We start from the raw sequence: 115,343 nt of genomic DNA on the forward strand, positions 1-115,343 counted from the left end.
ACCACCGGCCCAGGGCGCTGGATTTGTGCATCACCCGGAATACACGGAGCCCCATGCGCCCACGCTGCCCGGCGCAGAAACGGCCGCTGCGGAAGCCGAAGCCGAAGCCGCTGATACGCAACCCGAAGTGGCCGCCGCCGATTCAGCCCCGCACGCGGCAAGCGCCGCTCCCGTGCAAGCTGCAGTAGCCACAGACACCGCAGTATCACCAGAGGCTGCTGAAGCCCGGACCATGGAGCCGGCAGCCGTGGCGGACTACGAAGCTGCACCGGAACCGACCGGGCATCTGGCCGCGGACCAGCCCTACGGCGCAGGTTCCGCGTCGCCCGGCCCGGATGGAAGCGGTCCGGCGGATTTCGAGGTCAAGGCCGACGCCGGAACAATGGTCTATTACGAGGAGGGGCATCCGGACTATGAGCAGACGAAAGCCGACGTCTGGTTTGAGTCGGCGGCCCATGCGGAAGCTGCCGGCTTCCGCGCCCCCCGGCGGACGCGTATCTGACCGGACGCAGGCGCACTTTCGGGCCTTCGCGGCGGCCAAGCCCACTGCGGGCGCCTTCGCAGTGTGCCTGGCCGTGCTGCTGTCGGGCTGCACGGGGGACGCCAACGATGCCCCCACCGGCAATATCACAGGAACCGGGACCGGGGCCGGCCCGGGTAACGCCACGCCACCGGAGGTTGTGGCACGGCTCGATCTCCAGCTCGACATTCCCTGGGCCGCGGTATTCCTGCCGAACGGAACCGCCGTCGTCTCCGAGCGTGACTCTGCGCTGCTGAAAGCTGTCCGTGATGGCAGGGCGACCACCATCGGCCAGGTCCCCGGCGTGGCTCCTGGCGGTGAGGGAGGCTTGCTGGGACTAGCCCTCTCCCCCGGCTTTCCGTCCGACAACTACCTTTACCTGTACTTCACCTCGGCACAGGACAACCGCATCGCCCGGCTGAAGCTGACGGAACAGCCTGACGGATCCCTGGACCTTGGCGACCCCGAGGTGGTCTTTTCCGGAATCCCCAAGGCATCAACCCACAATGGCGGCCGGATCCGCTTCGGCCCGGACGGGTTCCTGTACGTGGGCACAGGCGACTCCCAGCGCCGCGAACAGCCACAGGACCGCAACGCTCTGGGCGGGAAGATCCTGCGGCTGACTCCAGAGGGTGACCCCGCACCTGGCAACCCTTTCGGCAATGCCGTGTACAGCTTGGGCCACCGAAACGTCCAGGGACTTGCGTGGGACAGCGCCGGCCGGCTCTGGTCCAGCGAGTTCGGCCCGGACGTCAACGACGAGCTCAACCTCATCGAGCCGGGAGCCAACTACGGATGGCCCGCAGTGACCGGGGCACCGCACCGCGAGGGCTACCGGGACGCAAAGGTGGTGTGGCCTTCGACGGCGGACTCCTCACCCAGCGGCCTGGAAATTGTCGGGTCGACGGCCTACCTGGGCGCCCTGCGGGGGCAACGCCTCTGGACGGTGTCCCTGTCCGGCGAGGAGGCAAGCGCTCCTGTGGCCTATTTCACACGCGAATACGGCAGGATCCGGGACGTCATCCGGACTCCCGACGGCGGCTTCTGGCTGCTCACCAACAACAAAAACCCTGATTTTGTGCTGGTTCTGGCCCCTCCCGGCTGAACCTAGGGAGCATTGGGGCCTCGATTTCACATGGGTCGGAAGTTCGTGTAGAGTTTCATGTCGTTGCGGAGATCAACCGGGAAAGAAAAAGCCCGGAAGGTCACCACATAGGAGATGCACCTCTAGCTCAATTGGCAGAGCAATTGACTCTTAATCAATGGGTTCCGGGTTCAAGTCCCGGGGGGTGCACCAAAGAAACCCCGTCTTCACTGGCCACAAGCCGTGAAGACGGGGTTTCCTTTTTGCCCCTCGATCGCTGTGGGGTATTTGCGGGCTATTTATTCCCTGCTGCTCCGGGGAAAGAGCTGGGACACGCCGACATCACAGCCGACTGCCGCGAGACTCCGAATCCAACCACCTTTGGCTACCTCAGGCGGTGTCCTGCCGGCCCCGACCACACTTACAAGGCGAAGGCCGAGGCAGTGTTCAAATCCTCGAGAAGCGCCTGCCCTTCTGTGCTGGACGAGAGAGCTTTCAGTCACTAACCGCTTGGACGTGCTTTATCCGGAGATCGCCGCCGAATGGGACGCCGACCTCAACGCGGAGGTCCTCACGGGCAAACTCAGCGCGAACGCCTTCTATCCAAAGCACACCAGCATCGAGTTCGTCGATTTCCTGGGCCGGGACGCCGACGCCCACCCCGGGTTGAACTGCATGTTATCTGCGACAGCTATCACCCCGACCAGCTGTTCCCGGCTGAACATGGTGGAGATCTTCTTCGGGATCATCACCCGCCAGTGCCTCAAACGCGGGGCATTCAGCTCCGTGACAGAGCTGGGAGAATCTATGGAACGCTAGGGTGCGGAATGTGGCGGTACGTCCCTCATGCTCACCGTGATTGCCCAGCACGACAACCTGCCTGTGTCCGCCACCGGGCATGGTGACGGTATCAAATGTTAGTGCCCGAACCGGCGGTGATCGGAACCGAGGAATTAGCCAGGGCTTCGGGACCCGCTGTCAGTCTGCATTCCGCCAGAAACGGGACGGAATTCCCACGTATAAGAGCCGTCAGCCTTGAGGCTCATCCGTAGGTGACCCCATGTGTCGCTAAACTTCCGCTGCACATAAGAGGGGTTGCTGGTGAACGCCCGGAGACCGATTCCACCAGTGGACACCTGAAATTGTTGCATCCCGTCCGCAACGCACTGGTCCTCGTTGTTAATCGGGCAGGTCCGCTCATAATTGTGCTGTGAGCCGGACAGCAACACACGAACGCGGTTCGCCCAGAACACGTCAATCCACGGCTTCGCCTTAGAGAAGCGGGTATGGCTTGACGTGTTGCTGGTGAAATACGGATCATGGTAGACAACCGCCAGATGCTTTCCAGCAGCCTTCGCCGCTTTCAGGTTGGCATCCATCTCCGAGGTCATCGCCTGCGCACGCTTAGCGTTATAACGCCATGTGGCCGTAGGCGCTACAAGAATGTGCCAGTTGCCCTTGTCGAACGAATACCATTCAAGAGCGTCTTGGAACCGTACAACATCGGAGCTAGTCGCGCTCTTCACCGTGGACACGCACTGCCCATCCATGTACCGGTCAACGTCGTCATTCTCGCCGGATTCAACATCATGATTCGGGCCAGCGGTCCAGTACGTCTTTGCCTTAGCCGGACCCCACAACTGGTTGTAAGCCTCGAGCGCGGTACAGGTGCCCTTGTCATACTGGAAATCGCCCAGCGCAAGGAAGTTATCCAGCGAACCGTCGTTGAGACCGGCGATGATACTAGCCGCGTTCTTACCACTGTGCGACGTGGCCGACGTGTTACCCGCAGGGTTTATATCCCCGGTGGCGGCGAACTCAAACGACTCATCGGATGGCGGCGGCAGGACAGCGGGAGTTGGATCGCCAGCCGCATAGACGCGAACCCAATCCACTCGCATCTCGCCAGCGCCTTTAGCAGTGCTGTCTGGGAACCAGTCCAGTTGTAGCGTCTGGTGCATCGAACCGGGAGGCTGGTGCGCGGAGTTGTTGTCCTCAAACCACTTCACCCCATCGACGTAGCCGACGATCCCATTCGGAGACCAGTCAACCGCGTAGTTGTGGAACTGACTAACGTCCAGAGCCTTGGCCGCCGACGTCAACAAGTTCGAACATCCATCGTGGTGGAGGAAGAACTTGATGACGTTCCAGTCACCCATCGTCTCCGCGTAGTTAACTTCGCCGTCACACGGCCAATTCCCACTATCCGGCCACAGGAGCGACACCATGTGGTACTCATTGTCACCCGAACCCGCCGCGCGGACCTCCCACCGGCCGTACTTCTGGCGCCCAAACTTCGCGCTCATTCCAGCGGTGGTGCCGTCCGGTGTTCCAGTCATGACCATTTTGGAACCGTCTACCGTGACCTGCTGGGGACTCCGAATGCCATTCCCGTCGTGCCCGGCACTGTTGTACACGGACCACTTCGCGGCGTCCGGTGCGCCCGTATAGTTGAACTCGTCGCCAGCCGTCGGCGTGCCCCAGTTCAGATCTGTCGCAGCCGAGCCTGTCGTTGGCGTAGTAGGCGTCGGCGTGGCTGATGCTGATGTGGCGGCCGGCGCCGCCGTCGTTACTGCCGGTTGAGCTGAAGGGGCCGAGCAGCCAGCCAGGAAGATTGCCGCCACCCCAAGGGCGACCAAGTGTTTACCCATACGTCAGATGATAAGGGCATCGCGTGGCGAGACCAACGGCCAGATGCCGCTGGCGATGTTGAAGCAGCCCTGAAGCCTAGATGCGTCTTGAGAGGACAGGGACACTCCTATATCCAATGACGAGGATATATCCAGGCTTCCGGCGAACCACCATGACGTTTCAGCGCCCTGAACCGCTGCAAAACCACACGGCCATGACGCCCACTTCTTGACGTTTCAGGGTACAAACCAAAAAAGGCACCACCACTGCGGAATTTTGCAGTAACGGTGCCAGTCAGATTTACCGGATTCCCGGGTTTGCTAGCTGAGCGGGGCACCGTCCACCAGGGCGCTGGTTGACGGCGAGGCGAACTGGCTGGCCAGCTCCCTGACCACAGCCTGGAGCTCCTGCCGCAGGGCGTCAGGGTCAATAGTTGCCGCGGCAAGCACTGAGCGTTCCATCTCAACGGCTGCGGCTGCGGCTTCCCGTCCGCTGTCCGTGAGGGACACTACCTGGCTGCGGCGGTCCGAGGTGCTGCGGACGCGGGCAATGTGGCCGTGGGACTCCAACCGGCTCAGGGTTTTACCCATGGTCTGGGCCTGAACGCGCACATATTGGGCAAGTTGGGCCTGTGTCATCGGCCCCTGCGCTGAGAGGACTTCGATAGCGATCACGCCGGCGTGCGTCAGTCCGATGGCGCTTAGCTTTTCGTTCCAGGAGTGTTCTACGAGGCGTGCCGCAGTGGACAATAGGCGCCCAGTGGGCCAGCGATCCATGTCAGGCATACCAGCAAGTATAGCTAAGGCTGGTTAGCACCGGTCCTGGATGCTTACTAAACTGGTGTGTTCCGCCTGCAACGAGGAGATTAACAGTGGCTGACAGACTCTTGACCGGCGACGTAGCGCCCGGCTTCACCCTGAAGGATTCGTCGGGTAAAGACGTCAACCTGGCTTCCGGCCACAGCGGCAGCACCATCCTGTATTTCTACCCAGCCGCCGCCACCCCCGGCTGCACGAAACAGGCCTGCGATTTCCGCGACAGCCTGGCATCCTTCACGTCGGCCGGTTATCGGGTCCTGGGCGTCTCCCCCGATTCGGTGGACAAACTTGCTGCCTTTGCCGCCAACGAGGACCTTAGCTTTCCGTTGCTTTCGGACGAGGACCATGCCGTGGCCGAAGCCTATGGTGCCTGGGGCGAAAAGAAGAATTACGGACGGACCTATGAGGGACTGATCCGCAGCACCGTGGTCATCGATCCCGATGGAAAAGTGGCGCTTGCCCAGTACAACGTCCGGGCCACCGGCCACGTCGCAAAACTCCGGCGCGACCTCAAAGTGGACGCGTAACGCATTACGCGTGCCGAGGCACAGGGGCAGGAACCGGCTGACCGGAACCCCGCCGGCCCGAGGCTACAATGGAAGCTGGCACCGCCGTCGTACGTTTTTATCCGTAGGCCATCTGGCCAAGGTTGAGACAACGGCGGCAACTGCCAAGCGCGAGTGGTGAAATTGGCAGACACGCAGGATTTAGGTTCCTGTGCCTTCGGGCGTGGGGGTTCAAGTCCCCCCTTGCGCACACTTACACAGAGATCCCGGGCCCACAGGCCCCGGGATCTCTGTCATTTAACTGTCCCAGCCACGGCATTCTCCCCCGGTTTGGCGCGCAATTAAAAACTCTTGGCGATCCACCCATCCGCTTCCGTGCTCCGGCCGAATACCCATTGAGACACCAGCCAAGGGCAGGTGCCCAACAGTCGGAAAAGGCCACGCGGCAGGCACAACGTCTGCCGCAGGCAAGAAATCGGCACAAACAAGGAGAACCGAAATGCAGTCATTCAAGCGCACATCCTTCACCGTCGCAGGCGTTGCAGCTGCAGCCCTGCTGAGCCTTACCGCCTGCGGTGGAACAGCAACCACAACCCCGAGCTCCTCCGCTCCGGCCGCCGCACCGTCAGCAACGAAGATGGCCCCGTCACCGTCCGCCAGTGCTGCTGCCATGGATCCGGCCGCAAACCTCGTTGGCGCAGGCTGCGCCGGCTACGCAGAGAAGGTCCCCACCGGGGCAGGCTCGGTTGCCGGGATGGCCCTTGACCCGGTAGCGGTCGCGGCATCCAACAACCCCATCCTGACCACCCTCACGGCAGCTGTCTCCGGCAAGCTGAACCCGAAGGTTGACCTGGTTGACACCCTTAACGGCGGCGAATTCACGGTCTTCGCTCCGGTGGATGACGCCTTCGCCAAGATCGATGCCGCCACCATCGAAACGCTCAAGACGGACGACGCCCTGCTGAGCAAGATCCTGACCTACCACGTGGTCCCCGGCCAGATCACCCCTGACAAGATCGCCGGCACACACGCCACGGTCCAGGGCGGATCGGTCACCGTGACCGGCAGCAAGGATGCCCTCATGGTTGATGGCGCCAGCGTGATCTGCGGCGGCGTCCAGACCAAGAACGCCACCGTTTACCTGATCGACTCCGTGCTGATGCCCAAGTAGTCCGGCTTTCAAGCCCAGAGGCCTGTTCCGCAACCGGAACAGGCCTCTGGCGTGTGTCCAGGGAGCACCGGGGTGTGTCAACTAGACTGTGTCCTTGGCCCGCAGTCCGCGGCGCCGGCCGGAAGCAGCCAGAGGTGATAGACGAGTGCCCAGCAGTACTTCGCGGCGAACGGTCATCAAGACCGGCGCCGTTTTTATGGCGTTAGGCCTGACCTCCTGTACCGGCAACCCACCGCCTTCGCCCTCGGCAACGTCTCCTTCGACGGCGCCCGCCGGCGCTGAACCCACCGAAACGTTCACGTTCGGCACGGCGTCCCAGCCCCTCGGCCTGGACCCCGCGCTCTCGAACGATGTGGAAAGCTACCGGATCACCCGGCAGATCCTCGAAGGCCTGGTGGGTGTGGACCAGACCACGGGCAAGCCCACGCCGCTGCTGGCAACGGAATGGTCCGAAGAAAACGAAGGCCGCTCGTACACGTTCAAACTCCGCAGCGGCGTCTCGTTCCAGGACGGCATGCCCTTCAACGCCGACGCCGTGTGTGCCAACTTCAACCGCTGGTTCGCCTTCTCGGCGGAACTGCGGCGGCAAGCGCCGGGAAGCTCGTTCAAGAGCGTGTTCAAGGCACATTCCGAGGACGCTGCGCTCTCCATTTTCAAGAGCTGCACGGCCCTTTCCGCTGACACTATCCGGATCGACCTGACCCAGCGCTTCACTGCGTTCCTCCAGGCGCTCACCCTGCCGGCGTTCGCCATCGCATCCCCGGCCGCCCTGACGGCGGGCACGGCGGATGTCCTGGATCAGACCCGTGGCGGAAACCCGGTCTCCCGGTTCGCCACCAACCCCGTCGGCACAGGACCGTTCAGCCTGGCCGCCTGGGACGAGGCGAGAGTCCGGCTCATCAGCCACAAAAACTACTGGGGTGACCGCGGGCAGATCTCCACCATTAATTTCGTCACGTACGACCACCCCCAGACGCGGCTTCAGGCCCTCCTGGACGGCAAGATCGACGGCTACGACGCCGTCACGGTGGGCAACTTCGATCAGCTGGTCAAGCGGGGCATGCAGATCGTCCAGCGTGATCCCTTCTCGGTGATGTACCTGGGCATCAACCAGGAAATTCCGGTCCTGCAGAACGAAAAAGTGCGGCAGGCCATTGAGCTGGCCATCGATAAGGAAACCCTGATCCGCAAGTTCTTCATCGACAACACCGCCAAGGCCTCACAATTCGTTCCTCCGAAGATCAGCGGTTTCAATAATGACGCTCCCGCACTGGGCCACGATCCTGTCAAGGCCAAGGCCTATCTGACCGAGGCCGGCTACACCGGGGAAGAGCTCAGGTTCTACTATCCGCTTAACGCCACCCGCCCGTATCTGCCCACGCCGGAGAAAATCTACGCCGAAATCAGCAGGCAACTGACCGCCGTCGGGTTCAACATTAAGCCTGTCCCGGTGGACTGGTCCGAAGGCTATCTCCAGAAAGTGCAGTCACCCGGGGACCACGGGCTCCACCTGCTCGGCTGGAATGGCGCGTATGCCGATGCCGATAACTTTGTGGGCCCGCTGTTCGGCGAAAAGAACGGCGAATTCGGCTACCAGGACCCGCAGGTCTTTTCCAAGATCAACCGCGCCCGCGGCCTCCCTGCCGGCAAGGAACGCGACGAGCAGTACCACACCATCAACGCCCAGATCGCGGCCACCGTGCCGGCAGTTCCCATCGCCTTCCCCATCTCGGCGCTCGCACTCTCGGACCGCGTCAGCAGCTACCCGGCGTCCCCGGTACTGAGTGAAGTTTTCACAAAGGTACAGCTAAAGCCTTGACGGCCCGGCCCAATTTCAGTATGCGGGCCGCCCGGGGATATTCTTTGACAGCCAGAGCCGCTGCTATCGGAGACTGATTGTGACCTTCATATCCAAGACCCAACATGCCGACGTCGTACTGATTGGCGGCGGCATCATGAGCGCCACGCTCGGGGCATTCATCAAGCAGCTTGAACCGAACTGGACCATCTCCCTGTTCGAACGCCTGGATCAGCCCGGGCTGGAAAGCTCCGACCCCTGGAACAACGCCGGAACGGGCCATGCCGCCCTGTGCGAGCTCAACTACTCCCCCGCAGCCAAAGACGGCTCGGTGAACCCGGCCAAGGCCCTGCTCATCAACGAACAGTTCCAGCTGTCCCGCCAGTTCTGGTCCCATCTTGTGGAAGAATCCCTGATCGGCTCGCCGAAGGGCTTCATCAACACCGTCCCGCACATGAGCTTTGTCATCGGCGAGGACAACACCAAATTCCTCAAGACCCGCTACGAAGCGCTCAAGCCCCACACGCTGTTCCGCAGCATGGAGTACTCCGAGGACCAGGCCCAGATCGCCAAATGGGCGCCGCTGATCGTCAAGGGCCGCGACGCGAAGCAGCGTATCGCCGCCACCCGGGCAACCGAGGGGACCGACGTCGACTTCGGGGCACTGACCCGTGAGCTCACCACCTACCTCGGGAACAACGGCGTCGAAATCAATTACGGCCATGACGTCAGCGGCATCTCCAAGGCGTCCGACGGCGGCTGGGACCTTTCGATCAAGCACCCGGCTTCCGGGGAACACGGCAAGATCCACGCCAAGTTTGTGTTTGTGGGCGCCGGCGGCGGCGCACTGCACCTCCTCCAGGCCTCCGGCATCCCGGAGAGCAAGGGCTTTGGCGGATTCCCCGTGTCCGGCCAGTTCTTCCGCTGCACCGACGAGAAACTTGCCGCCCAGCACAGCGCCAAGGTATATGGCCAAGCTTCGGTGGGCGCGCCGCCCATGTCGGTCCCGCACCTTGACACCCGGTACGTCGACGGGAAGCGTTCCCTCCTGTTCGGCCCCTATGCCGGCTTCTCCACCAATTTCCTGAAGAACGGCTCGTACCTTGACCTGCCGTTGTCCATCCGGCCCAGCAACATCATCCCGATGCTTGCAGTCGCCAAGGACAACATGGACCTCACCGCGTACCTCGTCAAGGAAGTTGCCAAGCGCCACGGGGACAAGGTGGAAGCGCTGCGCGAGTACTACCCCGAAGCCAAGGACGGCGACTGGGAGCTGATCACCGCCGGCCAGCGTGTGCAGATCATCAAAAAAGACCCGAAGCGCGGCGGCGTGCTGCAGTTCGGCACGGAAGTCATCGCCGGCCGTGACGGCACCATCGGTGCGCTGCTGGGCGCCTCGCCCGGCGCGTCCACAGCGGTGCCCATCATGATTGAACTGCTGCAGAAGTCCTTCCCGAAGAACTTCAAGGGCTGGCAGGGCAAGCTCAAGGACATGATGCCGGGCTACGGCGTGAAGCTGGATGAGAATCCGGAACTTGCTGCCGAACTCGAAACGGCAACGGCCAAGGCACTGCAGCTGGAGAGCGTTTCCGCCAACCACTGACGTCCGGCCGCCCGCCGGGCGTCAGGCCGGGCTGGACGGTCCGGTCCGCAGGCCCGGCGGGACGGTCCGGGTCCGCAGGTGTCCGTCAACCCCACAGGAGAGACCCGCGATGTTCCGGCTGGCACAACTTTCATTGGCAAACCGGGCGCTGATCGCGCTGATCACCGTCTTCGCGACGGTGTTCGGCGTGATCACCATGTCATCGCTGAAACAGGAACTCATCCCCTCCATTGAGTTCCCGCAGATCACCGTCCTCTCCGCCATGCCCGGCGCCTCGCCCGAAGTGGTGGACAAGCAGGTCAGCGCACCGCTCGAAACCGCCCTGAACGGCGTCGAAGGCCTGGAGTCCACCTCCTCGACGTCACGCAACGGCGTCTCGCAGATCTCCATGGTGTTCACCTACGGGACAAACCTCGACCGCGCCCGGAACCAGATCGACCGCGCCATCTCCAACGCCAAACGCTCCCTGCCGGAGGACGTGCAGCCGCAGGCCATCGCGGGCAGCATCAGCGACTTCCCCATCGTGTTCCTGGCAGTGTCCTCGGACAAGCCCCTCAGCGAACTCAACGCCGACCTGGCACGCCTCTCCGTTCCCCGGCTCCAGAAGATCGACGGCGTCCGGGGAGCCGACGTGACCGGCGGCGCCACCCAGCACATCGAGATCCTCCCCCGGCCCGAGGCGATGGCCGCCAAGGGCACCACGATCGAGTCCATCCGGAACGCCCTCTCCAACAACGGCGCGCTGATCCCGGCCGGGACCATCCAGGAGCAGGGCAAGACGCTATCCCTCCAGATCGGCAGCCCGGTGGATTCCCTGGACGCCATCAAGGCGCTACCCGTGGGCGGAGCCAAGGATGCCGCGACCATCGGCACGGTAGCCGACGTTAGCCTGCAGGATGACGAACGGACCTCCATCACTCGGACCAACGGCCAGGAAACACTGGCCGTCTCCGTGACCAAGAAGCCCGAGGGCGACACCGTGGGAATCTCCCACGCCGTGAACGACTCGTTGGCGGCCCTGGAGGCCGAGCTGGGGTCCAACGCAAAGTTCACGGCGGTGTTCGACCAGGCCCCGTTCATCGAGAAGTCCATCAAGGACCTCACCACCGAGGGCCTGCTCGGGCTGGGCTTCGCCGTCGCCGTTATCCTTGTCTTCCTGATGTCAGCCCGCTCCACCCTTGTTACCGCGGTCTCCATTCCGCTGTCGCTGCTGATCACGTTCATTGGCCTGTCCGCGACGGGCTATTCACTGAACATCCTGACCCTGGGCGCGCTGACCATTGCGATCGGCCGGGTGGTGGACGACTCGATTGTGGTGATCGAAAATATCAAACGCCACCTCAGCTACGGGGAGGAGAAAGTCCCCGCGATCCTCACCGCAATCCGGGAGGTGGCCGGCGCAATCACTGCCTCCACCTTGACCACCGTGGCGGTCTTCCTGCCCATTGCCTTCGTGGGCGAGCTCGCCGGCGAACTCTTCCGGCCGTTCGCCCTGACAGTCACCATGGCGCTGCTGGCATCCCTGCTGGTATCGCTGACCATCGTTCCGGTCCTGGCCTACTGGTTCCTCAAGAGCCCCGCCGGTTCTCCCGCCGCTGGTTCGCCCGCTGCCCGCGAAGCTGCCGCCCGGGCTACTGCCGCCGCCCGTGCCCAGGCCCAGGAAGCCGAACAGAAAAGCCGGCTGCAGCGTGCCTACCTGCCCGTCCTCAGCAAGACCCAGAAGCACCCGGTGCTGACCCTCGTCGCCGCCGTGCTGGTACTCGGCGCCACGGCCGCCATGACGCCGCTGCTGTCCACCAACCTCCTCGGCGATTCCGGCCAGAACAGCCTGACTGTCCGCCAACTGATGCCAGCGGGCACAAGCCTGGCCGACACCAGCGCAGCCGCCATCAAGGTCGAGGACGTCCTCCGCGGCATCGAGGGTGTCAGGAATGTCCAGCTCACCTCCGGAAACGCGCAGGCAGGTTTTGCCGCCCTGACGTCCTCCGGCGCCGCCAACTCCACGTTCACGGTGGTGACGGATGAAAAGGCCAATCAGGCGAAGCTCCAGGAAACCGTCCGGACCGAAGTGGGCAAGGTGGCCGGTTCCGGGAAGATTACCGTCGGCACGCAGCAGGGTGGCTTCGGGACATCCTCCACGGTGGACATCACCATCAAGGCGGCAACGTCCGAGGACCTCCGCACAGCCAGCGAGGCCATGGTGGAAGCAATGACCGGCGTGCCGGCGACCAGCGAGGTGGCAACCAACCTCGCGGCCAGCCAGCCGGTGGTCCAGGTCAAGGTTGACCGGGCCAAGACCGCCGCGGCCGGGCTGAACGAGGAACAGGTGGCCGGCGTCCTGGCTGCTACCATCAGCCCCATCCCCGCCGGCACGGTCCGGATCGATACCAACGACTTTCCGGTCCAGATCGGCAAGGGCACCCGGTTCACCAGCATCGACGCGGTGCGCAACATCGCACTCCCTGCATCCGGCGCCCCCGTCACCCTGGGCAGCATCGCGTCCGTGGAACAGGTGGACGTGCCGGTCTCCATTACCGCCAGCAACGGCCAGCGGACCGCCAAAGTGTCAGTCACGCCGTCGGGCTCCAACCTCGGTGCGGTGAACGCGGAGGTGCAGAAGCGCCTCACGGAGGTCAGCCTCCCCGCAGGGGTCACCGCCGAACTCGGCGGCGCCACCACCCAGCAGGCCGAGTCCTTCCAGCAGCTGGGCCTGGCGCTCCTCGCCGCGATCGCGATTGTCTACGTCATTATGGTGGCCACCTTCAAATCGCTGATCCAGCCCCTGATCCTTCTGGTATCCGTTCCCTTTGCCGCCACCGGCGCCGTGGCCCTGCTGCTGGCCACGGGCGTTCCGCTGGGCCTGCCGTCGCTGATCGGCATGCTGATGCTTGTGGGCATCGTGGTTACCAACGCCATTGTGCTCATCGACCTCATCAACCAGTACAGGCAGCCACGGGACGGCCGCGGCGGGATGAGCGTGGCGGACGCAATCACCCATGGCGCCAGGCAGCGGCTCCGCCCCATCCTGATGACCGCGCTGGCCACCGTTTTCGCCCTGACACCCATGGCGCTTGGCCTGACCGGGGGCGGCGGCTTCATTTCCCAGCCGCTGGCCGTGGTGGTGATCGGCGGCCTGGTTTCTTCCACGGCGCTGACCCTGGTGCTGGTTCCCGTGCTGTACCGGCTCGTGGAGGGACGGCGGGAGACAAAAGCACTGCTCCGTGCCATGCAGCAGCGCCCGGAATTTGCGGCAGCCGACGACGTCGATGCCGAGTTCCGCGACTGGACCACCGGCATGGTGCCCCGCGTCAGTGGCCGCCGTGCCGCTCCGGGCGACCCCCTGTAACACCTGGAATATTCTCGCCGGCGAGGCGTTATATCCGTCGATACATGCAAACGCATGAAAATCTGGTATAGTAGAAGCAAGCTCAGAGAAGCCCAGGAAACGGAAGGCACACCATGCAGATAGGCGTATTCAGCGTCAGTGACATCACCACTGACCCCACCACCGGCCGGACCCCCACGGAGAACGAACGCATCAAGGCGGCCGTGGCGATCGCCAAAAAAGTCGAGGAAATCGGCATGGATGTCTTCGCCCTCGGCGAGCACCACAACCGCCCGTTCTTCTCGTCCTCGCCCACCACCACGCTCGCGTACATCGCAGCGCAGACCGAGCGGATCACCCTCTCCACTGCCACCACGCTGATCACCACCAACGATCCGGTCAAGATCGCCGAAGACTTCGCCATGCTGCAGCACCTGGCTGACGGCCGCGTAGATCTGGTCCTGGGCCGCGGCAACACCGCTCCGGTATACCCGTGGTTCGGCAAGAACATCCAGGACGGCGTGGAACTGGCCATCGAGAACTACAGCCTGCTGCGCCGGCTGTGGGACGAGGACACGGTGAACTGGTCCGGCAAGTTCCGCACGCCGCTGCAGAACTTCACCTCCACCCCGCGACCGCTCGACGGCGTGGCCCCCTTTGTGTGGCACGGCTCCATCCGCACGCCGCAGATCGCCGAAGTGGCCGCCTACTACGGCGACGGCTTCTTCGCGAACAACATCTTCTGGCCCAAGGAGCACTACCAGCAGCTGATCAGCCTCTACCGTGAGCGCTACGAGCACTACGGTCACGGCAATGCGGACCAAGCCATCGTGGGCCTCGGCGGCCAGTTCTTTATGCGGAAGAACTCCCAGGACGCCGTGAAGGAATTCCGGCCCTACTTCGACAATGCGCCCGTCTACGGCCACGGCCCTTCGCTGGAGGACTTCACCTCCCAGACACCGCTCACCGTGGGCAGCCCGCAGGAAGTCATCGAAAAGACCCTGACGTTCCGCGAGTACTTCGGCGACTACCAGCGCCAGCTGTTCCTGATCGACCACGCAGGCCTGCCCCTGAAGACAGTGCTGGAGCAGCTTGACCTGTTCGGCGAGGAAGTCCTCCCGGTCCTCCGCAAGGAATACGCTGCCCTCAAGCCCGCCCACGTGCCGGATCCGCCCACGCATGCCGGCCGCGTTGCCGCCCTGATGGCTGCACCGGCGCCTGAGACTGCCCCTTCGGAGGCCTGATGGCTGCCGACGGAAACGAATCACCCATCCGCTTGGCGGCGGAAACCTGGGAATCCCTGTTCCGGGCGCAGGTTGCCGTCATGCGCAGGCTGCAGGCCGGAGCTGCCTTCCGAAAGGTGGCCATCAACGAGTACGACGTCCTGTTCACGCTGTCCCGGTGTCCGTCCGGCTGGCTCCGGCTCAATGAACTCAATGACCATGTCCTGCTGAGCCAGTCGAGCCTCAGCAGGCTGGTTGAGAGGCTGGAGAAGCGCGGGCTCGTGGTCCGGATGGCTGCCCCCGACGACGGCCGCGGCGTGCTGCTGAAGCTCACCGAGGAAGGGGCCGCCCTCCAGAAGGAGATCGGCCGGGAGCACGTGCGGGACATCTCCAGCCTGGTGGGGCCGGCCCTGACGGCTGCCGAGCAGAGGGAACTCCAGCGACTGACCGAGAAACTCCGGCATTCCGTGGGAGCGCGGCCGGCAAAGTAACTGCCTGGGAAATATCTGGCCGGGAAGTAACTGCCCGCCAGTAACCGGGCCGTGCGGGAATCTCAGCCCAGCATGACCAGCTTGGCCGGATCTTCCGGAGGCAGCTGGCCGTTGACCACAGCGCTGACGCGCAGCTCGTTCAGCGTGAGGCGCCCGCCCACTGTGGACAGGAATGCGGTGTCCGAGGAGTCCCGGCCGGCGGTGATTCGCAGCATCGACTCCCGCGGGGCCAGCCCCGTGGGGTCGATGACGTGCCAGGCGCCATTGACATGTGCCTCGGCTACCGCGTGGAAATCCATGGGGCTCAGCCCCGGCGCGTACACGGCGGTGAGCCGGGCCGGGACGTCCTTGGAACGCAGCAGGGCGATGGCCAGGTGCGCGAAGTCCCGGCACACTCCCCTGCGGTGCAGGAGGGTTTCCACGGCGCCGTCAGTTCCCCTGGAGGACCCGCTGATGTACCGCAATTCCCCGAAGACCCAGCTCCGCACGGCCTGGAGCAGTTCGGCGCCGTGCAAGCCGCCGAATTCGGCATATGCCGTGGGCAGGAGCCGGTCCGACTCCGCGTAGCGGCTTGGCCGCACGTAGCGGATGAGCTCAGCCAGGGTGGCTTCTTCGGGAACGGCCTGCCCGGCCACCGTCGCTGAGTACTCAACGGTGACCTCGGCCGGTTCAGTCAGCTCCATGTAGTGCAGGCGGCCGCCATGATGGTCCGTGAGTTCCTGCAACGGAACCGGCTGACCGTCGGCCGTGACAGTCAGGGATTCATCAAACGAGGTATAGCCGGGATTCCTGGCTACGGCGATGGCCAGGGCTGCCTTCGTGTCGGCGATGGTCCTGAAAACCATACGTGCTGAAACGGTGCGTTCCATGTATCTCCGGGGTGTGAGGTAGTGGCAGAACTTTCCGCGCTGGCCCGGGGTTGAGGGGCAAGGGGCAGGACTAGTTTTTGATCTCCAGAGACATTAGCATCCGTTGGACGTTCGCGAATTCCGAGTTCTCGTCCACGTACTTTTCGGCCTGGCCCAGGGTGTCAAACGCCTTCGCGGGGGCCACCTTCTCATCCGGGGCGAAGGCCTTCAGGACTCCGAGGTCACCGAACGAGTAGTCCCCCTTTCCGGCCGGGCCACGGACCACATTCCGCAGTTCGCAGGCCTGGCCGTCAGCCCCGCCCACAATGTTGGTGATGCCGTAGGAACCGAAGTAGCGGTAGCCCTGGATGACGCGGAACACCACGTGCGGGGCGATGGTGCCTTCCCCCGTCAGGCTGGGAAGCTCCACCGGCACGCTGCTGATCACAACGTACGGTTTCCGGGCAGTCTCGGGGCACTCGGACGACGACGACGGCAGTCCTGTCCGCAGTGTGGCCACCACCGTGCCGTCCGGCTTTTTCACCTCGATCTTCAGGGCACCCGGCAATGTCCCGTCCTCGGGCGTGACGGACTGGGCGATCCATTCCTCCGGCAGGTCGAAGCTGACGGTCTTCGCCGGATCGGTAAAGGTCTTCCAGGCAGCAGCTGTTGCGGCCGGGCCGGGTGCTCCGGACGTCGACGCACCTGCTGTGGCAACAGGACCCGACGACGGGGAACCGGTAGCGCCGGCGGTTGAGGTCGTACTGGCGCCTGGGCTGGCCGATGTCTCCGGCTGCGCCGTCCATGCCGAATCGCTGTTACCAGGCGCGCTGCAGCCGGCCGCCAGTCCACCGGCCATCAGCAGCGCTACCGTCCGCACTCCCCACATTGCCGCCTTGTGTGTCATGCAGCCAGCCTATCGGCGGGCGACGGTGGACAAGGGCCGGAGCCTCGTGTCGCCGTCGGACATTCCCCGCGCGCAAGGGACTAGGCTGGTGCCTATGGCGGATGAGCAGTACGGCGCGGACCTTGAGAGCCTGGCGGACATCTCCGCCATCGACATTGCGGACTGGCGGCTGCGGACATTTGCCCTGTACGACACGGTACGGAAGGTTGCCGCTGAAGATCCGGCGGAGGCCCATTCCCTTTGGCGGCATGAACGCGACCGGATGTTCGCAACGCATCCGGCCTCGGCCCTCAGCGCTAGGGAAAAATCGCAGTTCTCCGGCCTGAAGACGGCCGATTACGATCCCATCTACCGCTTCTATGTGCCGCTGACCCTTGAGGGAGCCGGCCGGGAAATGACCGTGGAAACCGCCACTGACGGCGTGGTCCGGTTTGTCCGGCTGGGCACGTTCGATCTTCCCGAGCTGGGCCAGCTCGGCGTGTGGAAGTTGCACGGCTACGGCGGCGGAATCTTCGTTCCGTTCCGGGACGCCACGGCCGGCCAGCCCGGTGGAAGCTACGGCGCCGGCCGGTACCTCCTGGACACCATCAAGGGCGCGTTCCACGGGGTCCATGGCTCGGGGGCGGGCGCGGAGTTTGTCCTGGACTTCAACTTTGCCTACAACCCGTCCTGCGCGTACAACGAGGCTTGGGCCTGCCCGCTACCCGGCCCGTCCAACCGCCTGGCTGTGGAGATCCCGGTGGGCGAGCTGTACTGAGCCTGCCGCAGCCGGCCACCGGCCAGCCGGAGGACGTAGGATGTCATCATGACTGCCAGCGCTCCCCGCCGCCTTGCCCGTGTCCGCCCCCTGTCCCCGGCTGTTGCCGACGAGCACTTCTTCGTGGCCAATGACGCCCCAGACTTCGGCTCCGACGCCGGCAGGTCCTGGACAGTCGTTGATTCCCCCTTCGAGGCGTCCCGCGCGAACGCCAACCACCCGGCCCGGCCCGGCTGGGAAGCCGGGACTGCAGTAGACCAGGACTCGTTCACCTTCCTGGCGCCATCCGTCCCCGCCAACGTCTTCGGCATGGCGCACAACACCGGCCAGGCCGGCCGGGACCTCCCCCCGCAGGCCTTCCACAAGGCGGCATCGAGCGTGATCGGCCCGGGCGAGGCCATCGAGCTGAGCTCCACGGTGGGTTACGTTGACCCGGAAGCCGAACTGACCGTCGTCGTCGGCCGTTCTGTCCGCGGCCTTACGCTGGAGACGGCCCGCAGCGCCATCCTGGGCTTCACCATCGGCAACGATGTCTCGGCCCGCGATCTGCAGAAGTCGGACGAGCTGTGGATCAGCGCCAAGAGCCAGGACACCTTCACTCCCGTGGGCCCATGGATTGTGACGGACCTCGACGACTCGGACCTGTCCATCAGCATCGTCCACAACGGCACCGAACTGAAGGCCGCCAGCAGCACCGATCTCGGCTGGAAGGTGGACGAAATCCTCGTCTACCTCAGCTCCTTTATGACCCTGCACGCCGGCGATCTGGTCCTGACGGGCTTCCCGGCAGAGTGTGCCCGCATCCACCCCGAAGACACAGTGGTGTGCCGCGTGGAGGGCATTGGCGAGCTCAGCAACCCGGTCAAGGCGGCGTCCTGGGAGGAACCACCGGCCTGATATGTCAGGCTTGACCCATGGAGACCCCTGCTGCGCCCGCCGCCCAGCTGACGCAGCAGCCCACGCGCGGTGCGCCAGCCACCAAGCATTACCGCGGAATCTTCAGGTTTCCGCTGGTGCGGCAGCTCCTCCGCTTCACGGGCGTCGGCATTATCTGCACCGCCACCTCCCTGGCGCTCTATGCGTTGCTGCGCCCCTGGCTGGGACCGCAACTGGCCAACGCGGCCGCCCTGGTGCTGACGTCTTTGATGAACACGGCACTGAACCGCAGGCTGACGTTCAAGATCTCCGGGCAGCGCCGGATGGCCCGCGACCACCTCAACGGCGTGATCGTCATCGTCGTGGCGCTGGTCATCACCGGCGGCAGCCTGGGCGTGCTGCACTGGCTGCACCCGGACGCCACCGTGTCCGATGAGCTGTGGACCACCACCCTGTCGGGCTTCGTGGCCACCGCCGTGCGGTTCACGATGCTGCGGCACTGGATCTTCCGCCGCGCCCGCCACATCTGAACCGCTCCCCTACGCTCTCCCAAGTAGGTAGCGCTATCTGTCGTTTTGAGCCTCCAAAACGACAGATAGCGCTACATAGTTGGGCAGGTTGGGGGTCGCTAGCTGCGGCCGAGGGTCCGGACACTCCCGACGGCGGTGCCCACGGCTGCCGCCGCTTGCTCCAGTTCCTCGGATGTCACCGTTGAGGTGAAGCTGAACCGCACAGCTGTCTGCGCGACCTCGGCGTCATAGCCCAGCGCGGTCAGCACCGGCGACGGCGCGTCCGAGCCGGCGGCGCACGCCGAACCGCTCGAGCACACCACGCCCTGCCGCTCCAGCTCCAAGAGCACGGATTCGCCGCTGGTGCCGGGGAAGCAGAACGACGCTACTGACGGCAGCCGTTCCGTCCGGTGCCCGGTGAGCAGGGCTCCCGGGACTGTGTCCAGGATGGTGGCGATGAAGTGTTCGCGGAGGCCTGCCACTCGGGCGGCCAGTTCCGGCCGTTCGGCGTGGGCGAGCGTCAGGGCGGTGGCCAGCGCCACTGCTCCTGCCACGTTTTCGGTCCCCGACCGCCGGCCGCGTTCCTGCCCGCCGCCGTGCACCAGGGGCTCGACGCGGGTCCGGCCGCGGAGGTACAGCACGCCGCAGCCCTTGGGTGCGCCGAGCTTGTGGCCGGAAATGCTCAGGGCATCCACGCCCAGCGCCTTGACATCCAGGGGCAGCCAGCCGGCGGCCTGGACGGCGTCGGTATGGAACGGGATGCCCATCGCGGTGGCCACTGCAGCCAGTTCCGCAACCGGCTGGATGGTGCCTACTTCGTTGTTCGCGTACATAATGCTGACGACGGCGGTCTCCGCCCGGAGCACGGCGGCGAGCGCCGCGGGCGCCACCCGGCCGGCGCTGTCCACGGGAACCACATCAACGGCGAAGCCGTGGAACCGCTCCAGGTACCGGGCGGACTCTTCCACGGCGGGATGTTCGACGGCGCTGATCACCACGCGGTTCACCGACGGATCCGCAGCCTGCCGGGCCAGGGCGATGCCCTTCACGGCCAGGTTGTCCGCCTCCGTACCGCCCGAGGTGAAGGTGACCTCACCCGGCCGGCAGCCGAGCACCTTGGCCACGGCGGCGCGGGCGCCTGCGAGCGCCGACGCAGCGGCCTCGCCCAGGGTGTGGTGGCTGGAGGGGTTGCCGAACTCGCCGCTTAGGTAGGGCCACATGGCCTCGAGGACTTCGCGGCGGACGGGCGTGGTGGCGGCGGCGTCGAGGAAGATCATGGCCGAATCAGCCGGCCCTCAGTTCGACGTCAAGGCCCAGGTCCAGGGCAGCCACGCTGTGGGTGAGGCCACCGATGGAGATGACGTCCACGCCCGCGGCCGCGATGTCCGCCACGGTGGACAGGTTGACGTTGCCACTGGCTTCCACGATGGCGCGCCCTGCCACCTGCTTGACGCCTGCACGGAGCTCCTCGAGGGTGAAGTTGTCCAGCATGATGGTGTCCACGCCGGCGGCGAGGACAGGCTCGATCTGCTCGGCGCTGTCCACTTCCACCTCGAAGTGCGTGGTGTGCCCCAGCTGGGCCTTGGCCGCGACAAGCAGGGCGGTGAGCTTGGCGGGGTCCCCGCCGGTCATGACGGCCAGGTGGTTGTCCTTGGCCAGCACGGCGTCGGAGAGGCTGTAGCGGTGGTTGGCTCCCCCGCCGCAGCGCACCGCGTAGCGCTCCAGCACCCGCAGGCCGGGGGTGGTCTTGCGGGTATCGGTGATGCGCGCTTTGGTACCTTCGACAAGCTCTACGAATTCCGCGGTCTTGGTGGCGATGGCGCTCATGCGCTGGACCAGGTTCAGCGCGACCCGTTCGGCGAGCAGCACGGAGCGGGCGCTGCCCCTCACCCGCGCGAGATGGGTGCCGGCGTCGAACGCTTCACCGTCTGCAAGCAGTAACTTCACGTCAGTCTCCGGATCAATGTGCTTCATGGCGTCGCGGAACACCGTTCCACCGCTGAAGATGCCGGGCACGCGGGCGTTGAGCACTGCCGTGGCGCGGGCGTCAGCCGGGATCAGCAGCTGGGAGGTGATGTCGCCGCTGGGCGCGTCCTCGGCAAAGGCCCGCTCCAGGATGTCCCGGACGGGTGCTGCGGGGAGGGTCAGGCTAGTCATGGACGAGGCTCGCTTTCCGGCTCATGGTGTAACGCTTATCAAAATGTTCGACGGCGGCCACGCTGTCGCTGCGGTAATGCGCCCCCAAGGATTCCCGCCGCTCCCGCGCGGCATGCACCAACAGCTGCGCAGCCAACAAAAGATTGGCATCCTCATGCTCCCGAGGATCGAGGGAATCAGGCACGTTGACCGGATTGTCAGCAGAGGCCCACGCCCCAAGCAAGCCAGAAGCCTCCCGCAACAACCCGCCACTACGCAAAACCCCAGCGTCGGCAGTCATCAACCGCCGAAGAGCCACCCGGGAAAACGGCTCGGGCTCCGCAAACGACGTCTCGACAGGCCCAGGCGACGGAACGGTCTCAAACTCCCAGGCTGGCACCTTGAGGGCCGGCTCGTCAGTAGCCGCACCCAACGGGAGCGCCGAATCGTCGTCCGAGGGTGCTCCGGAAGCGTGCGTCAAGGGGAGGCCGCCAGCGGCCGAGGGCCCACGCGATCCGGGTTCCCTGGCCGAGCTTGCGAGGTTAGGGAGATCGTGGGGAGCACGCGGAGGAGCAGCGTCGGGCGACACCCAACCCGCGCCGTCGCTCAAGAATGCGGAGACTGCCCGCCGCCCAAAGACAAGTCCTTCAAGGAGAGAGTTGCTGGCAAGCCGATTAGCCCCTTGAACGCCGGTGCAAGCAACCTCACCGGCGGCAAGCAACCCAGGCACCGAGGTCCGCCCGTAGAGGTCGGTAAGGACCCCACCCATCCAGTAGTGCGCGGCTGGGGCCACGGGGACGAGTTCGCGGGTCCAGTCGACGCCGGCTTCGCGGGTGCGTTGGGTGATGGTGGGGAACCGCTTGGCCAGGTAGCCCTCGCCCCTCCGGGCTTCGACCACCATGGCGTCAAGGAAAACGTGCCCGTTTGGATCCCCAAGGGTCGCGAGGTGCAGGGCGATGCTGCGGGCGACGACGTCGCGCGGGGCGAGCTCCGCGTCGACGTGATAGGCGGGCATAAAACGTTCGCCGTTAGCGTCCAGCAGGATGGCGCCTTCGCCGCGGACGGCTTCGGAAATCAGGAGCGGTTCGGTGCCGTTGCCGGCTGCCTCAAGGGCATCGGCTGGCAGCACCATGCAGGTGGGGTGGAACTGGAAGAACTCCAGGTCCGCCACGGCGGCTCCGGCCCGCCAGGCGAGCGCCAGCCCGTCGGCAGTTGCCACGGCAGGGTTGGTGGTCTGGGCGAACAGCTGGCCCGCTCCCCCGGTGGCCAGGAGCACGGCATCGCCGTGGACGCCGAGTTCCCGCCCGTCGTGGAGGAAATTCACACCCGCCACGCGGCCATCGCTCTGCGACAAGGACGTGACCTGGGCGTGCCCGATGACCTGGATCCGGCCAGCGGCCTGAGCATCCAGGACGGTCCTGATAAGTGCTCTGGCCACGCCGGCACCGGTGGCATCGCCGCCGGCGTGCAGGATCCGCGGCGCGGAATGGGCGGCTTCGAGCCCGAGCGAGGGGTCGCCGTCGTCGTCCATGTCGAAACGCACGCCGAAGCGTTCCAAGCCGGCGATATCCAGGCGGGCCTCCGTGCAGAGCACGCGGACAGCCTCCTCGTCGCAGTGCCCGGCCCCGGCCTTCAGAGTGTCTGCGAGGTGCGCGGCCACAGTGTCCCCGGGCGCGGGTTCGTCGAGGACGGCGGAGATGCCGCCTTGGGCGTAGTACGTATTGCTGTCCGCGAGCGCGCCCTTGGTCAGCAGCACCACTTCGGCGCCGGCATCGGCGGCCAGCAACGCGGAGTAGAGTCCCGCAATGCCGCTCCCGACGACGATCAGCCGCCGGGGTGCCGGACCACCGGCTGGGCTCTCTGCGCTCATGTGGGGCTCGTTTCGGTTTCCGGGGTTACAGGAGGTGGACTAGAGCGGACACGCTACACAGGACGCGAGGCGAGCATACGCTCAAGCGCGGTCTTGGCGTTGTCCTGGACGGAGTCGTCCACGCTGATGCGGTTGACGATGCGGCCTTCGACGAACTCCTCCAGGACCCAGGCGAGGTAGCCGGGGTGGATGCGGTACATCGTGGAGCAGGGGCAGATCACCGGGTCCAGGCAGAAGATGGTGTGCTGCGGGTATTCTGCGGCAAGCCGGTTCACCATGTTGACCTCCGTGCCGATCGCGAAAGTGGTCGGTTCGGTGGCCGCTGCAATGGCCTTCTTGATGAAATCGGTGGAGCCGGCTGAATCGGCGGCGTCCACCACCTCCATGGGGCACTCGGGGTGCACAATCACGTTGACGCCGGGGAACTCGGAGCGGGCCTTTTCGATCTGACCGACGTTGAAGCGCTTGTGGACCGAGCAGAAGCCGTGCCAGAGGATCACGCGGGAATCGAGCAGGGCCTGTTCGTCGTTGCCGCCCAGTTCCTTGCGCGGGTTCCACATGGGCATCTGTTCCAGCGGCACACCCATGGCTTTGGCGGTGTTGCGGCCCAGGTGCTGGTCAGGGAAGAAGAGGACCCGCTGGCCGCGTTCGAAGGCCCATTCCAGGACCACTTTGGCGTTGGAGGAGGTGCAGACGATGCCGCCGTTCCGGCCGCAGAAAGCCTTCAGGGCGGCGGAGGAATTCATGTAGGTGACTGGAATGACCGGAACCCGCCCCTCGGCGTCGGCCTCGGTACCGAGAATCTCTTCGAGCTGTTCCCAGCACTCCTCCACGGAGTCGGTGTCCGCCATGTCCGCCATGGAGCAGCCGGCAGCGAGGTTGGGCAGGATGACGGCCTGTTCCGGGGTGGAGAGGATGTCCGCGGTCTCGGCCATGAAGTGCACGCCGCAGAAGATGATGGCCTCAGCGTCGGGCCGGGTGAGGGCGGCGTTGGCCAGCTGGAAGGAGTCGCCCACAAAGTCGGCGTACTGGATGACTTCGTCGCGCTGGTAGAAGTGGCCCAGGATCACTGCCCGGTCCCCGATCTTTTTCTTGGCCACGCGGATACGCACATCGAGCTCGGCATCGCTGGCGAGCTTGTATTCCTCCGGAAGCTGGCCCTGGCGCGGCGTGGCGGCCGGGGCAACGTCCGCGCTGGAGGCGCCGGGTCCGTAGGCAGGGGCACCCGCGAGGGCTTCGGCAAGGTCGTATTCCCACGGGCCCTTGGCGAGCGCCGGGCTGCAGGTGGATGCTGTTTTGCCTGCTGCCGCGCTTCGGGCCGCGCTTTCGGCTTGTTCGCGCGTGATCAGCTGGATGGCTGTGTTGACGCTGCTCATGGTGTGCTCCTGTTATCGGGGTCAAGGCCAGGACGGCCGGTGAAGCGGTAAAGACGTGGCGGGCGGTGCTTGCCGCCCTGGAGGTATTCGCCGGTTTCTTCGATCTCCGGCGTGGATTTGAGCTGGCGGCGGAAGTTGGCCGGGTCCAGCCGGGTGTCCAGGACGGCTTCATAGACCTCCCGGACCTGGGCGAGCGTGAAGTACTCCCCCAGGAAGTGGTAGGCCACGGAACCGTAGGCCAGCTTGTTCCGCAGGCGCCGGAGCGCGTACTCAACAATGGCGTTGTGGTCGAAGGCCAGGTCCCCCACCTTGTCTGCCCGGAACCACTTCACGTTCTCCGATTCGTCGGCCAGGGCGGCCTCGGTGGGCTGGACCAGCGCCCAGTAGACGATCGACACCACACGCTGGGTGGGTGAGCGGTGCAGGCCGCCGAACGCGTAGAGCTGCTCCAGGTAGCTCGGTGTGAGTCCGGTGGTTTCCTGCAGGTTCCGGGACGCGGCATCCTGCAGGGATTCAACGTGCGTCAGCGGTCCGCCGGGAAGGGCCCAAAGGTCCTTGTACGGCTCGCGAATCCTGCGGACCAGGGGAAGCCAAAGGGTAGGCCGGCCCGAGGATTCGCTGGGCCGCAGGGCGAAAATGACGGTGGATATCGCGAGCGAGGGGGCAGCGGTGGCCCGCTCGGAGACGTTCGCTGAGCTGCTGTACACGGTCACTCACCCGCTCCCTGCTTCTGGGCTTCAGTGCCATCACTTAGTTAAAGTCAAATTGACTAGAACTGATTCTACGGCCACATTCCTCTGATTCAAAATGTTTCGCCGCCACGCGTAACCGGGCAACGGCCCCTTGGGCTGGTCCCCGGAGCCCTACTCCGGCTGCCTGGCGGCCGCGGCTTCGAGCAACTTCAGCGTCCTGCCCTGGAAATGGGTGTTAAGGACAATCACGGCCGACGCGCGGAGCACGGTCCTGGTGGCGATCATCGCATCCAGAACACGCTGCAGGTCCGGATTGGACCGCGCGGCGATCCTCGCCATAAGGTCCGAACTGCCCGAAACGGTGTGGACCTCGATCAGTTCCGGGATCGCGGCCAGCGCCTCGGCTACCGCACCGTGGCCCAGGTCCTGGTTGATGGTCAACTTAGGCGGTAAATTCAAGTGGTCCCTGCGGGGGCACCAACCCCAACCCCAAGAAGGTTCACAGGCATGACATCGAAGTCCACGGCAGTGCGGCCGGAATCCCACCTCGGCCACACCATGAAACCCCGGCAGCTCACCATGATGGGGCTGGGCAGCGCCATCGGCGCCGGCCTGTTCCTGGGTTCAGGGGCCGGCATCCAGGCCGCGGGGCCTGCCGTGCTGATCTCGTACCTGGTCGCCGGGACGCTCATCATCCTGGTGATGTGGGCGCTGGGCGAGATGGCCGCTGCGAATCCCACTAGCGGCGCGTTCTCCGTCTACGCCGAGCGGGCCCTGGGAAAAACCGCCGGCGCCACAGTGGGCTGGCTGTGGTGGCTCCAGCTGGTGGTGGTCATCGCCGCGGAAGCCCTGGGCGCGGCGGGCCTGCTGTTTTCCGTCTGGCCGGTTATCCCCGTGTGGGCCCTTGCCCTGATCTTTATGGTTGTGTTTACGGCCATCAACCTGACGGGCGTCAAGAACTTCGGCGAGTTTGAATTCTGGTTCGCCATCCTGAAGGTTGCCGCTATTGTGGCGTTCCTGGCCGTGGGGGTCGCCCTGCTGCTGGGCTTCCTGCCCGAGGTAGCTTCGCCCGGACTCGCTAACATCACCACTGATTTTGCCACCGCCGGGCTTGGCGGAATCGCCACGGCATTGTTCGTGGTGATCTTTGCCTTCGGCGGAACCGACATCGTGGCCGTGGCCGCCGCGGAAACGGAGGACCCGGAGCACAGTGTGGGCAAGGCGATCCGCACGGTGCTGTGGCGCATCCTGGTCTTCTACATCGGGTCGGTCTTTGTCATCGCGGCCGTCCTGCCGGTCTCCTCCGAAGGACTCGCCTCGCCCTTTGCCGGCGTGCTCGACGCGGCCCGGATCCCGGGCGCCGGCACGGCGATCACCCTGGTTGCCGTCGTCGCACTTCTCTCTGCACTGAACGCCAACCTCTACGGCGCGTCCCGCATGGTGTACTCGCTCGCCGAACGCGGCGAGGCTCCCCGGTTCCTGGCCAGGCTCAGCGGCGCCAGCGTGCCCGTGGTGGCGGTGGGCGTGTCCGTGGCGTTCGGCTTCTTCGCCACCGTCCTGGAGCTGCTGTTCCCGGACCGGATCCTGCCGGCCCTGTTCCAGCTGGTCGGATCCACGTGCCTGGTGGTCTGGGGCACGGCCCTCGTCTCGCAGCTGATCCTCCGGCGCCGCACGGACCGGGACGGTGCCGAACTTCCGCTGCGAATGAAGGGATTCCCGGGCCTGACTATCTTCGGACTCGTCCTCCTTGGCCTGATCTTCGCCGTCGGCTTCAGCGCGGAAAGCAGCCGCGGACAGCTGCTGAGCACCTTCGTTCTGGTTGCCTGCCTCGCGGCAGCCTGCTGGCTCAGCGCCCGGCTCACCACCCGCGATCGCCTACCCAAGTAGCAGCAGATGTCGTTATGAGCCGGCAAAGTCAACTGGTGGAAGCAAGTTGGGTGAGGGGCAGAAAGACCGACGGCGGCCCGCACTGTACAAATTGCGAAGCCGCCGGCCGAGCGGGATCCAACGAGTATTGGAGTACCGCCGTGGCTGAAATTTCCTTCCCGCTCCCGGACCTCGGCGAGGGCCTGATCGAGGCGACCGTGCTTGAGTGGCTGGTTTCGCCCGGCGATCAGGTAGAGCGTAACCAGCCGCTGGTGGAGATGGAAACCAGCAAATCCGCTGTTGAACTGCCCAGTCCGCAGGCAGGTAAAGTGGTCCGTATCTTCGGTGGGGCAGGCGACAGGATCAATGTCGGCGAACCCCTGATCGTGTTCGAGGTGCCGGATAACACCGCCGGAATCGTGGGCACGGTCCCAAAGCGAGGCACCGACGCGCCCGGGTCCGCCTGAGCGCCGTACTTGATGAGGACTGACACCATGAGCGGCAGGCACACCGGCGAGATGCATTCCCACACCGTTGAGGGCACGGACCCCCAACTTTTTGTGGAGGTGCACGACCCCCAGAACGACGCCGGACTGCGCCCTGTGCTGCTGCTGCACGGCTTCTCCTCTTCCAGCAAACTCAACTGGCATGACACCGGCTGGGTGGCGGCCCTGCTGGAGGCCGGCCGCCGCGTCATCACCGTGGACCTGCCAGGACACGGCCGCAGCGGAGCCCCCGAGGACATGGACTCCTACTCCCCCAGCCGGATTCGCGCAGATCTGCTGCAGATAGCGTTCGACGCCGGCGTGCGGCCATTGCACGACGGTGACCCCACCAGCGGGGTGGACGTTGTGGGCTATTCCTTGGGCGCCCGGCTCGCCTGGGAATTCGGCGCCACCCAGCCCGAGATCGTCCACCGCCTGGTCCTGGGCGGACCGAACATCGCCGATCCGCTGGCAGCCTTTGACCTCATCGCAGCGCAGAACTACCTCGCCGACGGAACCCCCATCGCGGACGAGTCCACGGCCGGCCTGCTCAAGATGGCCATGCTCCTGCCGAGCAACAACATCTTCGCGCTGCTGTCCCTGGTGGATGCCATCAAGGCCGAGCCCTTCGATCCTGCCGAAGCCGTACCCCACATGCCGATGCTCCTTGTGGCCGGCGACCAGGATGAACGTGCGGCCACCATGCCGCAGCTTGCCGCACTCGGAATCCGGGCAGGGTCCATGGCTGAACAGCTGACGTTGCCTGGCCGCAACCACACCAACGCCATCACCAGCCGGGCTTTCAAACAAGGCGCCATCGCTTTCCTGGGGGTCTGACCAGTGGGGGTCTGATCAGTGCGCGGCTGATCCCTGACAGGGATTTCATAGCTCCCGCATAGGTTCCGCTGCTTGGATCGTCAGATGCACGATTCTTCCCAGCCGCGCGCCCGCCGCACGGTCGCCGCCCTACGCCGCCGTTCCGCCCTGGTGGCTGCCGCCGGTTTCCTCGGCGTCGTCCTGATCGCTGCCGCCTACGTACTGGCCCCTGCCCGGCCCGGGCAGGGTGCGGCATCGCGCGCATCAATTGGCATCGACACCTTTTCAAGCTCCGCCCCGATTGACGCGGGCCTGGACACAGCCATCGATGTCATCATCGGCGCCAACAGCCAGTACCAGGTGGGCGTTGCGCTGATGGCTACCGACGGCGGGGCCGTGCACCAGTACGGCGTGGAGGAACCGTTCGAGGCAGCGAGCACGGCCAAGATCCTGACCGCTGCTGCCTATTACCACCTCGTGGAGGAGGGTTCAGCGTCCCTCGATGATCCGCTGGGCGCGTTCACCTCGGAGTTCCAGATCCAGGCGATGGTCCAGGACAGCAACAACGAATCGTGGAGCCTGCTGATGGACGCAGTGGGCCTTTCCGAACTTTCGGAGTATGCCGACTCCATCGACGTCACGTATGACCCAGAGGTGAATACGCTTTCGACCGCCGAGATGGCCCATATCCTGGCGGAACTGTTCGAGGGCCGGCTCCTGGACCAGGAGCATACGGAGCAGCTCCTGTCCTATATGCAGGACACCAACTACGAAAACCTCATTCCGGCCACAGTTCCGGACGGCGTCACCGTCTTCCACAAATACGGGCTGCTCGATAACGAACTCCACGACGCCGCCGTCCTCTTGATGTCCTCCGGCAGCTACGTGCTGGTGGTTTTCACGAAGGGTGCCGACCTGAGCGACATCCCGGAACGGACTGTCGTGATCAAGGAAATCACCAAGGCTGTTACCGCCGCCCTCTCGTAACTGAGCAGCGGTGGGAGGAAGTATCCCCGGTTCCCGGCGCGGCAGCAGAAGGTAGGCTGGAAGCGTGGCGGAGACGGCCGGAGAGGGAACAATGAGCACGCGTTTTGAAGACCGCACCGATGCCGGTGAACGGCTGGCGGCGGTGCTCACGCAGTTCCGGGAACGCCCCGACACCATCGTCCTGGGGCTGGCCCGCGGCGGCATCCCTGTGGCCGCCGCGGCTGCCAAGGCCCTGTACCTGCCACTCGGCGCCGTTCTGGTCCGGAAACTCGGCATCCCCGGCCACGACGAAACAGCGTTCGGTGCGCTGGCCTGGTCGGGAGGCCGGATAGTGCGCCTGCTCAACCGTCCCTTGATCACCCGCATTCTGGACCACGGCGTCCGCCAGGAGTGGCTGGACGAAGTGGAGAAACGCGAGAGGGCCGAGCTGCTCCGCCGGGCCGCGACTTACCCGGGGATCAGCAACGACCTCACCGGTCAAACGGTTCTACTGCTCGACGACGGCCTGGCCACCGGAGCCACCATGCGCGCTGCCGCCGAGGCAGCCCGTTCCGGTGGTGCGGCACGCGTCGTCGCCGCAGCGCCGGTGGGTTCGGTGGAAGCCTACACGGCCGTGTCGCGGGTGTGCGACGCCGTGCTGTGCCTGCATCTGCCGGGCAAGTTCCGCGCCGTTGGCAGCTTCTACCGGCACTTCGAACAATTGGCTGATGAGGACGCCATCAGCCTGCTGAACCAGTAGGCCCGACGGCAACACCGGGCCCGGAAAGCCAATCGGCGGGTCCAGGCCAGCTGGCCCGAACCCGCCGTTCTGCGATGCGCACAACTTTTAGTGGTGGCTGCTGACGCCCAGCGGGTTGCCCTTCGTCTCCTTGGCAAGCACAACCCCGACAGCCGAAATCACGCACAGGATCATGATGTAGATGCCGATGGATCCGGTCCATTTGGTGCTCTGCAGCAGAGTCTCGGCAATGGTTGCGGCGAAAGCACCACCCAGGATCGCACCGAACGCGTACCCGATGGAGATGCCCGAGTAGCGGACATTGGCCGGGAACATCTCGGCGTACATCGCCGACATGGGGCCGTAGGACAGACCGAGTCCGATGGTCAGGACGAAGAGCGCCACGCCGTAAAGCCAGATGTTCCTGGTGTCGATCAGGGCAAACATCGGGATCATCCAGACGAAGATGATCGCATACCCGATCAGGAACGTCTTGACCCGGCCGATCCGGTCTGAGAGCCAGCCGCCGGCGAGCGTGAAGATCAGCCAGCCGAAGGAGGCGAGGGTGGTGGCGAGCAGGATTTCCGGGACCGGCATCTTCAGCGTCCTGGTGGCGTAGGAGATGAAGAAAGCGATCAACAGGTAGCCAGCGGCATTGTTGGCGATGAAGATCATGGTCGAGTAGAGGACTGGCCTCTTGTGGCTACGAATGAGCTCGCTGAGCGGCGCCCTGCTTTCGGCCTTTCGGGCCGCCATCTCCTGGAAAACGGGGCTCTCGGCCACGGCCCGCCGGATCAGGTATCCCACCACAATCAGCACGATGGACAGCAGGAACGGAACCCGCCAGCCCCACGAAGCAAAGTCTTCCTTGGACATGTTCGAGTTGAGTATGAAGAGCAGGCCGGTGGCCAGGATCATGCCGACCGGGACGCCGATCTGCGGGTACGCGCCGAACACGCCGCGCCGGCTCTTGGGGGCGTGCTCCACTGCCATCAGGGCAGCGCCGCCCCATTCACCGCCGGCGGAGAAGCCCTGGGCAATGCGGAGGATGATCAGCAGGATGGGGGCCCAGACGCCGATCTGCGCGTACGTCGGCAGCATGCCGATCAGAGAGGTGGCTGCGCCCATCATCAGGAGGGTGAAGACCAGCATGGCCTTGCGTCCGAGCCGGTCACCAAGGTGGCCGGCAACCACTGCACCCAGCGGGCGGAACAGGAAGCTGATGCCGATCAGCGCGAAGGACAGGATCTGGGCCAGGCCCGGATTGGATTCGTTCAGCGGAGCCAGGAACAGCGGGGACAGCAGGGTACCCGTCAGTTGGGCGAAGATGAAGAAGTCGTACCACTCGATGGTGGTGCCGACCAGCGTTGCTGCGAGGACCTTGCGTTCCTCGTGCTTGCTGCTCGGGCCCGCCTCGGAATCGACGCGTGAAGTTTCGGTCATTGGAACTCCGTGGCTTGGGGCAGCCTGGTTGGGGATAACGGCTGCCGACGGTGGATTTGGGCCGTCCGATTTACTGATCGAACGGTCAGTTAGTATGACGTTACGCGAAGATGTGATGAAACGCACTCTTTTTCTTGATTCTCCGCACGGATCAGTTCCACAGTTGATGCGAGTCAGTTCCATAGTTGAACTTCCTTTTCGGAATCAGCACAGGGCTTTTCGAAATCCGCACGCAGTCCAAGCGAGGGAAGCACCGTCACGGCACCCGGGCAGCGCCCGTGCAGCCGCCTAGGATGGGACCCATGACGTCCACCGCAGTCCCCGCCGGAGCAGCTCAGGCTTCGCCGTCCCAGACCCTGTCGCGCGGAATCCGTGCGCTGGAAATCCTGGCGGCCGCGGAGACTCCCTTGACCATTGCGGAACTTGCCGACGCCATGGGGGTTCACCGTTCCGTGGCCTACCGGATCCTGCGGACCCTGGAGGACCACTCCTTGCTGGTGCGCGATGACGCGGGCAGAGTCCAGCCGGGGCCCGGGCTGGCTGTCCTGGCGCGTGGGGTTGCCCGCAACCTGCAGACGGCGGCACTGCCGGAACTGACGCAACTCGCGAACTCCCTGACCATGAGTGCCTTTGTGGCCGTCTGGGACCGCGATGACTGTGTCACGCTGGTCACCGTGGACCCGCGGCATACCGGCGCCGCCATCGTCCAGCACCCCGGCTCCCGGCATCCCATCAGCGCCGGTGCCCCTGGAATTGCGATCCAGTCCGCCTATTCAGAAGCTGAGTGGCATGCGGCAGCCCCGGGAATCCCCTACCGGCCCGAGGCGGGAACCGCGCGGCAGCTGGGCTATGCCGCCAGCCACGATGAAGTCATCGCCGGAGTCTCCTCCGTGGCAGTTCCGGTCATGGTCCCTGCCGGACGGCCAGCCGCGCTGGCCGTCGTCTATATCCGGGCAGCCCAGAATCCGGACGAAATCGCCGCTGCGCTGATGGCGGGTGCCGCGCGCATTGAGGCCCAGCTGGGCTGACCATTGCACACGCCGCCTGGCCGTGACCAGCGCCCGGCGTCGATCAGTGGCGTTTGCGGAGAATGACGGCGGCCGCGGCACCAAGCACCAGCAGGCCGCCGGCGGCAATCACAGGCACAATGAAGGCTGCGTGGTAGCCGTGGGCCTGCGCCAGCTGGCCACCAACGGCGGCCCCCAGTGCGGTGCCCGCCACGATCCCGCTTGCCAGAGCTGTCATCACGGTCCCGAGCCTTTCCACCGGCGCCACCAGGCCTCCAATCGCGAAGACCGTGACCATCACGGGGCCCACGGGCAATCCCAGGACCAGAAGCACCGCAATCATGCCGCCCAACGATCCGGGCACCAGAAGCAGCAGCGCGAGCACCGTCATGAGTGCCGCGCTAATCAGCCACCGGGCGGCGGGAGTGAAGCGCTGGGGCCAGTACGCCACGGACAGGGCTGCGGCGGCCGAACTCAGTCCCATGACCGCATACAGCAGTCCGGCGATCTCCGAGGTGGCGAAACTGGCGGAGAAGGAGCTCAAAGCCGTCTGGGCGGACCCGAAGAAAGTGCCCATGGCCACCATCGCCAGGACGGGCAGTGCGACGACGGTGGGAATCCTCGCAGCCTTGCGCGAAGCTGCCGAGCCCCGGTTCAGGGGAACCGCCTTGTGGGTGGAGTGCACGGCAAAGGCGGGCACCAGCGTGATGGTCATGGCTGCGGCCAGGGCCAACGGCAGCCAAGGGGCCACCAGGCTGGCCAGGATACCCACCAGAGCCGGTCCCAGCACGAACGTCAGCTCATCAGCCGTGCCTTCGTACGACAGGGCCGTGTCCAGATCCCTGCCGCCCTTCGCTTCCTTGCCCCGCGAGGTGAGCGCCATCCAGCGCACCCTGGCCAGCGGCCCTACCTGCGGGCAGCTGGCACCGGCAAGGAATGCGGCGGCGATCACGGCACCGGGAAAGAATCCGGCTTCGGGCGCAGCCAAGGCCGTGCCGATCAGCGCCAGCACCGCCAACGTGTTAAGCACGGCCGCCACCAGGAGGACGGGCCGCTGCCCCCTGCGGTCTGCGAGCGCTCCAAAGACCGGGGCGCCCAGGGCTGAGCCGATCCCCACAGCACCGGCAACTGTGCCACCCAGCGCGTACGAGCCGGTCACGGACGTGACGAGGGTCAGGGCACCGACAGTCAGCATGGCCAGGGGAAGCCGGGCGAACAGGCCCAGCGGGATAAAGCTGCGGCCTGCGAGGTGCGGGAGCCTGGCGAACCGCCCGGTGGGCGGATCCAGCGCAACGGAGGCTGGTGCAGCGGAGGATGGTGCAGCGGAGGCAGGCGCAGTGTCAGGAGCGAGAGGCGCTTCCACGGAAGCAGGCAAGAAGGACATTGTTGAAGAGTTCAAGGTTCCGGGCTCGTTCAGTAATGCGCATCGTCCCTCCTCCCGATGCGCGCGACCCGGTAACTATCCAATTATAGAGGCCGGCTGGGGCCAGTCCACCCCGGCATGGCCGCCGTCACACCAGCGCTTCGGCGGCGTCGGAAATGCGGAGGGTGGAACCGTTCCGGCCCTTGAGGACCTGGAGCTGGGTTCCGATACGCTGTTTCATTTCCCCCACATGACTGACGAGACCCACAACGCGCCCGCCGTCGCGAAGGCCTTCGAGGGCATCCATCACCTGTTCCAGGGATTGTTCGTCCAGGCTGCCGAAACCCTCGTCCACAAAGAGCGTCTCGATCTGGATGCCGCCGGACTCCTGCTGCACAACGTCTGCCAACCCCAGGGCGAGTGAGAGGGACGCCATAAAGGACTCGCCGCCGGAAAGGGTGGAAGTATCCCGGCGGTGCCCGGTCCACTGGTCCACGACTTCAAGGCCCAACCCGGATTTCGCGCCCCGCGCGGCCTTGGCGTCTGAATGCTGTAGCAGGTAGCGGCCATCGCTCATGGCCACCAGGCGTTCGGAAGCAGCCAACGCCACCTGTTCAAGCCGTGCCGCGAGGACGTAGCTGTTCAGGCTCATGCGGTACGTGTTGTCTCCCCGGCCTGCGGCGGTATCAGCCAGGGCTGTAAGCAGCTGGGCGCGCTCCCGCGGAACCCGCCCGGAACCGGCAAGCCGTTCGTAGTCATTGCGGACAGCGGCCAGCGATTCCACACAGCGCACGGCCATACCGGCGGCGAGATCGGCGGCGCGCGCCTCCTCCCCGGCCTGCTCCGCGACGGTTTGCAGCTCCGCAATGAGGGCTTCATCCACCGCTGGATGGGCTGCGGCTTCCGTCCGTGCCAGCAGCAGATCCTCGGATGCGAACAACTCGGCAATCCGCGCCTGTTCGTCGTGCCCGGCCCGGACCTCAGCCAGCAGGGCATCGGCGTCGGTGGCCGACAGCAGCTGCGCCCGGGCTTCAAGGTCAGAACTGAAACCAGCCTCCGGCAACGCCAGGTCAAGCTGGATCCGCGCTTCCTCGGCCCTGGCCCTGGCCCTGCTGAGCAAGGCCTGGGCCTCCACGGCCTTCTCCAGTGTGGCGGCAGCTTCCTGCACCGACCGCAGCCGGCGTGTGAGGCTGCGGTGGCCGCCACGCAGGCCGGAGAGCGCCTCGTCAAGCGACGCCAGCTGGTCCACGAGTCCCGACAATTCAACGGTGACCTGCGCGAGTTCGGATGTTGCTCTTTGCCTGGCGGAATCCGCTGCGGTAAATCTGGCTTCGGCTGCCTCAAGCTGCTGCCGGAGGTCAGCGAGGTTTTTCACCGCCAGCTGCGACTCGTCGGCGGCGGTGCAGGCAGACTCGAAGGCCGCAAACGCATCCTCTTCGGGCGTGTCCCCTCCTTGGCCTTCAAGGACAGCCACCAACTGGTTCGCGTCGCCCAACTCACGGGCACGCGCTGCCAGCTTTGTCTCTGCGGCCTCATGGTCCTGCTGGGCAGCTTCCTCGGCCTGGCTGAGGCCCACCGCTGACGCCGCAGCCTCCGCGGGAGCCGGGTGGTCCGCACTGCCGCAAACCGGGCACGCCTCTCCCTCGGCCAGCTGCGCAGCGAGTTCGGCGGCGGCGTTGGCGAGTCTTTCCTCGCGCAGGTCCAGCCAGCGGAGTTTCTTCTCGAGCTGGATCTCCCGGGACGCCGAGTGGCGCTCCGTGGCGAGCCCCTGCGCCGCCCGTGCCGCCGCGTAGCGCCGGACGACGTCAAGAAGTTCCTCAGCCGCAGCGGCTTCCTTGGCGTGCAGGATGGCGGCTGAGGCCAGTTCCGTCAGGGGCTCGAGGCCCGCCGTCAGGGTTTCCTGCTCCGTGCGGAGGGCCTGCAGCGAAACGCCCAGGTCAATGTCCTTTTGGGTGAGTTCCTGCTGCTTCGTGCTGAGTGCGGCACGCCTGGCAACGAGTGAATGGAGGCGTTCTTCGTCCGGCAATCTTGCTTCCACAACGGCCAACAAGGACCGGAGCAGGCTGAGCTCACCAGCGATATCAAGGGCCCCTGCGGCGGAGACCCCGCCATCGGAGTGGTCCGCATCCCAGGCGCCAAGGTCCAGCTGGTCCAGTTCGGGGTCTTCATCCGCCGCCATGCGCAGCAGTGTGATGGCGGATTCCATGGCTCCCGCCGCGTGCCGGACCTGGGTCTGGCTGGACTGGACTGCATGCAGCTGGCCCGAGAGCACCTCGGCGCGGCGGTGCTGTTCGAGGCGGACGGCATGGACCTCCAGTGACGGCAGGGTTGCCTCTGCGGCTGCCTTCCTGGCCTCGGCGGCTGCCAGTTTGCGGTGCCGTTCCCGCCGCGCGGACTCGCTCTCCAGCCGGCCGGAGGTGTGCCTACTGACAGCTGCTGCAGCCTCCGCCGCAGCAGCCAGTTCCCCTGCGCGGTGGGCCACTGATTCCTGCAGCCATTCGATCCGGGCAGAAGATTCCTCCTGGGCAGGAGCTGCGGAATCGTCAATGGCCAGCGCGGCGGCCTCGGCTTCCGCCCGCGCCGCCAGCAGCTCAAGCTCCGCGTTCAGCCGGGCAACATCGTTCCGCGCGGCCTGCGCCTGCGCCGCCAATTCCTGTTCCAGGGCCTCGAACCGCTGGGTGCCGAAGAGCTTCTGCAGCAGTTCCAGGCGATCGGCTGCCTTGGACCGCAGGAAGGCGGCAAAATCGCCCTGCGGCAGCATCACCACGCGGGTGAACTGTTCCCGGTCCATTCCCAGCAGGGCGGTGATTTCAGCGCCGGCTTCGTCATTGCGTCCGGATCTCTCCGTCCACGTCCCGCTGACGCGTTCCCGGAGGAGCGTTTTGGCCTGCTGTGTGGTGAAGCCGTTCTTCCCCCGGGCACTGGGTTTATCCCAGGCCGGCGACCTGGTGACTTCGAAGTGGCGGCCCTGAGCGGAAAACTCGCAGGTTACCGCCGGTTCGAGCGACGGCTCGGCATGATCGCTGCGCAGGCGCTTACCCTCCTGGCGCGCCCCCGGCACGGATCCGTACAGCGCAAAGCAGACAGCGTCCAGCACGCTGGTCTTGCCTGCTCCGGTAGGGCCGTTGAGGAGGAAGAGCCCGTGGGCGCTCAACCTGTCGAAGTCGATTTCCTCGGTGCCCGCAAAGGGCCCGAAGGCGGAGATGGCAAGGCGGTGGATCCTCATAGCGATCCCTCCGTCAGGCGTACGTTATCCAGCGCCGCGGCGATAGCCGACCGCTCGGCGTCGTCCGCGTCCCGCCCCCGCACATGATCGAGGAATCCGCAGCAGAGCGAGAGATCATCCTGGGCTTCGGCGAGGCGGCTGCTGTAGCTCTTGGACGCCTTGACGGTGCCGCCCTGCGGATCAAAGCCGAGGACCAGCGTGTCCGGAAAACGGGCCCGCAGCCGCTCCATGGCCTGCGCGGGCCGCTGCTCATCCGTCAGGGTGATCTGGCAGAACGCCCCTTCGGCCCAGGAATGTTCCGCTGACTCCAGGAGCTCCGAGATATCGCCGCGGAGCACAGCCAGCTTCCGCGGGGCTTCCCACGACAGTTCCGATACGCCGGTCACACCGTCCGGGCCGACGTCGATCAGCCAGCTGCCCTTGGTGTGCTTGGCTTCGGAGAACGAGTAGGCCACGGGCGAACCCGAGTACCTGACCTGCGGCGACAGGGTCTGGCGGCCGTGCAGGTGCCCCAGCGCGGTGTAGCTGAATCCGTCGAAGAGGTCCAGGGGCACGGCTCCGACTCCCCCGATGCTGAGGTCCCGTTCGCTGTCTGAGCTGATCCCTCCGCTGGCGAACGTGTGGGCGAGGACCACCGAATGGACGGTTCCCGCTGCGCTGCGCTCCGCGAGGTCTGCCCGGATGCGGTCAGTGGCGACGCGGGTGACTTCGAAGTGGCTGGCGGTTTCTGCACCGAGTTGTTCGGCGACGAGGCGCGGTTCCAGCCAGGGGATTCCATAGATGGCCAGGACAGCGCCCGGAGTCCCGCCGTCACCCGTCTCCAGGGGCAGGACGACTGGCTGGTCCAGGTCCGACAGCCGGGTCCGCAAGTGGACGCCGCCACGTTCCAGCAGCCGGGAGGCGAAGCCCAGCCGGATGGCGGAGTCGTGGTTGCCGGATGTCAGCACCACAGTGGCGCCGGCCGCCGTGAGCCGCACCAGGGCATCGTCCAACAGCCCCACGACGTCGACACCGGGCAGGGCGCGGTCGTAGACATCGCCGGCGATCAGGACAACGTCAACGGCGTTTCCGGTGACGGCGCTGACGAGCTGATCAACAAATGACCGCTGGGCGTCCAGCATCCCGACGCCATGGAAGGACCTGCCCAAGTGCCAGTCCGAAGTGTGCAATAACCGCATATTCTTACGCTAGCGGCTGCCACCGACAGTTTAGGAAACCGCCGCAACAGGCCGTTGCCCAGTCAGGCCAGCTAGCCGCGCTTTCCGTCGAAGAATTCCTGGGCCTCGTCGCGGTTGTCCGGCTCGTCCGCGGCGGAATGAACCGGTGCGGCCTTGGCCGGGGCAGCTGCCTTGGCCGGCACCTCGGCGGCCTCTTCGACGACGTCGGCATCCTCGTCGTCGTCAAAATCCTCAACGTCGTCGGCAGCACCGCCGACGGCGGCACTGTCGTCATATACTGGTCCGTCAGCGTCTGAAGCAGTAACGGCAGCAACCGGCTCGGCGAACCCCCGGAAGACCAGCCCGGCGATGGCTGCGCCCGCCAAGGGAGCAACCCAGAAAAGCCACAGCTGCTCAAGGGACCAGCTGGAGCTGAAGACGGCCGAGGCCGTAGCGCGGGCGGGGTTGAACGGCGCATTGCCCACGGACAGGCCCAGCTGCAGCAGGACAGCGCAGGCGAGGCCCACGGCTACGGCGGCTGCCGTCTTGTTGACGTTGTTGCGTGCAGTGGTGCCCAGGAAGACTGCAACCAGGATGGCGGCCCCGAGCACTTCCAGCAGGAGCACGCCGGCGAGGGGCGCCTGGATGATGGAATGTTCGCCGAATCCGGCGGTCACGGTGTCGAACGCCGTCCGGCTGTCCTGGATGCCCGGCAGTGTGCGCAGGATGCCGAAGAGTGCGAGGGCGCCCAGGAGCCCGCCCACCAGCTGCGCGCCGATGTAAGCAGCGGCGTCACCGAGCCGGATCCGGCCGGCAACGGCGTGGCCAACGGTCACCGCCGGGTTGAAGTGTCCGCCGGAAACGTAGCCGAAGGCCAGCATCGCCGCGGTCACTGCCAGGCCTGCTGCGAGCGCGGCGGGCAGCGGGCTGGACTGCGGGATGGAGAACAGCGGCACGCCCAGGCCTGCCACCACGATGAAAAGGCTGCCAAAGGCTTCGGCAGACAGCCTGGACACAAGCCCGTACCGGATTTCGGCACCGCTGCCGGCAGTCAGCCCGGGGGCGGGGTCACGGTGGACGGGCACAGGCGTGGTCATGGTGGGGCAATCCTTTTCGTTGGGGTTTGGTGCCTTTGCATTCTGCCAAGGGATTCTGGGCGTTGGCTGAGTCCGAGCTTAGTGGACGGACGGCGTGGCGCCCCGGCGCGTTCCACCTCCGCCCCACGGTAAATTTACTGTCATGAGCATTGAACCGGGCGCCGTTGCCGCGCCCCCGCTGAAGTCCCGCATCCACGGCTGCCTCCTGGGCGGGGCCTTGGGCGACTCGCTGGGCTACGCGGTGGAGTTCGACTCCGTGGAAGCGATCCGCAGCCGCTTCGGCCCGGACGGCCTGACAGACTTCTCCGCGCTCGACGGCGGCAGTCACTTTTCGGACGACACGCAGCTGACGCTGTACACCGTGGACGGGCTGGTGGAGGTGCTCGAATGGGCCAATGACGGCGTGGGTGCCGACGCGAACGCCTGCCTGTGGCTGGCCTATCTCCGCTGGCTGGCCACCCAGGGCGAGTCCTTACCGCCGCAGGCCCCGTCGCAGCCGCCTCGGTGGATCGACGGTCATGAGGTCCTGAGGCACCGCCGCGCTCCGGGAAACGCGTGTATCAGCGGGTTGGCCACCGGGGAGATGGGCACGGTTTACCGGCCGGTGAACCCGGACTCGAAGGGCCGCGGAACGGTGATGAGGTCGGCACCGTTCGGCCTGATTCCCTTCATAGCGTCCGACGCCGTCTATAAGTTGAGTGCCGACGCCGCCTCCCTGACGCACGGCCATCCGTCCGCACGGCAAAGTGCCGGCAGCTTCAGCCTGCTGATCCACCGCCTGGTGGCCGGTGACACCCTGGCGGACGCGGCGGCGGCGGTCCTGGCCGAAGTCCGTGGCCTGAAGGATGTGGCGGCGGAACTTCCCGAGCGGCTTGAAGCGGCCATCCGCTGTGCGGGAACAGGCGACCTGTCGCCGGAGGAACTGGTTCGGCAGCTCGGCGAGGGCTGGGTCGCGGAGGAGGCGTTCGCCGTCGGGCTTTACACTGTCCTGGCCACAGCGCCGGATGCGGACTCCACACTGTCGCCGCAAGACCATTTCCGGGCGGCCATGGCGCTGGCCGTCAACCACAGCGGCGCCAGCGATTCCACGGGATCCATCGGCGGAAACATCCTGGGCGCCTACTACGGCGAAGAGTGCCTGCCCCCGGAATGGCTCGACGCACTCGAAGGGCCGGACGTCATCCGCGGCATGGCCGACCTTCTGGTGGGCGTTACGACCGCCTGAGCGCGACGTTGTTGCAGGCCTCGCAGATGCCCTCCGGGATCAGGCCCCGGCGCTGCAGCACTCCGAAGATGACGCAGCCCAGGCAGAATCCGGCGAAGGCCTCCAGGGAGGCAGCCGCGATGAGTATTGCCAGCGCAATCCACGCTGCCGGGGCGGCACCGGCAAGGAACAGGATCAGCGCCGTGGTGGAGACTACGGTCCCCATGCCCTGGGCAAAACGCTTGGGCGGTCCGGGAACCAGGCGAACGCGGCCCAGACGGGGTGCCAGGACCTTGACGGAGAGCAGGGCCAGCGGCGAAATCCGTGGGCCGAAGAGCACCCGCAGCCAGAAGCCCGCGGCGATCAGCACGAGTCCCCAAACGGACCCGCTCAGCAGTGTGGCGCCCGCGAGGAGCACCACCAGGCCGGCGGTGATCCGGGCCGCGTATTCATTGACGGGGTTGGGAAAGGCGAACACGGCGGACCAGTTGATTCCGGTTGTTTGGCCGTCCGTTAGTTTGCTCATCCTGCAAGGCTAGGAGCCGGGCACGCCGCAGGGAAGATTTGTTGCGCCGGATGAACGCAGTGCGGCTCAGCCGCCCACCATCTGCAGGAACTCGCCTTCGGAGAGTACTTCGATGGGCTGGCCGCGGTCGTGGAGCTCCAGGACGCGCCGGGCCTTGCCGGTCAGCCTGCCGGACCGCAGGTCCGCGGCCACAAAGCCGTCACCCACCACCAGCACCGTGGTGCGGGCGGTTACCCGGCTTTCCGGCCGGGCACCCAGCTCGGCCGAACGCACCTTCGCTTCCGGCCGGGCCATGGAGAGCTCGCCGGTGAAGACAACGGTCTGGCCGTACAGCGGGTGGGACGGTTCGGCGTCGGCATTGGGGACGGGGTTGTCGCCCTCCTCCGGCCACCCGGACAGGAACGGGCGCACCAGCGCGGCGCTGTTTCCGCCAGCGGCGCCGGAAAGGGCGGTAAGGCTGGCTTTGGACAGGACATCGTGCGCCGGGTCAAACGCCTCCTGGTGTGGCAGGACCAGGCCCAGCGACAGGTAGAGCTCGGCAATGCTGTTGGCGTTGTTCCGGGCAGCGATGTCGATCAGGATGCCGGCGCAGGCACGGGCGTCTTCTGCGGCATCGTGATGGTTGACCAGCGGCACACCGGCTTCCTCTGCGGCGAACGGCAAGGAATTGGAGACGAGGGAGTAGCACCGCCGGGCCAGCATCACCGTGCAGACGTAGTCGTAGGCAGGGCCGGGCAGGCCGGACACCTCAAGCCCTGACCGGATCACTCCAAGGTCAAAGGCCGCGTTATGCGCCGCCAGGATGTCGTCCCCGATGAAGGCACCAATCTCCGGGAACAGCTCACCGAAGCGGGGACGGCCGGCCACGTCCGTGGCCTTGATGCCGTGGACCCTGACGTTGTGGTACTCGAAGTGGTCGTGGTTGACCGGCGGCCGCATCAGCCACGACGCCTCATCCACCACGCGCCCGCCCCGCACCTTCGTCAGGCCAACCGCGCACGGTGAACCCCGGAAGCCATTGGCTGTCTCGAAGTCGATCGCCGTAAAGTCCAAACCCACGGCCCATACTTTACCGCCGTGCAGGGCCGTTCCCGTGTCACCGGGGCGGCCCTGTCGCGGATATCACGCGGACGACGCCGGGTAGCGAGGGTGCGTCAAGTACCCTGAGTAGGTGAACTTTCTTGCGATCAGCGACCTTGCCGTGCCCATGCTGGGTGGTGCAGGACCGGTCCAGCCGCAGCTGGCATCGTTCCTGCCCGACTGGCTGAACCCCCAGATTTTCTTGGCCGATCCAGCACTTGCGCCCTGGGTGGTGCTGCTGGTCTGCGGAATTGTCTTCGCCGAAACGGGCCTGCTGGTGGGATTCTTCCTTCCCGGCGATTCGATGCTGTTCACGGCGGGGCTGCTGGTGGCAACGGACACCATCCAGTTCAATGTCTGGCTCCTGGCGCTCCTGATCACCATTTCCGCCATCATCGGCAACCAGACCGGCTACCTGATCGGTTCCAAGGCCGGCCCCGCTATCTTCAATAAGCCGAACTCCCGCCTCTTCAAGCGCGAAAACGTGGAGAACGCCCATGCTTTCTTCGAAAAGCACGGCGGCAAGGCACTGATCCTCGCCCGCTTCGTGCCGATCATCCGGACCTTCGTGCCCGTGATCGTTGGCGTGGCCCAGATGAACAAAAAGAAGTTCTTCCTGTTCAACGTGATCGGCGCGGTCCTGTGGGGCAGCGGCGTCACGCTGTTGGGCTACCTGCTCGGTGACAGGGTCCCGTGGGTCCGGGAGAACCTGGACATCATCTTCATCGTCATCGTGCTGGTCTCCGTGATTCCCATCGGCATCGAAGTACTCCGCGGAATTTCCGCCAAGCGCCAGGCTGCCAAGTTCGGCACGGACGCCGTCGAGGAATTCATTGAGGAACACGAACCCGAGGCCGAGCGGAAGACCCACCGGGACCACTGAGCCCCCACCACGCAGCCTGTCACTACTCCCCGGCCACTCCGCCCGGAGTCACCGTCCAGATATCGGCATTTCTAACGGCTTTTGGGCGCGATATCTGGACGGTGAACTCCCGTTAGGTCACTGGCGGGCGAGCGCGCCGACGATGGCCGGCAGGAGGGCCCGGAAGGCCTTCCCGCGGTGGCTGATCGCATTCTTTTCTTCCGGTGACAATTCAGCGCAGCTGCGGTCCTCGCCGGCCGGCCGCAGCACGGGGTCGTAGCCGAAGCCACCGTCACCGCGGGGTTCGCGCAGAAGGGACCCCTCAAGCTGGCCGTATTCCACCACTTCACGGCTCGCGGCACCCGGCCCGGGGACCGCCAGTGCCGCAGCGCAGACAAATGCCGCTCCCCGGTGCCCGTCCGGGACATCGGCAAGCTGGTCCAGTAAAAGCCTCAGGTTGGCGGCGTCGTCACCGTGCCGGCCAGACCAGCGCGCGGAAAAAATTCCGGGCGCCCCGCCCAGCACGTCGACGGCCAGCCCCGAATCGTCGGCGATGGCCACCAGCCCAGTGGCCTCCGCAACGGCCCGCGCCTTCAACAGCGAGTTTTCGGCGAACGTCACGCCGGTTTCGACGACGTCTGGCGCACCCACCGCCGCGGCGTCCACCACCTGCGTGTCGACGTCGAGCCCGGGGACCTGTCCGCGCAGCAGCTCCCGGAGCTCCCTGAGCTTGCCCTTGTTGTGCGTGGCCAGGACGAGGCGCGGTACGGGCGCGCCGTCAGGTTCAGCGTTCGGGTTCACAGTGTCCTGGTTCACAGTGCGTCGGCGAGGGTTTCGCGCTGGATCGCCGCCAGTGCGGTGGTGCCCAGGAGGGCCAGGTCCAGCAGCTGGTTCAGCTCGTCCCGGTCGAAGGGAGCACCCTCTGCGGTGCCCTGGACTTCCACGAACTTCCCGGATCCGGTGACCACCACGTTCATGTCGGTTTCGGCGCGGACGTCCTCAACGTAGGGCAGGTCCAGCATGGGCACGCCGTCGATGATGCCCACCGAAACCGCTGCGATCGTGTCGATCAGGGGCTGGGCGTTCTTGGCGATCAGCTTGTTGTCGCGGGCGAAGCGGATGGCGTCCGCCAGTGCCACGTAGGCGCCGGTGATGGCCGCGGTGCGCGTTCCGCCGTCGGCCTGGAGGACGTCGCAGTCCAGGACGATCGTGTTTTCGCCCAATGCCTTGGTGTCAATGATGGAACGCAGCGAGCGTCCGATCAGCCGGGAAATCTCGTGGGTCCGCCCGCCGATTTTCCCCTTGACAGATTCGCGGTCAGAACGGGTGTTGGTGGCCCGGGGAAGCATGGCGTACTCCGCCGTGACCCAGCCGCGGCCTTCGCCCTTGAGCCAGCGCGGCACGCCCGCCGTCAGGGACGCCGTGCACAGGACCCTGGTGTTGCCGAACTCGATGAGGGCCGATCCCTCGGCCTGCTTGGACCATCCGCGGGTGATGCTGATGGGGCGGAGCTGGTCGGGGGCGCGGCCATCGGCGCGCACTACGGGCACTGCGGTTGCTTCAGAAGTCATGCCTTTAGCTTATCGACTCACGACGAGCCGTCCCGCCGCAGAGCGTGCAGCGGGCCAGCCATTGCACTGGACCAGAGGGGCAGCGGGTCAGACGGTGTAGTGCACACCGGCCACGGCAACGGCCACGTCGCCGCCGAACACGGGGCGCGCTTCGGCCATAACAGTGGTGGGCGATGTCCAGACGGGGATGTGCGTGAGCAACAGCCGGCGTGCGCCCGCGCTCTCCGCGGCCTCGCCGGCACGCTTTCCGGTCAGGTGGACATCCTTGATGTCGTCGTCGCGGCCTTCCTCAAAGGCGGCCTCGCACAGGAACAGGTCAGCGTCCTTTGCCGCTTCCTCCAGTCCTGCGCAGGAATCGGTGTCCCCGGAATACGTCAGGATCCGGCTGACAGTGTTGCCTTGCTTGTCCGGTTCGGTCACTTCCACCCGCAGGGCGTAGGCCTCCTCCACGGGGTGGTTCACCGCGAACGGCGTCACCGTGAACGGCCCCACCGTGACGGATTCCCGTTCGGTCCAGTTCGTGAAGTCGAATTCCTCGTGCATCCCCGGATCGAGTTCCAGGCCGTAGGCGGTGGCCATCCGGTCCGCCGTCGCGGCGGGGCCCCACACCGGAATCCTGCCTCGTCCCCAGCCGCCGGGCTTCCAGCGGACGGCCACGTGCAGGCCGCACAAGTCCATGCAGTGGTCGGGGTGCAGGTGGGTGAGGAAGATCGCGTCGATGTCCTCAAGGTCCGTGTATCGCTGGATGGCGCCAAGGGCTCCGCTGCCAAGGTCCATCACGATCTTCCACGTCCGCTCGCCGTCGTTGGCGGTCAGGAGGTAGCAGGACGCCGGCGAGCTCGGGCCGGGAAACGAGCCGGTGCAGCCGACGATGGTGAGCTTCACAGGGCAGGTCCTCCGGCCCGATGGGCGCCCACAAAGTTCGAAATCCGAGGTCCCGACGACGACTGCCGGGCGCTGGCGGTCTGCGCGGCCGCGATCATCTCGGGGGTGATCCGTGCCAGGCTGCCGGTGGGGTATTGGGCCGCCACATGGTCCACGTGCCGGACGGACAGGACCTCCGGCCCCAGGAAACGGCGGGCCAGCGTTTCGAACTGGCCGGCGTCACCGGTGGCGATGAAGTGGTGTTCCGGCGGTGCTACAGCAGTGCGCTGAAGGTCGTGAGTGGCGAGGGCCCGGTACACGTCCTTCGCCGTTTCCTCCGCGCTGGACACGAGCGTCACGGCGTCACCCATCACGAAGGAAATGACGCCGGTCAGCAGCGGATAGTGCGTGCAGCCCAGCACCACGGTGTCCACGCCTGCCGCCTTCAGCGGCGCCAGGTACTCTTCGGCAATAGCCAGCAAGGCGGGTCCGGTGGTGATCCCGGCCTCCACGTAGCTCACGAACTCGGGGCAGGCCACGGACGTGATGGCCAGGTCCGGCGCGGCGGCAAACGTGTCTTCGTAAGCCCGTGAACCAACGGTGGCGGAGGTTCCGATGACGCCGATACGCCCGCTGCGGGTGGCAGCGACAGCCCGCCGGACGGCCGGCTGGATCACCTCGATGACGGGGATGCCGTATTTCGCCGTGTACCGCTCGCGGGCGTCCCTCAGGACAGCGGCCGACGCCGAGTTGCAGGCAATGGTCAGCAGCTTGACGCCGGAGTCCACCAGTTCGTCCATCACGCCCAGGGCGTTGGCGCGCACTTCGGCAATGGGCAAGGGCCCGTAGGGCCCGTTGGCGGTATCCCCCACATAGAGGATGGACTCGTTGGGGAGCTGGTCGATGATGGACCGCGCCACGGTCAGTCCGCCGACACCGGAATCAAAGATGCCGATGGGGCGGGACCCCACCTGGGCGGTGGTGCTGCTGGCTGCGGAGTCCGATGCGGCTGCGCCTGACGGATCCATGCTCGAGGCTGTAGTCATGATTATTCGAGGATAGGTCTTCCCCGGGGCCGCAGCCATCACATTGTGGCGCCCGACTCATGTCAATTTTGTCACAGTGGCGGTCGAATCCCGGACCAGGACAGCAGTTCAGGCCCGTGAGTCCAGGGACTGGAGCATCGCCTGGACCAGTGATTCCTGCAGCCACGTGGTGAAGTTGTACACCAGGGCGAGGTAACTTTCCACGTCCTCGGCCTGGGACCAGTCCTGCATCAGGTGCACGTGTTCGGCGTCCTCTTCATCCCGGATATCCAGGCGTTCCGCCAGCACCAGGCGCACATCGTTCAGGGCCATGGACCAGAACCTTGCCCCTTCGGCGGTGAGGACCACTTCGTCCCTGTCCAGGTCCAGCGCGGCAGCGCGCAGCGCGCCGATCTTGGTTTCCCGCAGCGAGCGCTCGGTGAGCTGGCGGAACTCCAGGGACGCGCCGTCGTCGTTCTTCATCACGTTGGGCAGTAACCGCTTAACGGCACGGTCCGTCGGTTCCTGGACGTCCATATCCAGTCCGATCAGGGCGGCCAGCGGATCCTGGCTGGTGTGTTCGGCCGGCTGGAGCATGGAGATGACGTCATCGATCAGGCTGCGGAGCAGTTCCCGTTCGGCGGGTTCCAGGAACCCGGTGATGCCCTTGAGCCCGTATTTGAATGCCTTAGCCACGTTTCCCCTTGCCCTGCCCGGACCCGCCGGATTTTCCTGCGTTTTTGGAGTTTCCACCATTCCCGCCGGTGGCCTTCTCCACGGTGGCCCAGAGGCCGAAGCCGTGCATGGCCACGGCATGCCGCTCAACCTGTTCCTTGCTGCCGTGGGCAACAATGGACCGGCCCTTTTTGTGGACTTCCATCATCAGCTTGTTGGCTTTGGACTCGGAGTAGCCGAAGTAGCTTTGGAAGACATAGCTGACGTAACTCATCAGGTTGACGGGATCGTTCCAGATCACCAGGTTCCAAGGGATGTCCGGGGCGGTCAGGGAGTCCGTGGACGCCTCTGTCCCGGTCCGGGTGCCCTCCTGTGTATCAGGGCCGAGCGCAACGCTTAAGGTCATCTGTCCATTCTATGGGGATGCACACTAGAGTGAATTTTGTGAGTACCTCCGCCAGCTGGGACCATCCCCGCACGTCCTTTTATACAGACCACTACGAGCTGACCATGCTGCAGGCGTCCCTGCACTCGGGCGCCGCACACCGCAGGTCGGTCTTCGAGGCTTTTGCCCGGCGCCTGCCGGACGGCCGGCGGTACGGGATTGTGGCGGGAACGGGCCGCCTGCTGGAAGGCATCGCCGACTTCCGGTTCGGCGAAGCCGAGCTGGACTTCCTGGGGCGGACCGGCGTGGTCAACCAGGACACCCTGGACTACCTGGCGAACTACCGCTTTTCCGGTGACATCTGGGGCTACTCGGAAGGCGAGGCGTACTTCCCCAACTCCCCCATCCTGATTGTCGAATCAACGTTTGCCGAGGCCTGCATGCTGGAAACCTACCTGCTCTCGGTCCTGAACCATGACAGTGCCATCGCCTCCGCCGCCTCCCGCATGATCACCGCGGCCGGCAACCGGCCCTGCATTGAAATGGGATCCCGGCGGACCCACGAGGAATCGGCAGTCGCGGCAGCCCGCGCCGCCGTCATTGCCGGGTTCGACAGCACCTCCAATCTCGAGGCCGGCTTCCGGTACGGCATCAAAACGGTAGGGACCGCCGCGCACTCCTTCACGCTCCTCCACGACACCGAGCGGGAAGCGTTTGAGGCGCAGATCGCCTCCCTCGGACCCGGCACCTCGCTGCTGGTGGACACGTACGACGTCGAGGCAGCCGTGCGTGCCGCCGTCGAGTTGGCAGGGCCCAAGCTGGGAGGCGTCCGGCTGGACTCCGGCGACCTCGTGGCCCAGGCCCAATGGGTCCGGCGCCTCCTGGACGAGCTCGGCAACGTGAACACCAAGATCGTGGTCACCTCGGACCTGGACGAGTTCGCCATCGCCGCGCTGCAGTCCGCCCCGGTGGATTCCTACGGTGTGGGCACCTCGCTGGTCACCGGTTCCGGTGCACCCACAGCGAGCATGGTCTACAAGCTCGTCAGCCGCACCGACGACGCCGGCAATTTCGTCTCCGTGGCGAAAACCGCCAAGAACAAAACCAGCATGGGCGGCCGGAAGTACGCGCTGCGCAAGCTCAACGAGCGGGGGGTGGCTACCCAGGAAATTGTGGGCATCGGCCACCGCCCCGAAGACGACGGCAACGACCGGCCGCTGCTTCAGCAGTTTATGAAGAACGGCGAGCTGCTGCCGGGCTGGACCGGACACGAGGGTGTGGTCCGCGCCCGCCAACGGCACGCGGACACCATGGCCGAACTGCCCGGTGTCGTCAACCGCCTGCAGCGCGGCGAGCCTGCCATCCCCACTATCTACGAGGAGAACTGATGTCCCGCGCCCTGATCATCGTTGACGTCCAGAACGACTTCTGCGAGGGCGGCTCCCTGGCCGTGGCCGGCGGTGCCGGTGTTGCCGGAGCCATCAGCGAGTACGTGGACGCCCATCACAATGAGTTCGACCACATAGTTGCCACCCAGGACTGGCGCATCGATCCCGGCGCGCATTTTTCCGACACGCCCGATCACAAGGACAGCTGGCCGCGGCACTGCGTGGCCGGCACTCGCGGCGCAGAACTCCATCCGGACCTGGACAGCGAATACATCCAGGCCTACTTCCAGAAGGGCCAGTTCGCCGCGGCGTACTCCGGCTTTGAGGGCCTGCTGGCACCTGAGGATGCCGTCCCCACAGGGGAACGGCAGCCGGGCGCCATGCCCGCTGACGCAGATGCCTACGCACCGGCGGACAACGCCATCGGACTGGACGACTGGCTGCAAAGCCACGATGTGGAGGACGTTGTAGTGGTGGGGATCGCCACCGACTTCTGCGTGATGGCCACCTCGCTGGACGCGGTCCAGGCCGGCTACTCCGTCACGGTCATCCGCTCACTCACCGCCGGCATTGCCGAGGACCTGGAGGATGCCGTCGCCGAAATGGAGCTGGGCGGCGTCGAAGTCGCGTAAGTACTACTTCCGGCCGATGAACCAGTCCTGGAGCTTCCGCAGCCTGGACTGAAGCTGTTCCTCGTTCGCCTGGGCCACCGGGGGGCCGCCGCAGACGGTCCGCAGCTTCGTGTGCACCACACCGTGCGGGGTTCCGGTCCGCGCCGACCAGGCCGCCACGTTCTTGGCCAGTTCGTTGCGCAGGTCCATCAGCATCCGGTGGTCCGGTATGGCCGGCGCCGCGGTGGCCGGCTCGGCTGCCGGTGTGCGCCGGTTCTTGCGGTTGAGCTGTTCGTGCTGGCGCTGCCGCAGCAGCGTCCCCACCTGCTCGGCATCCAGCAGTCCGGGGATGCCCAGGAAGTCCAGTTCGTCCTCCGAGCCCACTTCTCCCCCGGTGCCGAACTCGCCGCCGTCGAACAATACGCGGTCGAAGGACGCCTGTGAGTCGAGGGCCTCGAACTTGCCCTTGGTGAGGCTGTCGGACGCCTTGTCCTCCCGGTTGGCCTCTTCCATCAGCGAGTCCTCGGGATTGAACAGGCCGTCGCTGTCTTCTTTCTCGGGGCGGTCCAGCGCGTGGTCGCGTTCGGCCTCCATCGAGTTGGCCAGGGCCATCAGCGTCGGCACGGACGGCAGGAAGACCGAGGCCGTTTCGCCGCGTTTCCGGGCGCGCACAAAGCGGCCCACTGCCTGGGCGAAGAACAGCGGCGTCGAGGTGGACGTCGCATAGACGCCGACGGAGAGCCGGGGCACGTCCACGCCTTCTGACACCATGCGGACGGCCACCATCCACCGTTTCTCGCTCGCGGTGAATTCCTCGATCTTGCTGGAGGCCTTGGCGTCGTCGGAAAGGATCACGGTGGGCGATTCGCCGGTGATCCTTTTCAGCTGCCCGGCATAGGCCCTGGCATCCTCGTGGTCCGTGGCGATGACCAGCCCGCCGGCGTCCGGAACCGTGCGGCGCACTTCGCTGAGGCGTTTGTCCGCCCCCGCCAGGACAGCGGGAATCCATTCCCCGGCCGGGTTCAGCGCCGTCCGCCACGCCTGCGACGTGATGTCCTTGGTGACCGCGGACTCGCCCAGTGAGGCCGCCATTTCCTCGCCGGCACTGGTGCGCCACCGCATCTGGCCCGAGTAGGCCATGAACATGACCGGGCGCACCACATGGTCACGCAGGGCGTTGCCGTAGCCGTAGGTGTAGTCCGCTTTCGAGCGCCGGATGCCGTCCTTGTCCTGCGCGTATTCAACAAAAGGGATGGGCGAGGTGTCGGAGCGGAACGGCGTACCGGTCAGGGAGAGGCGCCGTGCCGCAGGGTCAAACGCTTCGCGGAGGCCGTCGCCCCAGGACAGGGCTTCGCCACCGTGGTGGATCTCGTCAAGGATCACCAGCGTGCGGGCGGCCTCGGTCTTGGCGCGGTGCAGCATGGGTTTGCTGGCCACCTGCGCGTATGTGACAGCGACGCCAACGAAACCGCGGCCGTGCTGGCCATCGGAGTTCTTGAAGTTGGGGTCGATGGCGATGCCCACCTTGGCAGCGGCGTCGGCCCACTGCCGTTTCAGGTGGTCCGTGGGCGCCACGATGGTGACGCGGTTGACCGCCCCTGATTCGATGAGCATGGAGGCCACTCGCAGCGCGAAGGTGGTCTTGCCGGCGCCGGGAGTTGCTACGGCCAGGAAGTCGCGGGGATCGGTCCTGAAGTAGAGGTCAAGGGCTTGCTGCTGCCAGGCACGGAGTTTTTGGGCGGTTCCCCAGGCTGCGCGTTCCGGATAGGCCGGTGGCAGGGTGGGGCCGCCAAAGAGCGTCTCCGTCACTACTTGTTGTTGCCCGAGTCCCCTCCGGGACCCTTGCCGCCGTCGTTCCCCGGGCGGAGGCCGTCATAAACCTCTTTGCACATGGGGCACACCGGGAACTTCTGCGGATCCCGGCCCGGCGTCCACACTTTGCCGCAGAGGGCAATGACAGGATCACCCGTCAGCGCGGATTCCATGATTTTTTCCTTGCGCACGTAGTGCGAGAAGCGTTCCCGGTCACCGGGCTCCACTTCCTGGCGCAGCTCTTCGCGCTCGATGGTTGCCGTGGACGTTCCAGCCCCGGAAAGCTCGCGCATCGGGTCGTTTTCGAGAGGGTCCGTCATGCTAGTCATGGCATCCATCTTAGCGTCCCGGGACGGAGGACGTTCGACGGCGGGAGGACCGTTTTGCACTCACTGCACCCGCCGCCGTCGGCTGTTCCGCGCAACGCCGCTAGGCACCCGCCCGTGGTGTGTGGCCGGAATTACAGCTCCTGCCAGTCAGGTTTGTGATCGTACGTGTGCCGGTAGAAGTCGGCGAGCTTCAGCGACGATGCCGCGGCCTGATCCACCAGGATGGTGGCGTGCGGGTGGAACTGGAGGACCGAGGCCGGGCAGATGGCGGCGACGGGTCCTTCCACGAAGTCGCGGACGGACGGTGCCTTCTGTGCCCCGGTAGCGATGAGGACAACGTGCCGGGCCTCGAGAATGGTGCCCAGCCCCTGGGTCACCACATGGTGCGGCACCTCTGCCAGGCTGCCAAAGAACCTGGCGTTGTCCCGGCGGGTCTGCTCGATCAGCGTTTTGATGCGGGTCCGGGATGCGAGCGAGGAACCGGGCTCGTTGAAGCCGATGTGGCCATCCGTACCCACGCCCAGGAGCTGCAGGTCCACTCCGCCCGCTGCCCGCATGGCCTCCTCGTAGGCGGAACAGGCCGCGGGCAGGTCCGCGGCCGCCCCGTCAGGCGTATGGACGTTGCCTTCGGCGATGTTGACCCGGCTGGTGAATTCCCGCCGGATGACTTGCCTGTAGGACTCCGGATGCCCGTGGTCCAGCCCCACGTATTCGTCCAGGGCAAAGGCATGGGCATTGCTGAAGTCCAGCCCGTCACGCTGGTGCCGCGCCGCCAGCTCGTCGTACACCGGCAGCGGCGATGACCCGGTGGCGAGGCCCAGTACGGCGGCGGGCTTGCGCCGGAGCAGGGCCTCGATGGTATCGGCGACGAGCTGTCCGATCTGCTTGCTGCCCTGGAGGATGACAACTTCCATGTCCGGCCGCCCTTCTGGTCTTTTACGGAATCAACGGTTGACGGTCAGTTGGGCCAGCAGTTCGGGTCCGCGGGCATCAAGCCACTTTCCACCCAGCCGAATGCCCGCCCCAAACAGCGCCAGTCCCAGCATCAGGCCGACGGCCAGGTTGGCCCACCCGAACATGGCATTCCCCGTGACCAGCTGCGCGATGAGCAGGCCCACCTCAGGCAGGACCAGCAGGCTCAGGACGCCCATGCCGGCAAACTGCACCACCAGGGTCTGCCCTACATTGCCCGGGGGCTTCTTGAACGGGCTGTCCCCGGGCAACGGGACGGCCACCGTGTAGCGTGCCGACACCACGGACGACAAGCCAAGCCCGGTGAACAGGATGCCCAGGCTCAAGCCCAACTGGCCGGGCAGTTCCGACCAGCTGCCGGTAAAGAAGTACTGGCCCACTGCAAAGATCAGCACCACGGGCAGGGCAAAAGCCAGGCAGGCCAACGCCCTGCCCAGCCGGTCGTCCACACCGCGGACGCCCGTGGCCACATGCAGCGCGAATGCCGTGTTGTCATAGGAGACGTCCGCTGAGATGGACCAGGCCAGCAGGAAGGCAGCCAGCGGTGCAGCCACCGCCAGTACTCCGTAGTCACCGGACTGGCTGCCCTGGAACACCAGCAGGATGGGGAGCAGCGGGACCACCACCAGGGAACCGGAATAGCGGGGATCGCGCAGCCAGTACGTCAGCGCGCGCGCTGTTACTGCACCGGCCGGTGTGGCCGGCAGCAGGTCGAACAGCCCCAGTTTGCCACCCTTGCGGCTCCCGCTGCCGGCGTAGGGCGGTTTGACCAGGGCCCGTTCAAGGAGCAGTTTCCAGCACCAGGACAGGACTGCGAGGGTTGCAGCGGCGATCACGAGTTTCAGTGCGGCCGCTCCCGGGCGGCCAACCGCAACATCACCACCGAGGGACCACGCGGCACCAAGTGGCGTCCAGGACAAGGTGGCAGCCAGCTCCGGCAGGAAACCCGTCGAGGCGGTGATGCCCCTGCCCACGCCAGCGACGATCGGGCCCATCAGGACCAGCGGGACCATAAATGCGATGGCGCTGACATCCTTGAACCGGCGCGACGACGCCAGGCTGGCGGTGGCGGTGGTGACCACTTTGGACAGGACAATACATGTCAGAACGCCGACGGCGGCGCCCACCAGTGCGGCAACCGCGGGAAGGGGGCCACGGGCCCAGGTCCACACGGTGGCGAGCGCTGCGAGCGCCGTGGCCAGGCCGGGGATGCCGATCAGCCCACCGAGGGCCAGCCCCGTGAGCAGTTGGCGCATGGGGATGGCGGAGGTGGTGAAGCGGGCAGGGTCCAGGGTCAGGTCCGCGGCGGACGCGACCACCGGAATGAGGCCCCAGCCCAGGAGGGCCGCTGAACCACCAAGCACCACAACCGTCCGGGCCAGTTCGGGGTCTACAGTGCGCAGCAGGACCAGTGCCACGACCACTAGTCCCACCAGCCCCAAGGCATAGAGACCGCCGAACGCCAGGCCGACGAGCTGCCAAGGGCTGCGGCGAAGGCCGTTCCGCAGCAGGGTCAGTTTGAGCCTTAGGAGGTGCGCAACCATTCCAGGCCTTCCGTGTGGTTGCGTCCGCCGACCAGCTGGACAAACCTTTCTTCCAGCGTTGCCCCGGCGCGGACTTCGTCCACGGTCCCGGTGGCGAGGAGCCTTCCGGCCGCCACCACGGCGACGTGGTCGCACATGCGCTGGACCAGGTCCATAACGTGGCTCGAGACGATCACCGTCCCGCCGGCGGCTACATAACTGTCCAGGATGGACCGGATGTTGGCCGCCGAGACGGGATCCACGGACTCGAAGGGTTCATCGAGCACCAGCAGCCGCGGGGCGTGGATCAGGGCCGAGGCGAGGGCGATCTTTTTTGTCATGCCGGCCGAATAGTCCACCACGAGCGTCCCGGCGTCCTCGTAGAGGTCCAGGGCGGACAACAGCTCCCCCACACGGGAGGCCACCACGTCTTTGTCCATGCCACGCAGCAGCCCCGCGTACGTAACCAGCTGTTCGCCGGTGAGCCGGTCAAAGAGGCGGACACCGTCAGGGAGGATGCCCATCAGCTTCTTGGCCTCCAGCGGCCGGGCCCAGACGTCCACCCCATGGACAACGGCTGTCCCGAAGTCGGGCCGCAGCAGGCCGGTGGCCATGGACAGCGTGGTGGTCTTGCCGGCGCCGTTGGGCCCCACGATGCCAAAGAATGAGCCTGCCGGGACGTCGAGGCTGATGCCGTCCACGGCGATTTTTCCGCCGAAACGCTTGGCGAGGCCGCGGATGGACAAGGCCGGAACGGGCCCCCCGTGCACCACCGGATCAGAGTGGGGATCAGGATGCGCAGCAGTCATGATGCCAGCCTAGACCCAGGGCCCTGCCGAAGGGGTCCTCCCGCGGGAGTAGTGCAAAGGCGTAGGGAACCCTAGAACGAATGCCGCGGCATGGCCCGTTCGTACTGCGGTGCCCAGGGGAGGTCGTGCCCCAGTTCAAACGCCGCACGGAGCCACCAGTGCGGATCCCGGAGCGCGGCCCGGGCAATAAGCACGCCGTCGGCCTGCCCGGTGGCCACGGCATGCTCGGCCTGGCCTGCGGAAGTCAGCAGGCCCACGGTGCCTGTGGGGACCCCCGCTTCGCGGCGGATGCGTGCGGAGAACTCCGTCTGGTAGCCCGGACCCGGACTGATGTCCTGGTGGGCCACGGCCCCGCCGCTGGAGACGTCGATGAGGTCCACTCCGTGCTCCGCCGCCTGGGCGGCCAGCCGGACCGAAGCCTGGACATCGACGCCGCCCGGCGCCCAGTCGGTGGCTGAAATCCGCAGCAGCAGGGGCATGGATTCGGGGATGACGTTGCGGACGGCATCAACGACGGCGAGCATCAGCCGGTTCCGTCCGGCCTCGTCCCCGCCCCAGGAATCGGTCCGCGTATTGATCAGCGGGCTTTGGAACTGGTGCAGGAGGTAGCCGTGCGCGCCATGGATCTCCACGGTGTCGAAGCCGGCGTCCACGGCACGCACGGCGCCGGCCGCGAAGTCGGAAATGATGTCCTGGATCTGCGCCTCGGTCATCGCGGCGGGTTCGGCAAAGCCGTCGAAGGCAAGCCGTGACGGCCCCACCGTGGGCCAGCCGCCGTCGGACTCCGGGACGCTCCCCCGCTGCCCGGCGAACGGCCAGTAGGCGGACGCTTTCCGGCCGGCGTGGGCAAGCTGGGCGCCGATCTTCGCTTCCGCGGCACCGTGCCGGTGCACAAAGGACGTGATCCGCTGCCAGGCCTCGGCCTGTTCGTCGTTGTACAGCCCGGTGTCGCGGGGGCTGATCCTGCCGGCCGCGTTCACAGCGGCCGCCTCGGTGAGGATCAACGCCGCGCCGCCCGCGGCAAAGGAGCCCAGATGCATCAGGTGCCAGTCGTTCGGAACCCCCGGGGCGCCGTCGGGACCGCAGCTGTACTGGCACATGGGTGATACCCAGCCGCGGTGCGTGAGCTCCAGGGAGCGGAGCTTGAGCGGCTGGAACAGGGCCGGCACTAGAACAGGACCCTGGCGAGTCCTTGGCGTGCCTTGGCAACACGGGGGTCGGACGTGCCCACCACGTCGAAGAGTTCCAGGAGGCGTACGCGGGCTGTCTCCCGTTCCGGGCCGAAGTTCCGGCCGATGAAGCTGACCACGCGGTTCAGCGCGTCCTCCACGTGACCGCCGGACACGTCCAGGTCCGCCACGCCCAGCTGGGCGGCCAGATTGTCAGGTTCGTTGGCGGCGAGGGTACGCAAGGCTTCCGAGTCCTCGGCGGAGAGCGGCTGGAGCCGGGCCATCAGCTCCACCTGGGCCAGGCCGGCCTTGGCCTCGGCGTCGGCGGGCATTTCCAGCAGGGCCTGCCGGTAGGCCACGGCGGCGGCCTCATAGTCGCCCGCCTCAATGGCGTCGAACGCGGCCTGGTGCAGCGGCGGAAGAGGTGCTGGTTCAGTCTCCATGGGCGCACTGCCCCCGCCGAGGCTGCCCGTAACCCCATTGGCCGCCGCGACTTTCAGCAGTTCATCCAGGAGGGGCCGGATCTGGGATTCCTCGGCGCCGCCTTGGAAGAGCGGTACGGGCTGGCCTTTGAGGACGGCGACGGCGGTGGGGACGGCCTGGACCTGGAAGGCCTGTGCCAGCTGCGGGAAGGCTTCGATGTCCGCCGCCCCCAAGACCAGGCGGCCGCCGTAGCTGTTGATGACCCGCTCCAGCGAGTCGAGCATCGCGGCGGATTCCGGCGAGTATGCGGCCCATAGCGCGAAGACCACCGGAACCTGGGCGGAAAGCTCCACGAGTTCCTGGAAATTGCCTTCGGTGACAGTGACCCGCAGCGGTGCCGCGCCGTCGTCGGGCGTTACCGCACCCGCTTCTGCGCTGGCACCCGCATCCCCGGAAACAGGCGGATTGCCGGGAGCCGCAGGAGGCGCCTGGCCCTGTTTCAGGGATGAAAGGTCGACGGCGCCACGCAGGTTAAGCAGGCTGGCAGCGGCTGGAGGGACTGGGCGGGAAGCTGGCGAACTCATGCTTTCCACTCTAGCCACTCCGGCCGCTGCCGGGGGTACTGCATCAGGGACTGGACCCTGCGGGCCTATTTGAAGCTTGCGCCTACCAGCCCGCGCGTTGCGGCCACCAGCTTGATGGGATCCGTAGAACCTGCCGGCGGAACGTAGACCGCCATTGATTCAGCAAAGTTCAGGACCATGCCGGTGGTGGTTTCCTTGCCGCCGGCGAGGGCCGCGGCGTCGTCGCCGATGGTGAGCTTGTCACCGGAGGCTTTGGGCGTGCCTTCAAAGCCGAAGTTGATCCGGCCCAGCACCAGCGCCCCGCCGTCGGCCGTCCGGAACACCACAGTGCTTTCCGGTACTACCTTGTGGGTGAAGGAGAAGTTGCCGTTTTCGCCGGACTTGACTACCTCGGCCTGGTAGGAGAGCGTGTCGGCGATGTACGGCGAGGATGCGCCCTCCACCAGCTTGTCCTTGAAGCTCGACTCTGAATTCGTCAGGCGGTCGGCCAGCCCGGCCAGGGCTTCTTCGCCGCTGTACAGCAGGCCGGATTTGTCGTTGGCGGCCAGCGTGTCGGTGCCGTTCCGGCCGATGGCGGGGAACGTAGTTCCCGGCTGCAGCGGGGTGGTCTCGGTCAGCTTGTAGTTCTCCCGCGGGGAGGGCTGGACCAGGGTGAGCAGCTGCGGGACGACGTTGCCGTCACCCTGCGTAACGGCGAGGACTGAACGCGGCCAGCTGCGGTCGCTGGTGACCACCGTGGTGAGGAGCTTGGTGGAACGGACGGGCATCCGGGCTTCATAAGTGCCCACCTGGGAACGGATCTTGTAGTTCTGCGTACGGACCTCAAGCTCCGTCCCGGCTACGCGCTCTGCGAGCTTGGCTGCGTCCTTTGCGGCGTCACCGGCGTCGGCGGTGCTGGAGACCTGCTCCAGGATCCTGCGGAACTGGGCGTCCAGGAGGACCGGCGCGGCCGCCTGGGCGGCCTCCGGCGATGCTGATTCGGGAGCCGGCGCGGGCGTGGTGGCAGCGTTCGCAGCAACACCCGTTCCGGCCACAACGAGGGCGGTCACTGCGGCGGTGACCATGCCGCCGGACACCATGCCGAGCCGTGAGGCGGACCTTGCCTCGGCCTTGGCCCGGGCGCGCCGGGCGAACAGGCTTCCCGTGCCGCTGCCTTCGCCGTCCCGCTTGCGTGCGAACAGGACCAGCAGGGCAATGCCGGCGAGGATCAGCAGGCCGCCAATCACCATAAGCGGGATGGCCCACGGGGTGGAGGTGTCATTCGGGAACGTCATGGAGATCGACGATGGGGCGGGCTTGGTGCCATCGGACGCCAGCAGCAGTGACCATTCGCCGTCAGCGGGCGGTGTCCACGAGTACTCCAGCTCACCGCTCGCGTTCTCAGTGGAAACCCAGAGGTCGGATCCGGACGGATTCGGCGCCGTGGCGTCGCCGTCGGCGTGCTCAACCTGCAGGGATTTGTTGTCCTCGGAAACCCCGGTGATGGTGTTGTGGGCCGTCGGGCCCACCCAGGCCTCCACGTCGTCAGGCCGGCCGGCCGCCAGCATAAAGTTGCCGTCGCCTTCGATCTTGATCTTCACCGTTCCGCCCTGCGCAGTGCGCAGGTTCTGGTCGATGACGGTCAGTGGCGCCTCGGCGGCATCTGCCGGGGCGGAAGCCGTAAAGGTCTCGGAGGGAGCCCAGATTGTCTTCTGGCCAATACCGGCCAGAAGTGTCAGGAGGCCGAGCAGCACGAGTGCAACTGCAGTCTTGAAGCGCAAAGGAAACACCTATCATTCGCGGGGGTTTACCTTCAATAGTAACCGTTTTGTTACCAGAACCCCCGTTTGGGCGCCAGCGGGGTCCGGAATCGGCGGCGCCCGGACGGGCCCGGCGGGCGCCCTCGCTCCTGTTGGCAAGGCTGCTGATAGTGTTTGCGATGATCATCACACCGGCCCGCAAATGCGGCGCCACGCACGGAACAGGCCCCAGAATCCAGTGACTGACAAGACGGAAGAGTCCTCCACGGGACACGAAAATCAACCGGCCGCTGGCGCTTTGGAATCCTCGCCGGACACGCCTGCGACGGCGAAGCGACGGGGCTCCGCAGCTGCGGCCCTTGGCCAGCTTGTGCGGCGCCTGCGCCAGCCGCTGCCGGGCGCCCAGCCCAGGCTCCGGTTTGAGATCCCGCCGGAATACAACCACACGGAAGAACCTGCCGCCACCGAAGACGGCGAGACTGGCGGGAGAGCCGCGCAGTTTGGCCGCCCGGGTCCCCGGATGTCGATGCAACATCCCCTCTATATGGGCTTCATGGGCACTGTAGGGGTGGGCCTTGCCCTGCTGGTCTACTGGATCGGCTCCAACACCACGCAGCTGCTGCTGTGGATTGTGGCTGCCCTGTTCATTGCACTAGGCCTGGAACCCGTGGTCGGCTGGCTGGAGAACCGCCGGATTCCCCGCCCGGTCGGCATTCTCCTGGCCGTCCTGGTCCTGGTGGTGGCCGTGGGAGGTTTCTTCGCTACCCTCATCCCCACCATCGTGGAACAGGTCACCCAAATTGTGGTGCAGGCACCCACCTGGGTACGGGACTTCATCGATTCTGAGTTCTTCCGCAACGTGGATGACCAGTTTGGTGTGCGCGACCGCATCAACGAGGAACTCGACAAGTTCGTCAACAACCCCGAGGCGATGGGCGGGATCTTCGGTGGAGTGGTTGGCTTCGGCTCCACCCTGGCCAACGGTCTCTTCGGCACATTGATCGTCCTGGTCCTGAGCCTCTACTTCCTGGCAGCCCTCCCGGCCATGAAGAAGTGGGGCTACCGGCTGGCGCCGCGGTCCCGCCGGGCCCGGGTTGAAGCCCTCTCCGAGGAGATCACCCGGTCCGTCGGCAACTACGTGATCGGGCAGGCCTGCGTGGCATTGCTCAATGCCACGTTCGCGTTCATCGTGATGTCCATTGTGGGTGTCCCGTTCGCCCTCTTGCTGGCCTTCGTGGTGGCACTGCTGGCATTCATCCCCCTGGTGGGCGGCATGATCGCCGGCATCGTGGTCCTGCTGATCGCCTTGACGGTCGGGTGGCAGACTGCCGCCGTCTACGGCATCTGCTACTTCGCCTACCTCCAGTTCGAGGCCTACTTCATCTCGCCGCGCATCATGCAGAAAGCCGTGGCCGTGCCGGGCGCCGTCGCCGTGATCTCCGTGATTGCCGGCGGCAGCCTGCTGGGAGTCCTGGGGGCGCTGATCGCCATCCCGACGGCGGCGGCCATCCTGCTGCTGGTCAAGGAGATCTACATCGTCCGCCAGGACAAGCACTAGCGGACAGGCGCCAGCGGACAGCCACCAGCGAACAGGCACTAGTAGCGGCAGCCGCTAGGCAGCCGCAGTGGCCACCGGGCCGTTCCACACCTGCGGCAGGCCTTCGGGACCGGAGCCTGCCTCCGTCACCTCATCGACGATTTCGTTGAGCACGCGGGAAGCGTATTTCTCCCCCACCCAAAGGTGCTTGGCGCCGTCGACACCCACCACCCGGGCCTGCGGCACCAGGCTGAAACGTTCAGCGGCGGCGGCGGGCTGGAGGTAGTCGTCATGCTCCGGCACGAGGACGGTGAGCGGCTTGGCGGAGTCCGCCCAGAGACGCAGGTGGGCGTCGGTGGCGCGGTGCAGCGGAGGCGACAGCAGGACGGCACCTTTAATCTGGCTCGCCACCGGCTCAACGGCACCGTACATCAGCGCCAGTTCGGTGCCGAAGGACCAGCCCACCAGCCAGCGGTTGGGCAGTTGGCGTTCGACGGCGAAACGTACCGCCGCCTCAACGTCCTGCCGCTCGCCGATCCCCTCTTCGAAGGAACCTGCGCTGGTTCCCCTCGGCGACTCGGTCCCGCGCGTGTTGAAACGAAGCACAGCCACGCCGGCCAGGGCCGGAAGCCGGTAGGACGCCTTGCGGTACACGTGCGAGTCCATAAAACCGCCGTGCGTCGGAAGCGGATGCAGGGTGATCAGCGTCGCGGTGATCTGGCCGAACTCGGGCAGCGCCAATTCCCCCACCAGGGTGTGGCCATCCTCCGTGCGGAGCTCGATGTTCTCGCGCCGGGCCGGCAGCACCGTTGACGCGCGGATGGGTGCGGGCCCTGTTGGCTGGCTGAATTCGTACGACGCCGGATCAAAAGTCATGCCTGCCAGCTTAGCGACTCCCGGCGTCCGCAGGCGCAGTGCGCTGGCTCTTAACGCGGCTTCTGCGGGGCGGAGCCGTTCGCCCGGGCTATTCCGAGTCAGCGGTATCGGTACGTCCGGGACAGCCAGCAGTTGGTGTGCCAGTGGCGGCGCTCAGCCAGGCCTGCGGCCGCACCGAATATGTGATCGTCCTTCCAGACCACCAGGTGGGCGATGCCGGGGACCACAGCGGTGGAACAGCCGGGGCAAATGTAGGTCTTTTCCGCGTTCCTGGCGGTCATGGTCCTGACCGTCCACTCGCCGTCGGGCGCGCTTTCCCGGCGGGCGATTCCAGCCCGCGCCCGCTCCAAATCCAACTCCGGAACGTCGCCGTTGCCCTTCTTGCCGGCAGGCTTTCCGCCAGCTACGCCCGGCTTTCCGGAGGCAGGGCGGCGGGGACGGTTGGAACGCGGCATGCCTCCATTCTCCCCCAGCCCCGGTAGTGTGTACGGCGTGCGACTTGTCATAGCCCGATGTTCAGTTGATTATGTTGGCCGGCTCAAAGCCCATCTCCCCCTTGCCACCAGGCTCCTGCTGGTCAAGGCCGACGGCTCGGTGCTGGTTCATTCCGACGGCGGCTCCTATAAGCCGCTGAACTGGATGAGCCCGCCCGCCACCCTGCGGGTGTCCTCGCCGGAGGACATTGACCTGGAGCTTGGCGTCACGGAACAGTGGACCGTCCAGTCCGCCAAGACCGATGACCGCCTGATCATCAACATCCACGAGCAGCTGCACGAGAGCGCCCACGACCTTGGGGTGGACCCCGGTCTCATCAAGGACGGCGTCGAAGCCGACCTCCAGCGCCTGCTTGCCGATCAGATCGAGACCCTGGGCTCAGGTTTTTCGCTCATTCGCCGCGAATACTTCACCGCCATCGGCCCGGTGGACATCCTGGCCCGCGACGCCAGCGGGGCCACGGTGGCCATCGAGCTGAAGCGGCGGGGCGACATTGACGGCGTGGAGCAGCTCACCCGCTACCTTGAACTCCTGAACCGCGATCCGCTGCTGGCCCCGGTCCGCGGCATCTTCGCTGCCCAGCAGATCAAGCCGCAGGCCAAGGTGTTGGCCAACGACCGCGGCATCGACTGCATCACGCTGGACTACGACGCCATGCGCGGTGTGGACGACAGCGACTCCCGGCTTTTCTGAGGGCCCGCAATCCGCTTTTCTGACGCCGAGTTCCGCTTTTCTGACGCCGGATATCCGCACCGATGACGCCTTCGACCCCCTGACAAGGGGATTCATCCGTTTTATACCGCAAAATTTGCCGTATTGGCCGTTAAGACCGTTGACCTGACGGAATCGGCGTGAAATTCTTAGACCAGTCTTTGTGTAGGTGTTTTTCATGCTCGCAAGACATGTTGCGAGCGCGAAGCTCCTGCAGCGCAGGTTCCCAGGAACGGCATTGAAGGATTCTTCTCGCGGAGTGACCGAGTCCGGCACGAGGTGTGCCGGACTTAGACAAGTTCCATAATGAGGAGAAATAAATGGCACAGGGAACCGTCAAGTGGTTCAACGCTGAAAAGGGCTTCGGCTTCATCACCCCGGATGACTCCGATGGCGATGTCTTCGTTCACTACTCGGAAATCCAGACCGGTGGCTTCAAGACCCTCGACGAGAACCAGCGCGTTCAGTTCGAAATCGGTCAGGGTGCCAAGGGCCCCCAGGCTACCGGCGTAACGCTGGTCTAGTCCCCCGCCCGGCGGCCGCCATCTGTGTGGCCTCCAGCGAAGAAAAGATCCCCGGCATCCGTGCCGGGGATCTTTTCTTTGTCCGCAATGTCTTTGTCCACCGTGACTTTCCAGTCGCAAATCGTTCGGGCCGCTGTGAGGATCAGCTTCCCTGGCCCACCAGGCCCCGGACCAGCCGTGCCCCCTGCCGCAGCGAAAGGCCGGGCAAATAGGCCCGGGTGAGCGCCCGTCCGATCGCCGGCAACTGCAGCGGATCCTGGTAGTACAGGTAAAGCGTCCGGTACTCGGGTTTGAAGCGTGATTTGAAAGCCGCCAGGGACCGGAATCCGTAGACCGGTTCGAGGGCGTGGCCCACCACATCGAGGATGCGGACGAGGTTCTCTGCCGGCACCGGCTCCCCCGGCGTTTCGTCGCCGGGCCGGCTGGCGAGCGGGGACCCGGAGAGCGAGATCACCTCCACGGATTCGCGCAACTCCAGGACCGCCGAAGCAATGAGGAACTCCATCACCCCGGGGAATCCGTCAGCGCCCCGGCGCATAACGTCCAGAGTGCGGCTGACCAGCGTCCCGCCGTCGTAAACGGGCAACCAGCTCGTGACCCCGTGCACGTGGCCGTCGCCGTCCACGGCCAGGCAGCAGAGCACTTCGTCGTCCATCAGCTCATCCATGCCGCCCAGCGTGAATCCCATTTCCGGAACTGATTTTCCTGCCGCCCATTCCTCCGACACTTCGCTGAGCCGGGCACGCAGGGCGGACGGAAGCCCGTGGTACGTGCCCCAGACGGCTTTGACGCCCATCTTGGCGGCGCGGTTGCGGGCAGTCCTGACGTTCTGCCATTCCTTGCCCGTGAATTCAAGTTGCCGGACGGACAGCCTGGTCTCCTGCGCTACCGACACGCGCTGGAAGCCCCGGTCCCGCAGCAGGGGCCACAGCGTGTCATCGCACGAGTAGAAGGCCGGGATGAGCGCGCGGTTGCCGCAGTAGGAAAGAAACCCTTCGGCAGTCCGCTGACGGGAGTCTGCCGCACCGAAGGGACCGGCCAGCGTCAGGGCAACACTGCCGTGCAGCTGGTAGGCGACGGCGCCGCGTGCATCCGGGCTGAACCAGTACCGGTTGGGCTCCCAGAGGGCCATCCACGACAGTGAATCGCCGCCCTCGTGCAACAGCTTCCGCGCGGCGGCCCTGTCGTCGTGGCCCGAATCGCTGCCATGATGCCGGCCCAGGAGCACGGACCAGACGCCGGCCAGGGCAACCAGCCAGAAGACCGGTCCGGAGTATCCAAAGATCAGGGACTCAAGCCCGTTCCGTTCAGCAAAAACCCGGTGGTAGAGATTCGGCAGTGGGACCGGCAGATACTGCCTGGACAGTTCGGCCAGCAAGCCCAGCAGGCCGCCGTCGCGCGTCATTCCCCCAGCGGCAAACCAGGCCAGGGCGTAGCTCGCGGCCAGGAGGAGCCAGACGCCACCGACCACCGCCAGGAGCCGACGGCGGGCGGCAGGGATCGTCTCGACGCGGAACTGGCGGCGGTTAGCCCAGAGCAGGACCGCCAGCAGCAGTGGGACGATCACCAAAGGCAGGATGTGGGCAAAACCTGAACCCATGGCGGCTGTGTGCGGCCGCGCGGGATAGTGCGGGATCAGCGCGAACAGGGCCAGGTAGACGGCGGCCATCGCCGTGACGGCCAGCTGAAGGGCCAATGTGATGCGCAGTGCCATGCGGCGGCCGCGGCGCATTCCGTCAGCACAGATGAGGAGCAGAACCACCGGCACTACTGCCAGGGCGAGGCCAAAGGGTCCGGCGAAGCCCGTCCGCCCCACCTCCAGGCAGGATGCCACCACTGTTGTTCCACAGTTTGCTTCGAGCTGACCCAATGTGGGCATGGGGTTCAACACCACGTCCCGGAGCAGCGCAAGCGGGCCGGTGGGCGTCCGGGCAACGGCGGTAAGAATGGGTCCCACGGCAAACACGGCCACCGTGAGGGCGAGCAGGTTCCTGGTTTCCCTGCCGCTCGAGCGGGGCGGATGAAGCTGGCCGTGGTCGCCCTGGTTCCACCAGCTGCCTGCGAGACCCACCGCTGCACCTACCAGGCCGATGACGGTCTCGGCATGCCCCACATACAGGACCAGCAGGAGCGACACCGAGAGCAGCGCCGTCCGCAACCGGCGCCGCCACAGAACAGGGATCCTGCCGCTCGCGGCCAGCGACGCCGCAAGGATAGCGGCGTAGGGACCGATCAGGCTATTGTCGGCCATCAGCCCCAGCCAGCCGTCTCCCGCATACCTCGCCAACTGGGTCAGGAGCAGGAAGACTGTGACAGCAACAAACTGGCCGCCGAGGAAAAACGCCGCAGTCTGAAGGGGCCCAAGGTTCCTCTCGGCCAGGCCCAGCAGCAGCAGGATCATCAGGGACGCCACCAGGTAGGCCAGCGGGTTCGTGGCAAAGAACAGTGACGTCACCAGTGCCCACCAGTTGCCAGCCTTCAGACCAGGGGCGCTGACGCCTGCGAGGGATAGAAGCTCTTCCGGCGGTCCGCTGAGGAAGCTGCCGGTTGCCGCCCCGACCAACAGGAAAATGCCGAGGATGCTGAGCGTCAGTGGCACCGACCGCAGGTAGCCCCGCATTCTTCGGCCAGCCGGAAGCAGGACGGCTGACCAGAGCAGGGCCGGCGCACGGGATTCGCCAGCTTCCCTCATTTCGCCCACCCCCAGTGAGCAGCCAGCAGCTCAAGCCCGTTGTCCATGCCGGGAGTCAGCACGTCCCACGAATGGCCGGTGTGAGCCACCACGTCCGAGCCCACGGTGAGACCTGCCCCGCGGGCCGCCGCCTCAAGGGTCCGCAGATTTGCGACGAACTCCGCATCTGTGGCCCCGGCCGCGAAATACGCCACGCTGCCAGGATATTTGCGCTCCTTCAACAGCGTCAGCGGTATCTGGGCATCAAAGGCAGCGGTGTCGCCGTGGAAGGCCGCATCAACCGTTTTCTGGCGTTCCTTGGCCAGCGCAGGCTCGCTCTCGCTGGAAAAGGCGAGAACACCCGTGTACAGCTCCGGGTGGCGGGTGGCCATCTGAACTGCGCAGGTGGCACCAAAACTGAAACCGCCGATGGCCCATTGCCGGTGGTCGGAGTCCACGTCCAACGTTCCCGAGATCCATGCCGGCACATCGACAGAGAGGTAAGTGTCTGCCTTGGCGATGGCGCTGTCCATGCAGAGATTGTTCGCTGACTGGTTGCCGTTGGGATCAACCACCACAACAACAGGCGCCGCTCCCCCATGCCGGGCGGCGAAAGTGTCCATGCGTGCCGGGAGCGACCCGCCGGTCAACCAGTCGGCAGGGCCGCCGGGCTGGCCGGGGACCAGAACCAGGACCGGAAGGCTGGGACGATTCGAAGCAAAGTAGGCCGGTGGCAGGTAGATGTACGAGTCGCGTGCCTGGAGACCCGAGGACGTTCCTGGAATGGATGCGGTGCGAACAACGCCGTCGGCAGGGATCTCATTGGAGGGTTTCCATCCGTCCAGGGGCGTGGCAGGGCTGTCCGGCTGGCGCATCAGCTCCTGTTCCAGGGCCGGGATGCGGCTCAGCGCCGTTCCTGTCAGGTCCGCAACTGTCCGGTTGAGGCCGAAATACGCGTTGATCTGAACCGCAGCCAGCAACACTACGGCCAGGAGGGCGAGCACATCGAGCGCACGGCGGCGCCACGACGCCGTGGGGAGCCGGAGCAACACCAGCAGGAGGGCGGCCACGGCCGGGAACACCCAGGCCAAGACGTCGAACGGCAGTTCTTCGGGGAAGGCAGAGGCCCAATAGATAAGGATCCAATGGACCAGGAGCACCACGGCGGCGGCTGCGGCAACAGCGGCGGCAACACTGAGGAACCAGCGGCGGCGGCCAAGGACGCGCGGAGGCCAGATCAGGGACAGAGCCGCGGCGGCACCAAGGACCCAGGCGGCCCAGTACACCGGTCCGTCGGTCAACCGGATATCAGCAATCCAGTCCACGTGGCTAGCGCCAGGTACCCACGCCGATGACCGGCCCGGCTTCCAGCCAGGAGGACAGCCCCGCGTACGCATCGAATTTCATGGCCAGCCGCAAATCCTGGTCTTCGTACCGCAGTTCAACAATCACGACGTCGGGCTGGACCTTCACGGCCTCGGCCTCGGTGGGCTTGCGGCGGCCCAGCAGCTCCAGGGAGCTGCGCTTGAACTTATGTTTGGGACGCACACTCAGTGACAGCAGGCGGAACCATTCAAGGTCGTTATCCTGATAACGACAAACCCCCATCTGCCAGCTGTTTCCAGCAACGCAAATGGAGGCGTCCACTGTGCCAAGGGCGCGCCGCAGATTGAAGCGGCGCACCCCCGAAAGGCCCAGTGCGAAAATCAGCAATCCGAAAACGATTGCCAAGGAGATGAACGTAAAAGTCGGAGCGTCCATCAGGGTCGTGCTAGCGGATCCCAGCAGTAGCCGCGTCACCCAGTTGGGCGTTGTCAGCAACAATCACCACGCGGTTGTTGTCGACGGAGAAGAATCCGCCGTCAACAGCCACGGCAATGCGGTTCCCGGAAACCGGCTCGATGGCCAGTTCACCTTCGGCCAGGATCGCCAGCAGGGGCGAGTGGCCGGGCAGGATTCCGATTTCACCATCGCTGGTGCGGGCCTTGACCATCTTGGCCGCTCCAGACCACACGAAGTGATCCGCTGCGACAATCTCAACCTCAAGCTCAGCCATACTACTTGGTCTGTTCCTGGATCTTGGCCCACTGGCGCTCGACATCGTCCAGGCCGCCGACGTTGAAGAACGCCTGCTCGGCTACGTGGTCGAAGTCGCCGTCGCAGATAGCGGTGAAGCCTTCAACCGTGTCCTTGATGGTGACGGTGGAGCCTTCGACGCCGGTGAACTGCTTGGCGGTGTAGGTGTTCTGGGAGAGGAACTGCTGGATGCGGCGTGCACGCGACACGACGATCTTGTCCTCTTCCGACAGTTCGTCAACGCCGAGGATGGCGATGATGTCCTGGAGTTCCTTGTTCTTCTGCAGGATCTGCTTCACACGGACAGCCGTGGTGTAGTGGTCCTGACCGATGTACTGCGGGTCCAGGATGCGGGACGTCGACGTCAGCGGGTCAACGGCCGGGTACAGACCACGGGAAGCAATTTCACGGGAAAGTTCCGTGGTTGCGTCGAGGTGTGCGAAGGTCGTGGCCGGGGCCGGGTCGGTGTAGTCATCTGCGGGGACGTAGATGGCCTGCATCGAGGTGATCGAGTGGCCCTTGGTGGACGTGATGCGCTCCTGGAGGAGACCCATCTCGTCTGCCAGGTTGGGCTGGTAGCCCACGGCCGAAGGCATACGGCCGAGGAGGGTGGAAACCTCGGAGCCTGCCTGGGTGAAGCGGAAGATGTTGTCGATGAAGAGCAGCACGTCCTGGTTCTGCACATCGCGGAAGTATTCCGCCATGGTCAGAGCGGACAGTGCAACACGCAGACGCGTTCCCGGCGGCTCATCCATCTGGCCGAATACAAGGGCGGTGTCCTTCAGGACGCCAGCCTCTTCCATTTCAACCCAGAGGTCGTTACCTTCACGGGTACGCTCGCCGACACCGGCGAATACCGAGGTACCACCGAAGTTGCGAGCCACACGGGTGATCATTTCCTGGATCAGAACCGTCTTGCCCACGCCGGCGCCACCGAAGAGGCCGATCTTTCCACCCTTGATGTACGGGGTGAGAAGGTCAATGACCTTGATGCCGGTTTCCATCATCTCGGTGGAACCCTCAAGCGTCGCGAAGGCCGGAGCCTTGCGGTGGATGGGCCAGCGCTCGGTGATCTCGAGTTCCGACTCAGCCACGTCAAGCGGCTGGCCGAGGACGTTGAAGATGTGTCCCTTGACGACGTCGCCGACCGGCACGGAAATGGGGGCTCCGGTGTCCACGACAGCGGTACCGCGGACCAGGCCGTCGGTTGCCTGCAGGGAGATGGCGCGAATGACGTTATCGCCGAGGTGCAGGGCAACCTCGAACGTGATCGTCTTGGTCTCACCGTTGAGGGTAATCTCCGTGGTGAGGGCGTTGTAAATCGAGGGGATTGCGTCAGCCGGGAATTCGACGTCGACAACCGGGCCAATAACACGTGCAATACGGCCGGTAGCACCGGTCGTCGCGGCTACGTGTTCGGTAGCAGTGGCAGTCATCTCTCTCACTTCACTCAGTAGATGGCGTAGGGGTTAAGTTTACTTTGGTGCAGGTACAGCTGGATCCGGGCTCGTGGAGGCTAGGACGCGTTCAACGCGTCAGCACCGGCCACGATCTCGGAAAGCTCCTGCGTAATTTCAGCCTGGCGGGCAGTGTTGCGCAGACGCGTGAACTTCTTGATGAGGTCCGTGGCATTGTCGCCGGCGGACTTCATTGCCCGCTGGCGGGCAGCGAGCTCCGAAGCTGCTGCCTGCAACATGGCGGCGAAAATGCGTGACTCGATGTAGCGCGGGAGCAGGGCATCAAGAACCTGCTCCGCTTCCGGCTCGAATTCGTAGAGCGGCAGGAGGTCCGACTCGGACGCCGCCTGCTCTTCGACAACCTCAAGCGGAAGAAGACGGATAACCGTCGGCTCCTGCGTCACCATGGACTTGAAGCGGGTGTAAACGACATGGATCTCGTCTACGCCGCCCTCTTCGTAGTCTGCAGCGAAGGCTTCGAGCAATGCCGCGCCGACCTCACGTGCAGTTCCAAACTCCGGCGCGTCAGTGTTGCCGGTCCACACGCGCTCGTAAGAAAGGTTGCGGAAGTCGAAGTACGCCTGAGCCTTGCGGCCCATCACGTACGTCTTGACTTCTTTGCCCTCCTCGTGGAGCAGCTCGGTGAGACCGACCGCCTGCTTAAGCACGGTCGCCGAGTAGGATCCTGCAAGGCCGCGGTCTGCACTGATAACCAGAACAGCTGCCCGGCGGATTTGCGTCGGCTCGGTGACCAGCGGGTGGTCGATTTCGCTCTGGCTTGCAACAGCAGAAACGGCACGCGTAATCGCGTTTGCGTAAGGCAGTGAAGCCGCTACGCGTGCGCGGGCCTTGCCAATGCGCGAGGTAGCGATCAGTTCCATCGCCTTGAAGATCTTGCGCATCGACGTGGTCGAGCTGATCTTCTGGCGGTAGACCCGAATCTGGGCTCCCATACTTTTCCTTTCCTAAGATCCCGGTGGCCGGGACTGCCGGAACCTCGGGGTTCCGACAGTCCCTGCCAGCGAAACTAGCGCTTCTGCTTGACGATCTTTTCCTGGTCTACATCGGCTTCCGAGATAGCTTCGTGCTCCTCGTGGCCGGCGCCTACCAGGCGGTTGTCACCTTCACCGAAGAAGCCCTTTTTGAAGGCCACAATCGCGGTCTTCAGTGCTTCAGCGGTGTCATCGTCCATAACGTTGGTCTGCGCCAGCGTGGTCAGGATGGAGGACTTGTGCTTGAGGTGCTCCAGGAATTCGGTCTCAAAGCGGTTGATGTCCTCAACCGGAACCTCGTCGAGGTGGCCGTTGGTACCTGCCCAGATGGACACAACCTGGTTCTCGATCGGGAACGGTGAGTACTGGCCCTGCTTGAGCAGTTCCATCAGGCGGGCGCCGCGGGTCAGCTGCTGGCGCGATGCGGCATCGAGGTCCGATGCGAACATGGCGAAAGCCTGCATGTCGCGGTACTGGGCCAGTTCCAGCTTCAAAGTACCGGAGACCTTCTTCATGGACTTGACCTGCGCAGCACCACCCACGCGGGACACAGAGACACCCACGTCGACGGCCGGACGCTGGTTGGCGTTGAAGAGGTCCGACTGCAGGAAGATCTGGCCATCGGTAATGGAGATCACGTTCGTCGGGATGTAGGCAGAGACGTCGTTTGCCTTGGTTTCGATGAGCGGCAGGCCGGTCATCGAGCCGGCACCGAGCTCGTCGGAGAGCTTGGCACAACGCTCCAGCAGACGGGAGTGCAAGTAGAAGACGTCGCCCGGGTAGGCTTCGCGTCCCGGCGGGCGGCGCAGCAGCAGTGAAACTGCACGGTAGGCCTCGGCCTGCTTGGAGAGGTCATCGAACACGATGAGGACGTGCTTGCCGCCGTACATCCAGTGCTGGCCGATGGCCGAACCGGCGTACGGTGCCAAGTACTTGAAGCCTGCCGGGTCAGACGCGGGGGAAGCCACAATGGTGGTGTACTCCAGTGCGCCGTTGTCCTCGAGGGTCTGACGGACAGCCGCGATGGTGGATGCCTTCTGACCGATTGCCACATAGATGCAACGCACCTGCTTGGTCACATCGCCGGAAGCCCAGTTGGCCTTCTGGTTGATGATGGTGTCGATGGCGATAGCCGACTTGCCGGTCTGGCGGTCACCGATGATCAGCTGACGCTGACCGCGGCCGATCGGGATCATGGCGTCGATAGCCTTCAGACCGGTCTGCATCGGTTCGTGAACCGACTTACGCTGGGTCACGCCGGGCGCCTGGAGTTCCAGTGCACGGGTGGTTTCGGCCTTGATTTCGCCGAGGTCGTCGATGGGCTGGCCCAAGGGGTCAACCACGCGGCCGAGGAAGGCGTCGCCTACCGGTACGGACAGAACCTGACCCGTGCGGTGGACTTCCTGGCCTTCTTCGATTCCGGTGAAGTCACCGAGTACGATGACACCGATCTCGCGGACGTCAAGGTTCTGGGCCAGGCCCAGTGTGCCGTCTTCAAAGCGAAGCAGCTCGTTCGCCATGACCGAGGGAAGGCCCTCAACACGGGCGATGCCGTCACCTGCGGTTGTTACACGGCCAACCTCTACGCGCTCAGCGTTTCCGGGTTCGTAGGACGCCGCGAACTCGTTCAACGCATTACGGACGTCGTCGGCGTTGATGGTCAATTCGGCCATCTGCAGTCCCTGCTCTCCTGTTTTCGTGATCATCGTTGCTCACGATGACCGGGGTTTCGTTTCGTTAAGTTGTGCTTGTCCGGCTATCCGGCCAGTTGGCGGTGAAGCTGTCCCAGCCGGGTTATAACCGAAGCGTCGAGCACTTCGTCACCCACCTGGACACGGATTCCGCCGATCAGTTCAGGATCAACGGTGATGTTGATCTTGAGCTCGCGACCGTACAGGGAATTAAGCCCTGCCTGGAGGCGAGCGAACTGCGTCTCCGTCAAGGGACGGGTGACGCTGACCGTTGCAATCCAGCGCTGTTGCCGTTTGGCTGCCAGCTCGGCGAACCGGGCTACGAGCCGCGTCGGCTTGATGCCGCGGGGCTGGGAAACTGCCTGCGCGATGAGGACTTTTGCTTCCTCGCCTGCGCCGGGATGCAGCTTCTGCGCCAACCCGGTCTTCGCTGCAGCACTGGCCTGCGGCTCAGACAGAGCACGTTGTACCTCGTGGTTGGAGGCAACGGCCTGGTTGAAGGAGAACAGATCGTTCTCCAGCTCTTCCAGCCCAGAGATTCCGGAGGCAGAAACGGCCGACTTGTTTTCAGCAACGGCGATAACCACCGTCGCGGCAAGCGTCTCGAGTGCATCGCCGATATCTCGGGCCGATGCCCAGCGTGAACTGGCCAGTCCGCCCGCGATGTCCGCAGCCTCAGCGGAGACTTTTCCGCCAACAAGCTGCCTGACAAGCGCCGACTTTTCGTCACCGGTGCGGGACGGGTCAGTCAGGGCGCGGCGCAAGCCAGCCGAGCTGTCCACCGTTCCCAGGATTCCGAAGAGTTCCTTAGCCAACTGCAGCGAGGCCAACGGAAGCTTTGCTTCCAGTTGGGTCAGCGCCGTGGTCAGCGATTCGCTCGATACACCTGACATTACTTAGCTGCACCTGCGTTCTGGTTCTCCAGATCTGCCAGGAAGCGGTCAACCACACGGGCAGAACGCTCGTCATCGTTGAGTGCTTCGCCAACGATGCGGCCTGCCAGCGTGGTGGCCAGCGTGCCTACCTCGGAGCGCAGAGACACAACTGCGGCCTGGCGCTCCGATTCGATCTGCACGTGTGCCTGGGCCGTGATGCGGGCAGACTCAGAGGCGGCCTTTTCCTTCAGATCTGCAAGGATCTGGGCGCCTTCTGCACGGGCTTCCTCGCGGATGCGGTTGGCCTCGGCACGGGCATCGGTCAGCTGCTGCTTGTACTCTTCGAGTGCTGCAGAAGCCTCTGCCTGCGCCTTTTCTGCCTTGGCAATGCCACCTTCAATGGCCTCGGCACGCTCTGCAAACGTCTTCTCGAACATCGGGACAACGAACTTGACCACGATGTACATGAGGACAGCAAAGCCGGCGAGAACGACGCCCATTTCCCAGACGTTGGGAACGAGCGGGTTGGTCGCCTCGGCGCCTTCCACGGCGGCTGAGATGATCGTTTGATACATAATTCACCCGTCCTTATCTACTCGGTTCTGGATGTTCGCTTGGTTCTGAAGTCAGACTAGAGAACGAAAGCGAAGACCAGGCCGAGGATGGCGAGGGCTTCAGTCAGCGCGAGGCCGAGGAATGCGATCGGCTGCAGGACGCGCTGGGCTTCCGGCTGACGTGCTACGCCGTTGATGTAAGCAGCGAACACGAGGCCAACACCGATACCACCGCCGATTGCGGACAGTCCGTAGCCGATGAGGTTGAGGGAGCCGTTGATGGTGCCTTCCATTTTTCTTCCTTTCAAGATGCCATCTATGTGGCAGGTTGTTTGGGTTGCTTCATCCCCGTGAGGGGAAGTTTGTGGGTGCCTAGTGGCTGTCCGCGTGCAGGGCGCCTTCGATGTAAATGGCGGTCAGCAGCGTGAAGACGTAGGCCTGCAGGGCCATGATCAGTGCTTCCAGCATGTACATGGCAACTGCGCCGGCGATGACCAGAAGGGAGGTTCCCTTGAGCAGGATGTTCTCCTGCATCACCAGGAACTCAATGCCGGAACCGGCGATCATGACGATCAAGTGTCCTGCCAGCATGGTGGCAAAGAGACGGAGGCTGTGTGTGACCGGCCGGACCAGGAAGTTCGAGATGATCTCGATCGGGATCACAATCGGGAGAATGTAGACCGGGACGCCGGACGGCACGGTGGCCAGCTTGAAATACTTCAGGCCATTCTTCTTGATGCCGATGGCAATCCAGGTGACGTACACAATGCCCGCGAGGACATAGGCGCCGCCAACGTGCGAGAAGCTTGGGAGCTGGATCACGGGAATGGCGCCGTAGATGTTGTTCACCAGAATGAAGAAGAAAAGGCTGAACAACAGCGGGACATACTTCATGAAATCTTTGCCGCCGATAATGTCTTTTGCAATGCCGTTTCGGACAAAGCCATAAGCCATTTCACCAGCGAACTGGAGCTTGCCGGGAACAAGCTGCTGCTTCCGCGCAGCTAGCAGAAAGAATGTGGCGATAATGACGACCGACAGGATTACCAGCAGCATCTGCTTGGAGAATCCGTCAGCCACCCCCCACGGCAGGATTGCCGGCAGGTGCATTTCTTCAATTCCAGGAGGATTGAACTCTCCTGAATCTTGGGCCGGGAGCGCAAGCGCGATCAACGCGTTTCCTCTCTGCAGTGTCCATCATTGGGCGTTGGTCGAGGACCCGCGGAATTGTGCTCCGCAGCTCCCCCTGTGAAATTATTTGGCATTTGTGTTTCCGTCCGCGGACGGGCCGCTGTCTGCGCCGCTCTTACCTGCCGTGGTTCTGGAACTGGTAAGGCCATGCATGTGGGAAAGATAGAAACCTCCGAGAGCTCCAAGCAGAGCGCCTGCGAGCACGATCCAGCGGGTTCCCCACAGATAATCCAGACCCCACCCTATCAAACTCCAGACGATGATTCCGCCAATAATGTAGCTAAAGACGGCCATTCCGGCGTTGTATCCGCCGTCGTTGTTTTCGGCCGACACCCCCGGCGTGGGCGCAGCGTTCTTGGGCACGGAGGATCCGTTTTTCGCTGTTCGTTTCCGATCAGGCATCGTTCGGCTCCTTGGGCTCGGGGTCGTTGTAAATCTGCAGGCGCGCCTTGCTGAAGCCATAGATTTCGGCAGCCTGCCAGAAGACAACAGTGGCAACGGCACCAATCAGGAACCATCGGTCGTGAAGCCAGGCAGGTGCTCCGATCACAAACAGGACAACCGCGAAACCCACGACCTTGACAAAGTAGGTGGCCGCGAACATTCCGATGGCACCGGAGGGGTTGTTGCGCCCCACGAAGTGGCCCACGAGAAGACTAATGGCGAAGAAGAGCATCACCAGGAGGCCGCCCAAAGTACTGGACAGAACGCCGCTGGGGCCGTTCAGGATCACAGCCGGGATGCCCGCCAGCATCAGTGCGCCTGCACCGGCAGCTGAACTGAGTGCGAGGAGGCGAAGCCACAGCGAGCGCGCGGGACCGGAAACACCAACGGGTCCGCTGCCGGACGAACGTCCGGGTTCGGCGTTGGAGGTCATAAGATCCCAATCGTCGGCGCCCTGGGGCTGGGTGGAGGGGCAGCTTAGGCTGCCCCTAAATTCTACACGAGATAGAAATAATTCCGAACGCCGTTACGCCGGCGACTGGTCACTGTGGCGGCGCAGGTAAGGCCAGGCCGTAATCAGGCCCATGACCAGCGTGGCGAAGATGTCGGCGGCCAATACAACTTGCCAAGGGAAGACGGCAAACGCCAATCCCCCGAAGGACAGGACGGCGGTCCAGAGGTACATCAGGATCACGGCCGTCCGGTGCGAGTAACCTATATCCAGCAGCTTGTGGTGGAGGTGGCCGCGGTCTGCGGACCATGGCGAACGTCCCCGCGCTGTCCGGCGGACGACGGCGAGGCCCAGGTCAAGCAGTGGCAGGAACAGCACGGCGAAGGGCAGCAGAATCGGTATGACTGTGGAGATACCGTTGGCGCGGTCGTACAGCCCTGACGTGATCTGGCCTGTGGAGACGATGCCGGCGGCTGCCATCAGCAGGCCGATCAGCATGGCACCGGAATCGCCCATAAAGATCTTGGACGGGAACCAGTTGTGCGGCAGGAAGCCGATGCAACTGCCAACGACGACGGCGGTGAGCAGGGTGGCCAGGTCCGAATAGTCCAACAGGACGGCATTCCTGTGCACCCAGTACGCCGTGAAGAAGAAGGCAGTTCCGCCGATGATGGCCACGCCGGCGGCCAGCCCGTCGAGGCCGTCAATGAAGTTGAAGGCGTTCATGGTGGTGACGATGAGCCCGGCCGTCAGCACGACGCGGAGCAGTTCGTTCTCCAGATAGATCGGCTCCGGAACCCACGGGACGATGGTCATCCGGACGCCCCAAATGGCCACCACCAGGGCTGCGGCGCTCTGGCCGATGAGCTTCACCCACCAACGGATATCCAGGAGGTCATCCGCGATCCCCACCAGCACGATCAGGGCCGCGCCCGCCAGGACGCCCCACGGCGAGAAGTTGTTCCGGTAGATGTCCTTGACGAAGAAGGACTGGCTGGCCACGAGGAGGGCCACCAGCACGCCGAGGAAGATGGCTACCCCGCCCAGCCGGGACACCGGCGTCGTATGCATGTCACGGCTGCGGATGGGGGCGTGGAGTTCAAGCCGGTGCCCGATGACGCGGGCACCCCAGGTGGCTCCGTAGGACACGACGGCAGCCGTCAGCCCCATAAGCAGGTACATAATCATGCGATAGCGGCCGTTTCGTCGGTGTGCGGCGCAACCCTGCGGGTGCGCACAGGCATGGACAGCGGCCCGAACAGGTGGTCCTCGATCGATGGGCTCACTGGCGGGGAATCTGACTTTCGATAAATGAAACTTCTCCGTCGCCGGGCGCGCAGCAGGCAGTGCTTGGTGCCTTACAGGGCTGTATTACAGTGGACTCTAGTCAAGATACTAGCGCCAACGGCTCCATGGCTTCGCGCCACACTGGCGCATTGCGAGCGGGGAATCCCCTGAAGGCCATGCTGAAAGGAATCCCCATGACCGTCCGGGTTGCAGTTGCCGCCGTGACATTTAACCGTCATAAAGAGCTGTCCGTCCTGCTGGACGCCATTAATGCGCAGTCCGCGGCAGTGGACACCATCTGCCTTGTCGACAGCGGCACGGACCCCGCACGCGATGTTGCCGCGCGGCACCCAAATGTTGATTACGTCCGTTCCGAAGCGAACCTCGGCGGGGCAGGCGGCTTTGCCCTCGCCGCGCTGAAGGCGGTGGCCAGCGGAGCCAAATGGGTCTGGATGATGGACGACGACGCCGAGCCGGCAGATCCCGAATGCCTCGCCACGCTGCTGCGTGAGGCTGAGGCACGCGACCTTGAAGCCGTGGTCCCGCTGGTGGTTGCCCCCGGCCATCCCGACCGGCTGTCCTTCTTCTTCCGGCTGGACGGGAAAGTCACCCATGACCGGGCCGAACTGGAAAAAGTAGGTTTCCTACCCAACGACGGACACTTCTTCAACGGTGCCCTGATCAGGTCCGACGTGTTTTTCAAGGTGGGCCTGCCGGACATGCGCCTCTTCATCCGCGGCGACGAGGTGGACTTCACCATCCGCCTCCGCAAGGCGGGCATCCGGTTCGGCACGGTGACCACCACCGCCATCACCCACCCGCATGCGTTTTCCGAGACGAAGCACGTCTTTGGTGCACGATGGCATGTGATCGTGCCGGATTCGGCGTTCAAACGTTACTACTACTACCGCAACCGCGGGTACCTGATCCGGCGCTATTTCCGGGTTAAGTCGCTGGTGGCCGACGTCGGCGGCTATCTTGGCTATTTTGCGCAGCGCCGTGACCTGAAGGGACTGCTTGCCTGGGCAAGTTCCTTCTCGAAGGGACTGCGTGCCAAGGGCTTCGCGCCGCTGGAGGACCAGAAGTTCTAGGACACGCGCCGCAGCCGGCGGCGGGCCAGCAGCCACAGCAGCACCCACGGCTCGCCAAACACGCGGTACGCCACGCGGCGGGGATGCAGCAGCAGGCGCCATGCCCACTCAAGCCCGAGCCTCCCGAGCCATCGAGGTGCAAGCTTCTGGATTCCGGCCAGCTGGTCGATAGCGCCGCCCACCGTGCAGTAGATGGCCGGCGGGAGCGTGTCGAGCTGGCGCTGCAGCACTGATTCCTGCAGCGGCATTCCCAACCCGAGCAGGACGAGCTGGGGCTGCTGCTCCGCGAGCCAGCGCACAGCGGCCGTTTCGACGTCGTCGTTCCAGCCTTCGCCGGGCAGGCCCGCTATCGTGGCACCGGGAACAATGCTCCGGAGTTTTTCGACAGCCAAGGCGTTCGCCTCGGCGCCGGCGCCAACCACCGCAATCCGCTTCAGGCCGGCAACCTTGCCCAGGGACGGCAACCAGTCCGTGGAACCCAGCCGGTACTCCATGACCGGCCCCACGGCATTCCCCGTCCGGCTCCACAGCCAGAGCACCGGTGCCCCATCGAGGAGCACCACGTCGCTCTCCTCATAAACGGAACGAAAGCCGGCGTCGGAATGTGTCAGCGTGACACTGTGCAGGTTATGTCCGACGACGGTCCGCTTGGTCCCGTCGGCGACGAACCCCGCCAGCACCTCAAGCAGGTCGTCAACCTTGAGCGGCGTGGCGTCCACGCCCAGGACGGGGATGTGCTGGCGTGCCAGGCTCACCCGTCAGTCTCCCGAACCGGCGCGGACGGCTCGTTGGCAGCTTTTTCAGCTGCCGGCTCTTCAGCGGCCGGCTCTTCAGCGGCCGGCCCTTCAGCGGCTGATTCGGCCGGCAGAGCGACTTCTTCAGATTCTTCCTCGGGCTCAGCCATCGGAATCTCGCCCAGGCCCAAGACGCCCGGAACGTGCGCCCGGAGTTGCTCCAGGGACACAGCGCCGTTGCGCACCACGCGCAGCAGCGTCCCGGTGGCATCCACGATTGTGGAGGGCACGGCGTCAGTTCCTTCCACAGGCCGGAAACCGCCTTCGAGGTAGACCTCCACGGACTCCGCGAGCTGGGCACGTGCCTCCGCGGCGGTCTGTGCCGGCGGCTGGCCGGTCCGGTTGGCGGAGGAAACGGCCAGCGGACCGGTCAGCGTCAGGAGTTCCTGGGCCACCTCGTCGGCGGGCATACGCAGGGCCACCGTTCCCTGGGTCTCACCCAGGTCCCAGTCCAGTGACGGCTGGGCGTGCAGAATCAGGGTCAGTCCCCCCGGCCAGAACGCCTCGGCGAGCTTGCGGGCATCAGCGGAAACATCTGTGGCCAGGCCGTCCAGCGCGTTGATCCGGGGAATCAGTACCGGCGGCGGCATGGTGCGGCTGCGCCCTTTGGAGGCCAACAGCATGGTGACGGCCTGCGGCGAAAAGGCGTCGGCGGCAATTCCGTAGACCGTGTCCGTGGGGAACACCACGCACTTCTTTTCGCTGATGGCACGCTGGGCATGCTCCAGGCCAAGGGCGCGCTGATCCTCGGACGTGCAGTTGTAGGTTGTGGTCACTGGCCTATTCTTTCATCACTCGTGGTGCGGACCGGCAAGGACGGCGCTCGTGGCGCGTTCCTTGCCGTTGAGGTCCAGGTGCGTGGTGATCTCCCGCCAAGCACCCGTCCGCTGCATCATGCCGGCGATCCAGCCGGCCTGGACTTCCGCGTGTTCCATCACGAAGTAGCCGCCGGGAACCAGCAGCCGGGCAGCCGAGGCGGCCGCCGCCGTCGGAAGTTCCATGCCGTCCGCTCCCCCGCCGTACAGGGCTTCGGGAGGATCGTGCAGGGCAACTTCGGGTTCATTCGGGATGGCTTCGGCGGGAATGTAGGGCGGGTTGGAGATTACGACGTCGAAGGTTCCGTTAAGTTCCGGCAGCGCGTCGCGGAGGTCCCCCAGCACCAGCTTGACGCCCAGGGGCGCCAGGTTCCGGGCCGCCCACGCGTGCGCGAACGGACTGTATTCCACGGCGTGGACTTCAGCGCCGGGCACCTCGTGGGCGATGGAGCCGGCTATTGCGCCCGAGCCCGTGCCCAGGTCAACAATCCGCGGGTGTGCCATCCCCTTGACGTGGTCGATGACCAGCTGCACAACGGACTCTGTTTCCGGCCGGGGGATAAAAACCCCCGGCCCGACGGCGAGCTCCAGATACCTGAAGTGCGCCACTCCGGTGATGTGCTGCAGCGGGATCCGTTGGGCCCGTTCAGCGACAAGTTCGGCATAGCCAACAGGCGCTGGAGTGTCCCCCAGCATCATCGCCCGGAGCCTCCCGAGCCCCACACCAAGCAGGTGGTCCGCCAGGAGTTCCGCGTCGACGCGGGGGCTGGGGACCCCGGCGTCCCGGAGGATCACCGTGGCCTCGCTGACGGCAGCCGCGAGGGACTGCCCAGACCCGAGTGTCATGGGTGCCGGCGGCTAGTCGCCGATGGCGTCCAGGCGTGCCTGTTCGTCCATCTCGATGGCGGACTGGATGACCGGTTCCAGGTCCCCGTTCATGACCTGGTCCAGGTTGTAGGCCTTGTAGCCGGTGCGGTGGTCCGCGATCCGGTTTTCCGGGTAGTTGTACGTGCGGATGCGCTCAGAACGGTCCATGGTGCGGATCTGGGATTTACGCTGGGCCGAGTTCTCGGCGTCGATGATTTCCTGCTGGTGCGCCAGAATGCGGGCGCGGAGCACGCGCATGCCGGCTTCGCGGTTCTGCAGCTGGGATTTCTCGTTCTGCATGGCCACCACGATGCCGGTGGGAAGGTGCGTGATACGGACAGCGGAGTCCGTAGTGTTCACGGACTGGCCACCGGGACCCGACGAGCGGTAGACGTCGATCTTGAGGTCGTTCTGGTTGATGTCCAGCTCTTCGGGCTCGTCAACTTCGGGAAGGACCAGGACGCCGGCGGCAGAGGTGTGGATGCGGCCCTGGGATTCGGTGACGGGCACACGCTGCACGCGGTGGACGCCGCCTTCGAACTTGAGCCGTGCGTAGACGCCCTCGGCAGGATCGTTCGAGTTGCCCTTGACGGCCATCTGGACGTCCTTGTAGCCACCGAGATCGGATTCGTTGGCCGAGATGAGTTCAGTCTTCCAGCCGCGTGATTCCGCGTACCGGGTGTACATCCGCAGGAGGTCGCCGGCGAAGAGCGCGGCTTCGTCGCCGCCTTCGCCGCCTTTGACCTCCAGGATCACGTTGCGGGCGTCGTCGGGGTCCCGCGGAATGAGGAGCCTGCGCAGCTTCGCAGAAGCCTGCTCCAGCGCTTCTTCCAGCACGGGAACCTCGGCAGCAAACTCAGGGTCCTCCGAGGCCATTTCCTTCGCAGCGGCGAGGTCGTCCTCCAGGGCATGCCACTTGTTGTATGCCTCCACGATGCCATTGAGCTGCGCAGAACGCCGCCCCAGCTTCCGGGCCAGCCGCTGGTCAGCATAGACAGCAGGATCACCAAGCTGCGCCTGGATAGCATCATGCTCATCAAGCAGGCCCTGTACGGACTCAAACATTTTCAAAACCTCTTTCGACTCTTACAAGTCTAGTTTCACGAGACTTAACGACGAACCGCTCAAAATATGCCGGCCAAAGGGCCGGCATATTTTGAGCGGTGAGCGTAGCTACTTGTCGTTATCCGACTTCGCACCAAGCGTTGTCTTCTGGACCTGCATGAGGAACTCGACGTTGCTCCCGGTCTCCCGGATCTTGTTGGTCAGCAGCTCAAGGCTCTGCTGCGTTTCGAGTCCGGAAAGGACGCGCCGCAGCTTCCACATGATCTTGACTTCCTCGGGGGAAAGCAGGTTCTCTTCGCGGCGTGTGCCGGACGCGTTGACGTCCACGGCCGGGAAGATGCGTTTGTCCGCCAGCTGGCGGGACAGGCGGAGCTCCATGTTGCCGGTGCCCTTGAACTCTTCGAAGATGACCTCGTCCATCTTGGAACCGGTCTCCACGAGGGCGGTTGCCAGGATGGTCAGCGAGCCTCCGTTTTCGATGTTGCGGGCTGCACCGAAGAAACGCTTCGGCGGGTACAGCGCGGCGGAGTCGACGCCACCGGACAGGATACGGCCGGAGGCCGGTGCTGCCAGGTTGTAGGCGCGGCCCAGGCGGGTCATGGAGTCCAGGAGGACCACCACGTCCATGCCCATTTCCACCAAGCGCTTGGCGCGTTCGATGGAGAGCTCGGCCACGGTGGTGTGGTCATCGGCCGGACGGTCGAAGGTGGAGGCAATAACCTCACCCTTGACAGTGCGCTGCATGTCCGTGACTTCTTCGGGACGCTCGTCAACGAGCACCATCATGAGGTGGACCTCAGGATTATTGATGGTGATGGCGTTAGCGATGGACTGCAGGATGAGCGTCTTGCCGGCCTTCGGCGGGGAGACGATCAGGCCACGCTGGCCCTTGCCGATCGGGGCGACCAGGTCGATGACGCGGGGGCCGATCTTCTTGGGATCCGTCTCAAGGCGCAGGCGCTCGGACGGGTACAGCGGAACCAGCTTGGCGAATTCGACGCGGTCCTTGAGCTCTTCCGGCGTCTTTCCGTTGACGGAGGTGACGCGGACCAGGGCGTTGAATTTCTGGCGGGCGGTCTGCTGGCTGCGGTCTTCGCCTTCACGCGGTGCACGAATGGCACCGACGCAGGCGTCGCCCTTGCGCAGGTTGTACTTCTTGACCTGGGCGAGGGAGACGTAAACGTCGTTCGGACCCGGCAGGTAACCGGAGGTGCGGATGAACGCGTAGTTCTCCAGCACGTCCAGGATGCCAGCGACGGGCAGCAGGACGTCGTCCTCGGTGACCTCGACGTCGTCGACGTCCGGTCCCTGGGTGCGTCCCCGACGGCGGTCGTTGCGGTCGCGGAAGCGGTCGTTACGCGAGTTGTCCCGGCTGTCCTGGCCGCCACCGGAGCGGTCGCCCCGGTCATTGCGGTCGTTCCGGTCGCGGCGGTTCCGGCGGTTCCGGCGGCTGCCGCCGTCGGAATCGTCGTTGTCGCGGCTGTCATCGCGACGGGCGCCGTCGCGCTGGCCGGCGTCACGGCTGCCTGCGTTGTCGCGGCCACCATCGGCGGTCTCACGGGCTGCGGTGTCACGGGCTGCGGTGTCACGGGCCGCGGTGTCACGGGCCGCGGTGTCGCGGGCGCCACGGGTGCGGCCGCTCTCGCGGCGGTCAGCACGCTGGCTGTCGCCGGATTCGGCGCCCTGGGTTTCTGTGCGCTGGGAATCAGCGCGCTGGGTTTCGGTGCGGTCAGCCTGGCGCTGTTCAGCGGCGGGCTGCTCGGCCGGAGCCTCAGTGGCTTCTGCCTGCGTTGACATGGCGGCCGCATCGCCGCGGCGGCGGTTCCGGGTGCGCGGCTGGCGGCGTTCGCCCTCTGCTGCGCTGGCCTCAACGGGCGCTGACGCCGGAGCCTCAACGGGTGCGGCGGCCGGAGCTTCAGTGGCCGTTGCCGCGGCGGGGGCCGCAACTACTCCGTCACTGACAGCGCGGCGGCTGCGTCCACGGCCACGGGCACGGGTCCCCTCAGCGGCCGGGGCCTCCGAGGTTTCGCTTGCGGCAGCCACCGGTACGGCAGCGGCCGGGGCTACGTGGTTTTCGGTCGCCTTCTCGGCAGCCTTGGCCGGGGCCTTGCTGGCTGATGTGCCTGCGCGATGGGCGGAAATGGCGGTCACCAGATCCCCCTTACGCATGCGGGATCCACCGGAAATCCCCAGCTGGCTGGCAAGTGCCTGCAGCTGGGCGAGCTTGAGGCCGGCGAGGCCACTGCTCTTGGCGGGTGCGGCCGTTGACGATCCGGCAGCAGAAGTTGATGGTTCCACAGCTGAAGACAGCTCAGTGGTTTCGGTCACGAAGGATCCTTCCCCCTCGACGGCGTCCAGACTGGGAGCTGGACGCGATGATTTGATCTGGGCTGCAGTTCAGATCTGCAGCCGCATTTTCGGTCTTGCCGGTTGGATTTCGGCCAGCAGGGCCGGATACTGATTCACCTCACGCACCGATTAATGGCGGGGCGCTGGGCTGACGATTCAGGGGCAGACAATTCAGCTGCAGATTCCTGCGACAGACCAAGCAGGCGGCACCGGAAAATATTGCGCAGTAGGAGATCACTAACAACTGAATGCAGCTGCCGATCAGATAGGCGGAATTACCGCCGGTGCAAGTCCACCTTAGCACCTTCGACGTCCACTGCCAGCTTCAGCACGCGCCAGCCGATCCCCGGCGTGTTCGCCTCTGTAAAGGACTCAATAAACCCAAGGACCTCGGCGGCTTCGGCTTCGCCGTCGGCGAGAACCAGGACCGTAGGTCCGGCACCCGAAACCACTGCCGCGTGGCCGGAGTTGCGCAGTGCCCTGATGAGGGCCGCGCTGGGCCTCATCGCCTCGGCCCGGTAGCTCTGGTGCAGGTAATCCTCCGTGCCGGCGTGCAGAAACTCGGGCTTCTGGGTCAGCGCGTGGATCAGCAGCGCAGCCCGTCCGGAGTTCATGGCCGCCGCATGATGGCCCACAGACGCCGGCAGCAGGGCGCGCGCGGCCTCGGTGGACAATTCAAAATCGGGGACGGCCACGATGGGAATCACGGAACCGGCCACGGTAGCGCACGTGCTGCTGTACCGGTCACTGTCCTGCCATGACAGCGCCAGTCCGCCGAAAATCGCGGGCGCGACGTTGTCCGGATGGCCTTCCATCTCGCTGGTCAACTGCAGGATCCAGTCCCGCCCGCGACGCGCCGCTTCGGGCACCATGGCATTGGCGGCCGAGACGGCCGCCACCACTGCCGACGCCGATGATCCCAGACCCCGGCCATGGGGGTTGACGTTCGTCGCCGTGATCCTGAGGCCGCCGTGCCGGTAACCAAGCCGGGAAAAGGCAGCCTCCATCGCCCTGACCACCAGGTGGCTGGCGTCCTGCGGCAGCGTGTCCGCCCCCTCGCCGCTGAGCTCGAAGACGAGCTCAGCGGATTCGAGGCTTTCCACCGTCAGGGTGTCGTGCAGTGCCAGGGCGAGGCCCAGGCTGTCGTAACCCGGTCCGAGGTTGGCGCTTGTGGCCGGGACCCTGACGGTGACGCGCTGGCCTGCTTCGATGACGGGCAGGTCAACGGCGGTGGGCGAGGTGGTTTCCAAGGCTACTTTTCTTCCAGTCCCAGTTCAGCTGCGACTGTCACGACATCGTTTGAGACCTTGACCGGCTGCACTTCACTGCCGTCCTCGGTCCGGAGGGCCCACTGGGGGTCCTTGAGGCCGTGGCCGGTCACGGTGATGACGATGGTCTTGCCGGTCGGAACTTCACCGGCGGCGTGCTTCTTGAGCAGTCCGGCCACACCGGCGGCGGAGCCGGGCTCCACAAAAACGCCTTCGCGGGCGGACAGCCAGCGGTGGGCATCCAGGATCTGTTCGTCAGTCACGGCGTCGATGAATCCGCCGGACTCGTCACGTGCCGCGATGGCACCGTCCCAGGACGCCGGGTTGCCGATCCGGATGGCAGTGGCGATGGTGTCCGGTTCCGTGATGGGGTGCCCTGCCACGAACGGTGCCGCGCCGGCGGCCTGGAAGCCCCACATCTGGGGGGTTTTGGTGGATACGGCGGGCAAGGTTCCGGCCGTGTCGGATTCGAACGGCGCCGAGTACTCCTTGTAGCCCTTCCAGTACGCCGTGATGTTGCCGGCGTTGCCTACGGGCAGGACGTGGATGTCCGGAGCATCGCCGAGCGAATCAACAATCTCAAACGCGCCCGTCTTCTGGCCCTGGATGCGGGCCGGGTTCACGGAGTTGACCAGGAACACCGGGTAGGACTCCCCCAGCTTCCGTGCAATGTCCAGGCAGTTATCGAAGTTGCCGTCCACCTGGAGCAGCGTGGCGCCGTGCGCGATGGCCTGGCTCAGCTTGCCCATGGAGATCTTGCCTTCGGGGACCAGCACAGCGCATTTCAGTCCCGCTGCCGTGGCGTAGGCCGCGGCGGACGCTGAGGTGTTGCCGGTTGACGCGCACACGACGGCCTTGGCGCCGGACGCGACGGCGGCCGTCATGGCCATGGTCATGCCGCGGTCCTTGAACGAACCGGTGGGGTTCATCCCCTCGACCTTTAGGTACACCGTGGAACCGGTGAGCTCGGAGAGCTTCTGCGCGTGGACCAGCGGAGTGCCGCCTTCGCCCAGCGTGATGACCCTGGTGGATTCCGTTACGGGCAGCCGGTCAGCGTATTCGCGGATAACGCCGCGCCATTGGTGAGCCACTTAGACTCCTTCTACCCGCAGAACGGATGTCACTGAATTGATGACGTCCAGGCCTTTGACGGCCTCGACGGTGGCTGCGAGGGCAGCCTCTGATGCGCGGTGGGTAACGATCCGCAGTTCGGCAGACTCCACGTTGGACTCTGCGTCCCGGTGGATGGTCTGCCGCATGATTTCGATGGACACGCCGTGCTCCGCAAAGAGCTGGGCGATCCGGGCCAGCACGCCGGGCTGGTCAGCGACGTCCAGGCCGATGTAGTAGCTGGTGATGGCTGAGGCGATGGGCAGGGCCGGGACGTGGCCGGTGGTGGTCTCCGTGCGTCCCGGGCCGCCCAGCACAATGCGGCGGGCGGCCGAGACAAGGTCACCCAGGACGGCGGACGCCGTCGGGGTTCCGCCGGCACCCTGGCCGTAGAACATCAGCTCGCCGGCGTTTTCCGCCTCGATGAAGACCGCATTGAACGCGCCACGAACGGCGGCCAGCGGGTGCTCGCGCGGCAGCAGCGTGGGGTGCACGCGCACGGAAACGCCTTCGCCGCCGTCGGCATCCGTGAGCTTTTCGGCAATGGCCAGCAGTTTGATGACAAATCCGGCGTCCTTGGCTGCAGCGATGTCCGCCGCGCTGACGGACGTGATGCCTTCGCAGTGGACGTTCTCCAGGGCGAAGCGGGTGTGGAAGGACAGCGACGCGAGAATGGCGGCCTTGGAGGCGGCGTCGTGGCCTTCGATATCGGCGGTGGGGTCAGCTTCGGCGTAGCCAAGGCGCTGGGCCTCGGCGAGGGCGTCAGCGAACTGCGCGCCGGTGGAGTCCATCTGGTCCAGGATGAAGTTGGTGGTGCCGTTGACGATACCCAGCACGCGGGTAATGCGGTCGCCGGCCAGACTGTCCCGGATGGGGCGCAGGATGGGGATGGCACCGGCTACGGCGGCCTCGTAGGACAGCTGCACGCCGGCCTTGTCCGCCTCTTCGTAGAGAGTGGGGCCGTCCTGGGCGAGCAGGGCTTTGTTGCCGGTGACTACACAGGCGCCGTTGCGCAGCGCGGAGAGGATCAGCGTGCGGGCAGGCTCGATCCCGCCCATAAGCTCGATCACCAGGTCGGCGTCCTTGACCAGGGTGTCGGCGTCGGTGGTGAAGAGGTCCTGCGGCAGGTCCACATCCCGCTTGGCATTGACGTTGCGCACCGCGATGCCGCTGAGCTGCAGGCGGGCCCCGGTACGGGCGGCAAGGGCGTCGGCGTCCTCAATGAGAATCCGCGCAACCTGGGCCCCAACGTTGCCACAGCCCAGCAGGGCTACTTTCAGGGTTCGCAATTCAGTCATTCGGCACTCCCATGTCGCGGTTAAGCAGATCTTCTTCGGTTTCCCCGCGGACAATCAGCCGGGCAGATCCGCCGCGCACCGCGACAACGCCCGGCCGGGCCAGATAGTTGTAGTTGCTTGACAGGGCCCAGCAATAGGCGCCGGTCCCCGGTACAGCAAGCAGATCACCGGCTGCCACGTCCTCGGGCAGATATACATCTCTAACAACTATGTCGCCGCTCTCGCAATGTTTGCCCACTACGCGGGACAGCTGCGGGGACGCGGCGGACGTGCGTGAGGCCAGAATCGCCGAATAATCCGCGTCGTAGAGCACCGGGCGGGCGTTATCGCTCATGCCTCCGTCCACTGACACATAGCGGCGCGGATGCGTAACGTTCTCGTTGGCCTCTGAATCGCCCGGCGCGTCGACGCGGACAGTTTTCAGGGTACCCACCTCGTACAACGTGAAGGTGGTGCTGCCGACAATCGCGCGTCCGGGTTCGATCGAAATCCGGGGAGCAGTTATACCCAGCTCAGCACACGTGGAACGCACGACGGCGGCCATCGCCTGCGCGACGTCAGCTGCGGGGCGCGGGGTGTCCACCGGGGTATAAGCAATGCCGTAGCCGCCGCCGAGGTCCAGCTCGGGCATCACGATGGAGTACTTTTCCTGCATGGCAGCGTGGAAGCGCAGGAGCTTCTGCGCGGCGAGTTCAAAGCCGTCCGGCTCGAAGATCTGCGAGCCGATGTGGCAGTGCAGGCCCAGCAGTTCGATGCTGGCGTATTCCGTGGCCGCAGCCACGGCCTCCTCCGCTGCTGACAGTCCGGCCTGCTCGGTGGTATCCCCGGCCATGGATAGACCGAACTTCTGGTCCTCGTGGGCGGTGGCGATGAACTCGTGGGTGTGCGCGTGGACGCCGGGAGTCAGGCGCAGCATAACGTTGGCAATTTCGCCGCGGCCCGAGGCGATTTTGGCAACGCGGTCCAGCTCATCGAGGCTGTCCACCACAATTCGTCCCAGCTTCATATCCAGCGCCCGGTTGATCTCGGCGTCGGATTTGTTGTTGCCGTGCAGGCCCAGGTTTTCGCCCTTGATGCCGGCCCGGGCCGCCACCGCGAGCTCGCCGCCGGAACACGTGTCCAGCCGGAGTCCTTCGTCTGCCACCCAGGCGGCTACTGCTGTGCACAGGAAGGACTTGCCAGCATAGTAGACGTCCACTCCCCCGCAGATGTCGGCAAACGCGGCATCAAAGGCGTCCTTGAAGGAACGTGCGCGGGCCCGGAAGTCTGTCTCGCTCATCACAAAGAGCGGCGTGCCGAACTGCGCCTTGAGCTCGCTGACGGCGATGCCATCGATGGCGAGCTCACCGGCGTCGTTCTTCCGCACATCCTGCGCCCACATGGGCTCGTGGAGCGCATTCAGGTCCGCGGGAACGGCCAGCCACTCGGGAGCCAGCGGGGATCCGCTGTTGGTGTCCTCTGCTGACACCTTCTGCGTCGAAGTTTCCTGTGCCGACATCAGTTTCACATCCGTTCCGGTGCGGACACGCCCAGCAGATCCAGTCCGTTGGCCAGCACCTGGCTGGTGGCGTCGTTCAGCCACAGGCGAGTGCGGTTGACGTCGGTGACGGCTTCGTCGCCCTGCGGGGCAACACGGCAGGCGTCGTACCAGCGGTGGTAGGCGCCGGCAATGACCTCGAGATGGCGGGCCACACGGTGGGGTTCACGCAGTTCGGCGGCTTTGGCCACAATCGAGGGGTAGCTGCCCAGGTAGGAGAGCAGTTCGTTTTCCGTGGCGTGATCCAGAAGTGAAGCATCGAACGCGCTCCGATCCACGCCGGCAGCCACGGCGTTGCGGGCGGTGCCGCGGGACCGGGCGTGGGCGTACTGGACGTAGAACACCGGGTTCTCGTTGCTGTGCTTCTTCAGCAGATCGGGATCCAGGGTGAGCGGGGAATCTGCCGGGAAGCGGGCCAGGGAATAACGAACGGCGTCCTTGCCCAGCCAGTCGATAAGGTCCTTGAGCTCGATGATGTTGCCGGCACGCTTGGACAGCTTGGCGCCGTTAACGGACACCAGTTGGCCGATCAGCACCTCGATGTTCACCTCGGGATCATCGCCCGCGCAGGCCGCAATGGCCTTGAGGCGGTTGATGTAACCGTGGTGGTCCGCGCCCAGGAGGTAGATCTTTTCCGTAAAGCCGCGGTCCTTCTTGGAGAGGTAGTACGCGGCGTCCGCGGCAAAGTAGGTGGGTTCACCGTTCGCGCGGATCATCACGCGGTCCTTGTCGTCCCCGAAGTCGGTGGTGCGCAACCAGACCGCACCGCCGTCGTCGAACACGTGGCCCTGCTCGCGAAGGCGGGCGACGGCATTTTCGATGTGGCCGGTGTCGTGCAGTTCCTGTTCTGAGAAGTAGACGTCAAACGCAACGCCAAAATCGGCAAGGGTGTCCTTGATGTCCTTCATCTGGGCCTTGTAGGCGGCGGCGCGGATGACAGGAAGTGCCGCCACCTCGGTGAGTTCGCGGATGTCGGGGTGCTGGGTGAGGACGTCGTGGCCGAGGTCGGCGATGTACTGGCCCGGGTAGCCGCCGTCCGGCACCGGAAGTCCATGCAGCCGCGAGTAAACAGAGTTTGCGAACACGTTCATCTGCGAACCGGCGTCGTTGATGTAGTACTCGGCGGTGACCTCCGCGCCCGAAGCACGCAGCACACGTGCGATGGCATCGCCCAAGGCTGCCCAGCGTGTGTGGCCGATGTGCAGCGGACCGGTGGGGTTCGCCGACACAAATTCCATGTTCACCACGTGGCCGGCGAGCGTGGTGGTGGTGCCGTAGTCACGTCCGGCTTCCACGATGGCCTTCGCCAGGGCACCCGCAGCGGCGGCGTCCACGGTGATGTTCAGGAAGCCGGGGCCAGCGATATCCACGGCAGCGACGCCGTTGATGGACTTCAGCCGGGCGCTCAGGACGGTGGCGAATTCGCGCGGGTTGGTGCCGGCCTGCTTGGACAGCTGGAGGGCGATGCTGGTGGCCCAGTCGCCGTGTTCCCGGTTCTTCGGTCGCTCCACGCGCACCTCATCAGGGACAGCTGATGCGGAAAGCGCGATTTCGCCGGCGGCGACGGCGTCTTTCAGGCAGGCGGATATGGCGAGGGAGAGTTCTTCGGGAGTCACCCCTCTAGCCTACCGGGGGCCGCCACTGGGACGAATTTGGGGGTGGTGCGTGACTGGTTCCGCACAACTTTTCCTCACAGCGGACGCACTGCTGATTCACAGGGTGAACCATTACGCTGAATCCGACGTTGAGTACAGCGCAAGCACCCAGCCCACGAAACGAGCCCCATCATGAGACCGTCAGTCCGCAAGAGTGTTTTCGTCGGCATCGCCGGCCTGTCCCTCGCTGGAACGGTGGCCGGCTGCGCGCCGTCGGCCACGCCCGCGGTGCCCGCCGCGGCTTCCGACAGCACGTCCGGCGCCACGACGGCCCCTTCCGGCACGGCATCATCGCCGGCCAGCAGCGCCTCCCTCTACCAGGACGGCACCTACAGCGCTGACGGCACCTATGTTTCCCCCAACGGGACCGAAACCGTGGGGGTTGAGCTGACGCTCGCCGCGGGCACGGTCACGGCCGTGAACATCACCCAGCACCACTCGAACCCCAACACCCGGAAATTCCAGGGCGAATTCGCCGGCGGGATCGCAGCGCAGGTTGTGGGCAAGAGCATCGACGAACTCAACGTCTCCAAGGTGGCAGGATCCTCGCTCACCAGCGGCGGCTTCAACCAGGCGCTGGACAAGATCAAGGCCGAGGCCCAGTAGGCCGTGCCGGACCCGGAGGACTTCCGCTTCGACGGGATCGGAACCCGTTGGGAAATCTCCACCCCCCGTCCGCTTGACGCCAGCGTCCGTGCCCGGCTGCTCGCCTTGGTGGAGCGGTACGACGGCGACTGGTCCCGGTTTAGGTCCGATTCGACCGTCGGTGCCATGGCCCGCCAGCCCGGGCGGTATGAGCTGCCGCCGGAAGCGGCGGACCTTGGCCGGCTGTACCGCTCGCTGTATGAGGTCACCGGCGGTGCAATGACGCCGCTGATCGGTGGCAGCCTGGAGCGCCTCGGGTACGACGCCGCCTATTCCCTGCGGCCGGCAGGGAACGCGCTTCCGGCACCCCGCTGGGAGGACGTCCTGACGTGGGACGGCAACGTGCTCACCACGACCGCTCCCCTGGTCCTGGACATCGGTGCCGCCGGTAAGGGGCAGCTGGTGGACCTTCTCGCTATTGAGCTGCGCTCCTGCGGCGTGGACTCCTTCGTGATTGACGCCAGCGGCGACCTGCTGCACCGCGGGCCTGATCCGGTCTCCGTGGCGTTGGAGCACCCGTACGATCCGGCGAGGGCCATCGGGACCGTGCCGCTGGCAGGCGGCGCATTGTGCGCGTCAGCCTCAAACAGACGGGCGTGGGGCGACGGCCTGCACCATGTGCTCGATGGCGCAACAGGGCTGCCCGTCAGTACGGCGGTAGCCACGTGGACCATGGCAGAAAGCACCGTAGTTGCCGATGCCCTGGCCACCGCCCTGTTCTTTGTTCCGGGCAAAGAATTGGAACGGAGTTTCGATTTTTCCTGGCTGACGGTTTTTTCTGATGGAAGCGCTGCCTACTCGGACGGATTTGAAGGGACACTGTTCTCATGAGCCCCGTTGACGCCCCCAAGGCAACTGCCGTTTTCACTGCCGGCCGGCTGGACACCCTGCTGGGCAAGTACACGATGTACCGGCTGATCCTGCTGGTGCTGGCAGCCCTTGCCACGTACAGCCTTCTGCTGAATGCCCTTGGCTGGCTCACTTTCGGCATCCCGCAGATGCTGGTGCACTTGATGCTGTGCCTTGGCCTGACCTACGTGTCCAACCGAGGGCTGGCTGCCCTTTTCCACGTCCGCCCGCATTCCGAGTCGTCGCTGATCACCGGCCTGCTCCTGTACTTCCTCTTCTGGCCCTCCTTTATGCCCCTGGATATGGCGGGAGTGGCCTTGGCCTGTGTGCTGGCCTCCGCCTCGAAATACGCGCTGGCCTGGCGTGGCCGGCACATCTTCAACCCCGCCGCCGCCGGGGCGTTTGTCACCGGGCTGACGGGGCTGAACATCGCAACGTGGTGGGCCGCCACGCCTGCCATGCTGTGGCTGCTGGTTCCGGGCGTCCTCCTGGTGCTCTACCGGACGCGTAAGTTGCTCATGGCGGCCGTGTTCCTTGTGGTTGCCACATCAATTGTGAGCGCTGAGCTGCTGCAGGCAGGGCTTACCCTGGGCAGCGCACTCTGGCAGGCCCTGGCGCAGCGGCCGCTGCTGTTCTTCGTCGGCTTTATGCTGACGGAGCCGCTCACCCTCGCTCCACGCCGCTGGCAGCAGCTCGCGCTCGCCGCACTGGTTGGTGTGGTGTTCGCAGTGCCGTACAACTTCAGCTTCATCGCCAACTCGCCGGAGCTGGCCCTGCTGGTCGGCAACCTGCTGGCGTTCCTTGTGGGCCAGCGCGGCGGGCTCAGGCTCCGGTTCGCTGGCTCCCGCCCTCTGACGCCCAGCACCACAGAGTTCGCCTTTGAACCGTCCCGGCCCGTCCGGTTTGTGCCGGGACAGTACATGGAACTGGATCTGCCGCACGCCAAGTCTGACGGTAAAGGCCGACGCCGGGTGTTCAGTTTGACCAGCGCCCCCGGTTCGGGGACGGTGAAGTTTGGCGTCCGGACGGCGGAGCCCCTGTCCGCGGCGAAGAAAGTCCTGCTGGACCTGAAGCCTGGTGATGAGGTGGCCGCCACATCCGTGGGCGGAGATTTTGTCTTGCCCCGCGATCCCCGGGCCCCCGTCCTCCTGATAGCCGCGGGCATCGGTATCACGCCCTATCTTGCGCAGCTGGCTTCCGGCGCCGCGCAGGACCGGGACGTGGTTCTCCTGCTGCTGGCGCGCAACGCTGCCGAAATTGCCTACACTGCCGAGCTGCAGGCGTCCGGGGCGCGCATCCTGGCACGCCTCGCAGACGGTTCGGTCCCGCCGTCGTTCATCACCGATGCCGGGACGCTGGAATCCGGGGGCGCTTCAGCTGGCGCCCGTCTGGACGGAGATTCCCTGAAGGCCCTCGTTCCCGACATTGCCGGCCGGGCTGTCTACATCTCCGGGTCCCCTGCGAGCGTCGCATCGCTGCGCCGTGCAGCCCATAAGGCCGGCTCGCGCCGGGTATACGTGGACTCTTTTTCGGGCTACTGAGCAGGGCCGTTTTTCCTTGCAGGCACCTTCCTGCTAAGCTCTAGGACGTCCCGCTGGCAACGGCAGGATCCCTGAATTGCCCTCGTAGCTCAGGGGATAGAGCGTCTGCCTCCGGAGCAGAAGGTCGTTGGTTCGATTCCAATCGAGGGCACAGATAAAAACCCCGCCACTTCAAGGAAGTGGCGGGGTTTTTGCTTGCTCTCTTGACAGCGCTTGATGGTTATGCATGACCTCCGATGACCACCTTTTCCCAACGTCGATGTCGCTTTTATGTCACCTACGATGTCAGTGTGGCTGTGACGGGCATGGATTATCGAGGGGCCGCGCCGTGCGCCTCACTGCTTTGAATTTCTTGGCTGGCAAGCAAGGCTGCCCCAGGCCGCTGGGGCTTACATAACATCCATTCGTGGCGTTGGCGGAAGGCGTCGGGGCTTCGCTCGGGAAATGGGGCCCCTGTCCTTGCGCTCTTCGTGGCAATCGCGTGCTCGCCCGACCTCGGAAAACACGCTTCTCCTCGAACTTCCGACTGAAAATCGAAAGGTCACCGGATCGACGCCGGTCGGAGCCACCAGCTAGAACCCCGTAGTTCCCAGTGTTTGCATGGGAACTACGGGGTTTTTTCTTGCCCAGTGGAACTGAGGATTCAGCCTGGATCAGCCGCGGTCAGCCAAGTTCTGGGGTGGCCCTCTGGTATTCCCTTGGTAGGTGACCCCCCCGGCTGCGCCGGGAGGCATCCAGCCCTGGCGCCATCCAAGTGAGCCGTGCCGCCCGCGCGGCGAGCCGCGGGATAGGACGGGTCATCGGGCTCCTGAGAGCCGTTCGTTCGCGACGCGCGAAGGGCGCCATAATCGTCGATGGTTTAGATCCAGCCCGATGTCCCTGGCGAGAGGCCGGGGAGTACAAGATGGCAACCGGGATCGCCTCTCCGCCCGTCCCTGCATGATTGAACCCTCGATGAGCCATATCATCAGTAGTACCGGCGCGAGCCGGTTCTCTAATGCCTGACTTGCCACTGGGGGCCTCTGTGTCGACTACTTTTGACCAACTTCTTGATTCGTACCGAGACCTTGCGGATTCGGAACGGATGAAGGGCAGCTACTTTGAGCAGTTAATCGAGCAGTACTTGGAGCACGACGGCGTCCAGGCACCCCAGTACACAAACGTCTGGCTATGGCGGGACTGGCCGGGCCGTAACGGGAAGCCGGACACCGGCATCGATCTGGTGGCCGAGCGTGCCGACGGTGGGATCACGGCGATCCAGTGCAAGTTCTACGCCGAGACGCACAACATGCAGAAAAGCGACATCGACTCGTTCATCTCAGCCTCGGGCAAGGAACCGTTCACCCACCGGCTTGTCGTGTCCACCACCTCGAAGTGGACTCAGAACGCCGAGGAAATGCTGGACAATCAGCACATACCGGTCCAGCGCATCGGCCTCTCCGATTTCCGGCACTCTAATATCGACTGGTCCACATATGAGCTGACCGACCCCTCAAAGGCTCCCAAGCTGCACGATAAGAAGCAGCTCCGTCCGCACCAGCACGACGCCGTCACCGCCACGATGAAGGGCTTCATCGACAACAACCGCGGCAAACTCATAATGGCCTGCGGCACCGGCAAGACCTTCACAGCGCTCAAGGTGGCCGAACGCTTCGCCGAGATGGAAGGCCACGCCCGCATCCTCTTCCTGGTCCCGTCCCTGGCACTGATGTCCCAGTCGTTGAAGGAATGGTCGGACGAGACCGAGCAGCCGATACACGCCTACGCTGTTTGCTCGGACGTAAAGGTCGGCCGGCAGAAGAACTCGGACCTGACGGATGTTGCCATCCACGACCTGCAGATCCCGGCCACCACTGACGGCAAGACTCTGGTCGATGCCATGGGCAAGAAGGAACTGGACGAGGGCATGACCGTCGTCTTCTCCACCTACCAATCTATCGACGCCGTCGCCCAGGCCCAGCAGGCGGGCCTGCCCGACTTCGACCTCATCATCTGTGATGAAGCCCACCGCACCACCGGCGCCACCCTGGCGGGCACCGAGGAATCGCACTTCGTCAAGGTCCACCGCAATGACGTCATTGCCGGCGGCAAGCGGCTGTATATGACGGCAACGCCGCGCCTCTTCAACGACGACACTAAGAACGCGGCCATCGAGAAGGACGCCATCCTGTGCTCTATGGATGACGAATCCATGTACGGCCCGGTGTTCTACCGTATCGGCTTCGGTGAAGCCGTCACCAAAAAGCTCCTGGCGGACTACAAAGTCCTGGTCTTGGGAGTCGAAGAGACCCAGGTGGTTTCCTCCTTCCAGGACCAGCTCGCTGACTCCAACATGGAGCTGAACATCGACGACGTCGCCAAGCTGATCGGCTGCTGGAACGGCCTAGCCAAGCGCCGCTCCGGAGTGCACGAGACCTCCTTCGGCAACGACCTTGCCCCGATGCAGCGGGCCGTCGCATTCAACCGCGACATCAAGTCCTCCAAACTAGTCGAGTCCGAGTTTGAGGACCTTGTACGAGTGCATCTGACCAACCTGGACAACGACGACCACACCGACGACCTCAAGGTCCAGGTCAAGCACATCGACGGTGGCTTCAACGCTGTCGCCCGTGCCGAACGCCTGGACTGGCTTAAGGAAGACTTCAACCACGACGGGGGCCAGCCCACGTGTCGGATCCTCACCAATGCCCGCTGCCTCACCGAAGGCGTCGACGTGCCCTCGCTGGATGCCGTGATGTTCCTGAACCCGCGTAATTCCATGGTGGACGTGATTCAGGCTGTTGGACGGGTCATGCGAATCGCCAAGGGCAAACAGTTCGGCTACATCGTGCTGCCCATCGCCATCCCGGAGGGCATGTCCACCTCCGAAGCGCTAAAGGACAACACCCGCTACAAGGTGGTCTGGCAGGTCCTTCAGGCCCTCCGCGCCCACGACGAGCGGATGGATGCATCGATCAACCAGATCGAGCTCAACCATAACGCGCCTGAGTCCATCGTGATCGAGACGGTGGACCTGGTGCCGAAGAAAAAGAAGGGCCCAGGTATCGGCGATCCGGAGCACGTTGAACCGGAGGACAAGGACTGGGAACAGGGCACGCTCCAGTTTCCGGTGGCGGACTGGAAGGACGCCGTCTACGCGAAGATCGTGGACAAATGCGGCAGCCGGATGTACTGGGAGGACTGGTCTAAGGACATCGCGGACATCGCCAACAAGCACATTGTCCTGATTAACAACCTGCTCGAACAGGCTGACAGCGACCACCGCAAAGCATTCAATGACTTCATCCAAGGCCTGCAGGAGAACCTGAACCCGGACATCGACCAGGCCCAGGCCGTGGAAATGCTCGCCCAGCACCTGGTCACCAAGCCCGTGTTTGACGCCATGTTTACCGACTCCAACTTCACCGAACACAACCCGGTGTCCCTCGCGATGCAGAACATACTCAGCCAGCTTGATGACCACTCGGCCTTCGAGAAGGAGCGCGCCGGTCTGGAGAAGTTCTACGACTCCGTCCGCGCCCGGGTGAAGTCCATCGACAACGCGGCCGCCAAACAGAAGATCATTCTGGAGCTCTACGACAACTTCTTTCGCAACGCCTTCCCCCGGGTTGCTGACCGGCTCGGCATCGTGTTCACCCCCGTACCCATTGTCGACTACATCCTTCGGTCGGCGGACGCCGCGCTGCGGCTGGAGTTCGGCAAATCCCTTTCCGACGAAGGCGTCTCCATCCTCGAGCCTTTCGTTGGCACCGGGACTTTTGTCACCCGGCTGCTGCAGTCCGGACTGATCAAACCGGAGGATCTGCATCGGAAATACACCCGGGAACTCTTCGCCAACGAGATCGTGCTGCTGAGTTACTACATTGCAGCGATCAACATCGAGACCGTTTTTGCGGAAGAGTCCGCACGGCACGGCCTCCACAATGGTTACGTCCCTTTCGACGGCATCGCCCTGACCGACACGTTCCAGCTCAACGAGTCCGACGGCCAGGTAGAATCGAGCGAGTTCTTTCCGGAAAACTCGGAGCGGGTGAAACGCCAGAAGAACGCCGAGATTCAAGTCATCGTCATGAATCCACCTTATTCGGCGGGGCAGACCAGCGCTAACGACAACAACCAAAACCAGGCTTACCCGGTCTTAGATGCTTCCATCTCTAGTACATATGCCAAGCTTTCCAGTGCATCCTCCACCAAGAACCTGATGGACTCCTTTATCCGAGGGATTCGCTGGGCTTCCAATCGTATTAAGCAAGACGGCGTGATCGCTTTCGTTTCCAACGGCAGCTTCATCGATGCGAACGCAATGGATGGTATCCGCAAGACATTTGCCACAGAGTTCAGCAGGATCTTCGTCTACGACCTCCGTGGCGGGATCCGTGGCCGAAGCGGAGACGCCGCGAAACGCGAAGGCGGCAATGTTTTTCCGATCATGACCCCAGTCGCGGTCTGCGTTTTGATCAAGAATTCCGCCCACACTGGTCCCGCCGATATTCAATTTCGGGACATCGGCGACTACCAGTCCCGCGAACAGAAGCTTGATACGCTCTCGATCGAAGAGTCGCTCGAAGGCACCGACTGGGAAACGATCACACCCAATGGGCACGGCGACTGGATCAACCATCGCGACGAACGCTACGACGACTTCCAACCCGTCGGAGACAAAGCCACTAAAGGTAAGACAGCCACCCACGCCATTTTTCAGAACTATTCCCTTGGGCTTGCCACGGGCAGGGACTCCTGGGTCACCGGATTCGGTAGAACCAGCGTGGAGTCCAATGTGAAAAGGATGATGGGCCACTTTAATTCCGAGTCAGCTCGGTTGCATGGGAACCCGTCCGCTACGCTCAACTTGGATCCAATGCTCATTAGTTGGAGTGCGAATCTGGGCGAGGATCTGGCTCGCCGCAGGCTTCTACAATTTTCTGCATCAAGAGTGGTGCAGATTGCTTACAGGCCGTTTTGCCGGCAGATCTGCTACTTCGATCGGGCAGTGAACACCAGGGTCTATCAGCTGCCGAAGTTGTTTCCCACGCCATCCCACACGAACATTGTTATCACCACCAATGCGGATCGGCGGAAGGCGTCGGAAGCCCTAATCGTCGCGGCGCTCCCGGACCTGCATTTCAATGGTGACAGTCAATGCTTCAGCCTCTACACCTACGAGCCTGTCCCCGAAGGCGAGCTCCCGTTGACGAATGGAAACGCCACAGTCGTCGATGGTTATGTGCGTAGGGAGAACATCACCGATGCGACACTGGCTACTTACCGAGGCTTCTACGAAGACGCCATCAACAAGGAAGACATCTTCTACTACGTTTATGGCGTGCTGCACAGCCTGACATACAAGGAGACGTACAAGGCTGACCTGATGAAGATGCTGCCACGGATCCCGAAGGTAAAGGGCTTCTGGGGTTTCAGTAAAGCTGGCCGCCAGCTCGCCGACCTCCACCTCAACTACGAAACTGTTGAGCCCTACGCGCTCGAGGAGATCGTCCAAGGCGAACCTGCCGGCGACCTCCACGACTTCTACCGCGTGAACAGGTTGTCCTTCGGTGCCCGCAAGGACCGCTCACGGATTATCTACAACCAGCGGATCACGCTCGCTGGAATCCCGGATGAGGCGTACGAATACCAGGTCAACGGCAAGTCTGCCCTCGAGTGGATCATCGACCGCTACCAAGTCAGCACCCACAAGGACTCGCAGATAACCAATGACCCCAACGACTACTGCCGCGAGATCGGCAACCCCCGTTACATCTTGGACCTCATCAAGCGCATCGTCGCAGTATCGGTAGAGACTAACAAGATCGTTGAAGCGTTACCTGAACTCGAGATCTTGGAATAAGGACAGTCGCAGTTAGCTGAAGCTATGAGCAGCGACCGGGAAAGGTCGTCCGGGATGATCTCCGTAAGAAATACCCGGACCACCCCAGTACCAGCGGTGGGTGCTAAATGAAGCCCAGCCCGCTGACGTTCGTGCCAACGTCCCTCGAAAGCATTGACTATTCGCGCCTGATGCCAGCCATGCCCAGACACCCTAGCACTTCCGGAGCACCATTCTAGAAGGCCTTGATTGTGCTCTTAGTTCGCATAACGGTCCCTTCGAAGCCCGGTTTGGCGGCCTGTAGCTCATTCCGGTGACGAGGCAGTTGACCGTGCCGCCTCAATGACAAAGTTGGTGGCGGGGCTAAGTTCATTGCGGCCATGAGGACCGGTCCGCCGCTGCCCTTCCGTATTGCGCGGCGCGGACTAAGTGCGGAATGTCGGGGACTTGTGGTGGGATTAGTGCCTGGCATCGAAGTCGATGCGGCATAAGCCACAGTGGAAGCGGGCGCAGTCCTCGGGAGGGGGTAGAGCCCTGCTACTCACACGAGAGGATAATAGTGGACAACGTCACGACGAGACTTTGCGGGCGCGAGCTGGCGTCCATCCGCGTCCAGGTCGAGAACGATTTGCGAGAGAGCGCACTCAAGAGTTTGGATGAGCGTGGTAGCGCACAGGAGTTGGTTCGACAGCAGTACACTGGCCGCTACCCCTTCGAGCTGCTGCAGAACGCCAACGACGCCTCACGTGACACCGGCACACGCGGCCGCGCACACTTTCTCCTGACCGAAACCGCCTTGATCGTAGCCGACAACGGTTCCGGGTTTGGGGATCCGCAGGTCGAAGCCATCTGCTCGCTCGGAAGATCTTCCAAGGGCCCGGGCGAATCGGTCGGTCACAAGGGGCTTGGGTTTAAGTCCGTTGGGGAGATCACCGATCATCCGCAGATCGTCTCTGCTCTGTCTTCATTCCAGTTCAATGGCGCGCGGGTGAGTGCTGCTGTCAGCGAGTTTCTCGGCTCGTTGCCAGCGCGTCAGAAGCTGCCGATCTACGCCTTCCCGTTCCCTGTCGAGCAGGCGGACCTCGAACCCGATGCTGCCGCTATCGACACGCTGCGCGCGATTGGCTTTACGACGGTCATCCGTCTCCCCTTCCGAGACGGCGTCGAACGGTCGACGGTTGAAGAGGATCTTCTTGAGAACCTCGCGTCTCGGCTGCTGCTCTTTCTGCCGCACGTTGATCATCTGGAGCTGGAAGGCACATGCGGCGACTTCTCGTCTGAGATCGTCCGCAACCCGGACGCCGACGCCGAGCACGTCCTGCTCGAAACCAACAGCCGCGCCGAAGAGTGGTTCATCTATCGAGGGTCTGTAGCCCCAGACCCTGCAGTGCTCGAACCCCTCGGGGAATCGTGGAAGGAGATAGACGAGGTTCGCTTCGCCATCGCTGTGCCGGTGGACGGACATGGCCAGCCGCGCGTCGACGAGACATTCCCACTGCACGTCTACTTCCCGACCGACGAACAGCCAGGGCTGCACATGGCCGTCCACGCCGAGTGGATGCTGAGCATGGACCGACGTCTGATCGCGACTACGCCTGAAGCGGCGCAGTTCAACCGCATGCTGGTCCGAGCCATGGCGGATCATCTCAGGTCGACAGTCGCTCCAGATCTGGTCCGGCGGACTCAGGCGAGTTCGGCCGCAATCGAGGCACTGGTTCCAGCTATCAACCCCCCAGCCGGCGCGGGCGGAACCGCCATACGCAAGCGCTGGACCGAAGCGCTGCTCGATTCACCGTTCCTGCCCGCTGCCGACGGTTCATTGCGGCGTCCCGCAGATATCCGTCTCCTGCCGCGAAGCCTGCCGGATCCCGCCAAGGCGCATGAGTTGACCAACCTCGACCCAGCCCACACGCTGCGTCCGGACGTCGAACGGCTCGTTGCGATCAAGACCTTCCTCGCTGGTGCGCCTGACACCGATGAGATGGGGGTTGGTGAGTTCATCGCGCTACTGACAGCGCCGACACGAGAAACTGCCGAGAACTACTACCGCTTCCTAGCGGAGTGGCGCGAGGCAGTCGGGACCAAAATCGTCAACGAACTCAAGAAGGCTCCGATAGTCCTGGGTACTGCGGGGCAGATGCTGACGCCAACCACGGACACCATCTTCTTCCCACGGGAACGCGGTGAAGTCACCATTCCGGAAAACCTGCCGGTTCCCATCGCGTTTGTCCCCGACGCGGAGGACGTGCAGAAACTCCTCCGCGATCTAGGGATCAAGCCATTCGAGTGGCGCGAACTCATCCGCGAGTTCCTGATCAAGATTCTGAGCGATCCCGAGGCCGATCCCCATGCACGGGATGGCGCCATAGCCGGTCTGCGGGCCTATCGGCAGGTACGGCTACAGGGCAACGAAGATCTTGAGCCGGTGCTAGGGCGAGTGCTCCTTCCTGCCCGAACGGCAGACGGCTCCGTCCACGAGCTGCGTCCAGCAGCCGAGATCTACTTCAATGCACCGTGGTCTGGTTCCGATGAGTTGGAAGTCATCTACGGTCCCTTCGGCGAGGTAGAGTTCCTCGACATCGAGCCGCCGGAGGAGTCCGAACGTCGCCAGGACGACTTTGACTTCTATCGCATGCTCGGCGTGGTTGCGTATCCGCGCCTCGACGTTGCCAAGCCAGCTGAGACGTACGGCTACATGGTCAATAGCGGTAGGCATCCCCACCGCGGCGGGCTTTTCCGGGAGTGGTTCGAGCTGCCCGAGGTCAAGGCAGCAACGCAGTGCCCACAGGGCCATACCCAGTCTCAGCAACTGCGAGAGTCTTACCGCCTTGACCGCCTCGAAGAACTCATCGCGTCCAAGGAACCGGTCCGGCTCATGGCGCTCTGGAACCAGCTTGCCCGGCGGTGGGGCTCGGTCTACGAGGACGGCCTGCAGGCTCTCTTCTACTGCGTCCACGGCAGCCATGTCGGCGATCGTGGCCGTCCCGCGCCTTCTCTGTTTGCCTACACGCTGCGGTCTCATGCGTGGGTAGCGGTCGACCGAGGCAACGTGCCAGATCTCGTCCGTCCGTCGGAGGCGTGGATCGAGGCTGCGCAAACGCCGCGCCGAATCCAGGAGCGCATCCCGCGAATCAGCGAGGCGATGTACCAAACCCATGGCGGCGCCGGCCTGGCCGCAGTGCTGCATCTCACGGACGCCGGCCGTCCGCGTGTCGCTGACCTGCTGGTGCTGCTGGAGAGCATCGCCGATGAGGCCGACGCGGCCGAGGACACGAACCGTGAGATCGACCAGGGCGCACGCTGGGTCCAGCGCACCTTGCACGATGTACTCCGGGACGAGCCAGAGCCACACTCTGCACCAGAAACTGTGAGGCTACTGGCCAGCCAAGACGGCGTCACACAGTTCGTGGCGCAGCCACCCTATGCCGACGATCCGCTGCTTCGGGACACTTTCGAGAAGCAGCGCCCACTGCTCTCCGCCGAGGCCGGATTGACGAAGCTGACCCGCTACCTCGCGCTGGCCAGGCTCGACGACGCCGTTATCACCTCGGCACTTGCTTTCGGAGAGGACCACGGCGCGGTCTACGACGACGTAAGGCGGCGCATCAACAACATCAAGCCGTACCTATTTGCGCTGGTGCGTGCCGAGAACTCGAGCGCCGAGAACCGAGTCCGCCCAGCGCTCCGGAAGCTAGAACTCGTCGTCTGCGAACGGCTGGTCCTCACGTATGAGTACGACGGCACTAAGGTCTTCCGCGAGGATGCCGTCTGCTACATCGCGAGCCGTTCTGAGAAACGAAGCCGCCGCACGATCAATGTCGGCACGGCCTACCTTGAACTCGACCCGGCAACCGGCCAGCCGCACTGGTTCCCACTCGGACGACAACTGGCCCAGTACTTGAACGTGCCGACCCTATCCGATGCGTTCACCATGCTGCTAACGGCCTCCGCCGACGACCGTCAGCGCATGATGGCCGACCGCCAGATCCAGCCACAGGACATCACGGAGGCCCGCCGGCTGCTCAATCTGGCGCAGGAGGACGAGGAGGAACTCACTAACGTCCTCGATTCGCTCCTGCTCGAGCCGAGTGACGAGGACGAAGGTTTTTTGCTTGGCATGGCTGCGCTGGCAACAAGTCAAGCGGGAGACGTCTCGGAGCAGGTCCCGGAGACCAGCAGCAGCACGAACGACCCGAGGGACAATGAGTCGGCCGAGGACGTACAGGAGGCGGCGAGCAAGCCCTCGCCTAAGATTCCCCCACCGCCTGTCGACTTCTCGGCTGTCAGCATCGTTAATGGCGTACCGCCCAAGTCCGGGGATTCCGGCGCTACCAAGCAGAACGGTCACCAAGGAGGCGGCTACAGCACGGCGCCGAGCATTCACATCGAGCAAGAGAATCGCCGCATCGGCAAACGTGGCGAAGAGGTGGTGTACCACGCTGAACGTCAACGATTGAAGAAGCACGGCAAGAACCCCGACTCGGTTCGCTGGGTGTCCAAGGTCGACGAGCTGTCGCCGTTCGACATGACCAGCGTTGATGAAGACGACCAGCTGATCTACATTGAAGTCAAATCGACGAACGGCGCCGATCCCACGGAGGCGTTCTACATTTCGCGCGGCGAGCTGATCGAGGCCACGGTGCGCCGGAGTCGGTACTACATCTATCGGGTGACTGACGTCGACGCCGCAGTGCCAACGATCACGAGGTGGGCAGATCCGCTTGGATTGATCAAGGATGGCAAAGGGCACTTGCTGCTTGCGAAGGCGCAGATGACGCTCCGCTCTGGTGGGTGACGCCGAGGATGAGCGACGAAGGACTTCAAGTAGTCTCGGTCCAGCCCGGAGCGGCGCTAAACCCGGGTTCTGAAAAAGATATCGTCTACTTACGACGTGGTCTCATCAACCAATCGTTTTATCCTTATCGCGTTCAGCCCATCACACACAGTGCACGCGGTTGCTTTGGCCGATCTTCCTGACCGATAGGCTTCAGCCATGGTGGATTCGAAGGGACTCTCTAGGGAATACGAGAGCGCGGTGGCAGATGTTGTCGGCTTTCTCGCCGGAGGTGAGGTGACGGTCGAGCGAGACGTATACCTCCCGGGGAGGCAGTCCGACACGCCTCGACAGATCGACATTCTCGTTCGCGGACCAATGTTTGGTCTCAGCGAAGCAACCTTGGTTATCGATTGCAAGCGCTATAGCAAGAAGTTGGATGTCAACGATGTCGGGCAATTCGCGCAGGCCCTGGCCGATGTGGGCGCCGTTGCCGGGTGGATTGTCAGCACCAAAGGAGCTTCGCGGGCCGCTCAACAACTCGCGAGCCGACAGCGGGGTATACGGACCGAGATTATGTCTATCGAGGAACTCCTCGGGTGGTCGCCGCCCGGAACGCGACACGTGACGTTGGGGGTCCCCCAGGCACACCTTGACAGGGCGCTCGTCATCACACGGAAGGCAGGTTTCCGTGTAACCCGCGACGCTAGCCCTCAAGAGAAGGCGGCTACCGAGGGCGAGATCCTGCTGAACGCCTACCGCCACTACGGAATGCAGGAGCATGAGAAACACCGACAAGATTGCACCGACTTGGTCCGGCGCCTTGAAGCAGGCGGCATCACACCGCTCCGGGAGATCGGTAATGGAGTTGTCGCCGCGGGAGGTACTCCGGCCCACCGCTGGCTGTCAGTGACCCGCCACGGAGCGGATCTCGGTGTAAAAGTACTCGCTGCTACTGAAAGCGATATTCAACGCGAGCTGGACTCAATAGCGCAATTCTGGGACGATGACTCATTCGTGAGAGCTGGGTTGGATGTTGTCCGTCCTGAGCCTTGGCCGATACCAGGGCTCTTCCAAGAGAGGATTCGTAGCAGCGGGTAATCCTCCCCCGCTGGCTGACTTCAAAAAGGAACGGGACATGGCGCGGCGTTGGCCTCCTTGTCATTCCTTTTTGTGTCATCCAACCCTTATGGTCCCAAGCGACAGGAGGTTGGTCATGCCCACGTGATAACTGACATTATCGTGTGCTATTCCGGCTGGTTTTTACGGACTGTCTCAAGATGAGGCAATGCGGGCAACTCGCCTGGGCCCGGTATCGAGCCCGAAGACGGCAGTAACGAGCAACCTACGTCGCCCCGTCGATCAATTTTGCTCGGGGGCGAACGCTTGGCTTAGCCGAACCGCGTGTCTGAGCATCGTGGAAGACGGAGCAGACGTATCGGCGAATACGATGAAGCCCATGTCGACACCGAACAAGCCGTCACCGCGCTTCCTCACCATTGATCAGATAGCCAACGAACTCAACGTCGGTTTGCCTCAAGTTCGGGCGCTGCTCAAGAGCGGGGAGTTGCGGGCCATCCAAATCGGCGCTCGGGGACAATGGAGAATAGGCGTGCAGGACTTTGAGAACTACATAATTGAGGCGTACCGTCAAACAGCCGAACGAATTGAAGCTGGACTAGTCGAAGAATTACCGGTTGAGACCGAGGCATGAAGAGACTACGCAGTTCAATCCACACACCCCAGTAATGATCCACCTAGAGGACCAGCCCATGAGAGGACTCGTGCGCAGTGTCCAGAGTGGGCGATATGTCCGCACTCGCTGTGGACGAACGGAGTCCGGTGAAGCGGGCGCATGGAAGTGTCAGTCACCGTCTGAGTCGGTTTTTGGCAGCTCGTTCAACCAGAACCGGCACATAATCCCGGATCGGTCCGTCTAGCGCGTTGACTTCTTCGCTGACGATCTCCTCAACTACCGAGCGCGGCTTGTCGGGAAACCGCTGCGCCAACCAATCAATGACGTGCGCCATTGCCTGAACTTCATTGTCCGTAGCCATCCACTCAGTTTCACCCCGACAATTGGTGGCGTCAACGGAAAGTTGAACCCACCCAACTCCGCCCCATAACCAGACGTGCCGTGGCCGCCTGACGCCGTTCGGCTCCGCAGGCTTTCATGCATCCGATGCAATTCTGCAAGGTCGAAACGAATGTCGGCCTTCACGAGTACACTGAAATCAATCGAACATATATTCGAATAAGGGTGTGTTGTGGGCGTTATTGTCGGTCCCCGTGTGATAGACGCGGGCGTGTCGTTGTTGTCGGTGCTGATCTCACCTGTGCCCGTGGCGGCAGGGTTTCCGTCGCCGGCTCAGGACTATTTTGATGGCCGGATCGATCTGAACGTGCACCTGATCAAGGACATCACCAGCACGTACGTGGTGAGGGTGTCCGGGGACTCGATGGAAGGCGCGGGGATCAGTGACGGCGATGAACTGATCGTGAACCGGGCCCTGGAGCCGCGGGACGGGTGCGTGGTCGTCGCGGTCCTGGACGGGGAACTGACCGTCAAGCGGCTGCGAATCACGCCCAGCGGTGTGGTGCTGCAGGCCGAAAACCCTGCGTACGCGGACATACGGGTGCCCAGCCTGAGCGAACTGACCGTCTGGGGTGTCGCGACCAGGTGCCTTCATCATGTCTAAGCCTGCTGTGATGCGGCGGATGCCGCAGATCGCGCACGTGGATGTGAACTGCTTCTACGCGTCCGCGGAGCGGGCGTTCGACCCCTCGCTAGAGGGGCGGCCGGTCGTTGTGTTGTCCAATAACGATGGCTGCGCCGTCACCCGCTCCCCCGAAGCTAAAGCGCTGGGCATTCCCATGGGTGAGCCGTGGTTCAAGCTCGCCCCACGGGCCAAGGAATGGGGCCTGGTTGCACTCTCCAGTAACTATGAGCTCTACGGGGACATCAGCGCCCGGGTCATGGAACTCCTGGGGCGGTACTCGGCCTGGCTGGAGGTCTACAGCATCGACGAGGCCTTCCTCGGCGTCAAAGGCACCCCCGACGAACTGCTCACCCTGGGCCGGGCGATGAAGACCACCGTCCGGCGGAACGTCGGAGTCCCGGTCTGCGTCGGGATCGCCGCCACCAAGACTCTGGCGAAACTGGCCAACAAATGGGCAAAGAACAACCCCGGCTTCGGCGGGGTCTGCCACTGGGACTCCATCCCCGCCCACGAACGCGAAGGGCTTATGGGCCGCCTGTCCGTGGTGGAGATCTGGGGCGTCGCGACCCGGCTGACCAAACGCCTGAACGTCATGGGCATTTTTTCGATCCTCGACCTGTCCAAGGCCGACCCGGTAATGATCCGGGACCGATTCTCCGTCGTCATGATGCGCACCGTCCTGGAACTCCAAGGCACCCCCTGCATCCCGATGGAGGAAGAACGCATCGGCCGGGACCAGCTGATCTTCTCGCGCTCCTTCGCCAAACCCATCACCACCACAGCCGGGATCCGGCAGGTCATGAGCGTCTACGGGCAGCAAGCCTCCGCCCGTTTAGCCAAACACGGGCTGCAGGCCAAAGTCCTCACCGCTTTTGCGGGCACGTCGCACTTCAACCCCAAAGACACCTCCTACCCGTCGGTCTGTGTCCCGCTGCCGATGCCCACCGCGGACCCGGTGATCCTGACCAAGGCCGCCCACGCACTCCTCCCCTACATCAACGAGGGCATCCGGTACGCGAGGGCCGGGATCATGGTCACCGACCTGCGGCCCACCGGAAACCAGGCGCCGCTGGCCCTGTTCGAGAACCCGCACGAGGAACGCCACGTCGGAACCCTCCTTGAAGACGTCACCAAAAAGTACGGCCGCGGCTCCATCGGTCTGGGTTACGGCGGAATCCGTGGCGGGCCGGACTGGACCATGAAACGGGACATGCTCTCCCCCCGCTACACCACCCACTGGGACGAACTCCCCCTCGTCAAAGCCGCCTAAGACACCAACCCCCACGACCGCACTGCAGCATCACGAAAGAACGAACTCATGACCATCACGCAAGAAGCCCCCACACAGACCACCAAGGTGCGCCTCGCCTCGAAACGCACCGGTTATCTACCCCTAACGAGGTACGTTGTCCCTTCGCTAGAACTGCTGAGCTAGATCTCTCCCCGTTTGATCATGTATCTACACAACGCGTTGAAACTGCTGAAGGCGTCAATGCCCTGTGCAAGCTCGTCCGGAGATTCCCTCCGGGCCCTGCGCGTCCATGTTTCGATGCGCGCCCGAAGCTCCTGCGGCAGCCTACCGTCGGTACCGTCATTGTCGTCGGGCCCAAAGAGCGGAAAGCGCTTAGCCAAGGACCATTTCGCGTACGCGCTCAGTTCCTCAAGGCTCTCCATGCCCTGGGCATGCTCCATGGAATCCAGTGTTTGGGCGATGTTGAACAGATTATCGAACGCGACGTATGCACCGTGCATGACGCCTCCCAAATCCCACCACGCAACGATGTCGTCTTCGGTTACGCCCTCCCTCGCCCATCGTCCAGCGTGTTGGGCACGGATCGATTCCACGTAGAACGTGGTGTGTATGTCCGGGGCATGGGCGCGTCCAGTCATCATCCGCCCCATGGGGATGTTGATCCGATACAGACCCCTTTCCTCCGCGGTGCTGATCTCATCTCGGAGGGGTTCGTCGACTGCTTCAAGCGCATGTTGCAGGGACATGTCAGTCTTGGAAGCCAGCAGTTCAGCAAAGTATCTGACAATCAGCTTCGCGTACATGGTCTCCGTTGACATTGATCCCCATCCAGGTAGGCCGGCAGAAAGGCCGACGGCCCACTGATCTTCGAACATCCTACGGCGGCCAGTTTGATCGCGTCGGTAAATCACTCGCCGGAGCGGAGACGCAACTAGCGCGCCCTGCAATGGAGTCCTAGTCTGAACAGCACAAACGCAACTGGAGGGCAGATAACCTAGATCCGCGGGACCGGGTCCCTGCTGAGACCTTCACGCTGCGCCGTCAGCCCCTCGCCACGCAGTGGCTGCTCGAGTCCACCGACGACGGCAGCTGATGCCCTCCCCCATCATCGGCAGACCCGTGCCCGACCAGGTCTGGGAATCCATCAGAGCCGAGTTCACCCTGCCCTCCGTGGAACAGGTCCGGCGCCGGCTCGCCGAACTCATGGAAGACACCGATCCGGTGATGCGGCAGCTCGTTAGAGTCTTCATCCGCCAGGACACGTACTGCCCGGGCTTCCAGTTCCTCCCCGGCGGCCAGGTCCACCCCACCGTGGCGTCCCTGTTCCGGCACGCCCTGGAACTGAGGATCGCGCACAACTACTTCACCGTCTGGATGATCACACCCAGCAGAAACCTTAGCGGTGCTCGGCCTGTCGATTCACTGGGAAACCCCGCGCAGCTGCACAGCGTCCTGAAAAAGTTCGCGCGCCAGCTCGCCGATTCTTGATCTTATCGCTGCATCTTGTCCAACGGAATACCGCCCCTAGGTCCCCTCAGAAGATCCGTTCTGCTGGCTCTTCCCAGTCAAGGGCCAAGAGAAATGACAGGAGGAGCTGTCTTCTGTGGCTTGTCCGGACATAGGATGAGCGCACATGCGGCCACACTGAGGGGGACACGGACGTGAAGTTCAGGATGATCGGGGTGGCCGCGACTTGTATTGGATTGCTGCTCTCGGGGTGCGGAACGCCGGCCGCTGAGCCGACAGAGTCATCGGTGGCGCCTAAAAAAGTCCCGGCTGTTGCGGGTAAGCCGTTCTCGGAGGCCAGAAGCCTGGTCCGCACGGCCGAAATTGTCTACGAAGCGGTGGGCAGTGACGGCGTGAAGTTCACCGAGACGCCCGGGGACGCTGTCATCGTGGTCAGTTCGGATCCGGCGGCCGGTGAAGACCTTCAACCCGGCACCGCCGTGACGTTTAGAATCGACGGCACCCAGGCGGAAGCCACCGCGGCAGCCGCCGCGAAGCAAGCCGCCGCGAAGGAAGCCGCCGCGGCAGCGGCCGCGAAAGAAGCAGCGAGGGTTCGGTCATTGCGCTACAGCTTCAAATGCTCCGCTTCAGAGAGCGCCATCACGGCGAAGGACAACAAGTCATTCACGAAGCTTCAGGAGATCTGGGCCTCCCCAGACTTCGCACGGTTCAAGTCCTGTGACCTCCACGTCGGCGGCAAGTGGTACATGGACCGGTACGACCTGGAGCCTGATGAGGCGGCCGTTGTGAAGCAGATCGGCGCCGATGGCGGGGACGCCTCTGCACCGTACATGGCGTACGGGAGCGTTCTGCTGCTCTGCGCCGTGCCGCCCAAGGACGGGTGGGACCACCGGTACGGTGAATACCCCACAGGCCCGAAGATCAAAGCGGTGGCCAAGGCCGCCGCCGCGATGTGCCCGGATGCCCCGTTCGCAGCCGAGCTTGTCCGGGTCGCCGGTGGGATCGCGCCGGCGCCGAAGACCTCTATGTACGATGGCACGTACGTCGTCGGCAAAGACATCGCCGAAGGCGCCTACCAGGTGAGCGTGCCGGCGGGAGCCAACGGCGTCCATGACTGCTACTGGGAACGCACCGGCCCACAGGGCGCGACGATCGACAATGACTTCATCTCGTTCGCACCGCAGGCGCCGGTAGTCACCGTCTACGCAGGCGAAGGCTTCGTCAGCCGGAGCTGCGGAAGCTGGACCAAGGTCGACTGACCACTAGGCAAAGGAATGTCGTCGTCAGGGCCATGGCGTCTCGTCTCGCGCTTTTGACATAGCGGAACGCATCCAAGGGCGGTGGGCATCACCCGGCAGGCAGCACACGAACGCTGGAACAACCAAGGGCACAGCTAGGCACCTGAGGCGGCCCTGTCGCGTAGCGTTGGGCCATGAGCCTTCCCTACGATCACGCCATCCTCGCCGCGGTCGTGCTGACACGGATCGCGGCCGAAGAATCAGAAGGTCCCAGCGAAATGACCGGCCGAATGAGCGAATACATCGCGGGCCTCGGCGAACGCAACGGCCCCACCGCCGCCACAGAGCTGGCAATCGCCCTGGCACACCAGCAATTCATCGCCCTGGACACCCCGGCCAGACAGCTGAACGTCCCGGCGGGGCAGCTGCTGGATGCCTTGGAAGTGGAGCTGCTGGAAAGCCTCGATGACGGAAGTTAAGCGGGCCGCCCCGCATCCGGAATGGGTCCAGATGTTTCGGCAAGGCCTCACCACCACCAAAATCGCCACCAGAGCAGGTGTCGGCAAGAGCACTGTCCGCTACCACGTGGCCATTGCCGCCGCCGCGGAACCGTCCATCCGGGACGACCACCGCAAGGCGGCCCGTAGACCGCCGGTCACCCGCATCACCGAAGCCGGGCTGCAAAACCTCCACGACACCATCGCTCTGTACAAGGCCGAAGGCCGGCTTCCCTCATCGTCTTCGTCCACCGCACGGGAACGGTCCCTGGCCATATGGCTGGTCAGACGACGCCAGGACCACGACAGGGGAAACCTATCCCCCACCTACAGCGATGGCCTGAAGGAAATCCCCGGCTGGGAACAGCGAACCCGCAAAGACGACGACGAAAACCGCTGGAACCAACGCCTACAAGAGCTCATCGCCCACATGGCTGCCGGGAACAACTGGCCGCGCCACAAGAGAACGGACACGGAAGAAGAACGGGCCCTGGGCATGTGGCTGCACATCCAACGCATGAAGCACCGCCGAAACGAACTGGTCCAGGACAAAGAAACACAGCTGAACACGCTCCTTGCCGGCTGGCGGAACGGCCGGACACGCGGCCGCCCACCCGGATCCCCAAACATTTGAAGAGAATGACAGCAGCCGATCTTGACCTGCGCCCGGATCCTGTACCGCGTCTTCGACTGCAGGAGCCCAGACAACTCGGCCCGCCACTGGCATTCCGACATGTGAGATGGGTTGCAAGATTGGTTGCAGCGGCCTCGGGCTCCCAACTGCCCAGCTGGACTCGTCAAGTTCACTGCCTCGTACAGCTGCCGAGGTTGTCGCACCTACATGCCCACGTCGGGGTCTGTCTGCGCTGCCTTCTTGCGCCTGTACCACTGGACACCCTTGTATGCGCCATAGCTGGCGCCGGCGATAACCGCGATGCTGGCAATGACGAGCCACACCTTTTGCAAGTCGATCTCGTGCTGGACCTTGGCCGCTTCCTTGCTCGCCTGGAATGCTTGGAAGTGCGCCTCCGCCTGGGCCTGCGCGGCCTTCGTCGCGGCGCTCAGCGCTTGCTTGCGCGCCAAGATGTCCTCGCGCACCTTCGCGAGCCTTTCAGGCGCGGAGTCGAGAACTTCGGTGATGCTGGGGGCGAAGTGCGTCGTCTCCCAGAACCGGTGCGCGAATCCGCCGTATCCGTGGCCCCGAGTTCACTCCCTGGTCCGGTTACGTGAGGCGACATGAGTCTTGAAGCAATGCTGGCGCAAACTGAAAAAGTAAAATATCCGACGTCAAGGATTTGCTAGGGGTCGGAGACACGGTGTTACCCCACATCATCGGGGCGTGCGCCGCTGAACCAGCGGAAGCAAGCCGCGCAGAACGTCGAGGGCTCGGGGGCTTCGGTGAGCTTGACCGGAAAGCCATAGTCGCTCAGGCGCTGTGGTTCTGTGTAATAGAGCTTCTTGGTGTCCTTTTCGCAGAAGTACTCGCCGCCCCACAGGGAGATCTCGTGTACGGGATATTTCTGACGGGTCAGGTGTCCCAGCTCTTCGATTATTCGTTCCAAATGCGCAGCATTAGCGTCAGTCCTTTGCTCAATGCTAAAAGTTATCCGTCTGCCAGAATCAATCGATGAGCGCCTCAACTGAATCTGGGCTTGGCCATCGGAAGTGGACAACGCGGCGCTTTCCAAGATTCCAACAATGACGTCGGGCTCTCCGTCAGAAATCCGCCAACCTGACGTTGCTTCCCTGTATCGACTGCCAGCAAACATATTGAAGACTTCAAGTCCGGTGATCGGGGAATCACGGTCGGTCATTGCCGCGGGAATCTTCCAAGAGCCGAACCGTGGAGAAGCATTGAGATGGATCACAACTAGGCTAAGCCCGTCAAGATCGAAAACCAGCGACGGTCTTTCGTCAATCACGAAGTACGTCCCAGGCGCCCTTCGCAGCTCCGCTGATTCCCATGCCGACATAACGGTGGAGAAAGCCGGCGCGGTGGTTCTGTAATTATTAAGCGTCGTGCTGTGCCAGGCGTTCCGCCTGGCGGTGAGCAGATGGACATCGGATCGGCGAACGTATGCCACAGGGGTGTCCAATAGATGCAGGTCCCGGGGGAGCGAAACGGGCTTGATCAGCATGTTCTTAGCCCTTCGCGAAAATCAACATCGAAGCCGGTGCCGCTGGGCCAGCCTCGGGCGGCACCCTGAGGCGGGCCAAAAGGTTCTCAGCTTCATCGCCCGGCGAAGTGCGCGCCAGGGCAGCGAGAACACGTCCCAAGAGCTGTGACACTGTCAGCAGCACGTCCTTTTTGGTCAAAACCCTCAGGTTGTGCGACACATCGGTCAGGGCACTAAGTTGAGGTTTCGAAGCAGCAGGCCTCACCGGTACCGAACGGCAGGCAGCTTCTAGCATGATTGTTCCCCCGATTCATATTCGCGTCCTCTGGAGTTTACGTTAAGGCCTGTACTCAATTGTTCCCGTCACTTCGGTGTCTCGAAACCTACCCGACTCGATTCTCTACCCTTATGAGACTTTTCCTGAAGGAGCTTGCTGCAATTCTTGCGTAAGCTTCAGCAAGTGATAACTACTGGGAAGTTGCGGGATGTGCTCGGCCACTGACTGGAGCCAAAGGATTTGGCCTGACTACGAAGACTTACCTCGGGATGTGATTGGGTACCACGTCTACTGCAGGTCCAATTGGGTTCTTGTTCAACCCGATGTTTCGTCGGTATCAAAGGCAGTCGGGACCTTCCTTGTCAACGTCGGCGTGAAGAGCGCCGAAGCAACCGTGGTGCCTATAGGCGCAACTTCGGGCGGGCCTGGGCTTATCGAGGGCATTGACCCCGTCGCAAAGCTGCTGGGCCATGTCGTAACGGTCGTCAAGCTTGTGCTGGCATGGCGAGCGCGAGTGACAACACTGGCGCGCAAGCGGCTCCGCCCGCTTGTAACCATGACACTTCTTGCTGATCATGTGCCCCTGCACCGTGAAACGGCCGACACTTACTGCGACACCGCCTCCTTGATCGTCTCGTTCTTACCCGAGCTCCTGCGGGAATTGCAGGAGTCGCACCCGTCGTTTAACATCTCGATCCGTGTCAGAGCCCGAGGTGTGAAGGCGGAAAAGGTAGACATCCAGGTTGGCAATGGGTTGGACCTGACCGACCAGCACGTCATGAAGATTCTGAAGTGGCTCAAGGGCGACACGAGTTCCATGACGGTCCGACACACTGAGAACTGGTTGTCATTCCCGTCTGTAAGACAGATCAAAGGAAGGGCTTTCACTGCCCGTCAGTTTTCTGGAAGGGCCATGATGGGTGGAGTGTAGACTCCCCCTTCGCGGTTGTTCTCGACCCGCCCGTCATTGGTTCCGGGGCCAGAAGCCCCCGTGGCAACTATGCTGGTCTTGGTTGCGGGGGCTAACCAAAGAGAGCGCCCATAGATGGTTCGTTCGTCTGGAGGCTGCTTTGTCTGATCTGACTGTGCCCGCTCGCTTGCGCCGCTTCTTCAGGGAAGCGGCAACCGACATAACACTGCGGCAGATAGAAAACTTCTGGGAGGACGAGGAGTTCACCCCTGGCGCCTTTCCCGGGACAGATAGCAGTTCTCGACAGGAACTGTGGGGTTCCTACGAAAACAATGTTGATTGGACCGATCCTGAGCAGGTTCGTCGGGTCTTGCGCGTGTATGAATGTCTGCTGCCCGACACAACGGAACCGACCTATCTGACCTTCTTGAACGCGCTTCAGCGCGACGGGTTGAATGTGGACAGCAACAACCGCATCCGCGCTACTTCTGTGACTGCGCGGGGGCCTCGGGTTGTAGCCGGGCGTTACGAGCTTGATTCCACGCCGATTGGCCGGGGTGGATTCGGCCATGTTTTCCTCGCCACTGATCTCCAAAGCAGCGCAGATAGTGATCGAAGTCGAGTGGCCATCAAGCTCATGCTTCCCGAAGCAATGGCGGAAGACGAGAACGTGCGTCGGTTCGAGCGCGAGATA

The 115,343-nt window shown here is 64.4% G+C and carries 101 protein-coding genes, 3 tRNA genes and 2 pseudogenes (2 of these 106 cut by a window edge); 45 read left to right on the forward strand and 61 right to left on the reverse strand.

Annotated features, from left to right (window positions below; translation table 11 throughout):
• From ACX80X_RS08180 to ACX80X_RS08195, 4 genes are all read left to right on the forward strand, one after another.
• Positions 1–502: the end of a sunset domain-containing protein gene (locus tag ACX80X_RS08180; RefSeq protein ID WP_252601463.1), read on the forward strand. The gene continues 722 nt to the left of window position 1, outside the view; 502 of the gene's 1,224 nt are visible here — the last part of the coding sequence; the start codon falls outside the window, past its left edge; it ends in the stop codon at positions 500–502.
• On the forward strand, positions 456–1,625 hold the full coding sequence (locus ACX80X_RS08185; RefSeq protein WP_252601466.1) for a PQQ-dependent sugar dehydrogenase: 1,170 nt from the start codon (positions 456–458) through the stop codon (positions 1,623–1,625). The genes ACX80X_RS08180 and ACX80X_RS08185 overlap by 47 nt, the downstream gene beginning before the upstream one ends.
• Positions 1,626–1,741: 116 nt before the next feature.
• Positions 1,742–1,817: transfer RNA gene (locus ACX80X_RS08190), tRNA-Lys, on the forward strand.
• A gap of 297 nt (positions 1,818–2,114) precedes the next feature.
• Entirely contained in the window at positions 2,115–2,423 is a 309-nt protein-coding gene (locus ACX80X_RS08195; RefSeq protein ID WP_252601469.1) for a hypothetical protein, read from the forward strand.
• A gap of 134 nt (positions 2,424–2,557) precedes the next feature.
• Here ACX80X_RS08195 and ACX80X_RS08200 read toward each other — a convergent pair whose 3' ends face one another.
• Together ACX80X_RS08200 and ACX80X_RS08205 are read right to left on the reverse strand one after the other, a co-directional pair.
• Complete coding sequence (locus ACX80X_RS08200) at positions 2,558–4,255, reverse strand: family 16 glycosylhydrolase (RefSeq protein ID WP_252601472.1); 1,698 nt, start codon at positions 4,253–4,255, stop codon at positions 2,558–2,560.
• Between the two features lie 300 nt (positions 4,256–4,555).
• The gene (locus tag ACX80X_RS08205) at positions 4,556–5,011 is read right to left on the reverse strand and encodes a MarR family winged helix-turn-helix transcriptional regulator (RefSeq protein ID WP_252601520.1); all 456 of its coding nucleotides are present in this window, start codon (positions 5,009–5,011) and stop codon (positions 4,556–4,558) included.
• 95 nt (positions 5,012–5,106) lie between these two features.
• On the opposite strand from ACX80X_RS08205, the gene bcp reads away from it, so the two are divergent.
• From bcp to ACX80X_RS08245, 8 genes are all read left to right on the forward strand, one after another.
• Positions 5,107–5,580, forward strand: a complete 474-nt coding sequence (gene bcp / locus ACX80X_RS08210; RefSeq protein WP_252601475.1) for a thioredoxin-dependent thiol peroxidase — start codon at positions 5,107–5,109, stop codon at positions 5,578–5,580.
• Positions 5,581–5,727: 147 nt separating this feature from the next.
• Positions 5,728–5,809: transfer RNA gene (locus ACX80X_RS08215), tRNA-Leu, on the forward strand.
• A gap of 249 nt (positions 5,810–6,058) precedes the next feature.
• A complete protein-coding gene (locus tag ACX80X_RS08220; protein WP_141140923.1) occupies positions 6,059–6,730 on the forward strand; it encodes a fasciclin domain-containing protein in 672 nt (223 codons plus the stop codon).
• Between the two features lie 196 nt (positions 6,731–6,926).
• Positions 6,927–8,549: an ABC transporter substrate-binding protein gene (locus ACX80X_RS08225; protein WP_256476961.1), complete on the forward strand. Its 1,623-nt coding sequence runs from the start codon at positions 6,927–6,929 to the stop codon at positions 8,547–8,549.
• Positions 8,550–8,628: 79 nt separating this feature from the next.
• Complete coding sequence (locus ACX80X_RS08230) at positions 8,629–10,131, forward strand: malate:quinone oxidoreductase (protein WP_252601482.1); 1,503 nt, start codon at positions 8,629–8,631, stop codon at positions 10,129–10,131.
• A 109-nt stretch (positions 10,132–10,240) separates the two neighbouring features.
• On the forward strand, positions 10,241–13,477 hold the full coding sequence (locus tag ACX80X_RS08235; RefSeq protein WP_459311718.1) for an efflux RND transporter permease subunit: 3,237 nt from the start codon (positions 10,241–10,243) through the stop codon (positions 13,475–13,477).
• Positions 13,478–13,590: 113 nt separating this feature from the next.
• Positions 13,591–14,700: an LLM class flavin-dependent oxidoreductase gene (locus tag ACX80X_RS08240; protein WP_252601486.1), complete on the forward strand. Its 1,110-nt coding sequence runs from the start codon at positions 13,591–13,593 to the stop codon at positions 14,698–14,700.
• Positions 14,700–15,170 carry a MarR family winged helix-turn-helix transcriptional regulator gene (locus ACX80X_RS08245; RefSeq protein ID WP_252601489.1) on the forward strand — a complete coding sequence of 157 codons (471 nt, stop codon included), beginning with the start codon at positions 14,700–14,702 and terminating at the stop codon, positions 15,168–15,170. Before ACX80X_RS08240 ends, ACX80X_RS08245 begins: the two co-directional genes overlap by 1 nt.
• Positions 15,171–15,232: 62 nt before the next feature.
• On the opposite strand, the gene ACX80X_RS08250 is transcribed toward ACX80X_RS08245, so the two are convergent.
• Positions 15,233–16,039, reverse strand: coding sequence for a transglutaminase-like domain-containing protein (locus tag ACX80X_RS08250; protein WP_252601492.1), 807 nt, complete (start codon positions 16,037–16,039; stop codon positions 15,233–15,235).
• 70 nt (positions 16,040–16,109) lie between these two features.
• Positions 16,110–16,925, reverse strand: coding sequence for a hypothetical protein (locus ACX80X_RS08255; RefSeq protein ID WP_459311720.1), 816 nt, complete (start codon positions 16,923–16,925; stop codon positions 16,110–16,112).
• A 94-nt stretch (positions 16,926–17,019) separates the two neighbouring features.
• On the opposite strand from ACX80X_RS08255, the gene ACX80X_RS08260 reads away from it, so the two are divergent.
• The 3 genes from ACX80X_RS08260 to ACX80X_RS08270 are packed head-to-tail and all read left to right on the forward strand — an operon-like array spanning position 17,020 to position 19,088.
• Complete coding sequence (locus ACX80X_RS08260) at positions 17,020–17,682, forward strand: DUF1684 domain-containing protein (protein WP_252601498.1); 663 nt, start codon at positions 17,020–17,022, stop codon at positions 17,680–17,682.
• A 48-nt stretch (positions 17,683–17,730) separates the two neighbouring features.
• Positions 17,731–18,579: a fumarylacetoacetate hydrolase family protein gene (locus ACX80X_RS08265; RefSeq protein WP_252613478.1), complete on the forward strand. Its 849-nt coding sequence runs from the start codon at positions 17,731–17,733 to the stop codon at positions 18,577–18,579.
• A 17-nt stretch (positions 18,580–18,596) separates the two neighbouring features.
• Positions 18,597–19,088, forward strand: coding sequence for a GtrA family protein (locus ACX80X_RS08270; RefSeq protein ID WP_252609893.1), 492 nt, complete (start codon positions 18,597–18,599; stop codon positions 19,086–19,088).
• Between the two features lie 98 nt (positions 19,089–19,186).
• Here ACX80X_RS08270 and ACX80X_RS08275 read toward each other — a convergent pair whose 3' ends face one another.
• The 6 genes and pseudogenes from ACX80X_RS08275 to ACX80X_RS08300 all read right to left on the reverse strand — a co-directional run.
• The gene (locus ACX80X_RS08275; protein ID WP_252613474.1) at positions 19,187–20,344 is read right to left on the reverse strand and encodes a cysteine desulfurase family protein; all 1,158 of its coding nucleotides are present in this window, start codon (positions 20,342–20,344) and stop codon (positions 19,187–19,189) included.
• Between the two features lie 7 nt (positions 20,345–20,351).
• Positions 20,352–21,224 carry a carboxylating nicotinate-nucleotide diphosphorylase gene (nadC, locus tag ACX80X_RS08280; RefSeq protein WP_252613472.1) on the reverse strand — a complete coding sequence of 291 codons (873 nt, stop codon included), beginning with the start codon at positions 21,222–21,224 and terminating at the stop codon, positions 20,352–20,354.
• Complete coding sequence (locus ACX80X_RS08285) at positions 21,217–23,073, reverse strand: L-aspartate oxidase (RefSeq protein ID WP_252613470.1); 1,857 nt, start codon at positions 23,071–23,073, stop codon at positions 21,217–21,219. Before ACX80X_RS08285 ends, nadC begins: the two co-directional genes overlap by 8 nt.
• Positions 23,074–23,126: 53 nt before the next feature.
• Positions 23,127–24,449 carry a quinolinate synthase NadA gene (gene nadA, locus ACX80X_RS08290; RefSeq protein ID WP_252613468.1) on the reverse strand — a complete coding sequence of 441 codons (1,323 nt, stop codon included), beginning with the start codon at positions 24,447–24,449 and terminating at the stop codon, positions 23,127–23,129.
• Positions 24,446–25,156, reverse strand: coding sequence for an NUDIX hydrolase (locus ACX80X_RS08295; protein ID WP_252610026.1), 711 nt, complete (start codon positions 25,154–25,156; stop codon positions 24,446–24,448). The genes nadA and ACX80X_RS08295 overlap by 4 nt, the downstream gene beginning before the upstream one ends.
• A gap of 156 nt (positions 25,157–25,312) precedes the next feature.
• Positions 25,313–25,582 (reverse strand): annotated as a pseudogene (locus tag ACX80X_RS08300) (Lrp/AsnC ligand binding domain-containing protein); the annotation flags it as partial.
• A gap of 66 nt (positions 25,583–25,648) precedes the next feature.
• On the opposite strand from ACX80X_RS08300, the gene ACX80X_RS08305 reads away from it, so the two are divergent.
• The 5 genes and pseudogenes from ACX80X_RS08305 to ACX80X_RS08325 all read left to right on the forward strand — a co-directional run bounded on the left by ACX80X_RS08305 (position 25,649) and on the right by ACX80X_RS08325 (position 30,034).
• Positions 25,649–27,028, forward strand: a complete 1,380-nt coding sequence (locus tag ACX80X_RS08305) for an amino acid permease (RefSeq protein ID WP_252613467.1) — start codon at positions 25,649–25,651, stop codon at positions 27,026–27,028.
• A 140-nt stretch (positions 27,029–27,168) separates the two neighbouring features.
• Positions 27,169–27,497, forward strand: a pseudogene (locus tag ACX80X_RS08310) (biotin/lipoyl-containing protein).
• A gap of 4 nt (positions 27,498–27,501) precedes the next feature.
• Positions 27,502–28,329, forward strand: coding sequence for an alpha/beta fold hydrolase (locus ACX80X_RS08315; protein ID WP_056349303.1), 828 nt, complete (start codon positions 27,502–27,504; stop codon positions 28,327–28,329).
• A gap of 84 nt (positions 28,330–28,413) precedes the next feature.
• Positions 28,414–29,295 carry a serine hydrolase gene (locus ACX80X_RS08320; RefSeq protein WP_252613464.1) on the forward strand — a complete coding sequence of 294 codons (882 nt, stop codon included), beginning with the start codon at positions 28,414–28,416 and terminating at the stop codon, positions 29,293–29,295.
• A gap of 91 nt (positions 29,296–29,386) precedes the next feature.
• On the forward strand, positions 29,387–30,034 hold the full coding sequence (locus tag ACX80X_RS08325) for a phosphoribosyltransferase (RefSeq protein WP_104061201.1): 648 nt from the start codon (positions 29,387–29,389) through the stop codon (positions 30,032–30,034).
• 87 nt (positions 30,035–30,121) lie between these two features.
• On the opposite strand, the gene ACX80X_RS08330 is transcribed toward ACX80X_RS08325, so the two are convergent.
• Positions 30,122–31,456, reverse strand: coding sequence for an MFS transporter (locus tag ACX80X_RS08330; protein ID WP_248760052.1), 1,335 nt, complete (start codon positions 31,454–31,456; stop codon positions 30,122–30,124).
• Between the two features lie 302 nt (positions 31,457–31,758).
• Between ACX80X_RS08330 and ACX80X_RS08335 the strand changes: the two genes are divergently transcribed.
• A complete protein-coding gene (locus ACX80X_RS08335; protein WP_252600058.1) occupies positions 31,759–32,484 on the forward strand; it encodes an IclR family transcriptional regulator in 726 nt (241 codons plus the stop codon).
• A 43-nt stretch (positions 32,485–32,527) separates the two neighbouring features.
• Here ACX80X_RS08335 and ACX80X_RS08340 read toward each other — a convergent pair whose 3' ends face one another.
• The 4 genes from ACX80X_RS08340 to ACX80X_RS08355 form a co-directional block, all read right to left on the reverse strand.
• Positions 32,528–33,847 (reverse strand): MFS transporter, encoded by a 1,320-nt coding sequence (locus tag ACX80X_RS08340; protein ID WP_459311725.1) that lies wholly within the window; start codon positions 33,845–33,847, stop codon positions 32,528–32,530.
• A gap of 127 nt (positions 33,848–33,974) precedes the next feature.
• Complete coding sequence (locus ACX80X_RS08345; protein WP_252613462.1) at positions 33,975–37,052, reverse strand: AAA family ATPase; 3,078 nt, start codon at positions 37,050–37,052, stop codon at positions 33,975–33,977.
• Positions 37,049–38,230, reverse strand: a complete 1,182-nt coding sequence (locus tag ACX80X_RS08350) for an exonuclease SbcCD subunit D (RefSeq protein ID WP_252613460.1) — start codon at positions 38,228–38,230, stop codon at positions 37,049–37,051. The genes ACX80X_RS08345 and ACX80X_RS08350 overlap by 4 nt, the downstream gene beginning before the upstream one ends.
• Before the next feature lie 71 nt (positions 38,231–38,301).
• Positions 38,302–39,306, reverse strand: a complete 1,005-nt coding sequence (locus ACX80X_RS08355; protein WP_252613458.1) for an aquaporin — start codon at positions 39,304–39,306, stop codon at positions 38,302–38,304.
• 142 nt (positions 39,307–39,448) lie between these two features.
• Here ACX80X_RS08355 and ACX80X_RS08360 point away from each other — a divergent pair, with 142 nt between their 5' ends.
• A complete protein-coding gene (locus tag ACX80X_RS08360) occupies positions 39,449–40,531 on the forward strand; it encodes an ADP-ribosylglycohydrolase family protein (protein ID WP_252609870.1) in 1,083 nt (360 codons plus the stop codon).
• On the opposite strand, the gene ACX80X_RS08365 is transcribed toward ACX80X_RS08360, so the two are convergent.
• A complete protein-coding gene (locus ACX80X_RS08365) occupies positions 40,518–41,036 on the reverse strand; it encodes a DUF4395 domain-containing protein (protein ID WP_252609869.1) in 519 nt (172 codons plus the stop codon). The genes ACX80X_RS08360 and ACX80X_RS08365 overlap by 14 nt on opposite strands.
• 66 nt (positions 41,037–41,102) lie before the next feature.
• Complete coding sequence (locus ACX80X_RS08370; RefSeq protein WP_252613456.1) at positions 41,103–42,095, reverse strand: 3'-5' exonuclease; 993 nt, start codon at positions 42,093–42,095, stop codon at positions 41,103–41,105.
• 127 nt (positions 42,096–42,222) lie between these two features.
• Between ACX80X_RS08370 and ACX80X_RS08375 the strand changes: the two genes are divergently transcribed.
• Positions 42,223–42,999, forward strand: a complete 777-nt coding sequence (locus tag ACX80X_RS08375) for a DedA family protein (RefSeq protein ID WP_252600144.1) — start codon at positions 42,223–42,225, stop codon at positions 42,997–42,999.
• Between the two features lie 117 nt (positions 43,000–43,116).
• Here the strand turns inward: ACX80X_RS08375 and rdgB are convergent, their stop codons facing one another.
• The 6 genes from rdgB to clpS all read right to left on the reverse strand — a co-directional run bounded on the left by rdgB (position 43,117) and on the right by clpS (position 47,519).
• The gene (gene rdgB / locus ACX80X_RS08380; RefSeq protein WP_252600066.1) at positions 43,117–43,794 is read right to left on the reverse strand and encodes an RdgB/HAM1 family non-canonical purine NTP pyrophosphatase; all 678 of its coding nucleotides are present in this window, start codon (positions 43,792–43,794) and stop codon (positions 43,117–43,119) included.
• On the reverse strand, positions 43,791–44,549 hold the full coding sequence (gene rph, locus ACX80X_RS08385; protein WP_058932038.1) for a ribonuclease PH: 759 nt from the start codon (positions 44,547–44,549) through the stop codon (positions 43,791–43,793). The genes rdgB and rph overlap by 4 nt, the downstream gene beginning before the upstream one ends.
• A gap of 87 nt (positions 44,550–44,636) precedes the next feature.
• Positions 44,637–45,434, reverse strand: coding sequence for an MBL fold metallo-hydrolase (locus ACX80X_RS08390; protein WP_252609863.1), 798 nt, complete (start codon positions 45,432–45,434; stop codon positions 44,637–44,639).
• Positions 45,431–46,498, reverse strand: a complete 1,068-nt coding sequence (gene murI / locus ACX80X_RS08395) for a glutamate racemase (RefSeq protein WP_252609862.1) — start codon at positions 46,496–46,498, stop codon at positions 45,431–45,433. Before murI ends, ACX80X_RS08390 begins: the two co-directional genes overlap by 4 nt.
• 69 nt (positions 46,499–46,567) lie before the next feature.
• Positions 46,568–47,134, reverse strand: a complete 567-nt coding sequence (locus ACX80X_RS08400; protein ID WP_141140950.1) for a DUF2017 domain-containing protein — start codon at positions 47,132–47,134, stop codon at positions 46,568–46,570.
• Complete coding sequence (gene clpS, locus ACX80X_RS08405) at positions 47,127–47,519, reverse strand: ATP-dependent Clp protease adapter ClpS (RefSeq protein ID WP_252600070.1); 393 nt, start codon at positions 47,517–47,519, stop codon at positions 47,127–47,129. The genes ACX80X_RS08400 and clpS overlap by 8 nt, the downstream gene beginning before the upstream one ends.
• Positions 47,520–47,557: 38 nt before the next feature.
• On the opposite strand from clpS, the gene ACX80X_RS08410 reads away from it, so the two are divergent.
• Both ACX80X_RS08410 and ACX80X_RS08415 read left to right on the forward strand, forming a co-directional pair.
• The gene (locus tag ACX80X_RS08410) at positions 47,558–48,886 is read left to right on the forward strand and encodes a nicotinate phosphoribosyltransferase (RefSeq protein WP_252613454.1); all 1,329 of its coding nucleotides are present in this window, start codon (positions 47,558–47,560) and stop codon (positions 48,884–48,886) included.
• The gene (locus ACX80X_RS08415; RefSeq protein WP_459311729.1) at positions 48,886–49,518 is read left to right on the forward strand and encodes an isochorismatase family protein; all 633 of its coding nucleotides are present in this window, start codon (positions 48,886–48,888) and stop codon (positions 49,516–49,518) included. Before ACX80X_RS08410 ends, ACX80X_RS08415 begins: the two co-directional genes overlap by 1 nt.
• A gap of 3 nt (positions 49,519–49,521) precedes the next feature.
• On the opposite strand, the gene ACX80X_RS08420 is transcribed toward ACX80X_RS08415, so the two are convergent.
• The 8 genes from ACX80X_RS08420 to ACX80X_RS08455 all read right to left on the reverse strand — a co-directional run bounded on the left by ACX80X_RS08420 (position 49,522) and on the right by ACX80X_RS08455 (position 58,878).
• Positions 49,522–51,306: a DEAD/DEAH box helicase gene (locus ACX80X_RS08420; protein ID WP_252600072.1), complete on the reverse strand. Its 1,785-nt coding sequence runs from the start codon at positions 51,304–51,306 to the stop codon at positions 49,522–49,524.
• Positions 51,306–51,647 carry a DUF3039 domain-containing protein gene (locus ACX80X_RS08425; protein ID WP_056349372.1) on the reverse strand — a complete coding sequence of 114 codons (342 nt, stop codon included), beginning with the start codon at positions 51,645–51,647 and terminating at the stop codon, positions 51,306–51,308. Before ACX80X_RS08425 ends, ACX80X_RS08420 begins: the two co-directional genes overlap by 1 nt.
• A 122-nt stretch (positions 51,648–51,769) precedes the next feature.
• Positions 51,770–52,552, reverse strand: a complete 783-nt coding sequence (gene nagB, locus ACX80X_RS08430) for a glucosamine-6-phosphate deaminase (protein ID WP_252613452.1) — start codon at positions 52,550–52,552, stop codon at positions 51,770–51,772.
• 30 nt (positions 52,553–52,582) lie between these two features.
• On the reverse strand, positions 52,583–54,154 hold the full coding sequence (locus tag ACX80X_RS08435) for a transporter (RefSeq protein ID WP_252613450.1): 1,572 nt from the start codon (positions 54,152–54,154) through the stop codon (positions 52,583–52,585).
• Positions 54,136–54,942, reverse strand: coding sequence for an ABC transporter ATP-binding protein (locus tag ACX80X_RS08440; RefSeq protein ID WP_252613448.1), 807 nt, complete (start codon positions 54,940–54,942; stop codon positions 54,136–54,138). Before ACX80X_RS08440 ends, ACX80X_RS08435 begins: the two co-directional genes overlap by 19 nt.
• A gap of 71 nt (positions 54,943–55,013) precedes the next feature.
• Entirely contained in the window at positions 55,014–56,111 is a 1,098-nt protein-coding gene (locus tag ACX80X_RS08445) for an NADH:flavin oxidoreductase/NADH oxidase (protein ID WP_252600076.1), read from the reverse strand.
• A complete protein-coding gene (locus tag ACX80X_RS08450; protein WP_252613446.1) occupies positions 56,111–57,118 on the reverse strand; it encodes a tetratricopeptide repeat protein in 1,008 nt (335 codons plus the stop codon). Before ACX80X_RS08450 ends, ACX80X_RS08445 begins: the two co-directional genes overlap by 1 nt.
• Before the next feature lie 65 nt (positions 57,119–57,183).
• On the reverse strand, positions 57,184–58,878 hold the full coding sequence (locus ACX80X_RS08455; protein WP_252613444.1) for a hypothetical protein: 1,695 nt from the start codon (positions 58,876–58,878) through the stop codon (positions 57,184–57,186).
• A 217-nt stretch (positions 58,879–59,095) separates the two neighbouring features.
• Here ACX80X_RS08455 and ACX80X_RS08460 point away from each other — a divergent pair, with 217 nt between their 5' ends.
• The gene (locus ACX80X_RS08460; protein WP_252613442.1) at positions 59,096–60,415 is read left to right on the forward strand and encodes an AI-2E family transporter; all 1,320 of its coding nucleotides are present in this window, start codon (positions 59,096–59,098) and stop codon (positions 60,413–60,415) included.
• A 54-nt stretch (positions 60,416–60,469) separates the two neighbouring features.
• On the opposite strand, the gene ACX80X_RS08465 is transcribed toward ACX80X_RS08460, so the two are convergent.
• On the reverse strand, positions 60,470–61,270 hold the full coding sequence (locus tag ACX80X_RS08465; protein ID WP_252613440.1) for an alpha/beta hydrolase: 801 nt from the start codon (positions 61,268–61,270) through the stop codon (positions 60,470–60,472).
• Positions 61,271–61,368: 98 nt separating this feature from the next.
• The gene (locus ACX80X_RS08470) at positions 61,369–61,725 is read right to left on the reverse strand and encodes an ATP/GTP-binding protein (RefSeq protein ID WP_252600081.1); all 357 of its coding nucleotides are present in this window, start codon (positions 61,723–61,725) and stop codon (positions 61,369–61,371) included.
• Positions 61,726–61,762: 37 nt separating this feature from the next.
• On the opposite strand from ACX80X_RS08470, the gene nucS reads away from it, so the two are divergent.
• Both nucS and ACX80X_RS08480 read left to right on the forward strand, forming a co-directional pair.
• The gene (gene nucS / locus ACX80X_RS08475; protein ID WP_104061289.1) at positions 61,763–62,458 is read left to right on the forward strand and encodes an endonuclease NucS; all 696 of its coding nucleotides are present in this window, start codon (positions 61,763–61,765) and stop codon (positions 62,456–62,458) included.
• 338 nt (positions 62,459–62,796) lie between these two features.
• Positions 62,797–63,000 carry a cold-shock protein gene (locus ACX80X_RS08480; protein ID WP_011692441.1) on the forward strand — a complete coding sequence of 68 codons (204 nt, stop codon included), beginning with the start codon at positions 62,797–62,799 and terminating at the stop codon, positions 62,998–63,000.
• Positions 63,001–63,142: 142 nt separating this feature from the next.
• Here the strand turns inward: ACX80X_RS08480 and ACX80X_RS08485 are convergent, their stop codons facing one another.
• The 14 genes from ACX80X_RS08485 to ACX80X_RS08550 form a co-directional block, all read right to left on the reverse strand.
• Positions 63,143–65,692, reverse strand: coding sequence for a bifunctional lysylphosphatidylglycerol flippase/synthetase MprF (locus ACX80X_RS08485; protein WP_252613438.1), 2,550 nt, complete (start codon positions 65,690–65,692; stop codon positions 63,143–63,145).
• Positions 65,689–66,996, reverse strand: a complete 1,308-nt coding sequence (locus ACX80X_RS08490) for an alpha/beta hydrolase (RefSeq protein WP_252613436.1) — start codon at positions 66,994–66,996, stop codon at positions 65,689–65,691. Before ACX80X_RS08490 ends, ACX80X_RS08485 begins: the two co-directional genes overlap by 4 nt.
• A gap of 4 nt (positions 66,997–67,000) precedes the next feature.
• Positions 67,001–67,432, reverse strand: a complete 432-nt coding sequence (locus ACX80X_RS08495; protein WP_252613434.1) for a DUF2550 domain-containing protein — start codon at positions 67,430–67,432, stop codon at positions 67,001–67,003.
• 10 nt (positions 67,433–67,442) lie between these two features.
• A complete protein-coding gene (locus ACX80X_RS08500; protein ID WP_056349400.1) occupies positions 67,443–67,727 on the reverse strand; it encodes a F0F1 ATP synthase subunit epsilon in 285 nt (94 codons plus the stop codon).
• A gap of 1 nt (position 67,728) precedes the next feature.
• Positions 67,729–69,183, reverse strand: coding sequence for a F0F1 ATP synthase subunit beta (gene atpD, locus ACX80X_RS08505; RefSeq protein ID WP_252600085.1), 1,455 nt, complete (start codon positions 69,181–69,183; stop codon positions 67,729–67,731).
• A gap of 80 nt (positions 69,184–69,263) precedes the next feature.
• Positions 69,264–70,157: a F0F1 ATP synthase subunit gamma gene (locus tag ACX80X_RS08510; RefSeq protein WP_252600086.1), complete on the reverse strand. Its 894-nt coding sequence runs from the start codon at positions 70,155–70,157 to the stop codon at positions 69,264–69,266.
• A 74-nt stretch (positions 70,158–70,231) separates the two neighbouring features.
• Entirely contained in the window at positions 70,232–71,869 is a 1,638-nt protein-coding gene (gene atpA / locus ACX80X_RS08515) for a F0F1 ATP synthase subunit alpha (protein WP_252600145.1), read from the reverse strand.
• A gap of 83 nt (positions 71,870–71,952) precedes the next feature.
• On the reverse strand, positions 71,953–72,780 hold the full coding sequence (locus tag ACX80X_RS08520; RefSeq protein ID WP_252600087.1) for a F0F1 ATP synthase subunit delta: 828 nt from the start codon (positions 72,778–72,780) through the stop codon (positions 71,953–71,955).
• Entirely contained in the window at positions 72,780–73,337 is a 558-nt protein-coding gene (locus ACX80X_RS08525; protein ID WP_252609854.1) for a F0F1 ATP synthase subunit B, read from the reverse strand. The genes ACX80X_RS08520 and ACX80X_RS08525 overlap by 1 nt, the downstream gene beginning before the upstream one ends.
• 56 nt (positions 73,338–73,393) lie before the next feature.
• Positions 73,394–73,609, reverse strand: a complete 216-nt coding sequence (atpE, locus tag ACX80X_RS08530) for an ATP synthase F0 subunit C (protein ID WP_056349415.1) — start codon at positions 73,607–73,609, stop codon at positions 73,394–73,396.
• Positions 73,610–73,688: 79 nt separating this feature from the next.
• Positions 73,689–74,489 (reverse strand): F0F1 ATP synthase subunit A, encoded by an 801-nt coding sequence (gene atpB / locus ACX80X_RS08535; RefSeq protein WP_056349417.1) that lies wholly within the window; start codon positions 74,487–74,489, stop codon positions 73,689–73,691.
• Positions 74,490–74,570: 81 nt separating this feature from the next.
• Positions 74,571–74,909, reverse strand: a complete 339-nt coding sequence (locus ACX80X_RS08540; protein WP_227008120.1) for a hypothetical protein — start codon at positions 74,907–74,909, stop codon at positions 74,571–74,573.
• Positions 74,902–75,384 carry a hypothetical protein gene (locus ACX80X_RS08545; RefSeq protein ID WP_252613432.1) on the reverse strand — a complete coding sequence of 161 codons (483 nt, stop codon included), beginning with the start codon at positions 75,382–75,384 and terminating at the stop codon, positions 74,902–74,904. Before ACX80X_RS08545 ends, ACX80X_RS08540 begins: the two co-directional genes overlap by 8 nt.
• 93 nt (positions 75,385–75,477) lie before the next feature.
• The gene (locus ACX80X_RS08550; RefSeq protein WP_252565138.1) at positions 75,478–76,590 is read right to left on the reverse strand and encodes an MraY family glycosyltransferase; all 1,113 of its coding nucleotides are present in this window, start codon (positions 76,588–76,590) and stop codon (positions 75,478–75,480) included.
• Positions 76,591–76,883: 293 nt separating this feature from the next.
• Between ACX80X_RS08550 and ACX80X_RS08555 the strand changes: the two genes are divergently transcribed.
• Positions 76,884–77,780: a glycosyltransferase gene (locus ACX80X_RS08555; RefSeq protein WP_252609850.1), complete on the forward strand. Its 897-nt coding sequence runs from the start codon at positions 76,884–76,886 to the stop codon at positions 77,778–77,780.
• On the opposite strand, the gene ACX80X_RS08560 is transcribed toward ACX80X_RS08555, so the two are convergent.
• From ACX80X_RS08560 to argS, 10 genes are all read right to left on the reverse strand, one after another.
• Complete coding sequence (locus tag ACX80X_RS08560) at positions 77,777–78,535, reverse strand: WecB/TagA/CpsF family glycosyltransferase (protein ID WP_252609849.1); 759 nt, start codon at positions 78,533–78,535, stop codon at positions 77,777–77,779. The genes ACX80X_RS08555 and ACX80X_RS08560 overlap by 4 nt on opposite strands.
• On the reverse strand, positions 78,532–79,350 hold the full coding sequence (locus ACX80X_RS08565; protein WP_252613430.1) for an L-threonylcarbamoyladenylate synthase: 819 nt from the start codon (positions 79,348–79,350) through the stop codon (positions 78,532–78,534). Before ACX80X_RS08565 ends, ACX80X_RS08560 begins: the two co-directional genes overlap by 4 nt.
• Before the next feature lie 15 nt (positions 79,351–79,365).
• Positions 79,366–80,235, reverse strand: coding sequence for a peptide chain release factor N(5)-glutamine methyltransferase (gene prmC / locus ACX80X_RS08570; RefSeq protein WP_104061165.1), 870 nt, complete (start codon positions 80,233–80,235; stop codon positions 79,366–79,368).
• 12 nt (positions 80,236–80,247) lie between these two features.
• A complete protein-coding gene (prfA, locus tag ACX80X_RS08575) occupies positions 80,248–81,321 on the reverse strand; it encodes a peptide chain release factor 1 (RefSeq protein WP_058932004.1) in 1,074 nt (357 codons plus the stop codon).
• Between the two features lie 108 nt (positions 81,322–81,429).
• Positions 81,430–83,649: a transcription termination factor Rho gene (gene rho, locus ACX80X_RS08580; RefSeq protein WP_459311736.1), complete on the reverse strand. Its 2,220-nt coding sequence runs from the start codon at positions 83,647–83,649 to the stop codon at positions 81,430–81,432.
• A gap of 296 nt (positions 83,650–83,945) precedes the next feature.
• On the reverse strand, positions 83,946–84,920 hold the full coding sequence (gene thrB, locus ACX80X_RS08585; RefSeq protein WP_459311738.1) for a homoserine kinase: 975 nt from the start codon (positions 84,918–84,920) through the stop codon (positions 83,946–83,948).
• Between the two features lie 2 nt (positions 84,921–84,922).
• A complete protein-coding gene (thrC, locus tag ACX80X_RS08590) occupies positions 84,923–86,029 on the reverse strand; it encodes a threonine synthase (protein ID WP_141140976.1) in 1,107 nt (368 codons plus the stop codon).
• Positions 86,030–87,346: a homoserine dehydrogenase gene (locus ACX80X_RS08595; protein ID WP_252600095.1), complete on the reverse strand. Its 1,317-nt coding sequence runs from the start codon at positions 87,344–87,346 to the stop codon at positions 86,030–86,032. It abuts the gene before it with no gap.
• The gene (gene lysA, locus ACX80X_RS08600) at positions 87,339–88,844 is read right to left on the reverse strand and encodes a diaminopimelate decarboxylase (RefSeq protein WP_252600096.1); all 1,506 of its coding nucleotides are present in this window, start codon (positions 88,842–88,844) and stop codon (positions 87,339–87,341) included. The genes ACX80X_RS08595 and lysA overlap by 8 nt, the downstream gene beginning before the upstream one ends.
• A 5-nt stretch (positions 88,845–88,849) precedes the next feature.
• The gene (argS, locus tag ACX80X_RS08605; RefSeq protein WP_252600097.1) at positions 88,850–90,499 is read right to left on the reverse strand and encodes an arginine--tRNA ligase; all 1,650 of its coding nucleotides are present in this window, start codon (positions 90,497–90,499) and stop codon (positions 88,850–88,852) included.
• Positions 90,500–90,670: 171 nt separating this feature from the next.
• Here argS and ACX80X_RS08610 point away from each other — a divergent pair, with 171 nt between their 5' ends.
• The 8 genes from ACX80X_RS08610 (at position 90,671) to ACX80X_RS08645 (ending at position 105,885) form a co-directional block, all read left to right on the forward strand.
• Positions 90,671–91,144, forward strand: a complete 474-nt coding sequence (locus tag ACX80X_RS08610) for an FMN-binding protein (RefSeq protein ID WP_252600098.1) — start codon at positions 90,671–90,673, stop codon at positions 91,142–91,144.
• 3 nt (positions 91,145–91,147) lie between these two features.
• Positions 91,148–92,014 (forward strand): FAD:protein FMN transferase, encoded by an 867-nt coding sequence (locus ACX80X_RS08615; RefSeq protein WP_252613426.1) that lies wholly within the window; start codon positions 91,148–91,150, stop codon positions 92,012–92,014.
• On the forward strand, positions 92,011–93,573 hold the full coding sequence (locus ACX80X_RS08620; RefSeq protein WP_252613424.1) for a ferredoxin--NADP reductase: 1,563 nt from the start codon (positions 92,011–92,013) through the stop codon (positions 93,571–93,573). The genes ACX80X_RS08615 and ACX80X_RS08620 overlap by 4 nt, the downstream gene beginning before the upstream one ends.
• A gap of 78 nt (positions 93,574–93,651) precedes the next feature.
• Positions 93,652–93,724: transfer RNA gene (locus ACX80X_RS08625), tRNA-Arg, on the forward strand.
• 873 nt (positions 93,725–94,597) lie between these two features.
• Positions 94,598–99,418 carry a DEAD/DEAH box helicase gene (locus tag ACX80X_RS08630; protein ID WP_459311740.1) on the forward strand — a complete coding sequence of 1,607 codons (4,821 nt, stop codon included), beginning with the start codon at positions 94,598–94,600 and terminating at the stop codon, positions 99,416–99,418.
• A gap of 538 nt (positions 99,419–99,956) precedes the next feature.
• On the forward strand, positions 99,957–104,192 hold the full coding sequence (locus ACX80X_RS08635) for a sacsin N-terminal ATP-binding-like domain-containing protein (RefSeq protein WP_459311742.1): 4,236 nt from the start codon (positions 99,957–99,959) through the stop codon (positions 104,190–104,192).
• Positions 104,193–104,390: 198 nt separating this feature from the next.
• Positions 104,391–105,272 (forward strand): restriction endonuclease, encoded by an 882-nt coding sequence (locus ACX80X_RS08640; protein WP_459311744.1) that lies wholly within the window; start codon positions 104,391–104,393, stop codon positions 105,270–105,272.
• A 358-nt stretch (positions 105,273–105,630) separates the two neighbouring features.
• Entirely contained in the window at positions 105,631–105,885 is a 255-nt protein-coding gene (locus tag ACX80X_RS08645) for an excisionase family DNA-binding protein (RefSeq protein WP_459311746.1), read from the forward strand.
• Between the two features lie 154 nt (positions 105,886–106,039).
• On the opposite strand, the gene ACX80X_RS08650 is transcribed toward ACX80X_RS08645, so the two are convergent.
• The gene (locus ACX80X_RS08650) at positions 106,040–106,228 is read right to left on the reverse strand and encodes a three-helix bundle dimerization domain-containing protein (protein WP_459311748.1); all 189 of its coding nucleotides are present in this window, start codon (positions 106,226–106,228) and stop codon (positions 106,040–106,042) included.
• Between the two features lie 210 nt (positions 106,229–106,438).
• On the opposite strand from ACX80X_RS08650, the gene ACX80X_RS08655 reads away from it, so the two are divergent.
• Together ACX80X_RS08655 and ACX80X_RS08660 are read left to right on the forward strand one after the other, a co-directional pair.
• Positions 106,439–106,870: a LexA family protein gene (locus ACX80X_RS08655; protein ID WP_459311750.1), complete on the forward strand. Its 432-nt coding sequence runs from the start codon at positions 106,439–106,441 to the stop codon at positions 106,868–106,870.
• A complete protein-coding gene (locus ACX80X_RS08660) occupies positions 106,863–108,161 on the forward strand; it encodes a Y-family DNA polymerase (protein WP_459311752.1) in 1,299 nt (432 codons plus the stop codon). The genes ACX80X_RS08655 and ACX80X_RS08660 overlap by 8 nt, the downstream gene beginning before the upstream one ends.
• 161 nt (positions 108,162–108,322) lie before the next feature.
• Here ACX80X_RS08660 and ACX80X_RS08665 read toward each other — a convergent pair whose 3' ends face one another.
• Positions 108,323–108,961: a hypothetical protein gene (locus tag ACX80X_RS08665; protein WP_459311754.1), complete on the reverse strand. Its 639-nt coding sequence runs from the start codon at positions 108,959–108,961 to the stop codon at positions 108,323–108,325.
• A gap of 274 nt (positions 108,962–109,235) precedes the next feature.
• Here ACX80X_RS08665 and ACX80X_RS08670 point away from each other — a divergent pair, with 274 nt between their 5' ends.
• The 4 genes from ACX80X_RS08670 to ACX80X_RS08685 all read left to right on the forward strand — a co-directional run bounded on the left by ACX80X_RS08670 (position 109,236) and on the right by ACX80X_RS08685 (position 111,979).
• Positions 109,236–109,631 carry a hypothetical protein gene (locus ACX80X_RS08670; RefSeq protein WP_459311756.1) on the forward strand — a complete coding sequence of 132 codons (396 nt, stop codon included), beginning with the start codon at positions 109,236–109,238 and terminating at the stop codon, positions 109,629–109,631.
• A gap of 266 nt (positions 109,632–109,897) precedes the next feature.
• Positions 109,898–110,869, forward strand: coding sequence for a PASTA domain-containing protein (locus ACX80X_RS08675; RefSeq protein WP_459311758.1), 972 nt, complete (start codon positions 109,898–109,900; stop codon positions 110,867–110,869).
• A 173-nt stretch (positions 110,870–111,042) separates the two neighbouring features.
• A complete protein-coding gene (locus ACX80X_RS08680; protein WP_459311760.1) occupies positions 111,043–111,327 on the forward strand; it encodes a hypothetical protein in 285 nt (94 codons plus the stop codon).
• Positions 111,314–111,979, forward strand: coding sequence for a helicase associated domain-containing protein (locus ACX80X_RS08685; RefSeq protein WP_459311762.1), 666 nt, complete (start codon positions 111,314–111,316; stop codon positions 111,977–111,979). Before ACX80X_RS08680 ends, ACX80X_RS08685 begins: the two co-directional genes overlap by 14 nt.
• Before the next feature lie 203 nt (positions 111,980–112,182).
• Here the strand turns inward: ACX80X_RS08685 and ACX80X_RS08690 are convergent, their stop codons facing one another.
• Positions 112,183–112,443: a hypothetical protein gene (locus ACX80X_RS08690; protein WP_459311764.1), complete on the reverse strand. Its 261-nt coding sequence runs from the start codon at positions 112,441–112,443 to the stop codon at positions 112,183–112,185.
• A gap of 221 nt (positions 112,444–112,664) precedes the next feature.
• On the reverse strand, positions 112,665–113,483 hold the full coding sequence (locus ACX80X_RS08695) for a hypothetical protein (protein WP_459311766.1): 819 nt from the start codon (positions 113,481–113,483) through the stop codon (positions 112,665–112,667).
• Positions 113,484–114,010: 527 nt separating this feature from the next.
• On the opposite strand from ACX80X_RS08695, the gene ACX80X_RS08700 reads away from it, so the two are divergent.
• Positions 114,011–114,670, forward strand: coding sequence for a hypothetical protein (locus tag ACX80X_RS08700; RefSeq protein ID WP_459311768.1), 660 nt, complete (start codon positions 114,011–114,013; stop codon positions 114,668–114,670).
• Between the two features lie 139 nt (positions 114,671–114,809).
• Positions 114,810–115,343: the 5' portion of a serine/threonine-protein kinase gene (locus ACX80X_RS08705; protein ID WP_459311770.1), read on the forward strand. 327 nt of this gene lie beyond the right edge of the window; the window shows 534 of its 861 coding nt (coding positions 1–534); the start codon lies at positions 114,810–114,812; its stop codon lies beyond the right edge, outside the window.

The organism is Pseudarthrobacter sp. MDT3-1, assembly GCF_054510755.1.

Excerpts from the sequence above, each read along its gene's own strand:
- ACX80X_RS08245 (WP_252601489.1), top strand. The coding sequence starts at position 14,700 with ATGGCTGCCGACGGAAACGAATCACCCATCCGCTTGGCGGCGGAAACC.
- ACX80X_RS08695 (WP_459311766.1), bottom strand. The coding sequence starts at position 113,483 with ATGCTGATCAAGCCCGTTTCGCTCCCCCGGGACCTGCATCTATTGGAC.
- ACX80X_RS08480 (WP_011692441.1), top strand. The coding sequence starts at position 62,797 with ATGGCACAGGGAACCGTCAAGTGGTTCAACGCTGAAAAGGGCTTCGGC.
- ACX80X_RS08650 (WP_459311748.1), bottom strand. The coding sequence starts at position 106,228 with ATGGCTACGGACAATGAAGTTCAGGCAATGGCGCACGTCATTGATTGG.
- ACX80X_RS08525 (WP_252609854.1), bottom strand. The coding sequence starts at position 73,337 with ATGTATCAAACGATCATCTCAGCCGCCGTGGAAGGCGCCGAGGCGACC.
- ACX80X_RS08685 (WP_459311762.1), top strand. The coding sequence starts at position 111,314 with ATGACGGAAGTTAAGCGGGCCGCCCCGCATCCGGAATGGGTCCAGATG.
- lysA (WP_252600096.1), bottom strand. The coding sequence starts at position 88,844 with ATGTCGGCACAGGAAACTTCGACGCAGAAGGTGTCAGCAGAGGACACC.
- ACX80X_RS08250 (WP_252601492.1), bottom strand. The coding sequence starts at position 16,039 with ATGGAACGCACCGTTTCAGCACGTATGGTTTTCAGGACCATCGCCGAC.
- ACX80X_RS08550 (WP_252565138.1), bottom strand. The coding sequence starts at position 76,590 with ATGATTATGTACCTGCTTATGGGGCTGACGGCTGCCGTCGTGTCCTAC.
- ACX80X_RS08520 (WP_252600087.1), bottom strand. The coding sequence starts at position 72,780 with ATGTCAGGTGTATCGAGCGAATCGCTGACCACGGCGCTGACCCAACTG.
- rph (WP_058932038.1), bottom strand. The coding sequence starts at position 44,549 with ATGACTTCTGAAGCAACCGCAGTGCCCGTAGTGCGCGCCGATGGCCGC.
- ACX80X_RS08265 (WP_252613478.1), top strand. The coding sequence starts at position 17,731 with ATGACTGCCAGCGCTCCCCGCCGCCTTGCCCGTGTCCGCCCCCTGTCC.
- ACX80X_RS08500 (WP_056349400.1), bottom strand. The coding sequence starts at position 67,727 with ATGGCTGAGCTTGAGGTTGAGATTGTCGCAGCGGATCACTTCGTGTGG.
- ACX80X_RS08435 (WP_252613450.1), bottom strand. The coding sequence starts at position 54,154 with ATGGTTGCGCACCTCCTAAGGCTCAAACTGACCCTGCTGCGGAACGGC.
- ACX80X_RS08365 (WP_252609869.1), bottom strand. The coding sequence starts at position 41,036 with ATGAGCAAACTAACGGACGGCCAAACAACCGGAATCAACTGGTCCGCC.
- ACX80X_RS08680 (WP_459311760.1), top strand. The coding sequence starts at position 111,043 with ATGAGCCTTCCCTACGATCACGCCATCCTCGCCGCGGTCGTGCTGACA.
- ACX80X_RS08540 (WP_227008120.1), bottom strand. The coding sequence starts at position 74,909 with ATGCCTGATCGGAAACGAACAGCGAAAAACGGATCCTCCGTGCCCAAG.
- murI (WP_252609862.1), bottom strand. The coding sequence starts at position 46,498 with ATGGCTGCGGCCCCGGGGAAGACCTATCCTCGAATAATCATGACTACA.
- ACX80X_RS08185 (WP_252601466.1), top strand. The coding sequence starts at position 456 with ATGCGGAAGCTGCCGGCTTCCGCGCCCCCCGGCGGACGCGTATCTGAC.
- ACX80X_RS08425 (WP_056349372.1), bottom strand. The coding sequence starts at position 51,647 with ATGGATGCCATGACTAGCATGACGGACCCTCTCGAAAACGACCCGATG.
- ACX80X_RS08325 (WP_104061201.1), top strand. The coding sequence starts at position 29,387 with ATGAGCACGCGTTTTGAAGACCGCACCGATGCCGGTGAACGGCTGGCG.
- ACX80X_RS08670 (WP_459311756.1), top strand. The coding sequence starts at position 109,236 with ATGCCCTCCCCCATCATCGGCAGACCCGTGCCCGACCAGGTCTGGGAA.
- nadC (WP_252613472.1), bottom strand. The coding sequence starts at position 21,224 with ATGACTAGCCTGACCCTCCCCGCAGCACCCGTCCGGGACATCCTGGAG.
- ACX80X_RS08665 (WP_459311754.1), bottom strand. The coding sequence starts at position 108,961 with ATGTCAACGGAGACCATGTACGCGAAGCTGATTGTCAGATACTTTGCT.
- ACX80X_RS08485 (WP_252613438.1), bottom strand. The coding sequence starts at position 65,692 with ATGAGGGAAGCTGGCGAATCCCGTGCGCCGGCCCTGCTCTGGTCAGCC.
- ACX80X_RS08220 (WP_141140923.1), top strand. The coding sequence starts at position 6,059 with ATGCAGTCATTCAAGCGCACATCCTTCACCGTCGCAGGCGTTGCAGCT.
- ACX80X_RS08320 (WP_252613464.1), top strand. The coding sequence starts at position 28,414 with ATGCACGATTCTTCCCAGCCGCGCGCCCGCCGCACGGTCGCCGCCCTA.
- ACX80X_RS08340 (WP_459311725.1), bottom strand. The coding sequence starts at position 33,847 with ATGTCCTTCTTGCCTGCTTCCGTGGAAGCGCCTCTCGCTCCTGACACT.
- atpE (WP_056349415.1), bottom strand. The coding sequence starts at position 73,609 with ATGGAAGGCACCATCAACGGCTCCCTCAACCTCATCGGCTACGGACTG.
- nagB (WP_252613452.1), bottom strand. The coding sequence starts at position 52,552 with ATGGAAGTTGTCATCCTCCAGGGCAGCAAGCAGATCGGACAGCTCGTC.
- ACX80X_RS08225 (WP_256476961.1), top strand. The coding sequence starts at position 6,927 with ATGGCGTTAGGCCTGACCTCCTGTACCGGCAACCCACCGCCTTCGCCC.
- ACX80X_RS08495 (WP_252613434.1), bottom strand. The coding sequence starts at position 67,432 with ATGGACGCTCCGACTTTTACGTTCATCTCCTTGGCAATCGTTTTCGGA.
- ACX80X_RS08355 (WP_252613458.1), bottom strand. The coding sequence starts at position 39,306 with ATGACCACGCCTGTGCCCGTCCACCGTGACCCCGCCCCCGGGCTGACT.
- ACX80X_RS08240 (WP_252601486.1), top strand. The coding sequence starts at position 13,591 with ATGCAGATAGGCGTATTCAGCGTCAGTGACATCACCACTGACCCCACC.
- ACX80X_RS08510 (WP_252600086.1), bottom strand. The coding sequence starts at position 70,157 with ATGGGAGCCCAGATTCGGGTCTACCGCCAGAAGATCAGCTCGACCACG.
- ACX80X_RS08360 (WP_252609870.1), top strand. The coding sequence starts at position 39,449 with ATGAGCATTGAACCGGGCGCCGTTGCCGCGCCCCCGCTGAAGTCCCGC.
- ACX80X_RS08450 (WP_252613446.1), bottom strand. The coding sequence starts at position 57,118 with ATGAGTTCGCCAGCTTCCCGCCCAGTCCCTCCAGCCGCTGCCAGCCTG.
- ACX80X_RS08640 (WP_459311744.1), top strand. The coding sequence starts at position 104,391 with ATGGTGGATTCGAAGGGACTCTCTAGGGAATACGAGAGCGCGGTGGCA.
- ACX80X_RS08270 (WP_252609893.1), top strand. The coding sequence starts at position 18,597 with ATGGAGACCCCTGCTGCGCCCGCCGCCCAGCTGACGCAGCAGCCCACG.
- prfA (WP_058932004.1), bottom strand. The coding sequence starts at position 81,321 with ATGTTTGAGTCCGTACAGGGCCTGCTTGATGAGCATGATGCTATCCAG.
- ACX80X_RS08620 (WP_252613424.1), top strand. The coding sequence starts at position 92,011 with ATGAGCCCCGTTGACGCCCCCAAGGCAACTGCCGTTTTCACTGCCGGC.
- ACX80X_RS08440 (WP_252613448.1), bottom strand. The coding sequence starts at position 54,942 with ATGACTGCTGCGCATCCTGATCCCCACTCTGATCCGGTGGTGCACGGG.
- ACX80X_RS08200 (WP_252601472.1), bottom strand. The coding sequence starts at position 4,255 with ATGGGTAAACACTTGGTCGCCCTTGGGGTGGCGGCAATCTTCCTGGCT.
- ACX80X_RS08205 (WP_252601520.1), bottom strand. The coding sequence starts at position 5,011 with ATGGATCGCTGGCCCACTGGGCGCCTATTGTCCACTGCGGCACGCCTC.
- ACX80X_RS08305 (WP_252613467.1), top strand. The coding sequence starts at position 25,649 with ATGACATCGAAGTCCACGGCAGTGCGGCCGGAATCCCACCTCGGCCAC.
- ACX80X_RS08610 (WP_252600098.1), top strand. The coding sequence starts at position 90,671 with ATGAGACCGTCAGTCCGCAAGAGTGTTTTCGTCGGCATCGCCGGCCTG.
- atpA (WP_252600145.1), bottom strand. The coding sequence starts at position 71,869 with ATGGCCGAATTGACCATCAACGCCGACGACGTCCGTAATGCGTTGAAC.
- ACX80X_RS08345 (WP_252613462.1), bottom strand. The coding sequence starts at position 37,052 with ATGAGGATCCACCGCCTTGCCATCTCCGCCTTCGGGCCCTTTGCGGGC.
- ACX80X_RS08285 (WP_252613470.1), bottom strand. The coding sequence starts at position 23,073 with ATGAGCGCAGAGAGCCCAGCCGGTGGTCCGGCACCCCGGCGGCTGATC.
- ACX80X_RS08330 (WP_248760052.1), bottom strand. The coding sequence starts at position 31,456 with ATGACCGAAACTTCACGCGTCGATTCCGAGGCGGGCCCGAGCAGCAAG.
- ACX80X_RS08660 (WP_459311752.1), top strand. The coding sequence starts at position 106,863 with ATGTCTAAGCCTGCTGTGATGCGGCGGATGCCGCAGATCGCGCACGTG.
- ACX80X_RS08275 (WP_252613474.1), bottom strand. The coding sequence starts at position 20,344 with ATGATCTTCCTCGACGCCGCCGCCACCACGCCCGTCCGCCGCGAAGTC.
- ACX80X_RS08235 (WP_459311718.1), top strand. The coding sequence starts at position 10,241 with ATGTTCCGGCTGGCACAACTTTCATTGGCAAACCGGGCGCTGATCGCG.
- ACX80X_RS08315 (WP_056349303.1), top strand. The coding sequence starts at position 27,502 with ATGAGCGGCAGGCACACCGGCGAGATGCATTCCCACACCGTTGAGGGC.
- ACX80X_RS08415 (WP_459311729.1), top strand. The coding sequence starts at position 48,886 with ATGTCCCGCGCCCTGATCATCGTTGACGTCCAGAACGACTTCTGCGAG.
- ACX80X_RS08335 (WP_252600058.1), top strand. The coding sequence starts at position 31,759 with ATGACGTCCACCGCAGTCCCCGCCGGAGCAGCTCAGGCTTCGCCGTCC.
- ACX80X_RS08465 (WP_252613440.1), bottom strand. The coding sequence starts at position 61,270 with ATGACTTTTGATCCGGCGTCGTACGAATTCAGCCAGCCAACAGGGCCC.
- nadA (WP_252613468.1), bottom strand. The coding sequence starts at position 24,449 with ATGAGCAGCGTCAACACAGCCATCCAGCTGATCACGCGCGAACAAGCC.
- ACX80X_RS08545 (WP_252613432.1), bottom strand. The coding sequence starts at position 75,384 with ATGACCTCCAACGCCGAACCCGGACGTTCGTCCGGCAGCGGACCCGTT.
- clpS (WP_252600070.1), bottom strand. The coding sequence starts at position 47,519 with ATGACCTTAAGCGTTGCGCTCGGCCCTGATACACAGGAGGGCACCCGG.
- ACX80X_RS08555 (WP_252609850.1), top strand. The coding sequence starts at position 76,884 with ATGACCGTCCGGGTTGCAGTTGCCGCCGTGACATTTAACCGTCATAAA.
- ACX80X_RS08645 (WP_459311746.1), top strand. The coding sequence starts at position 105,631 with ATGTCGACACCGAACAAGCCGTCACCGCGCTTCCTCACCATTGATCAG.
- ACX80X_RS08350 (WP_252613460.1), bottom strand. The coding sequence starts at position 38,230 with ATGCGGTTATTGCACACTTCGGACTGGCACTTGGGCAGGTCCTTCCAT.
- ACX80X_RS08255 (WP_459311720.1), bottom strand. The coding sequence starts at position 16,925 with ATGACACACAAGGCGGCAATGTGGGGAGTGCGGACGGTAGCGCTGCTG.
- prmC (WP_104061165.1), bottom strand. The coding sequence starts at position 80,235 with ATGACACTCGGGTCTGGGCAGTCCCTCGCGGCTGCCGTCAGCGAGGCC.
- ACX80X_RS08260 (WP_252601498.1), top strand. The coding sequence starts at position 17,020 with ATGGCGGATGAGCAGTACGGCGCGGACCTTGAGAGCCTGGCGGACATC.
- ACX80X_RS08595 (WP_252600095.1), bottom strand. The coding sequence starts at position 87,346 with ATGACTGAATTGCGAACCCTGAAAGTAGCCCTGCTGGGCTGTGGCAAC.
- ACX80X_RS08470 (WP_252600081.1), bottom strand. The coding sequence starts at position 61,725 with ATGCCGCGTTCCAACCGTCCCCGCCGCCCTGCCTCCGGAAAGCCGGGC.
- atpD (WP_252600085.1), bottom strand. The coding sequence starts at position 69,183 with ATGACTGCCACTGCTACCGAACACGTAGCCGCGACGACCGGTGCTACC.